We start from the raw sequence: 96,840 nt of genomic DNA on the forward strand, positions 1-96,840 counted from the left end.
ATTTCCGACAGCTCAACTAATATAACACCGAAAGCAGTCCCTGTCAACAGTTAATTTCATAATTTGACAAACTTTTTTATTTCCACCTTAGAGCATGTTTCAAACACACTCCACGATCCACCCAGTCCACATCAGACATTCATCCCATCTGACACCTGGATTCCATCCCTCAGCGCCATGTACAGGAATTGTTAATACACTGACAACCATCGCTATGCCTAATAATATTTCTGATCTCTCAACTGAAAAGCAGACAACCGGATTATAATTCCAGTTGTCTGCTTTGTATAAATCAACCTTTCAGTCTGCACACCATATCCCACAGTGCTTTTGCAGAGTTAAAATTCTCCGGGATAATATCTGCCGGAGTGATAGTAATGTCATAAGTATCCTGCAGTTCACTTACAATAGACAGGATTGCAAAGGAATCAAGGATTCCATCGTCAATCAAAGTATCACAGTTTTCAAAGTCTGCATCTGGCTGGATTTCTTCCAGTAATTCAATTAATTCTTCCATTTTTTCATATCTCCTATCTCCTTATTTTTTGTTTTTTCAGCAATTCCATTATTTTTCGGTATTGCCATGGTCTTTTATTTCTCTGAATTTAAAAGATCTGTATGTACACCATCCCGCACCATGCGCAATCCCTCTCCCTCTGTCCAGAAATAGATTCTCGGAAGAGGACGGCTCAGGAATAAATAGATTCCTTCTGTAACGGAATAAGCACCTACCCGTTCAAATACCAGTATATCATGAAGCTGCGGTTTGTGAAGTGGAAATCGCTTTACGACCACATCGCTGACCGTACAGAGGGCACCGCAAAGATTCCAGGATTCTTCTTCTCCCCCTGTCTTCTCATTTCCTTCTGTATCAAGCTGTGTACAGTACGGCTGTTTCATTGCCATCGCCTGTCCATAATAATTCAGATGATTGATACCACCGTCCATGATCACATACGGCTGTTCTTTATTCACCTTCATATCCACGATTGATGTCACATAATATCCACAGGCTGCTGCCAGAAATCTTCCCATCTCAAGAACAACCTTACCCTTGAAATTAAGACTTTCCAGAAGTGCTCTGAACTCACTCAGAATATTCTCCACGTCCTCGCTCTTATCCTTCTTAAAATATGGGACAAAAAATCCCGGACCATACTCAAGCACCTGTGCTTCAAATCCACTCTCAGATTTCAGCTCCCCGATAAATTCATCCAGATGCTCCAGCTCTGTTTTCATCTGACTGAGATCTTTCTTCTGAGTTCCGGAATAGAACTGAAGTCCCTCTATCTCAACCCCCGGATAATCTGTTCTGTCAGAAATGATTTTCCTGATATCTGCTTCATCTACGCCAAACTGATTTCCGCTTGTCACACGGATCAGCACCGTAATCTTCATGCCAAGTCTCACTGCAGTATCATTCAGAATCTGTAAATGCTGCAAAGACTCCACAGTATACACTCCCTTTCCTCCATATGTAGAAAATACATATTCCATATCTTTAGGGTTCTTATACACACCCGAAAGAACAATTCTCTCCATCGGCACACCAACACGCTCACAAATTCGAAATTCACCCGGTGAGCACACTTCAAATGTAGGAACCACATCCATCATGGGTCCTGTAAGAAAAGGGTTTGCTTTCATAGCATAACATAACTGTGTGCTCTCTCCAAGACAGCTCTGCACTTTTTTTACAAATTCCTTCATCTTATCCAGGTCAAAAACATAAGCTGGAGTTGGAATATGTTCTTTCTCGATCAGTTCTTTTATAAATCCATAGGAACTCATTTCTTTTCCTCCTGATACATAGCTGTAAGAGCTTTTCTGTCAATCTTTCCATTCTTTGTAAGAGGCATGCTCTCCACCTGGCGGAATACATTCGGAACCATAAAAGCAGGTACATACTGCCCCAACGCTTTTGCCAGCGGTCTTCTCTCAATATCTCCTTCATAAAAAGCTACGATTTTGCTTTTAACTGTATCAAAAATACAGCAGCTTCTCACAATCTCCGGAACCTTATCCATAGCAGCCTCGATTTCTCCAAGCTCAATACGATGTCCCATATGCTTAATCTGGAAATCCTTACGTGTTGCAAAGCACAACTCACCACGTTCATTATAATAAGCAAGATCACCGGTTCTGTACATTGGCTCCAGATATCTGTCATTCAGTGGATTCTGAACAAAAACCTTCGCAGTCTGTTCTCTGTTTTTGTAATATCCCAGTGCAAGTGCACTTCCTGTTACGCAGAGTTCACCATTTTTATTTTTCTCTGTGATCAGCTTGTCTTCTTCATCCAGAAGGAATACTTTTTCATTTGGAAATGCCTTGCCCATAGGAAGTACATCTCCAGGCTGGAACTCCCTGTCTACAATATAATACGTACAATTACATGTGATCTCAGTTGGTCCATAAATATTTACATACATAACATCCGGCAGATATTTTCTCCAGATATTCAGATGTTTCACAGGCATAGCCTCTCCTGAGAAAAGAATCTTCTTAATCTTATCCGGAACTTTATATTCAAATCCGTTCAAAGTTGAAATAATACACAGCGCAGATACCGCCCACACCAGCGTGGTCACTTCCCTCTCGATCAGATAGTCAATCAACTTCATCGGGAAAGAGAATAGCTGCTTCGGAATAATCTGGACAGTTGCTCCTGTCTTCAGTCCGGAATAAATATCTTTAACAGATACATCAAAATCCCAGGGTGCCTGATTTCCCATCACATCTTTATCTGTAATATCAAAAAGCTCTGTAAAACAATCAATAAAATCAAGCACTGAACGATGACCTACCACAACTCCCTTGGGAACTCCTGTTGACCCGGAAGTAAAAATTCCATACAGCGGATCCACATCCAATGCCTGTTCTCTGATCTCATTCAGCACAGCTTCATTCTCCTGCTCATCAGCAAGATCCGAAGCCATCAGAACCTTTCCTTTGAACTCCAGTTTCTCCAAATCCTTCAGATATTTCTCAGATGTAACGATCACATCACTGTCCAAAATTCCAAGGATCTGCTGAAGTCTGCTCGCCGGCTGTTTCGTATCCATCAGTACATAAAAGCATCCTGCATAAACAGCGCCCATGAAAACTCCTATTGTCTCTACACTCTTCTCCATAAATACAGGTACCGGATTTCTCGGTGTGAAATATTTCGCAAGTGCAGTTCCTGTTCTGCGTGCAGTCTGCTCCAGTTCTTTAAATGTGCAGGATGTATGTTCATCTGCAAAAGCTGTCTTATCCGGATATTTCCGTGCGGATTCTTCAAGATATTCCAGAATACTTGTCTTCATATGTAATTCCTCCCCTCTGTACTTCACAAGGTTTTTATATTGATTTATTACTGTCTTTTTGCAGCCTTGAAATTACTTCCTCTGTCCGGCACTCTCCAACACCTGTGCCAGCACTTCAGAATATTCTTTTGCGGCATCTCCATTCATATGTCCGTCATAATCTGTATATGCTTTCAGGTCATGTGTAAATGCCTTAAAATACTGCGTATTAAAGTTAAGATACTCTACGCCCTGTTCTTCAAAGAACTGCCCGAAATATTTCCATGCTGCATTATAACTGTCACTGTAATCCTTCAGAGTATTTATTGGAATTGGCGTAGTTACTGCAACAAACTCTATATCATTTTCCTTGCAGAATGTGATCAGCTTCTTCAGATATTCCATGTTCTCTTCGTTTACCTTACCCTCTTCATAGAGCTTAGGTTCTGATTTCTTAAGCTTTGTCACATCCACCGGATATCTCTCAATAAATCCACTTTCATGATATTCCTGAGAATCACTCTTCAGATGAGATACGTCATAATCACCCGTTACTTTCTGAGTAAATGTATCTTTGACTTTCGGCAATTCATAGCTGAGAGAATATTCATACCATGGGAAAAGCACAGTACGGAAATTACATTTCGCAATAGAATTCCAGAAATATTCTACCTTTGCTTTTGAAAATGGAAACTCATGATAAAAAAGCAGGTAATTATTTCCTTCTTCCTTTTCAGATACAAAATATCCCGGGTCAACCTCATAGATAATTCTCTTCGGATTCTGTTTCTCTTTGATCAGTTTAGTCAGATAATACGCATCGATTCCATACTCGCCTCCGACGCAAAGATTATGTCCACTGCGTCCGGTAACTTCCTGCATCACCTCCGGATCAATATCCATCTTTCCATGGGAAGTTCCCACGATAATGTCATCAAACTGCTGTGTCACAACTGCATGCACATCATTTCTCATAAATGTACATGGATAAAGTGCCAGGTCAAGTGCTGCCAGAAGAGCCACACACACGACCAATACCAGGAACGTTTTTAAAACTTTCTTAAAATTGTGCATAAATAAATCCTCTCGCTACTGCTGTTGATCCGAAGAATCCGATGGATGCCAGCAGACAAAAATAAATTGCTACAGTAATTGGCAGACTCAGTCCTGCAAGTGATTCTCTTATCTTCATGCCACGTTCCTGAAGGACACTTACAATAAACAGAATGATGCAGCCTGCTGCCAGGATTGCCAGCGCATAAGGGGTAAAAGCAGTTCCTTCTTTACCAGCCGGGATCAGCAGTAACTGTGACGGTGCAAACTTTGTGACAGAAAGCTTCATCATATGAAAAGCCTGTCCTACTGTGTCCGCTCTGTCAAAAAACCAGCTGATATTTACAAGGATAAAAGTACGGATGATCATAAATACATGATACCAGTTCTCTTTTCCAGTGATGTTGAATTTCTTTTTCCAGTTTCTGTAATGCTCTGCCATAAGTCCGCTGAAAGCAATGATAATACCATTGTACATACCGTATACAATATACTTCCAGGCAGCACCATGCCATACACCAACAACGAAGAATACGATCAGATTCGCCAGACAGATTGGTAATGTACGTCCGGTCTTTTTGCCAAATACCTTCTTGCCCCATTTGCCAAATTTTCCCATCCACTTGGATAATGTCACAGGATAGAACACATAATCCTTCATCCAGGTACCAAGAGTAATGTGCCAGCGGTGCCAGAAATCTGTAATGGAAATGGAGAAGAACGGACGCTTGAAGTTCTCATCCAGCTCAATTCCAAACATAGACGCAATACCAATTACCACATCCATACCACCGGAAAAATCTGCATATAGCTGAACTGTGTAAAATAATACACCAAAGATTGCCAGTCCGCTGTACTGATCCGGATTGTCGAAAATCGCATCTACAAACACTGCTGCCCAGTCCGCCAGGATCATCTTCTTAAAAAATCCCCAGAGAATGCGCTCAAAGCCTCTGGTAATATTCTTACCTTCGAATTTATGAGGTTCATAAAGCTGATGTGCCAAACGACTGTATCTTCCGATTGGTCCCTGCAGAATCTGTGGAAAGAAAGAAACAAACAATGCATATTTTACAGGATTCCTCTCCGCATCACATCTCTTCCAGTACACATCCAGAAGATATCCGGAGGATTGGAAAGTGTAAAACGATATTCCCAATGGAAGCAGGATTTCCATTCCTCTTAAATTCATATGAAACAAAGCATTGAGGTTCTCAATCATAAAATTTGTATACTTTATCACTCCAAGCATACCAAAATTCAATATTAATCCAAGCACCAGAAAATTTCTTGCACTTTTGTGGCTTCCACCTGCCTCTGCCTTTTCAACTGCAAGTGCAATCCCCCAGGTAACCAATGTGGAAAACAGGATAAAGCCCACGTAACGGACGCCACCTGCCAGATAATATATATAGCTGAAACATAACAAAACCAGCCACTGAAATTTGTGCGGCACAATATAATAAACAAGCACACTCACCGCCACAAACAGTAAAAACAAGTTTGAAACTAATGACATGATCTTTCTCCCTAAATATGTACAATTCTTCAGTTGTACTTATAATAAGGGCACTGCACTATGTTATTCCCTCAGATAATGCAGTGCCCTGTTTTATTATACTTTTTAATGCATTTTCCCTTTACAACTACTGAATCTGATTAATTTAATAACCCATTATCCAGACATCCGTCTCCACCGTCATCGGAACCACCATCATCAGAACCATCATAATCACCGGAATCATCATTACCATAATCATAATCATTACTGTAATCATAGTCATTACTATAATCATAGTCATTGTTGTAATCATAGTCATTGCTGTAATCACTACTGTTATCATAACTCTGCGTTGTTTCAGAAGCTGCCTGTGCAGCTGCCTCAGTTGGCTTCGGAGCTAATGCTTTCTCTGTTTCCAGAGTATTGTATTCTTTCTTCTGGCTGATACTGTCAAATACCAGATATGCTACTTCACCTTCCAGATGAAGTTCTGCTTCCTCTGTATCGCCAAATGGGAAAGTGTGGATCTCAGCAGTTGTTCCATCCTCGAAAGTTAACTGAATATTATATTTCGGGATTTCCTTCTCAGCATCATCCTTATCTTCGCCTTCTGCTTTTTCATCTGTTTTGACATCTTCTGTTTTTGTTTCTTCAGTATCTGTGGTCTCTTTTGCATCATCTGAAGAATCCTTGTTTTCCTCATCTGCTTTATCTTTAGCACTCGGATCAAACCAGAGAACTCTTTCCTCATCTGCTTCGAACTTATCTTCTTCTTTCAGGAAATTATCCGGATATTCTTCGTCTTTTTCATTCTTAACAGTAACACCTGTGATAACTTTACCTGTAAGATTTTTCAGTTTTACAGAAAAAACACCCTCTGTGTCCTCTTCCGGTTTCTCACCAATTGTCTTTAAATCTTCTTTCTCTTCATCAGCTTTATCTGCATCTTCTGCTACATCTTTATCTTCAGATTCTGTGGAATCCTTATCCGCATCTTCTGAAGTCTCTGTTTTTGCTGTAGTATCTGCTGCCATCACTGCCTGACTGAATACAAGACTGCTTCCAAGTGCAGCCATCATAAATGCTGTTACAACTTTTTTCTTCATTGTCTTTAAATCCTTTCTGGTCATTCTTTATAGTTCTTGTTTGCCTTACTGTTAAACAGATAAAATCATTCACTTCGTTACTTGCTCGTAACCAAAGTCAAAAACATTTCAATGCTTAGTTAACTCTCTTATAATTTACATATTTCAGAGTACGTTTCGCACCATATGTAAGTTTATAACCATTCAGTTTGTATTCCTTCTGGAAATTCGGATCATACACATAAGTTTTCTTTTTACCATTCACCTTCTGATCTATTTCAACCCACGCATGTGCTCCCTTCTTACCACCGGATTTCTGGAAATATCCTTTTACATAATGAGCATCATATCCTGCGACTTTAGCCATCCAGTAGAAAGTAGCTGCCATTACATAACAATCGCCACTGCCTGTTTTAAATCCATATAAACCATATTCTGTAGGTGTTTTTTTAGAAACCTTTACATTGCCTGCATACTGCAGAGAAACAGACCAGTTGAATGCCTTCTTCAGATTTCCTTTACACTTCTGAAGTCGGACTGCAGCCATAGTTTCTACTGCTGACAGCTTTGTTGCCTGTCCATTCTTTTTAATCTTATAATAAGTCTTTGCATTAACCTTATAATACGGTTTATTAGTCACAAGTTTTCCGGTTTTATCAAAACAATACGTATATTTACCGATCTTCTCTACCTTGTTTGTAATTTTCTCACCATTTACATAATAATATTTAACTCCATCAACAGTTTCCCATCCTTCCTTCTTCTCCGGAAGTGGTGCCGGAGTTACATCTGGTGTCTCAACTGTATTATCTGTTGTTCCATCCACATAATTAACGATCGTTGACTTTTCTGCCATAGCCGGCATTGCAGGTGTAAATACCATTACTGAGCTAAGTAATAATGCTGTGATTTTTTTCCTGTTCATAACTCTGTTCCTTTCTTTTTTGTTAACTTACTATCTGCAAATTGCTTCAGCTGCTTTATAATTTTTCACAGCTGAAGCAACCGATTAGCCTGGATAATTATTGTCTTGCCGTAATACTCGCAACAACTTCTGCGCTGCTTCCTTTTCCTGTAGGACGCACAACATTTAACTGTACATAATCGTATGTATATGTGACATCCTTGCCATTTCCATCAAGCATACAGGTATTGCCTTTACTTATTGTACACTTTTTATATTTTCCCAGAATCTTCTTAATCTTTGACGCATTGTTCTGTTTTGCCAGAGTAGATGTTGCCGCATATTTTCTATATAAAGACGTCTTCTTTTTATCTACAGCTCCTGTTTTTGGATTAAAGTAATACAGCTTCGGAATCTCATACATGCTGACACTTCCTACACGTATTCCCTTTACTGTGTGACCACTTACATCAAACCCATAGTACTTACCATTAATCTTCTTCATCAGAATACCATACTTACCAACCATATCCTGATCCGCCTGATAAGCAGCTCCGTTTTTTCCGAAATAATAACGGAAACCCTTTGCTGTTACTCCCCACTGCTGAGTAACCTTCTGGTTATTCTCATCATATCCATATCTCTTTCCTGTCTTTTTGTCCAGTTTTACCTTAACAGTCTGCGGTCCTGCTGCCTGTACTGTCACTGTTTCTGCTACAACAGCCAACGGTGTCAGCATAAGAAGCATACAAAGCACAACTGCAAGGAATCTCTTTGTTTTCTTCATTCTCCATACTCCTTTTCTTAAAATTTAATTTTATGTTCTATTGTATATGCAGGACGTGTAGCTGCGCCAAACAACGTTCCGTACATATTATCATAATAGAGCCCGTTAATCATAACAAAGCTGTGTCCATCCGGAATTGTAATAACATAGGGTTCATATCCCAGTTCCTTCGCGATTGCAGCCACACTGCTGGCAATTCCATAACAGTTTCCTGTAAGACCGTTCTGGAACATCTGAAGGGAATATTTATAAACCCAATCTTTTGTCTTAAACTCCTGAGGTGTAGGATCCATGTATCCTACAAAGTTTGTATAGGCCATAATATAATAAAAGCAGGAACGGAATTTTTCATAATTACTTGCATTGGCATTACTGTGACGTGCAATAAAGTTCCTTGCCGCAAGCTTGCATCTCGCCTGTGTCAGATTTGAAGCATATCCGTTCTTATTAAATTTAATTCCACCTACTGTCTCATTTGTTGCGCATTTACCGTTCTTATATACATAGTACATTTTTCCATTTAGTTCATTCCATCCGGCAACAGCTCTTCCTTTTGCATCAACGAAATATTTGACGCCATTAACCTTTACAACTGCCTTCTTCCCCGGGGCCACTCTCCGGGCATATTTATCAAACACATAGTAAACACCTTTTACTTTATAATATCCATCATGAGCAGCAACTCCATTGGATTTAAACCAGTAATATTTACCATTAATCTTTTTCCATTTATTTCTGACTGGTTTGTTATTTACGTAATAGCGATATACTTTCCCTTCTTTCATCAGTCCGTTTTTAGGCACTGGTGTTGGTTTCGGTGTTGATGTCGGTAATGGCAGTTCCGGTGTTACCTCCGGTGAAGGTGTTACACCCTCCTGTGACAGGTCAGCCGCATAAGCACTTCCTGCTCCAGATGTAAGTGCTGCCGTCAGCATCATCGCTGTGAGTGTAACCTTCAGTGCTGTAAATCTTTTCCTCTTCATTTTCTATTCCTCCTGAGAAATTTTGCTCGAAGTTTCCTCCCTTCCTTTTGAAATATACTCTTCAGAGTACATTTGAATTTTATATTACAATTATAGTATATTGAAGAGTTCATTTCAATTAATACGACGACTTTTTATACAAAAACTTCCAGTTTTTTATAATCAACCTTTCACAAGATTCCACCACTTTTTTCTCTGTCTTTGTACAATTCTTCCATTGGCGCTAACTCCCTTTCAAGATATATCATAGTCCTGTGTGGGATCTTTACCTGTCCGTATGTGCAGCTACTTTCCATAACGGAATCATTGATCTTCACCAGATTCTTATGATCAAAGAAATTAATAATAATCTGCCAATGACACATTGGTACTAATTTACCGATAACTTACTAAAAAGAAGAGGTTTCGTTACCCCAAAGTTTAACGAAACCTCTTCTTTATATTGTCAAACATATATTCTCAATCGCCGTATCCATCCTGTCACAGTAACAGTCGCAGACTTCTTTCATTTTGGAAATATTCTTCCTGTTTTCTTCATCATAGACACCAACAACCACAAATCCTGCTTTTTTTGCAGTTTCCGCTGCATGAAGCGCATCCTCAAATACAAGTGTCTCATTCGGTTCTGCCTGCATAGATTCTGCTGCCTTCAGATAGATCAACGGTTCATCTTTTCCTGCACCTGTTTCTGTACAGGTGTAAATCTGCTCAAAATAATCCAGAATCCCGTTTCTCGCAAGTGCTGCTTCTGTCAGCTCTCGGTTTCCAGATGTTGCAACTGTCATCTGTATATTTCTCTCTTTAAACCATTCCAGAGTTTTCTTCACTCCTGGTTTCAACGGTGCTTCAAATCGGTAAAAATCACTTACAATTTTCAGAACCTCTTCTATAATCTGTGAAATGGACTTATCCAACTGGTATTTTTCTTTCATCCAGGCGGCTCCCTGCTCCAGACTCATAGTGTGCAGAGCAGCCCGGAGATTTTTCTCTGCTGTGATATTCTGACTCGCAAGATAACGTTCTCCAATATCCTCCCACACAGACATAGAATCCAGCAGCGTTCCATCTACATCAAAAATCGCTGCCTTCATCAGTCTTCCATCATATGAATCGCATCTACTGTATTATTGTACTGCTCTTCCACTCTTGCCAGAAGTTCTTCACAGCCTTCAGTATCTCTTCCTCTGAGCTTCTCTGTAATATCAAAGCTTGCCTTATACAGATTATCAAATCCAAGGTTCTGGCATACACCTTTTAAGGTATGAGCTGCACGAAAAGCTTCTTCCCCATTTTTCTGTACCAGATTATCCTTCAGACTCCGGAAACTTCCATCATCCAGAAATTTCTTTGCAAATTTCTTAATAAGAACCTCACTTCTCAGTCTTCCAAGTACACCTTCATAATCTGCACCCATCTGTTCATAACATTCTTTTACTGTCATATTTTTCTCCTCTTTATCCCCATCTGCACTGTTAAACCTGCGTTCTCGCAATGATATTATTATATCACGCCATATAGCTGTTCTCAAGTGCTCTTTCGCAAAAGCACCTTAGAATCTTTGTTACTGTTCACACACCACTATAATATAATCAACCCGCCACAGTGTGATCCTGCCCGGAGGGCTTTATTATGCTATAAGAATATTATGGAATGGTTTCCCATAGCATAATAAAGCACTTTCACATGTAATTTTCTCACATATGAAAGTGCTGATATCAGGCAGATGAAATCATCCGCATCACTACACACTATCACAGATTTTATATCCGGATATCATATAATTTTATTTTCTGCCGGTATTATCTGAAAAATCCCTGATTCTCAAAGTACTGGATAAATGGATTCTCACTTTCCTCTGTATCATCGGAGTCCATACTATCCTCACTGTCTGTATCTTCGTCTACATCTTCATCAGCATCTTTTGAGGATTTCTTAGAATCCTTTTTAGATTTCTTACTGTCTTTATCGTTATCATCACTGTCATCAGCATCTGTATTCTCATCCAGAGTTACTTTAACAGTCTCTTCTTTATAACTTGTTCCATGAGGAACCTGCACAGTCAGCTCTACCTCTTCATCTGGTTCATAATAGGAAAGATATTCGCTCAGCTGATCAATACTTGAAACAGCTTTTCCATTAAATTCAGTAATAACGCTGTTTGCTTTCAGACCTGCTTTATCAGCAGCTCCACCTTCTGTTACTTTTTTTACAAAAACTCCTGCCGGAATGCCATACATCTGAACTGCCTCAGAACTTACAGAAGAACCTTCGATTCCAAGTACACCATGTTCAGAATCATCCAGTTTATCTCTTGATGTCTCATTCATCAGATTCTGAAGAATGTCAGTCACGTCTGAGATTGCAATTGCATAACCCATACCTTCTACTTCAGTAGAAGCAAGTTTTGCAGAGTTGATACCAACAACCTCGCCTTCCATATTCAGAAGAGCACCGCCACTGTTACCAGGGTTGATAGCCGCATCTGTCTGGATCAGGTTTACACCGTCACTGCTGTCATCACTTCCATCTGTTACTGTGTTATTGTCAGAATCCATTCTGCGGTTCTTGGCACTTACGATACCGGTTGTAACAGACTGTCCATATCCAAGAGCATTACCGATTGCAACTACCTGCTCGCCTACCTTCAGATCATCAGAACTGCCAATATTCGCAATTGAAATGGCGTCCATTGTATCATCTTCAACATCATCCAGAGATACAGATACAACTGCAAGATCTCTCTCTTCATCAAATCCCTTTACGGATGCCTCCACTGCATTTCCATCTGTAAATGCAACTGACAATGTATCCGCACCTTCTACTACATGATAATTTGTAGCAATCAGAAGTTCATCATCATTCTTACCAACAATAATACCGGAACCACTGCCCTCTACTTCCTGTTCCTGCTGCTGTGGCGCATATCCATACATTCCATACATTCCGAAGTAATTCTGTACCTCCTGAACTGACTTGGTTGTAATAGATACAATAGATGGAAGTGCTTCTGATACGATTTCAGACACATCAAGGCTTCCTTTTGCTGTGCTACCTGTATCTTTGCCGGTATCTGATTTGGAATCACTGGCATCTGCATCCTTCTTCTCGGATTTTGCATATGTCAGGGTTGTCTCGTCCTTATTTGAAGCAGCTTCTACCGTTGTGGCTCCACTCCATCCTGCAAGTTTATTTACTCCCTCAAAGCTTCCTGCTGCCAGTCCTCCTGCAAGTACTGCACATAAGCTGAATGTAAGACCTTTCTTTGCAATCTTTCTGATTTTATCATTTCTGTTATCTTTGTTCATCATAATAAAGTCCCTCCATGAATCTATGTCATTTATCTATGTCATTTATTTATCTCTGTTTCCTTTTGATGCTTCTAAGTATAGGAATGATTTGTGTTCTTTGTGTGGGAAAAATGTGTTTAATTTGTGACAATTTTATACATTTCCAATATGACAGCAATTTTTAAAATCAGTCCTGTCTGTCAGTTACATCACTTTCGATACATGGAGGAAATTTTTCCGGTACTATATCCCGGAACCAGTGATTTCCAGTTTCCAACCTGACTTTTTAGTACCTTTTCTGTATATTTCAGGGAATTGGAACTATCCATATTTTTAAAGACATTATACGCTGTTTTCTTTTTCCCATTGGCATCCTTCAATCCCATTGCCAATCCCTGAGCCACCTCATGGGCTTCATCTTTATAGCTTCTTATAATAAATGCATCAATCATTGGATTGCAGGCAGCCTTATAATAGGCCAGTGCAATTGCTGCTGCCTGATTTGCCTGTCCTCCATAAGTGGAAGAAAATCCCTGTTCCGAAAGAATGATCCTTGTATTGGAACCAAATCTGTTTTTCACATAATCTGTAAGTGTCTGGATATTACGCATAGTGATAAACGTGGTGGTGTTCGCATCACTGGTAAACATGGATGCATTTGCACCTGACCAGAACTGTGAATCTGAAAGCGGCTGATTATATGCATGATATGCCAGATTCCAGTTCACATCTTTCTGCATATCAGAAATCTTCGCCGCAAAGCTTTCCAGAGTTGATCTTGCACTATAGCAGATAGTAAAGGCATTTTTCTGATTCCAGCAATTATCCAGACAGATAAATACTTTGGAACTTCCCCGGCTGCTTTTCACTGCATTGTAAAGGCAGCGAAAAGCTTCACTGTACATGGAGATAAATTTTGAAAAACTGACATTCCCTACATAATAATATCCACTTGCACTGTTTACTTCATTTCCCAGGATCCAGTTACTTATATAACAGTTATTTTTTCCAAACTTCTCTCCCAGATATGCAAACATTGCTTCCATAGTCTGTCTAGTTGTGCTGTTATCTGTGTTCCATCCATAATAAGCTGTTTCTGCATAAGGACTGTTTCCCGTAATAAAGCTCTGCGTACTGGCATTCCTGTCAATACTGATCTGTGCAGTCACCTGGATTCCCTTTGCATTACATTGCTGAACAAGATATACATATCCGTACAGACCATTAAAATGATATGTTTTCCCATTATATTTATATGTTTCCACACCACTGTCTTTTCGCATCAGGTCTGAAATATATAAGTTAAAAAATACTGTTTTGGATTTTGTATCTGTCAGCTCGTTGATATCTGTAGCCTGAATTCCTTTTTTGGTCCCCGGAACAAAATATGCTGCTGTATTTGTACTGAGTTTCTCCGGATTGCTGACATAGCTTTTCGGACTGATCACACTATACGCAGATTTAGATTTTTTTATCCCTATGGCAAATTTTCCCTGTGCATATTCCGGATGTCCGGAAATGTTCAGCTTAAATGTAATCTTCCCTTTTGCCTTCTCCGGCTTCTTTACTTTACCCACCGTTTTTTTCACTTTACCGGAATTAGAATCTACATACACCAGATAGTAATAACCATCCGAACTTTTCACATAATTTGAAACAGTTGCGGATACAGTGATGGTATTCACCTTTGTTCCTTTTACATAATCCAGTGATGCAGCTTTCGCCGAAGGACTGATTTCCTTTGTCCATTTTGCATATAAAGTAAGGGAACCTTCTGAACCCTTTTCAATCACACTTATCTGATTTTTATACTTACTGTCTGTATACCATCCCACAAAATGATATCCGGAACGCGTCGGCTTTTTAAATTTAATCTCATCTTCTGAAGTATAAGTTTTGGGATTAGCAGTATTATTTTTTCCTTTATTAAGTTTATATGTGATTTTATATTCGGATGCTTTCTCCCAGATTGCATACAGGGTTATTGCTGTTGTATCTCCTGCTGCAATAGCCTTATCTGTAGATATATCCGGGCTTGTTCCATCATTTTCTGTGTCTGATATCTGCATTTCTGCCTTATCAGTTTTTTCTTCCCATGATGCGCTGTCCGTCTGTGCCACATCATTTTCTTCCTGCATCACATCTTTTTCTGGTTTTATTTCTTCTCCGGCTTCTGTCCTCTCACTGGTTTCCTGAGCCTGCTTTGCCATATCTGCTGTTTCAAGAAGTTTCTTAATAGAATCTCCCGGTTTATAAGTTTCACCGGTTCCATCTTCTTTCGTATTCCACTCTTTAAAAATGTAACCTGTCTTTCCCTTCAGTGCTTCCGGTACTTTAGCAGTATCCGCATCTGCATAGGGTATCACATATGTTTTTTCCAGTTTACCATCACTGTAAAGCAGAATGTTATAACCTTCCGCACTCTGTCCGGCATTTACTGAATCTTCTGTCTCCGACTGTTCCGGTTCCTGATCTTTTAACTCTCCTGTTCCAAACTCATCTCCACTGTTATTCTCATCAGATATTTTATTTCCTGACTCACTTCCTGTCTCATATCCGGCACCATCTTCAAAAACATCTGCTGCTGATTCAACACTTCCTGCCGAAAACTCTGAAGCCCACAATGTCTGCGGTATACAAGACGGAACTATCATAGATACCGCCAGTCCCATTGCTATAAACTTTTTCCATCTTTTCATATTCGTCTTCCTTTCTCTTTTTACATTTTACGAAATTGTTGTAACTATCCAGTATTCCATTTTCTTCATTTTCCTCCTGTCTTACAGTATAACATTTGAAAAATCCACAGACAACAAAAGACTGTCAAAATCAGGACACTAATATGTGATTTTCCTGATTTTAACAGTCTTTTATAAAATTTCCAAACTGCGAAGCAGTTATTCGGTGTAGAGCTGCGTAGCGAAGCGGATGATTTTATCCGCTTGACTTTTGAAAATATGGAACCGTCACGATTATTTTACAGTTCCTATCTTATTTAACGGCCAGTAACGAACTGCTACTTCTGCCTCTATTGCATCTTCCTCTACAAACGGATTTTGCCAGTATCTGGAATCCATACTGTGGTTTCTGTTATCTCCTAACATGAAATAACATCCCTCCGGAACTGTATACGGTCCAAAGCTTCCTTCCGGTGTTTCCGGACAAAAGCTGTCATCCAGCGGTTCTTCGGAATCATTGATATACACTTTTCCATCTACAATGTTTACTGTTTCTCCCGGAAGACCAATTACTCGTTTTACAAAAAGCTGAGATGGATCATCCGGATATTTAAATATTACAATATCAAATCTTTCCGGATCATCTTTTATATATGCCAGACGATTTCCAAATACTCTGTCACCTGTCATAATTGTTTCTTCCATAGAACCTGACGGCACTCGTGCATTAATATATACAAAGTGTCCCAACAGAAACGCTATAACAAAGACTGCAATGATAATCTTTGCATAGTCCCACAACTCCCTCCACACAGACCTGCTTTTGTCTGACTGTTCTGTCTGGTTTTTTTCCTCATTTTCCATTTTTCGTCATACCTCCAGAAATTTATATCACAGCATCATTTGATGATATCAGGGGCAAAATACTTTTAAACCTAACCTCATTTACTGTTATCAGAATAATAACTATTTCGCAAATAACGCATTAAACATAGTTTATCACATCTGATAGTTATTCACCACTTAATTTTTTATAAAATTTTGTCACTATTTGATTCTTGGTTATTGTTCACTCCGTTCTCAGCAACACGCTTCGCGATGCAGGAAATATGAACCTCCTTGTGCAATGCCCAAGGAGTATCGTTTGCTTCGCAAACTTAATTTATGCTAATCGCATAAATTCGCGCGGTATGTCTTGGGTTTTCTGTGACCTTCGCTCACAAAAAACACCTCACGGGATATTACCAGTGAACAGTAACGATTCTTGGACAATCTTGTCAGCACATTATGTTTCACGTGAAACAAACATATTGTCTTCCTATAGTAATTCCACAATTTAACCGAATCAATTAAGTCCCCTGCGAAGGTTGCGAAAAGCAATAAACAATGGGTGAGGACTTGCTTGTATCAGGAGAAATGTAAACTCCTTCTGATAAACTGCGAAGCAGTTATTCGATGTAGAGCTGCGTAGCAAAATGGATGATTTTATCCGTTTGACCAAAAGTATTTATAATATCAGGAAATGGGTACTATGTTTCACGTGAAACATAGTACCCATTTCTCACTGACAGATTATATTTCCTGCTGGTAATATTCCAGAAAATCTCTGATTTTGCCGGCTGCTTCTTTTAATACTTCTATTCTTGGTAAATAAACCACTCTGAAGTGATCCGGCTGATGCCAGTTAAATCCACCGCCATGTACAAGCAGAATCTTCTTCTCTTTTAATAAATCTAATGCAAATTTCTCATCATTTACGATATTAAATTTCTTTGTATCAATCTTAGGGAACATATAAAATGCAGCTTTCGGTTTCACAGCGGTAATTCCCGGAATATCTGTCAGCGCATTATAAATAAATTCTCTCTGCTCATAAATACGTCCACCAGGAACAATATAACTCTCCACACTCTGATGTCCGCCCAATGCAGTCTGAACAATTGACTGCGCCGGTACATTAGAACAAAGTCTCATATTAGAAAGCATCTTGATTCCTTCTATATAATCTTTTGCAACTGCCTTATTGCCACTGAGAATCATCCATCCGATTCTAAAGCCCGCGATCATATGTGATTTGGATAAACCGCTGAACGTTACACAGAATAAATCCGGAGCCATTGAAGCAATGGAAATATGTTCTGCTCCGTCCATTACAAGACGGTCATAGATTTCATCAGAGAAAATGATCAGATGATGTTCTCTGGCAATATCTACTATCTGTTGTAATACTTCTCTCGGATACAACGCACCAGTCGGATTATTCGGATTTATAATAACGATTGCTTTTGTTCTGCTAGTAATTTTCTTTCTGATATCATCCATATCCGGATACCATTCTGCCTGTTCATCACAAATATAATGTACTGCTTTTCCACCAGCTAAAGTTGCACATGCTGTCCACAACGGATAATCTGGAGATGGAATCAAAATCTCATCTCCATTATCTAACAGAGCTGACATACTGAGATTAATCAGTTCACTGACGCCATTTCCCGTATAAATATCTTCAATAGATACATTAGGGAGCTTTTTCAATTGTGCATACTGCATAATTGCTTTTCTGGCAGAAAATAAACCTTTTGCAGGGGAATATCCCTCACACTCTGTCAACTGCTGTCTCATATCATAAATCACTTCATCCGGTGTTCTGAATCCAAACGGTGCCGGATTTCCGATATTAAGTTTCAAAACCTGAGTTCCTGCATTTTCCATACGTGCAGCTTCTTCTACAACCGGCCCTCTTACATCATATAACACATTATTCAGCTTAGACGATTTTTTAAATTCACGAACCTGTGCTTCCTCAACTGCCTCTCTGTCATTTTCTTTCATATTATTATAATTGTAATCAAATTTCATATTTTCCATTTGAAATCCTGCCTCATTTGTCTCTTTCTTTAAAGTGTCTACAGATACATCGGTTCCTTTCAGCCATTCAGTTTCTACTCCTAATGTTGTCGCCAGAAAATTAAGAATTTCTGATCTGGGAGTTGTTTTTCCACTCAGATACTGGCTCACATGACTCTTTCCAAGTTTCACGCCCTGCTCTGCCGCCTTTTTTACAAGGTCGATCTGCTTCATATTCTTCTGTTCCATTGCTTTTTTTAATCGTTCAGCAAATATATTATTCATAAATACTATCTCCGTTCTCTGTAAAAAACAAATTATATTGTTATAATCAATGGTTATTGTTATATTTCTTAATTCTTTCGCATATATGTTATAGAAAGAACAAATATATTATATTGTTTATACGGGAATCAAAATACATACAGGCATCCAAACATTAATTAAGTTCAAATGTATTTCTTTCAGTATCATACGCGAATATATGTTCTGTTCATTTTTAAATCCCGCATTTTATCAGCTTTTTCAAGTTTTTTTCTTTGCTATTATACTATAATTGAACTAATAATTCAACGGTAAATTTTATTATTTTCAATTTCATCAGCAATGTTCAACTTTTAGTTTATTTTGCAGTTCATTATTAATTGAACCATATTGAACATGTTAATTGTTTTTATTACGCTGGTTCAATTAGTTTAATTTATATTTTGAACTATGCATTGAACCAGAATTTAACTTTTCTTATTTCAGTTCAATATATGTTCAATTTTAAGTTCAAAAAGCACATGTTTTCGTCGGAGATCAGACTCACACTGGACAATTCTGTCTGAGAAACTTTTTCTATGCAATCAAATTTACAGGCTTTTCCACGCCTTTTCTTTCCTTATTATCCCATTATCCCGTCAGATAATTTATTATGTGATATGAAACATATCATAGTGTCGTTCTCTGACAAAAAATAAGTCCACTGCTTACTCCTTTTATAAATAATGCAGTGGACTTATCCGTTAATTTTATTCTTTTGTTATTCTGTAGTTTCGTTGCTCATCTGTACATTTTATATCGCATTGATTTTATTGTACGTTTTATTTCTCTGGATTTACAATTTTACCAGCAATTGCACACGCTGCTGCTGTTTTTGGTGATGCAAGGTAAATCTCTACCTTAGATGTTCCCATTCGACCAAGGAAATTTCTGTTATTTGTAGCTACTACACGTTCACCGTCGGTAAGGATACCTCCTGCACGTCCACAGCATAATCCACATCCGGGATGTGTGATCATTGCACCTGCTTCTGCCAGAGTATCCATAATTCCCTCTGCAATTGCCTGACAGTATATTTTACGACTTGCAGGAGTTACAATCAATTTAACGTAATCTGCTACCTTTTTGCCCTTTAACACCTCTGCTGCAGCTCTGAGATCCTCCAGACGGCCATTTGTACAGGAACCGATAAATACCTGATCTATTTCTGTTCCTTCAAGCTCACTTACATTTTTAATCTTATCTACCTGAGACGGACATGCCATAACCGGTACAAAATCCTCTGCGCGATAAGTGATTGTTTTCATATAGGTTGCATCTTCATCTCCTGTAAGGCTCTTCTGGAACTCATTTAACTCTATGTCACAATATTCTGCAGTTTTTTCATCCGGTGTAAACAGCGCACATTTTGCCCCTGCCTCAATCGCCATATTTGCCATAGTCATGCGGCTTGCTACTGTCATATTCTTTACTGTACTGCCGGTAAATTCAAGTGCTCTGTATGTTGCTCCATCAGCTCCCAGATCACCGATCAGACGCAGGATGATATCTTTGGACATAACATTTTCCGGAAGTTCTCCCTCGATCACAACCTTAATTGTCTCAGGAACTTTGATCCACATAGTTCCTGTTCCCAGAATACTTGCCATCTCTGTATATCCGATACCGGAAGAGAAAGCGCCTACACATCCGTAGGTAGTGGTATGGCTGTCTGTACCAAATACAATATTTCCCGGTTTTACATAACCTGCCTCTGTCATTAACTGGTGGCAGATTCCATCACTTCTGTGAACATTTTTCATGCCATATTTCCTGGCAAAAGCATCTCCCGCATGGAAATGTCTGGTATCATCTAACTGACTTGCAGGAACCAGATGGTCATATATGAGTACTGCTTTATCTGGATCCCAGAGCTTCGTAAAGCCCATTTCTTCAAACTTTTCTGCTACAAATGGAATAAATATATCATGAATCATAACCCTGTCTACATTGACCGTTACAATGTCTCCAGGCTTTACTGTTTTTCCAACATTGTTTCTTATAATTTTCTCAATAACTGTCTCGCCCATTTTCCTCTCCTTTCCAAATCAATCCAGCCCATTCAGTTTGCGCATGGCTTTTACAAGTCCGCCAGCCTGAATAATGCTCATCAGATTTTCCGGAAGAGAAGCAATCGGGTACTGTTTTCCATTGTAATCTACATGTTCATTCATTACCACAGTGACTTCATCACCTTCTTTGATATCATCATGAAGATCTGGCTGCTCGATCAGTAACAGACCATTATTAATAGAATTTCTGAAGAAAATTCTCGCAAAAGATTTGGCAATTACACACTGAATTCCCAGTGCTTTGATAATTTCCGGTGCCTGTTCTCTGGAAGAACCACATCCAAAGTTCTTTCCTGCAACAATAATGTCGCCTTTCTGAATCTGTCCTGCCAGTTCCGGACGCAGAGGACTGAATCCGTACTGTTTCATATCGTCGATTGTTTTCAGTGCGAGATATTCTGTTGGAATAATAATATCTGTATCAATGTCATCATCCAGAACCCACACTTTTCCTGTGAATTTTTCCATAATCTTACCTCTTATCTTCTATCTTCACTTGTAACTGTTCAGTACTTTCACAGTCACAAGTTAAAATTCATTCAAACGAATTGTGATATACCATACCGAATAACTACTCCGCAGTTTATCAGGATGAGCTTGCTCTCCTCCTGATACAAACAAATCTCCACCTGCTGTCTATTGCTTTTCGCGACCTTAGCAGGAAATTTACTTGATTCGGTTAAATGTTTCACGTGAAACATTTATAATTAGCATCACACCTCACTTGCCAGCGCAATCTTTCCTGTAATGGCAGATGCTGTAACAGTAGCTGCTGATCCCAGATATACTTTGGAGCTTGGGTGTCCTGCACGACCTTTGAAATTACGTGTTCCTGTACTGATCAGAACTTCGTTCTCACCGATCACACCCTGACAGCTTCCCCAGCATACACTGCAGTTCGGATTCATAACAATGGCTCCAGCCTCCATAAACGTGTCAATAAGCCCCTCTTTTAATGCCTGGCGGTAAATAGTCTGGCTTGCAGGCACAACGAGAAATCTGACGCCCTCAGCAACCTTCTTGCCCTTGATGATTTCTGCACCGACACGCAGATCTTCAATACGTCCGTTGTTACAGGATCCCAGAAATGCTTCATTGATTTCAATTCCGCAGGCTTCTTCTGCTGGCACAACATTGTCTACAAAATCAGGTTTCGCAACTACAGGACGGACTTTTGATAAATCAAATGTATATTCTCTCGCATAAACTGCATCCGGATCACTGTGATATACAGCCTTTGGCTCACGTCCATGTTCTTTCAGATATTCAATAGCTTTCTCATCTGCTTCAAAGATACCTGTCTTTGCACCGGCTTCTACTGCCATGTTGCAAAGCGCCATACGATCACTGATACTGAGTGTTTTCGCACCCTCGCCTGTAAATTCCATTGCCTGATAGTTACATCCATTTGCTCCGATTTCCCCAATGATTGTAAGAATCAGATCTCTTGCGTAAACTCCTTCCGGAAGTTTACCTGTCAGATTAAATTTTACGCTCTCAGGAACCAGTACCCATGAAGTACCTGTTACCATACCATAAAGGAAATCTGTACATCCTACGCCTGTTCCAAATGCACCTAATGCACCGTATGAACAGGTATGGCTGTCTGCACCAAAGATCAGTTCACCCGGACGGACATAATTCTCGATCATAACCTGATGGCAGACACCTTTTCCTTCCCAGAAATCAATGTTATGTTCTTTTGCAAAATCTCGCATCTTCTTCTGAGATGCTGCTGTTTTCGGGCTATCAGATGGTACATTATGATCCACGATAAACACCAGCTTGCTTGTATCTGCAATGTGCGGATTTTTCAATTTATTGTTATACATATCAACCGTAAGATGTGTGGTTCCATCATTACTCATGAGACGATCGAGTTTAACTGTATGGATATCTCCCGGTTTTACGCTGTCAACACCTGCTGCCGCAGCAATAATCTTTTCTGCAATTGTCATTCCCATTTTACTTCTCCTCCTTGTTCAGAGATGCGATCAGACCACCCTGATTCAAAATATTCTGCATATATTCCGGAAGCTTTGTACAGGAATATGTTTTTCCGTTAGCTTCAACTGTTCCCTCTGACATATGAAGAACCATCTTATCTCCGGTATTTACTTCGTCCGGAAGATCTTTACAGACAATTACCGGCAGACCAATATTAATAGAGTTTCTGTAAAAGATTCGAGCAAAAGATTTTGCTACAACTGCCTGTACTCCCAACGCTTTCAGAACACCAGGCGCCTGCTCTCTGGAAGAACCACATCCAAAGTTTTCTCCACCTACCACGAAATCTCCCGGTTTTACTTTCTTTGAAAAATCCGGATCCAGAGATTCAAATGCATGACCTTTCATCTCATCCAGATTAGGAAGTAGCAGATACTGTGATGCTATGATCTGGTCTGTATCCAGGTCATTATGAAATTTAAAAATTGTTCCTGTTTCCATAAAAACTGTTTCCTTTCTGTATCATTTTATCTTTTTACAATTTATCACTTGTCTCTCTTTAACGATTTAGTCAGATAAATTCTTTTCCTATTTTAGCACAAAAGACAGGAGATTGAAAACGCCTGTTTTCAATATTCCTGTCTTTTTTTACAATCGTTATTACATTAACTCTTTTAAAACAGAATGTCCAATTGTTCCCTCAGGCATTGGCACTCCAAAATTCTCCGCCACAGAAGCACCGATCACAGCAAAAGTATCTTCGTCTTTTATCGCACCGCCATTTTTCATTCTCTTTGAGTAAGCAATGAATGGTACATATTCTCTTGTATGGTCAGTTCCTGTATAAGTCGGATCATTTCCATGATCTGCAGTGAGAATAAGCAGATCATTCTCTCTCATTTCTTCTAACAACACACCCAGATTTTTGTCAAATTTCTCAATCTCTTTTCCGTAACCTTCCACATTTCTTCTGTGTCCCCATAATGCATCAAAATCTACAAGATTAACAAAACATAACCCTCTGAAATCTCTCTTGCAGATTTCAATTGTCTGCTCCATTCCATGTACAGAGCTGTCTGAATGATGAGTTTCTGTAATGCCTTCTCCGCAAAAAATATCATGAATCTTTCCAACACCGATCACATCAAATCCATGATCTTTCAACACGTTTAACGTGGTAAGTCCGGTGGGTTTCAATGCATAATCATGACGGTTACTGGTACGTTTAAATTCACCTTTTTTCTTACCAATGTACGGTCTTGCAATAACTCTGCCAACTCTCCATTCGTCCTTCATGGTAATTTCTCTTGCAATTTCACAGCAGCGGTACAGATTCTGAAGATCAAAAGTTTCTTCATTTCCGCAAATCTGAAGAACAGAATCTGCTGAAGTATAAACAATCATTGCACCCGTCTGAATCTCCTCTTCGCCCAGTTCCTCAATAATCTCCGTTCCGCTTGCGCTCTTGTTTCCTATCACTCTTTTTCCGCATCTTTTCTCCAGTTCTGCGATCAATTCCGGCGGGAATCCTGTTTCTGTAAAGGTTTTAAATGGTTTTTCTGTTTTGATTCCCATCATCTCCCAGTGTCCGGTCATGGTATCTTTTCCATTGCTAGCTTCACCCAGATGCGTATATCGCCCCTTGGGATTCTCAACACCCGCCATTTTTCCTGCCGGATGAAGATTCAGCATTCCCAGTTTTCTAAGATTTGGAATCTCCAGAGAACCCATTTTCTCAAGAATATGTCCAAAAGTATCCACCCCGATGTCACCAAATTTTGCTGAATCCGGCATTGCCCCGATCCCCAGAGAATCAAGTACAATTACAAAAATTCTGTCGTAATTTTTCATTTATGTTTACTCCTTCTCTTACATTTTATTAATCGCTGACCTTTTCCTGTTCCCTTTTATTCGTCATTCACTTTTTTTACTTTTCGCAATTAAAAATCACTTGCAATGATGGGCGTTTACCTTATATTTCTCGGGAATTTATCAGATTTCGTAGTCCAAATCCCAGCGGTAGCAAATCCTTCAGTGTGTAGATATCATAATGCTCTTTATCTATTGCCAGAATAATCCGAAATGTCTCCGGATCACAGAACTCCATCATTACCTGACGGCAGACACCACAGGGAGCTGTATACTCTGTCAAAATCCCATCTTTTCCACCCACAATACAAATTGTGTCAAACTCCCTGACGCCTTCGCTCACTGCTTTGAAAATTGCAGTTCGTTCTGCACAGTTCGTAGGTGTATATGCTGCATTTTCAATGTTACACCCTGTATAAATCTGTCCGTTTTTTGTAAGTAATGATGCACCAACCTTAAAATTTGAATAGGGTGTATAAGAAAATTTGAGCTGTTCCATTGCAGTCTCAATCAGTTTGCTGATCATTGATTTTTCCAGATTCTGCATTCTCTGTCACCTCCGTCCTTACAGAACTTGTCCCTGATCTTCTTTAATCATTCTGCGGATTGCCTCTACAGCTACCCGGATTGCCATGTCTGTGTCATGTACAACCGGATTCTCAAGACCCAGCTTCTCTCTCTCCTGATTTGCCAATACCAACAGACAGGAACCCATCCTCGCCCTGAGTTTACCGGCTACGATGAAAAGTGCCGCGGATTCCATTTCAGAAGCAAGACATCCCATTCGTTTCCAGGCTTCCCATTTATTGATCAACTCATAACCTGCCGGCATTGCTTCCGGCTCATGCTGTCCATAGAAAGAATCTTTGGACTGTACCACACCTGTATGATATATAAATCCTTTCTCATTCGCAGCTTCAACAAGAGCATTGGTCACATCCAGATTTGCCACTGCCGGATATTCAATTGGCGCATATTCTCTGCTTGTTCCTTCCATACGTACTGCTGCTGTTGCAATCACAATGTCTCCACTTTTTATTTCCGTCTGCATTCCACCACAGGTTCCGATTCTGACAAAAGTATCCGCTCCGCAGCGATACAGCTCTTCCATTGCAATGGACGCTGATGGGCCACCAATACCGGTTGACGTTACACTGACCTTCACTCCATCCAGTGTTCCTGTATAAGTGATATATTCCCTGTTGTCTGCGATCAGCACAGGATTATCAAAATACTGTGCAATCTTTACACATCTTTTCGGATCTCCCGGAAGGATCACATAACGGCCCACTTCACCTTTTGCCACTTGAATATGATACTGTCTGTTTACATCTTCTGAGTAATTTTTCATAATCATCCCATCCTTTTCGTTTTCACGTGAAACATCGGTTGCCACTGTTTAACAATCCTCTTAATTAATGCATTTAAGACAGTTCAACAGGATTTCATGTTCTGATGAGCTGAATCAATATACATTATTTACAAGAATTACTATAGTATCTTCCTTTTATTATGATTATAAATCATATACCTGTATGAGAAAAGTTCTTTTTTAGACCTGAATCCAATTTCCTGAAATTAAATACAGGATAATTACCCCTATACCGGTAACTGCAAAGACTGCATTTCTGATAATAGATAATTTCATATTTCCTTCATCTGTACACCAGTTATTCTGCGGAAACATACATATCACAATTCTGACAACTGCGGATATCCATATGATAGCTTTAATTATTACCGGTATTTCAAATTCCGGGAATGTAAATTTCCAGATATACATCAGAATAATATAAAATACTGTCATTGTAATTGACGATACCTGCAATCCAATTCCCAGCTGTCTCTTTATTTTATCATTAATTCCACGCACTGCTCTTATAATTCTTGGCACCAGATGAAAAGCATCTCCTCCGCAAAGTGTCAATGTTAATATTCCATAAAGAATAAATAACATATTTCCCTGTGAGAATATAAAAAATAAAATTGCACTTATTAGCCAATCGTAAAAAACATCAAAATACTGAGAAACTCTAAAAATATAAAACGAAAATAAAGCCCCCACAAACAGGGAGCTTTATTTTTGTTTCATATTTTTTTAGGCGTAAAATACTTAATTCGCCTTTGATGGATCAATTTCTGTAATGGTCGGTACTGTCCAGATCTCCAGGGCCTCCATATCAGGCGTATAGATACGCATATACAGATGGAAACCTCCGTCACCTACAGGAAGCCAATTTGTGGTATCCTCCGGTGCATCCTTAGACAGAATAACATCAACGGAATCATCATCTTTCACTTTCAGACCGGAACGGTCATTTATGCAGTAACAATCAATAGGATTATCAATCAGGAAATCATCAAGCTGTTGCGAAATGACATTTTTATTGCGGTAAATCAACACGATAAGCGGTAAAACAACATTCCTTTATAATATTTCTTTATATAGTGGGATTACTTTTCAAAGCAACTGCAGCCAACCTGACCAGATGATTTTCTTCACTTATAGATTTCATTTGGTCTGCATTAAATAAAATGCATCCACAGTGTCCCGGAAATGTAGGAAAACATATAATTTTCAGATTGGTATCTATTTCCGGACTATAGTCCATGATTTCCAGTGTTTCACCGTACAAGGTGGCGCGTTCATAAACATGAAGCCATTTTGCGTCCATATTGGAGAAAAGGCTGGAAAAGGAATTCCCGATCATCTTGTCCAACGGCAGCTTTTCCAGTGTAGCCAAGGCTTCATTCCCATATCGAAAGATCCAGTCCACTGCCTTTTTTTCTTCATTAAATACCATTTCTATATCCGTAAATGCAAACGGGAGACTATCACATATTTTATAATATTTGCCATATTCTTCCGGGGTCAGCGGCAGCTTTTTTTTACTGATCTTTGCAATCATAAGCTCCTGTTTTTTCTGCAGTTCTTCTCTGAGAGCCTTTTTCTTTCTCTTTGTATAGCAGATTTCCTCTCCATTAGACAGTAAAATTTTATCTCCAATATTACTGATTGCAGACACAGCGATCATACAGCCACGTTTTACCTCCATAAACCCTTCATTCAACTGCTTCTTCAATGCTTTCAGTGTCATTCGGCAACGATAAACACTTCCATCAAACATATGAATCGTACAATGATCATCTGACATGATCACATAAAGAATGTCTGCACACCGGATAGCAATCTTAGTACGATTAAAAGTTACTGTAATAAATTCCTGCTGCATAGCTGATTCTCCTCTTATAAGTAAAAATCTACGATTACTCTTTCTTCTTCATATACATTGTTTTGCATCCTGCACTCAATTCGTATTATAACACTTTCATCGGTCAGTTCTGAGTATTTTTATATCTCTGAATAAGGGATAACACCAGAACGAAACCCAAATGTTAGCTAAAAAATACTTCTTTTTTGTGGAAAATCATTACACGAACGTGATCAGAAAATAAGAAAAGCGTTCGTTGTCAGCTAATCCAGCTAACATTTCGAACGCTTTGAAGCCCGTCCATAAGAGGATTTGAACCTCCGACCCCTCGCTTAGGAGTTCATCCTGGTACAGAAAACAGCTTGCATTCTATGTCAATCAAAGTCATTCAAAGCCTTGATTTTACTGCTTTTTCTGTCAATTTCAGAAAAGATAAGAAAACCTGTTTTCATCTGAGGAATTACAGTTTGGGTGGAAAAATGGTGGATTTTCCACCATTAGGGTAAAGCCAACCTGTTCCTTCCAATTATAAATGATGACTACCATTACCTGACATTTTACAGTAATGATTATTTGGTTTTCTTATTAGATCTATGTCTATTATACCGTGCTTGCGGTCAACTGTCGATAACAAATTGACCGCAAATGTATTATTTTTTCTTACGTTTACACTTTGTATCACAAAACTTCTACACTTCAAATACTCGGAAGTGTTTCTGAACAGATTCATATTTCCCTGTTTCGTAATTTAGTATTTTCCATACCGGATTTAATTGCTCGTCCGTTAACGGAGTAACCTGATTGTCTTTATCCAGCCATGCAAAAATTATCTGTTCTGATTCTATCCAGGTTAAGTTTTTATCCTTCTTTATCTCATCAATATTCTCCTAAATATTTTTCTAGTCATTGCAATATAAAATTGCTTATACAGTCTCTCCCTTAAGAGTCCTGGTATTCTGGATAATATACAGAGCGACCGATATGACCATCATTATAGCGCACAAACCAATCAACAGATCTGATACCATCGGTGTAATGTGGAACCATATAATATGCACCGCTGCAGTTCCATATAATAAAAAGGTTACTATCTTTCCATGCCAGTCTGCACCATGTACTTTTCCTGTCTTTTGTATCACAAGACATCCACTGACTACCATATACAGCTCCTTACCTGCCATTATTGCGATTAAAAGAAGCACATGCGGAAAACGAGTAAACAGACAGATTAACATCGCTGCCTGTGTCAGCTTATCAGCCACCGGATCAAGTATTTTTCCTAAATTACTAATCCTATGGAATCTTCTTGCGATATATCCATCAGCAAGATCCGTAAGGCCAGACAGCAATAAGATTTCACCAGCTAACAGAGGATTTTTCTTTACACAATAACTCCATATAATTACCGGAATCAGACAAAGCCGAAAAAAAGAAAGAAGATTAGGAACCGTAATAATTCTATTCAAATTTTCTTCCTGATTCACTTCACTCTGCATGTACGGTCACCTCACTTTCCTTTTTTTTAGACATAAACCAATAAAATATAACACAAAATGCTAAAGCAAACACAACACCAAAAACATTTTGAATCACTCTAAGACTAACCGCTCCTTGTAGTCCATAAGTCTCTGCAGCAATGGCTAAAGCACCAAATGTGTTAAATACTGCCTGCCAGCCATATTGTGCTGAAAATCCTACACCGATTCCACCAAGAATTCCTATATATGCATAGATTGACGAAGGAAGCAGAAAATATAATACTGTAAAACATATAACACCTGCAATATTTCCGACAATCCTTTTACGGACTCTGTAGTGCATATCTTCCATAAACGGCAAAATCGTGGACATGGCCGCAATACCAGCCCACATTGCACGTGGCATATTACAAAGTTCTGCAATGCAAAGGACAATCGGTACGCATAAAATCTGACATATCTGCCATTTTGTTCTGGAAGAAGTGATATCAAATTCTTGTATCAGATCTTTCAGATTTCTTTTATAAGTTCTGTTTTTATGATTTCGATAAAATACGAAGCAGGTAAGTGCTGCACCTAAAGCCATTCCGACTAATCGCATCTGATAGCTTTTTCCCGTAACATCATAACCATATAGCAGCAGATACCCAAGAACCAATGTAGATTGATTAAACATGAATGGATTATGGCATCCGAACAGAATCAACACAGCCAGTGCCGCAATATTTAACAGCATTCCCAATACCGGTGAAAACTGATTTGCTAAATGCGGACATACAGTCATAATTACAAAGAACAAAGCCAAAAGCATCGTAGATTGTCCGGTGTGGATCCCCAGATCCGCATTTCTAAACACCATGAGACATAATAAGACTACTACACCTACAATGCTGTTCTCATTTCCAAATAGGATGCTGAAAATACTAACAAAGAAAAAACAAAATGCCATTGTAACAGCTATCTTCACCAGATATACCCACATATGATATAATTTTTCTTTTAGTGTTTCACTCTTTTTCAACAGGTTTTTAGAACCTGTCTGATTTAACTGCAACTCCTGATAAAATGTCATATAAATCCTCCCATCTTCTAATTTATCTTAAAACTATATAATCTCATCTTTCTGCTTTGGCAGCTCTATAACAAATCTGCATCCACCATATTCACGGTTTTCTGCTTTGATTGTTCCTCCGGCACTATCTACAATCCGTTTTACAAGTGCAAGACCTAGGCCATTTCCTTCTGCTTTATGAGATCCATCTACCTGATAGAACTTGTCAAATATTCTGGATTTTACATCATCCTCTATTCCTGGTCCTTCATCTTCCAGAATGAACTTAACAGAATCCTGTTCTTGTTTCAGAAACATCGTAATTGTCCCCTTTGAAGGGCTGAACTTAATCGCATTATCCAAAAGATTTATCCAGATATGCATAAAAAGTCCTTCATTCCCAGTATATTTAACTTCCTCCAATTCTACCTGAAAACCAATTTCTTTTTCTGTCCATTTTGTTTCCAATGAAAGAAATGCCTGGCGGATCTGTTCATCCAGACGATATTCTGTTTTTTTCATTGGTATATTCTGATTCTCTAACTTGGATAACAGCAAAATATTACCAACCAATCCGGAAAGTCTTTGGGTGTTAAATAAGATTTTTTCTACATATTCCTCTTGATCCTGAGACAGTTCTTCTCCCTGAAGCAGCATTGTATATCCTTCAATGGCATTAATCGGGGTCTTAAACTCATGAGAAACATTAGATACAAAATCCATCTGCAGCACCTCTGTTGCACGAAGTTCTTTTGTCATAACGTTAAAACTTTGATAAGATTCTCCAACTTCTGCTATACGGCTGTTCGTTTCCAAATGCTGTTCAAAATCTCCCTGAGAAACTTTCTTCATTGCTTTACTAAGTCTGGTAATTGGTTCCAGTAACTTTGCATTAATAAAGGAAGTGATCAGCCCTGCAATCAATGTATTAAAAATCAAAAGCCAGCCAAGCACAGGTATGCTGCCCGGCAGATTAAAAAAATGATTCAAAAAAGCAAATAATAAAGCAGATATGACTGTTGAAAATACAAGTGCCAGCCAGATTGCACCAGTCAGACAGGACCGGATCCGCAATCCTTTTTCTTTCTTTTGTTCCATTATTTTTTCACCACCTTGTATCCAATTCCACGCATTGTTACGATTTCAAAATCAGGGTTATCTTTAAAACGCTCTCTGATTCTTCCTATATGTACCTCTATCGTATGTGGGTCTGCCTCCGTCTCGTATCCCCATACTTCATCCATCAACTGTTGTTTTGTAAATGTTCTGCCTGGCGAAGCTGCAAGCTTATATAAAAGCAGGAATTCTTTTTTAGGCAAAACAAGACTTTCCTTATCAGTTGTAACCGTCATTGCATCATAATCAAACTCTGTTGAACCGATCACAATTTTGTGTTCATTCAGTATCTGTGCACGGCGAAGCAGTGCTCCGACTCTTAAAACCATTTCATTCACATTTACCGGTTTTACCATATAATCGTCACTTCCCGAAAGAAATCCCTGGCGCATATCATCAAAGGAACCTTTCGCAGTGATCATAAGCACTGGTATCTGATATCCTGCTGAACGAAGTTCTGACACCAGTTCATAGCCATCCATAACCGGCATCATAATATCAGAAATGATCAGATCAATATATTCCTTATCCAATACTTCTAATGCCTGTGCTCCATCCGATGCACTTTTGACTTGATATCCATTCTTCTCAAGCACTTTTTGGAATAGCTGGCTTAATTCTTTATCATCTTCTACAATCAATATTTGAAACACGTTTTCCTTCCTCCTTATTAAAACAGATACCTTGCCCATCCAAGCAGATGCTGTACCAAAAATATTTTTCTCTGACGTTTCTTTGTTAATTCGATTGGCTCTACATGATATGGATCATTATAAGTTCCGCCTTCTAATATCTGGCGGGACACTTTTTCATATTCCATCATGCCCTCTTCCAACTGTTTATTAATATCTTTACTGCGAATTACAAGCATCAGTTCCGTATCCAGATATGCACTTCTCATGTCCATATTAAAGGAACCGATTACAGACAGATCATCGTCAATGAGAATACTTTTTCCGTGGTATGAATAACCGCCTTCATATTCCCAGATATTAATTCCTGTACTTAAGATTCTATTTCTGTTTTTCGCATAATCGGCAGCCCCAAATGGATTCCCATTATTCGCAACTGAATTTGTCATGATAGAAAAATCTGAAACGTTCTCTGCAATCTCCTCCCATGTATTATACATCATATCATTACAGATAATATATGGCGTGTGGATCTTCACACGATTTTTTGCATTTTTCATCAATTCTCCCAACTGATACCACACTACTGGTTCTTTGGAACCTGTGTGAATAGGATTTGACACTAATGTAATCTTTTCTGTCTCAAAAGTTTCGTCCGTATAATCGGTCTCGCAGATTCTTTCCTTATTCTCTTCAAAATATTTCTGATAGCTGTTCTGCAACTCTAAAACTGCGTTCTTTACAGATTTTCTATTTGCCAGTTTTTTATTGTTATGAAAATAACCACTGTCTTCCTGATTCCATATGGTTTCAAAATACTCTGACAACTGGTTAACTGAATTTTCTTTCTCAGGTTCATCGCAAACCACTAACACGTCTCTGTCATAGTTTTTATGTCCCGGAAAATCACCCAGGAAATAATTGTATGTATTTCTTCCCCCAAGAATATATCTCTTTCCATCTGCAATCAAATATTTATCATGCATTCTACCCATCATTTTCCACGGTTTCAACGGATTGGCCTTATTATACAGTTTAATTTCAACATTCTCATGGGAAGATAATCCATAGAAATACGGATTTCCTTCCATATCAATCCAGCTCTCCATTCCATCTACTAACAGACGAATATGTACACCTCTGTCTGCCGCATCATGCAGTGCTCCTAAAATCAATTTTCCACTTTCATCGGATTGAAATGCAAAAGTAGAAAGAATAATTTCCTTTTTTGCATTCTTGATCAAACGCACTCTTTGTAAAAGCGCTTCTGGATTCTTTTCTATGATTACTGCCCGTTCTGTATTTTCACTGCATTCGTTCCATAACCCATTTTTTGTTTCTTTTTTGGTTGTATTGGACACTTCCGGCTGCTTTTTATATGCAACGCAGATTCCGAGCAATTCATAAAAAGCCACACATAAAAAAATTGCCAGTATAACAAGAAGGATTTTACATATTTTATGCTTTTTCATTGTACATCACCTGATTCCTTTTTATTTCATACTTATACAATACAAAGTCAATCTCAATTTAACCTCAACAAAATTTATTTTTCATAAAAAAATATGACCGGCTTCTTTTTAAAGAAACAGTCATATTTTTATTCTAATATATGAAGGAGCTTTTCTTACTCCGTTGTATTAATCACTATTTTATTTCTTCCATAAGCTGTCGGATTTTTCTCAATGTACACCGTGTAACTGCCAGGTCATCTTCTTGTATATTCGATATGATTTTTTCATAAGCTTCTATCATTTTTTCTTTCTGACAATTACTTAATTCAATTGCCTTGTTCGTCAAAACAAGGTATGTTCTTTCTTTTTTTTCATCTAATTTCCAGATAATATATCCTTTATTTTCAAGACTTTTTACCATCTTAGATGTTTCTGGAATCGATAATTTCATGTATTCTGCCACTTCTGAAAGATATACTCCTTCATGACAGTCTGATTTTTCAACACATTCCTTTATACTATAAAGAAACAAATAATCTGTTCTTTCGACAAATTCAAATATACTTTCAACATTGATGCTCTTTAAAAAAAACTCCTCTGCACTGGTTCCTGCTCCCATATTATCGTTCCTCTCTTTCTATATATTCTTTTTTGCTGACTAGACTCTTATATGCCGGGCGAATGATCTTATCTGTAGTTATCAATTCTTCCAGGCGATGTGCACTCCAACCAGCAATTCTTGCTATCGCAAATAATGGCGTGTACAATTCTCTTGGAATATTCAACATGTCATACACAAAACCACTATAGAAATCTATATTAGGACTTACTCCTTTGAATATCTGACGCTGCTTTGCAATCAACTTAGGTGCAATCTTCTCAATATTGTTATAAAGGGTCATATCTTTCTCACGTCCTTTATCCCTTGCGAGTTGTTCTACAAAGCCTTTGAACACCCTTTCTCTCGGATCTGAAATAGAATATACAGCATGTCCCATTCCATAAATAAGTCCTTTCTGATCAAACGCCTCTTTCTTCAAAATCTTACTCAGATATGATGCAATTTCCTCTTCGTCTTCATAATCTTTCACATGACTTTTAATATCATCCATCATATTCATTACCATCAGATTTGCACCGCCATGTTTTTTTCCTTTTAAGGATGACATTGCTGCTGAAATAACAGAATAAGTATCTGAACCTGAAGATGTTACTACCCGTGTAGTGAATGTAGAATTGTTACCACCACCATGTTCCATATGTAACAATAATGCTATATCCAGTACTCTTGCTTCCAGTTCTGTGAATTTTGTATCTGGTCTTAATAGGCGCAGGAAATTTTCAGCAATAGATAAATCTTTTTCAGGTCTATGAATATACATACTTTCGTTTTTTTCATAATGACAATAAGCATGGTATGCATATACTGCTAACATAGGAAATGCTGCGATCAACTGCATACTCTGCCTTAGCACATTCGGAATTTCAAGACTTTCTTTTTCCTTATCGTAAGAGCCCAATGTAAGAATACTTCGAGTCATAGAACCCATAATATCTGATGTAGGTGCTTTCATAATGACATCTCTGGTAAAGTTAGTCGGTAGTTCCATACAATCAGATAGTCTTCCCTGAAATTCCATTAACTGTGTATCAGTTGGCAATTCTCCGAATAAAAGAAGATATGCTCCTTCTTCAAAGACAAACCTTTTTCCTTTACTTCCTGTTACTAAATCTTTTATATTATAACCACGATAAGATAACTCGCCATCACATGGACTCTTTACTCCATCACGATATTCAAAAGCTTTTATATCAGAAATATTTGTAAGCCCCGTCAACACACCTTGTCCTTTTTCATCTCGTAAGCCTCTTTTTACACCATACTCTGAATACAGATTCTTACTAATGCTATCATTTTGTTCACAAAAAATTGCTTGCTGTTTCATATAATTTTCCAAATTGCTCATTTGAATCGCTCCTTTCATTCTGTTACGAACTTACATACTATACTCAGATATTCTTGTTTCCAGTGCATTCAGCATTGTCTGTTCTTTTTCTTATTCTTATTCATTAGCAATACAATACAATGGAAAACTCAATTTAACCTCAACAAGGTTTGTTTTTTCATCCATGCAAAATCTTCTTTGTACAACAGACTGTTAGATATAGCAAAAACGGCCTTTCAAAAACAGTTAACTTCTAAATCAACTTTTTTTGAAAGGTCGTTTCATCAGATTCTTATAGCAATCCAGCAAATAATCTCATAAATAATTGTCCCAGTCGCAAATATGCACTTCGTCCGGTTTGATATTGGTCTGTCACATCACGACATTCTCCCATCGTTCTTATCAGATCATTTTTTATTTCCACAACTGCCTGACAATCTGCCATAAAACAGCCGTTTTCAAAATGGTGATATAAACTTCGATAATCCAGATTAATTGTTCCACAAGTTGCCATACAGTCATCTGCCACACTCATTTTTGCATGACAGAAACCAGGAGTCCACTCATAAACACGAACACCATGTTTAACTAATCCATGATAAAAAGAACGAGTTATATTATAAATGAATTTTTTATCAGGGATACCAGGTGTGATAATTCTTACATCTACCCCTCGCTTAGCAGCCAGACATAACGCATGCGTCATTTCATCTGTTATGATTAGATATGGAGTCATAAACCAACAATATTTTTCAGCTTTATTTATCATACTGATATAAACTTCTTCTCCGACTTGCTCATTATCCATAGGGCTGTCTGCATAAGGTTGAACAAACCCAGTTTGCTGTGCCGCATAATCATAGTGGAAAAGGTATTTACTAAAATCAGAATCATTAGCATCCTTATCACTTACTGCATTCCACATTTCCAAAAATGTCACCGTAAGCGACTGAACAGCATCTCCTTCTAAACGAATACCTGTATCTTTCCACTGTCCATACGGGTGTGTGTAATTAAAATATTCGTTTGCTAGATTATATCCACCTGTAAATCCGACTTTTCCATCAATAACTGTTATTTTTCTATGATCACGATTGTTCAAAAACAGATTTAAACCTGGCATAAACGGATTGAATACACGGCAATGAATTCCTATTGCCTCCATCTTTTTCACAAAATCTGTGTTAATAAAGCCTATAGAACCCATATCATCGTAGAATACTCTAACTTCCACACCTACTTTTACTCGCTCTTCCAGAACATCTTGAATCTTATGCCATGCTTCAGCGTCTTCTATCGCATGATATTCCATAAAGATAAACTTCTGTGCTTTCTCCAAATCCTTAAGCTGTGCCTCTAATCCTTTCACTGCTTCATCAAAATACACAATATCCGTATTCTGATAGATTGGATACTGCGAATTTCTTTGTATGTAACTTGCTATATTTCCTGCTTTCGGAATTGTTTCTTTTATTTTGCTCAAACACTCCTGACTGTCCGGAAGCATTGGTAACAATTTGCTATCAATTTCTGCATATCGCTCACGCATTTTATGTGTGCCACCATTCAAACCAATCAACAAATACAGGCCTACACCCATAATTGGGAAAATTAGAATTAAGATGATCCAAGGCATTTTCATAGAGGATGTCTTATTTGATGCGTACAATCCCAAAACCAAGATCCCACTCAAAATCCTTGTAAATAAATTTATGATTTCTGCATATTCATTCAAGCGTGTTACGATAGTAATAATAAAAATCACTTCCAGAAGAATGCAGATTATGGAAAAACACAGCCGTTTTACCCCATTTTTTGTTTTTGCTTTGCCCTCTAAAGTATCTTGTTTCATATATATTCCACCTTCCTACTTGCTCAGTTTTCTCCCTAAATTTCGTGGAACATACCAATTTTGTCTTTTATTCTCTGCATTTCATTATCTGCTTCAATGATAGCTCTTGCAGAATGAAGTAATTCTTCACTTATCTCATCATAGCCAGGCATTTCTTCAATTCCTTTTTTATAGCGAAGTTGATGTTCCAATGTTGCCCAGAAATCCATACCATTGGTTCGAATCTGTAATTCTACACGCATAGGTGTTTTACCCTTAGCAAAAAATACTGGTATTTCAACAATCATATGATAGCTTCGATAACCATTCGATTTTGGATTTTTTATATAATCTTTTATTTCAATAACTTTAATATCATCCTGTTGGGTAATCAAATCTGATATCATATAAATATCGTCAATAAACGCACAAACTATTCGAACGCCTGCTACATCATTGAGATATGTCTGTATATTTTCTGTTGTAAATTCATATCCCATCTTCTGCAGTTTATCGTAAATACTATTGGGCTTCTTAATTCTTGTTTTTATAAAAGAAATAGGATTTCGATTGTTCTCAACTGAAAATTCATCATCCAAAACCTCAAGTTTAGTTTGTATCTCCCGAATAGCACAACGATACATCATCATTAAATTATAAAATTTTGTAGCATTATTTAAAAACTGTAGTGATTCCGGACTGTTCATCCTGAGTTTTTTTACTTCATCTTTTGTCATGGAACTTTCCTTTCTACCTCATCCCTGATTTCAAAACATTATTTATTTTGATAGTTTATTCGTTCTCCTTGAATTACTGGATAACAAATCATTTTATCACTATCCAGATTTTCTACATGCATATCTACTGCACTGATCTGATGGTTTTCATAAGTATTGTAATAATAAATACCTTTTGTAACATTACAACACGACGTATACAATGTGATTTCATATTTTCCATCCGCTACTTCGCAACATCCTCGTTGCTGATCCACAGATCCGAGAATGTGGAAGAATTGGCTAACGCTTTCTTCCTCTGATTCACCTGAAATTGCATTTACCTTTGTAAAAGCTACACGTACAAAGCGTGAGGAAGATGAGAGATCTCCCGGAAGACCTAATCCTCCCATACCTCTACTATATGCATCAAGAGCCAAATTTTCGCAGAAAGTATTTCTGGGCTGTTTAGGAGATAAATGCATATAATTATTTAGTTGAAACATCTGCTGTGGAAATGGCGGATTATTCGTAAGCACTCCTACTGGATTATCATAAATATGCAAACCATCTGACATAGATTCTACCGTAATTGACTCATTCTCATCAGAAATGATCCAGTGTAATTGTGCTAATGGCAATTGCTCGCTGAAAGGAGTATTAACAATATTAATTCGTTCAAGAAGCTCGCGAACTTCAACTAAAGAAGAACACTGGCTTAAAATCCACGGAATAAATTCAAACTGTGCAATATTTTCCACATCTGGCTTAATCGCGGCATAAACAGCATTTCCGACAAAATTCAGTCCTGCCATTGCCACTCCTTTTTCATTCATAGCATCATAATACAAAGGATAATCCTCTGCAACATGAGCCATTCCAATAATTGCATAATGATTTTTCATATCGCCAACATGGCGAAAATTAAACGCATAATTACGTGGTGTAATTACTATCTGATCACCATAAGAGAATTCATAATCGAGGGTTCGTCCAAAGTAAAAATCTTTTGTTTTATAAGTTGCTGCTGTACACATGATCGTTTATCCTCCTAAATAGATTAAAATATGTCAATGAGTTTTTTTCTTGAACAATAATATAGCACAATCTTTTATTTTGTTCCAACTTCATACATGATCATAACATGTAAACTTTAAACTATTTTCCTAGATTATTTCTCCATCAGTTTTTCAAACCAGGTATTCATAGCTAGGATGAATTGACCTACGTCTGGCAATTCTTGCAGCATTTCGTTTAGGGTTTTGTGCTTCACATATTTCTGCACATACACCCAACAGGCAACGCTACTGGCTTCTGATACAATGTCAGCTATGGTTTTGCGCATAAGCTCTTCAAATTCAGCAATTTCTTCTTTCGGAACAACATCATACAGTGTTGGTGCCTGATGACTTATTTTTACTCCATTTTCATTTGCATCTTTAAGCAGATTCTTAACTTTTTCTCTTGAATCCTCCGGTACTTTCATGTACTCCCACATAAATGCTACCACATCGGCTGGTGTGTCTTTTTTTAGTGGTGGTAACTGAATATAATCATTGTTTTCGCTCATTTTCATATCCTCCTCACGATATAATAAAATCAATAAGACGTTCTCTTGTCATGTCCAGTACAGTGTCCACGAATACTCCTGCAAACAGGATCAGATACAGAATTACACTCAGCGAAAATAGAAATGCAACCTGTACCCAGTCATGATAACAGTATGCAGTCGCTATAATCAACAAAGTGAATATAAACCCAAGGATCCCTCTGACAACCGCATAAGTCTGTACTGTCATCTTCACTGCCAGGCCGATCACAAAAAGAATCAGCCATACCGGCAGTAATAATATCTTCCCAGCAAGTTTTAAAATAAACATGTACACCTCCTATCTTACCAGTCCTGGCATATCATGGTTCACCTCTGCCTGATAATACCCGTTCATCGTTGACGGTGCATTAAACAGGGCTGCTAATAAATATTTCTTGATGTTCTTCCCCTTTGTGGTGTTACCACGCATACAGTGTAAGACATACTCGATATGTGAATAGGTCAGCATCCGAAATTTTTTCTTCACCAGTGATGCCGGATACCAGTTGCTGGCAATCAAGATCTTGTCATTTTTACACATCACAGTTTCTACGATCAGGTTCACGATTTCATCTACCTGTCGCATATCGTCATGATGGGTTACTTCCAGTGATTCATAATCAATGGTCTCTTTGACAAGGTTTTCATAAGCCTGATAATCCTCAGAGCGGTTATCGCTATCAAATCTTTTCTCATCCACAGATATGATATGATTAGATTTATTATCATTCATTTCAGTATCACTAAGATTAGTATTATTAGGGTTTGAAATGTAAACTTCTTGAAGTTTGTTTTCGAGACTTCTAGAAGTTTGATTTTGGGACTTCATGAAGTTTGAATTGTAAACTTCTGTAGATTCCTCATTTTCCACAGAAGTTTGTTTTTTAAACTTCTTTAATTCCTCTCCAAATTTTTTCTCATCTGTTTTCTCAGGCATAAAGGTTTTCACGTAGATAACTTTCACCTTTCCAAATCCCTGTCTGCGTTTCTCAATCAGACCAATTCCTGTTTCGTCATCCAGTTCTCTCATGGATTTAATGGCTTTATTTCTGCCACAGTTCAGTAATTCCATGATATCTTCGATGGAAAAGTAGATATATGCTCTGTTTTTGTCGTCAAACCACTGATTCTTGATGGAAAGAGACATTCGATCCAACATCAGTCCATATAAAATTTTAGCATCGCTCGATAAATCTTTAAAATAACTGTCTGTAAATAATGCTTTTGGTATGCGGTAGAAGCTGAACTGATCAGCTTCGGTACCGTAAAATAATTAAATGTCATTTTTTTCTCCATAGTTTCCTCCTTTCATTTTCTGCTAAGAAGTCCTCTTTTTAAACTTCTTTGACTTTGTTTTCTTAGCTTTTTCTATCTTTAACAGGACTGTTCCTGTATCCATTTTTCTAATAATGATTCAATCACTTGCTCCATATCTTTGGCTGTATAATCATCCGGAAAATACTTTGTCAGTTTCTTTTCTGAGAAAGTAAGAGACCGGGATACTTTCTTTGCCATCACACAGTTGTTGAAAATTGATAACATCTGGATCTGATTGATTGGTCCATTATTCAGCTGATTTCTGAGTGCCGCAATCTGTTTTGGCTTGATAAATCCAGTGTCTCTGATATATTCGTAGATCCATTCCTGTACTTCCTTATCGATATAGGAGATATCGACAGCAACCGTAAACTGAAGCTTCTTGTTATCTACCAGATCAAGAAGTTCCGGAATAAGTTCTGTTAATCGTACAAATCTTTGAACCTGAGCTCTACTTTCCCCAACTTGCTTGCTCAAGACTTCATCAGATCTCAACTTCGTCTCATTTTGAGACAAAGTTAAATCTGTTCTAACTCCCTGTCTTTTCATTGCCTCAAGTTTCATCTTATAAGCAAAGGCTTTCTCACTCGGCAACAATTCCTCTCGCTGAATGTTAGCGTCCACCATAGCCACAATGGCATCATCATCTGATAATTCCCTTACAATTGCCGGAATCATTGTAAGTCCTGCAAGCTGTGCTGCATGCATTCTTCTGTGGCCGGATACCATTTCATATTCTTCATTTTCATCCATGCGAAGCAGTACCGGTGTCAGCACTCCATTGATCTTTACGCTTTCTACCAGGTCCTGCATCTTTTCATCATCCAGAACCTTGAACGGATGATTCTTAAACGGATGGATCTTACTGATCTCTATCTCCATTGCTGACTCTTCATTTACCACACCAAGCAATTCATCAATACTAGCCAGTTTAATCTTTTCGCCACTTCTATTTTTCATTATTCAAAACCTCCTGTGTCAATTTCATATATGCCTCAGCAACTTTTCCTTTCGGACAGTGCATGTAGATACTTTTTCCCTCTGCACTGGTCTCAGCTGCTTTTACGGACATCGGAATCACATTTTCAAATACTTCTATCTGGCTTCCGTAGGTTGTATGTACTCTCGATGCAATGTCCCTTGCGTAATTGGTTCTAAAATCTACCATAGTCAGGAGAATGCCCTCAATCGCCAGTTTCCGGTTCAGCCTTTTCTTTACTGTAAGAATGGTCTTGATCAGCTGCTGAAGTCCTTTCACCGGCAGATATGCGGCCTGTACAGGTATCAGCACGGAATCGGAAGAGACCAGTGCATTGATTGTCATCATACCAAGGCTTGGCATACAGTCGATCAGGATATAATCGTATCGGCATCTTATCGCATCGATATATTCTTTCATGATCATTTCTCTGCTCATAACATTTCCCATCGTTACTTCCAGTGCGGAAAGCTCAATATTTGCCGGGAGAAGATCTACATTTTCCTGGTGATGTAAGATCCCATCTTCCAAAGAGATTTCTTCTTCGTTGATGACATCCATCATGATCGTTGCCAGTGTGATGCGAAGATCATCCGGTTCCTCATATCCAAGACTTGCGGTTAAACTTCCCTGTGGATCCGCGTCGATCAGCAACACTTTCTTACCTTCTCTTGCCAGTCCAATGCCTACATTTACGGTTGTGGTGGTCTTTCCGACGCCACCTTTCTGGTTTACTACGGATATAACTTTACACATGATTGCTTCCTCCTTTAACTTTCCCATGATTCTTTTTTCCATAATTTTAGTAGTGCCAATATTTCCCGTTTCATCATTGCCGGTGTATAGGAATTCGGAAAATACTTATGTAGCTGTTCGTTTGTGAAAGCTACTCTTGTGATTTCACCCTTTTTCACTTCACACATGATTTCTTCCATCTTTTCCAGTGACAACTGCTTTTCTTTACTCAGTTGCCGGATTCTCTGAGCCTGTGAGAGTGACGGGATTGCCTGTGCATACTCCATTGCTACAAGCAGTTCCTTTTGCTCTTTTTCACTTAATGCAGCTATCTCTACAGCCGGACAAAAAGAAATAATCTCATCATCCAGTTTCTGCAGCATTTCCGGTATCAGTTTTGTCAGTGAGATATAACGCTGCACTTGTTTTGGGCTATCACCACAATCCTCGCTGATAATCTCTATCGCCCGCTTTCTTGGTGTTTTGTGGTCAACTTGGCTCTTTTTTCGACCACTTTTTCTTTTTAATACGTCATTCTTCAATTTGTAAGCAAAAGCTTTTTCACTGTAGCTGATCCGTTCTCTGTGAAGATTAGAATCTACCATGCTTAAAATGGAATCATCTTCACTTAATACCCGGATGATCACCGGTACTTTTCGGTATCCCAGTTTCTCCGCAGCATGTTTTCTTCTGTGGCCGGATATGATCTCATAGTATCCATCCGGTACCGGTCTGACGATCAGCGGATTTAATATTCCATACTTCTCAATGCTTTCCTGCAAAAGAAACATTTCCTTATCATCTTTCACCTGAAACGGATGCTCTTTGAACGGTCGAAGACGCTCAATCTCAATTTCTATGATTCTTTCTTCGTTTTCTCCTGATTGTCTGTTTGGCTCAGTCATCTTGACTCCTTTCCTCCAGGATTCAGGATACTAAAAAATGCCTGCCTGGAACTTTTATAGATAGTAAAGTTCCAAACAGACATTGCTGTTTGACCATTAGCTGTAGCTAATAGAATTGAATACTGTTTCAGCTAATTTATGTTTGCAGGTTTGGGAGAGATTGTTTCTTTTCCCGCCTTTTCTCTGATTTACATCCCCAAATAAGGGGTGACAACAGAGCGAAACCCAAATGTTAGCTGGACTTCCTAAAACCCATGTTTGCAAACCGGTGATTTTGATTAGCTGTCAGCTAACAAAAATCGGATTGCGTTAGCTGGAAATTGATCATTTTGAATGGAATTTAGTGTCACGAACGTGATTAGAAAATAAATAAAGCGTTCGTTGTCAGCTAATCCAGCTAACATTTTCGAACGCTTTGAAGCCCGTCGCCAAGAGGATTTGAACCTCCGACCCCTCGCTTAGGAGGCGAGTGCTCTATCCAGCTGAGCTATGACGACACATGCCGCAAACCCTTGATTTTACTGGGTTTCTGGGATTTTTCCCTTCGGCCATATATAAGATTATCAACTCTTTTTTGAGTTGTCAATCTACAGATTTTTTCGATTTGGTAACATTAGAACGCTCCCCAATTTGGGGAATGCTTTGTTGTCACCATTAGCATTTTTCAGAATAGATTCGAACTGAAAGTTGTTTTTCATTTTTTCCCTTTGGGGAATGCCTCGGCTTTCTCTTAGGAGGCGAGTGCTCTATCCAGCTGAGCTATATGGACATTTAATCAACACCCATAATATAAGTTACTGTTCACTCCGTTCTCAGTAACTTAACCAAAATTCATTCCAGATTACCTGCGACAATGGGATTTTGGCTTGTATGTCTCGGGACTTTGGCATATTTTTGCAAAAATACCTCGAGGAATAATGGTGTATGAACAGTAACTAATATACTATATTTCAAAGAAAATTACAAGTGCAATCTGGCTTTTCTTATCTAATTTTCTGCTTCCGGATTCCATGTATTATCTTCCAGCTTTTGAATCATCTCATCCAGTTCAACAGTGTATGCTACTTTTACATCACTATCCTGCTTAACGATAAACTCAGACAGCCCGTAAGCCTGTCCATTATCCGCCCAGTCATAAGTATATCCCAATCTTGTCCATGGATATTCGCCATCATAATAGCTGGAAATAATGTTCGCATCAAACCATGCTTTATAATCCGCATCAACATCTTCGGAGAATGAGTCTGTCATTTCTACTGTTCCAATATCCGAAATATATGCCGGACGAAAAACATCTTCCGGTTTTACCCACATAGCTGTAACATAGTTAGATTCATTATCAGGAGTCAGACCAAGCAATTCTTTCATTCTTGTCTGCCAGTCTGTTACACCCTCTTTATTTTCCTGATACCAGTCTTCCAGTTCACCACCTGTAAATGTCCATACATTTCCCCATTCCAGTTTCACATCAGTGCCATCCGGATAACTGTCCGGATATTTATGGAATGTATATAGAAGAACTCTTCCCTCTTCATTATAAACTGCATAAGGCTCTCCCTCATCCAGGCTTACTACCGGAAGAATCTCACCATCCTCAGCAATCATCGCATCTTCAACTGCCTGATCAAAAAGAATCTGCAGATCATCTTCACTTTCAGTAGAGGAATCGGTTTCTGCTGCTTCTTCTGTCTCTGTTGTTTCTTCTGCCTGTACACTTACAGATACCCCGCATGATACAACCATTGCAGAAACCAGAACTCCACTTAACATCCATTGTTTCCATAATTTATTTTTCATATAATGTCATCTTCCTTTTTTTAGTTTTCCGACTTACCTGCCCCAAGTATATCATAGTAATTCTTTCTTTTCTTACCCTTGGAATAAATTGCAAATATCCGGCGTGAAATGTATATTACTGTTCACTCCGTTCTCAGTAACGTAGCCAAAATTCCAGATTGCCTGCGGCAATGGAATTTTGGCTTGTATGTCTCGGGATTTTGGCATATTCATGCCAAAACACCTCGCAGGATAGTGGTGTACGAACAGTAACAAATGTATATCTATAACACTCCCTCGTCAAGCGGATTGTTATAAGCATGTTTCACGTGAAACATATTCTTGTAAATCACAAGATGGCATAGGCGAAATATTCGTCCATGCCATCATAAATCATTTTAATTAATAGTGCAACTGTCCCTGGAGCCATATGATTCCTTTGAATCTACGTCCGATCTTTGGCTCCCCCAGCAAATCATTCTTATTGATACAAACATCAAACTGCATATCATTACAGTCTAATGTAAGCTGGCAGATTTCTTCTCCTGTTATAATGTTCTTGAATGTCATAAAATCCAGAATCTCACCCATGATACTATATTGATCACATTCAATTCCATATGGCATGAAATAGGAATCCACTATAGAAAAAATATCGTCTGTAACTATACGCTGAGAAATCATGGAATATGTATCCATATCCTCCATCGTGAGGCTCTCCATAGCCTCTTCATCACCGTTTCTGGCGGCTGCAATGAGATGATTTCTGTTCTTTGTCAGTTCACGTTCTGCTTTTACTGCTTCTTTATCTTTCTCTACAGGAAAAAGGATTTTTCCTTCCCTGGCCAGCCCGGAAAGGGTTAAAGGCTGGCCACCCGGAAGTATGTTGCCTTTTTCACGCTGTTGCAGATACTCAGCCGCATTCTGAAGATAGAAAATTAAAGTAACCCCAATTCTCAAATCGTCACAGGCACCTGCAAAAGATTCTTTGTCTGCATGTCTTTCTATCACAACACTCTCCTGTGTTGTAATGCCTGTTCCGCGAAAAAAAGGAAAATAATAATCCGGATAAAATACGTTGTTTTCATCATACTGCCCGCAGACAGTAATTCCACAATCGCATCCATAATTCTTGGAAAACTCTGCAAACATACCATCAGGGTAGTTCTCTATGACTGTTTTCTCATCATAAGTTTCAACCACATCCGTAATGATCTGTCTGATACTGCTTCTTTTGGTGATCCTGGAAAAACCAACTGCCCTCAGATAACTGTGCATAAGAACACCTCCCTGAAAAAGCTCACCCTCCATTAAGCGTGCTTTTTCTCAATCTTTGTCATACCACCCATGTATGGCTGCAGAGCTTTAGGAATACTTACAGAACCGTCTGCATTCAGGTTATTCTCCAGGAATGCGATCAACATTCTAGGCGGTGCTACAACAGTATTATTTAATGTATGTGCAAGATATTTCTTACCATCTTTTCCGTTTACACGGATCTTAAGACGACGTGCCTGTGCATCACCAAGGTTTGAACAGCTTCCTACCTCGAAATATTTTTTCTGACGTGGAGACCATGCTTCTACGTCAAGAGATTTTACTTTCAGGTCTGCCAGGTCACCGGAGCAGCACTCAAGTGTACGAACCGGAATGTCCAGAGAACGGAACAGATCTACTGTATTCTGCCATAATTTATCAAACCACATCGGACTCTCTTCCGGTCTGCAGACAACGATCATTTCCTGTTTTTCAAACTGATGAATACGGTAAACGCCTCTCTCCTCAAGTCCATGAGCACCTTTTTCCTTACGGAAACATGGAGAATAGCTTGTAAGAGTTTTCGGAAGTTCTTCCTCAGGAATGATCTGATCGATAAATTTACCGATCATGGAATGTTCACTTGTTCCGATCAGGTATAAATCTTCACCCTCAATCTTATACATCATGGCATCCATTTCAGCAAAACTCATTACACCTGTTACAACATTGCTTCTGATCATAAAAGGAGGTACACAGTAAGTAAAACCTCTGTTTATCATGAAGTCACGTGCATAGGAAATTACTGCTGAGTGAAGTCTTGCGATATCTCCCATTAAATAGTAGAAACCATTTCCCGCAACACGTCTTGCACTGTCAAGATCAATTCCATCAAAATTTTCCATAATTTCTGTATGATATGGCACTTCAAAATCCGGAACAACCGGTTCACCAAACTTCTCGATTTCTACGTTCTCGCTGTCATCTTTACCGATCGGTACAGATGGATCAATGATATTCGGAATTACCATCATATCTTTGAGAAGTTCTTCCTCTACCTCTTTCTCTCTTGTGGAAAGTTCTTCAATACGGGTTCCGGAAGCAGCTACCTGTTTCTTTACTTCTTCAGCTTCTTCTTTCTTTCCCTGTGCCATCAGTGCACCGATCTGTTTGGAAATTTTATTTCTCTCTGCACGAAGAGCTTCTACTTCCTGTTTGATTTCGCGATTCTCTTTGTCCAGTTCCAGAACTTTATCCACTAATTCCAGTTTATTATCCTGAAATTTGTTGCGGATATTCTGTTTTACAACTTCCGGATTTTCTCTCACAAATTTAATATCTAACATCTTGTTCCTCCTGAAATATTCTATTACATTATGTAATGATGTCAGGGTAAAATCTGGCAACAACTTTCCCCCTGATATCAATTTATCATATCATGTGCATTCCTGCACAAAACAGATTCTCTTTTAGTATGCTCTTGTTTTCAGCTTTTAAACATTACTGTTCACTCCGTTCACAGTAACTTTTAAAAAACTTTATTCTTCAATATTATCCAGTCCAAAATTCACTGCCTTACGAAGTGCCTCTACTTCTTCCTGGCTGAGCATAACGTAGGATTCGCCTTTTACAATTTCTTTCATATACAAAAAACAATTGTCCCGGCTGTGTACTGCATTTAAGATAAGGCCTGTATTCTCTTTGTCCAGCAAAGCCAGCGCAAAACTTAACTTTCCACCTACATCATCAAATGCGTCATACTTTTCTACACCATATTTATTAAACATTTTATCAAGATTCTTTTTGATAAAAAGAAGATCATGATCATGTTCTTCCTTCGCATCATAGAGCTTATCTATCTGAGCGAATTTTCTAACGAATACTTTTTCCAGAGACTGTGCATCTGAACCTTTCATGAACGTCTTATATTTACGTTCCAGACGGCTCAGGCGCATATTCATACTGATATTCCTTACCAGCAGGAAGATAGTAAGAATCAGCAGTATAATAATGATGATCCCGGAATCAATTCCAAGATTTTCAAAAATGCCACTCATATTACTGTCACTCCTAACCAATGGATTCGAAAAGATCTATGATTCTTTCCAGTTCATCCTTGGAATAATATTCAATTTCAATTTTACCTTTGTCATTTTTCTTTCTGTGAATCTGGACTCTGGTACCCATGATACTTTTCATTTTTTCTTCCAGACTCTCATATATTGCATCCTCAGCAGAACTGAATTTGCTCTTCTTTGCTGTTTTTGGCGGCTCCAGCATACGTTTTACAAGCGCTTCTGTTTCACGAACACTTAATTTCTCGTCAAAAACCTTCATTGCAATTGATTCCTGCTTTTCCTTATCTGCTATCGAAAGGATTGCCCTGGCATGACCGGCAGTGATCATCTCATCAATCAGCATCTGCTGCACTTTTTCGCTGAGTTTGAGAAGTCTCATTGCATTTGTTACTGCTGTTCTGCTCTTCCCTACACGCTCTGCGATTTCATCCTGTTTCAGATGAAATTCATCAATCAGTCGTTTATATGCCATCGCTTCTTCCACAGGGTTTAAATCTTCCCGCTGAATATTCTCAATCAGGGAAATTTCTACTAATTCCTGCTCAGAAAACTCTTTAACAATTACAGGAATCTCTGTCAGTCCGGCAAGCTTTGCCGCTCTCCATCGTCTTTCACCTGCAATTATTTCATAGTAGTCCTTTTTATCAGACACGAGAAGCGGATGGAGTACGCCGTACTGTTTAATAGACTCAGACAGTTCCATGAGTGCATCTTCATCGAACTGTTTACGTGGCTGATCCATATTCGGCTCTACACTTGAGATCTTTACGATCATTGCCCCTGTTTTCGAATCCGCTGTTTGCTTCTTTGCAACAGTAGGGTTTGTCTGTTTTTCAGCTACGTCAGATTTCTTCTCTGTTTTAACTGTTTTGGTTATTGTCTTTCTGGCAGGTTCTTTGACAACAGATGTTCTGTCTGGAAAAAATGCATCTAAGCCTCTGCCAAGACCGTTTTTTCTTCCTGCCATTAATTATCCTCCCTGTTGAGCACTTCCTCTGCCAGAAGCCTGTAGCTTTCTGCTCCTGCTGATCTCGGATCATAGATATTAATCGGCTGTCCATAGCTTGGAGCCTCCGCCAGTCTTACATTACGTGGAATAATTGTTTTATAAATATTCTGATTTAAATTCTCTTTTACGTTTTCCACTACCTGCAGAGACAGGTTTGTTCTTGCGTCATACATTGTGAATACTACGCCTTCCATTTTCAGACGTTTATTCAGTCTTTCTTTTACCAGATCAATGGTATGAATCAGCTGTGAAAGTCCCTCCAGCGCATAATATTCACACTGGATCGGCACTAATACAGATGTAGCTGCGGTTAATGCATTGATCGTCAGCATATTTAATGATGGCGGACAATCCAGTATTATGTAATCATATTTACGTCGAAGCTTATCTGTGATTCCCTTTAAGATAAATTCTTTATCATCGATTCCTACCAGCTCGATTTCTGCACCGGAAAGATTAATATTAGATGGAATCAGGTCAAGATTCTCAACAACATCTTTTACAATCGTGTCTTTCGTTTCTGCCTCTCCAAGCAAAAGTTCATACAATGTATTTTCTATGCCGTTCTTATCAACGCCGAAACCACTGGTAGTATTTCCCTGTGGATCCATATCAATTGCGAGAACCTTTTTCCCTTTTTCTGCAAGACATGCTGAAAGATTAATTGCAGTTGTTGACTTTCCAACTCCGCCTTTCTGATTAGCAACTGCTATAATTCTTCCCAACTTCATTCCTCCTTTATGAGGTTTTAATTGTAGTTATTCCTATTTTGCCTGTTACATTATTTTTTATAATGCCAACAGGCATATGCATGTTTATTATAACACTTTTATTTTAATCATGCCACATAATGTTTCACGTGAAACATAAAAAAACACATTATTTTTAACATAAATATTGTATATTTTGTGGTGATTGACATTTTCTTTTTCCATCAATCGTTACTGTTCACTCCGTTCTCAGTAACGCAGCCAAAATTCCAGATTGCCTGCGGCAATGGAATTTTGGCTTGTATGTCTCGGGATTTTGGCACATTCATGCCAAAACACCTCGCGGGATTGTGATGTGTGAACAGTAATCATCAAGTTACTGTTCACTGGTAATATCCCGCGAGGTGTTTTTTGTGAGTGAAGGTCACAGAAAACCCGAGACATACCGCGCGAATTTATGCGATTAGCATAAAGTCTGTGCATCGCGAAGCGTGTTGCTGTGAACGGAGTGAACAGTAACATCATCAATCCATATGGTTCTTTTTTTCGCATCATATTTTCTTGTAAAACAGACAGTATCGCGGTATAATATGGGTATATAATTTTAGCAGGCTAATCACTTGTTATGCTTGATAAAGGAGGCCGAAAATGAGTAAAAACAAGCACAAATTTCTTACATTTGCTGCTCTGATGACCGGCGCAACTGTTGCTGTTCATTTCATTAACCACACGATTGCTACTGCTGCACAATTAAAACAGATGCTCCACATTTCTAATGACAATTACTTTGAATGGCGCTTTGGGAACATTTATTATACCAAAAAGGGAACTGGGTCACCGATTCTTTTGATTCATGACACTTTACCTGGAGCTTCCGGGTATGAATGGAGCAAAATTGAAGACGAACTGGCAATTGACCATACCGTATATACTGTTGATCTGTTAGGATGCGGACGTTCGGACAAATCCAGCATTACCTATACAAATTTTGTTTATGTTCAGATGATCAGTGATTTTATCAAAAAAATAATTGGTCAGAAAACAGATGTGATTGCAAGTGGTTTTTCAGGCTCTTTTGTTACTATGGCCTGTCACAATGAGAAAGAACTTTTTAACAAAATCATGCTGGTAAATCCGCCCAGCCTGACTCAATTAAAACAGATGCCAAACAGAAAGGACCGCCTGTTAAAAGCAGCTCTGGAAATTCCGATTTTCGGAACTCTGGTTTATCATATGATCGTATCACGTGATAATATAAATAATCTTTTTATCGAGAAGATGTATTATAATCCATTCCATGTGGATAATCAAATGGCAGATGCTTATTATGAAGCAGCTCATAAAGGTGGATATTATACCAGATTTTTGTACTCCAGTCTTGCAGCTAAGTATATAAATATAAATATCTGTCATGCACTTAAGGCACTGGATAACAGTATTTATATTGTTGAAGGTGAAACAGAGCCAAACGGAAAGGCTGTCACTGATGATTATTGTGCCTCCAACCCGGCTATTGAAGTTTCTGTTCTCAAAGAAACAAAACATCTTCCACATGTTGAAGCACCTGAAGCGTTTCTTGAACAGGTTAAAATCTTCTTTTAAGCCTTATATTTAAGCCAGAATGAGTCGACGAGTTGATTTTGAGACAGTTTTGAAGGATAAATTTTTTTATTTCAAGTCGGAAGAAGGCGACGTTGCGGTGACTACAGCAACCGAATTCGGACAAAATATACCGCAAAATGGGGCGTGCAGATTGTGGGAATGATTTTTCAAACACGCTCTAATACAACAAAAAATGAGGCAGGCATATGTAAGAAATTCTATATGCCTGCCTCACTCTTTTATAGATTCGTTTATTCTTTTACTCTTCTGTACTGTCCGTTTCCTGAGAATCTGTATTCTCCTCTTCGGATGTATCAGAATCGTTTGTTATGCCGGCTGTTTCAGATGTACTGTCATCGGACTCTTCTATGCTCTCACCTGGCATATCTGTTGAATCTGATTTAGTATCATCTGTTGTTGCTTCGTCTGAATCTGTCTTATCTGAACTGTCTTCTTCTGTTCCGACAACTGATTCAAATGCTGTGAACAGTTCTTTTACATTCATCTTATTTACGAGATATACTTTATTATCCACCACTGCCGCATAATAGTTTGTATCGTAGCTATAGTATGCAACTTCCTGTGTATCACCGTCTTCTTCTGTAAATATAGCTGTCAGTTCTGCATCACCGTCAGGTTCATATTTATCTGTCAGACGTTTCTGAGCCGTCATGTTGATCAGTTTATTGTAGAATGTTGTAAATGTTGTTTCATCCAGATCAGAACCATTCAGTTTATAGGTAACTGTTTCTGTATCGTTTCCATCATCATCTGTGGATGTTTCACGTGAAACATTTACTTTATAATCACTGCCCTGATAATTTACTTTGAGGCTTCCGAGGCTGTTTAAAGATACATAACTTACTGTCATATCCCAGAAGTCTTCTTCTGATTTATCAGTTAGCGCGGACAGAGTATCCGTTGACATCGTATAGACTTCATTGCTGTCATTTACCATGACATATCTGCTGCTGTCATCTGTTTCATTTCCAACAAGAATTGTAAGCTGCTTATCTGCCATCTTAGTTTCTTCTTCCGAAGAATCCTCATTGTCTGATGCACTGTCTGAGTTTTCTGATGTTTCATCTTCTGCTTCTTCACCGTCAGTATCTTCAGCCTCAGATGTTTCATCCGTAGTTTCACTTACACTTTCGTCTGATTCTGTATCCTGTTCAGCATCGTCACTGTTTTCTTCCACAGATGAAGCATCTTCATCTGCCGTCTCACCGGAAGCTGTCGTATCATCTTGTGTGTCTTCATCAGTGTCATCATCAGCAACTTCTTCCTGATAATCTACTATGATTGTTGCATATGGTTTATCCAGACCATATTTGCTCTTGTCGTCACATTTATAATCTGCAAGTGAACTATATGCCATGCTTCCGAATGAAGATACCAAAGAACTTACGGTAGCTGAGTCTGCTTTTTCTTCATCCTCGCTGCCTTTTACTGACCAGGTACTTGTATCTTCGTCTTTTGATAATTCATAGGAATTATCGCCGTCTACAGAAATTTTTGTAATGGTATCTGTATTGGAAATTGCAGGGAAATCTTCCATCTGCGCATAATCATTCAATGATTTGGCAAACGGCTCTACGCAGGAAGAATCTATCAGGTATACTGTCTTCTCATCATCATCTTTTCTTACATAATACTGACTGGTGGAGGAATTTTCATCTCCCACATACAGTGTAGTTGTTATGTCATCGCCATCTTCCTCATCAGATTTTGTTACAATCTTAATCGTGTTTGACGGAGAGTCCAGACCATATTCTGAAAGATCATCTACGTCCTCCAGAACTCTGTCTGAATCGACAGATGCAATAGCAGATGCTGCACTGTCCAGAGTAGTCTGATTTACCGGAAAATCTGTTTCGTCTTTCTTTACCCAGCTGTCATCATCTTTTTCAAATGTTGTCTCTGTATCATCAACCATAAAATCCAGAGATTTAATGTTATCTGTTGATGCAGTAAATACAGTTGTGCTTTCTTCAGAATCTTCTTCGGATTCTTTCTGCTCCTGATGGGCTACGTAGGTTTTTACACCTGCGTAAGCCCCGCAGCAGACACCAAGAACTACAACTGCAAGAACCATTTTTACAGTTTTATTCTTCATTTAAGCTTTTCTCCTCTTCATCCAAACTGCAAACCCTACAACAAGGAAGAATCCAGGAATCAGACCGATGGTGCAGATCTTCCAGAATGCAGCATCATAGTCTGTAAGTGTCAGATTAGATACAGACAGGCTCTTGGATGGGATAGATACGGTTGCACTGTCTTCTGTGTCTGTCATCCACTTCAGAGATTCGATGATCAGCTTCTCATTTCCGCCGGATACCATCTGATTTACCTGTGATTCCATCAGATTGGAAGTTGAATAGTATACGATCTGCGTTTCTTTGTCATCATCCAGAGTCTCTGTGATGCTTACTCCCAGATCAAATGGGCCAGCTTCGTCTCCGTCTTCTTTCTCCAGAGTATCACTGTTCAGATCTGTCTTGGAATATGCCTGGTCTGATGTGGTGAGGATACTGTTGATCGTTACGGTATCTCTTACATCATCCATTTTTTTGATTCCCTGTGCATATGGTACAAGTACATAATATCCTCCGGAAACAGTCTCAGAGCTTGCATCTGTGCTGTTTATAGTCGGAACCAGATAATATGGCATCTGCATTGCATAATGCTGATTATCACCTTCAAATACGATTCCAGCTTCTCTCTGAACACCATAGTTTTCCAGAACTGCATCAAAGTTTGGCAGGTCTTCTGTTGTATAATCAGAGAAAATCATCGCCTTTCCGCCATTTTCAAGATAATCAATAATAGCAGTCTTTTCATCTTCTGAAATATCTGTGGATGGAGAATCAATGAACAGGCAGTCTGCATCATCCGGAACACTTCCCTCTGTAAGAAGATTCAGAGACTGAATATCCATGTTTGCCTTCTCGATGTCTTCTTTGATAGTAGAATCCATCTCCTTCTCACCATGTCCCTCGAGTGTATAAAGGATCGGGAGATCTTCGGATGTTACATATCCGATCGCACTTGTGATCTGACCTTCACCGTCGAAACCGGTGGTCTGAGAGCTGTAGGTCTGATAATCAATTGTGCTCTCATAGATATTGTTGTAATCAATGACTTTATTTCTGTCGCCGCATACAACGATCAGACTGTTTGCAGAAAGATCATCACTTGTATATTCCGTTACAAATTTAGGATTTACTACAGGATCCTTCTGCTCTACTTTAATATGCTTGGATTCATCTTCATATTTCTTAAGCAGATTGGTAATATTCTCATCTTCAGAACCGCTCTGTGCAATCTGGTAAATTGTTACGTCCTTGTCCAGATCTTTCAGCATTGCTTTTGTATCATCACCAATACTGTAGAGTTTCTGGCTGCTGATATCAATTTCTGAATATTTGGACGGAATCGCATTTACGATCATGTTGAGCACTACAACTACTGCAATAAATATCACTGACATAACCATTGTGTAAGAGCCGTTTTTGATATGCTTCTTACTGATGGTGCCAATCAGTTTCTTTTTGTCAAATTTTTTATGGTTATTATTTTTCATCTTTTCTTTCAGTTTCATTTTCTTTCACCTCCCCACTAATTCCAGCGTCTCTTCAAAATAGACTGTGTTGTAAGGAACAGGCATACTGCGATCACAGAAAGAAAATATACAATTCCTTTTATATCAAAGATGTTACTTGTAAAATTATCAAAGTGTCCGCTCAGATTAAACACATCCAGGACTTTCTGAATACCGCCCTCAAAAATACTGGATTTTACTACATAAATAATAATCAGTGCCACTTCTCCGATCACACCGATCACTGCTGAGATCAGAATATTCTTGATCATGGTATAGATAATGATGGCTGCTGCCAAGATCAATAACCCAAATGTCACGCATGTCGACATAGATGTCTGAGAGAAGAAGGAAGAAATACCATTCATCATGTAAAATGCAAATAAGAAAACAAATGTGAGTACCGCTGCAATTACCTGGCTCTCAGTTAATGCTGACATAAATACACCGATTGCAATATTTGCACATCCCAGGAGAAAGAATCCCAGGACTGCTGTATATGCAGATGCAAACTCTACTGTGCCAAACCTGGACATAATCAGCGGATAAGTACACATAACTGCCATCGGAACAGCAAATACAGTTACCAGTGCAAGATATTTACCTATTACAATACCGCTCACAGAAACCGGTGCTGTCAGAAGCAGCTGATCTGTTTTCTGTTTTCTTTCCTCTGCAAGTACACGCATAGTCAAAATCGGTACTCCGATCAGGAATGCAAAGGTAATTGCACTTAAGGTGTATTCAAATTTCGGATATGCTGCTGAAAGCTGATATGCTGAAAAATAAATACCTGTCAGTACAAGAATGAAAAAGATAAATAAATATCCTACCATGGATGTCAGGTAACTTTTCAGCTCTCTTTTATATATAGCTGTCATGGTTATTTCTCTCCCCCTTTATCATTATTCTGTTCTTCCGGTATTTCTGCTGATGTCTGTTTTACGTTTGTCTCGTTTGATCTACCGGCATCAGTATCTTTATCTTCAGGTGTATTTGGGACTTCGTCTGCAGATATTGGTTTATCGGATGCAGTAAGTTCAAGGAAGATTTCCTCCAGTGATACTTTCCTGGACTTCATCTCATAGATTGGGCTGTTAATCTCCGACATTTTGTAGAATACTTTTTCCCGAATGTCATTCTGCTCCTCTGTTGAAACTTTCACACTCCAGAGATTCTGTTTCTCATCTTTTTCCATTGTTACGCTGTTGACTCCCTCGATTCCCTCGAGAGCCTGCCTGATCTGTGTTTTTTCACCTTTAATAAGCATCTCCAGAGTATTGGATCCCTCTGCAAGTTTTCCAAGATTCTCAGGAGTATCGCTTGCTACCAGTTTTCCATGAGAAATGATCAGCACGTAATCGCATACCGCGCTTACTTCAGAAAGTATATGCGAGCTGAGAATAACGGTATGTTTCTTTTTTAATTCTTTAATTAAGGTTCGGATTTCAATAATCTGTTTAGGGTCAAGACCTACTGTCGGCTCATCCAGGATGATCACCTCCGGATACCCCATAATCGCCTCAGCAAGACCAACTCTCTGTCTGTAACCTTTTGACAGGTTCTTTATCAGACGGTTTCTCATGTCTGAAATCTTTACCATATCCATGACTTCTTCGATCATGTTTGCTTTTTTATCTTTTGGGATTTTCTTGAGATCTGCCACAAATTTCATGTATTCCAGGACAGTCATATCAAAATAGACCGGTGGCTGTTCAGGCAGATAACCGATACATTTCTTTGCCGCTTCCGGTTCTTCGAGGATATCGTGTCCGTCAATTTTGACGGTTCCTTCGGTGGATGCGATGTATCCGGTTATCATATTCATTGTAGTGGATTTTCCTGCACCGTTTGGTCCCAGAAATCCATAGATTTTGCCTTTCTCTATTTTAAAGGAAAGGTGGTCAACTGCCGTATGGTTACCATATCGTTTAACCAGATTGTTTACTTCAATCAATGTGTTCTCCTCCTCTTAATTTTTGCCAAAATAAAATATAGAAAATGTCCCCAGGTGAAACAGAGAATGGGGGAACCCGAGGACATCTCTATAAAAATAGTTTATGATGAAGTTGTGATGAAATTAGGATAAAAGTGTGATTATTCTGTGATGTTTGTTTGAAAAAAATAGCTGTCCCGAAATCTCGGCATTTTTTGCCAGAAGATTTCATGAGACAACTATACATAGATTTATTATGACAATGGTTCTTTTAATGGTGTTCCTGCTTTACGCGGATACTTTCCAGGTGTAGATTTTTTCTTATTTATAATGACAAGGGATCGGTCAATCTCGGAGTCCGGCAATTTAAAGTATGTGATGTCTTTCACCTGACCACCGAGGATATTGATTGCTTTCTCTGCTTCTTCTGCCTCTTCCTGTACAGTTCCTGATTTATAGGAAATGAAAGTTCCTCCTGTCTTTACATAAGGAAGACAATATTCTGACAGAGTTGCAAGGTTTGATACTGCCCTGGATACACAGAGATCATATTTCTCACGATACTCTTTATTTTTTGCATACTCTTCTGCTCTTCCATGAATCGCCTTAATCCCTTCTAATCCAAGAAGCTCAAAACTTTCCTCAAGGAAGTTTACCCTCTTTTTCAGAGAATCCAGCAGACATGCCTCCAGATGTGGAAAAGCAATTTTCAAAGGCACACCTGGAAATCCGGCACCTGTACCGATGTCCATAATTGTTTTTACTTTTGTCATATCAATGGCTTTTACACAGGCAAGACTGTCAAGAAAGTGCTTTGTAAGTACTTCCTCAAACTCAGTAATACCTGTCAGATTCATAACCTTATTTTTTTCTACCAGAAATTCATAAAACTGGATAAACTGATTTTTCTGCTTCTGGCTCAGCTCTATACCCAGTTCTCTGCATCCATTTTCCAATGTCGTCAGATTATACGGCATGTATTATTCTCCTTTTTCTACCTTTATTTATTATTTTTGTATATTTTACAGGGTTGTTTTATGTGCTTTTATGATTTTATCTGTTATTTATAGTCCGTTATTTTGCTCTTTTATGTACTATTTTAATATTTTTTGCCAATTTCTTGTTTTTATAAGCACATTAAAGCGTATTATATTAATTATTTCGTACTGGAAAGATACACCAGTAAAACTGATATATCAGCAGGAGAAACTCCTGAAATTCGGGAAGCCTGTCCGATTGAAATCGGTCTGTATGCTTCCAGTTTCTGACGTGCTTCAATTCTCAGGCTTCCAACTTTCTCATAATCAAGATCTGTCGGGATTTTCTTTGCTTCCAGTTTCTTAAACTGTTCTACCTGTTTTAACTGTCTGCGGATATATCCATCATACTTGATGTTAATGTCAACCTGTTCCTGTACATCCCCTGGCAGCTCCGGACGTTCTTTATCAAGTGGTTTGATTGCTTCATAAGAAAGTTCCGGACGGCGGATCAGTTCTGCCAGAGTGGTTCCGGATTTCAGCGGTGTGCTGTTATAGCTTTCCAGAAGGGTCTGAACCTCTTTGTTTGCTCCGATATTTGTATGTTCTACTCTGCTGATCTCTGTTTTTATCTGTTCTTCTTTCGTAAGGATTTTCTGATAATCCTCTTCACTGATGAGCCCTGCCTGATATCCCTTTTTACGAAGTCTCAGATCCGCATTATCCTGTCGGAGAAGTAATCTGTACTCCGCTCTGCTGGTCATCATTCTGTATGGCTCATGGTTTTCTTTTGTTACCAGATCATCAATAAGAACACCAATATAAGCCTCAGAACGGTCAAGAATCAGCTGTTCCTGACCTTTAACTTCCAGAGCAGCATTAATTCCTGCGATCAGTCCCTGCGCCGCTGCTTCTTCATACCCTGAGCTTCCGTTAAACTGACCGCCGCTGAACAGTCCTTTGATTTTCTTAAATTCCAGTGTAGGATATAACTGACGTGGATTAATACAGTCATATTCGATGGCATATGCATTTTTTACGATTTTTGCATGTTCCAGTCCCGGTACGGAATGATACATTTCTTCCTGCACATCTTCCGGCAGAGAGCTGGACATTCCACCAATATACATCTCATTTGTATAGAGACCTTCCGGCTCAATAAATACCTGATGACGATTCTTATCTGCAAAACGGACTACTTTATCTTCAATTGACGGGCAATAACGCGGACCGGTTCCTTCGATCATACCGGAATACAATGGAGAACGGTCAAGGTTTGCACGAATGATCTCATGAGTTTTCTCATTTGTATATGTCAGCCAGCAGGATTTCTGCTCTATCTGAACATCTTCCGGATTAGTTGAGAATGAAAATGGTACAACTCTCTCATCTCCAAACTGTTCCTCCATTTTACTGTAGTCAATTGTATTTCCGGCAATACGGGCAGGTGTTCCTGTTTTAAAACGGAACATTTCAATTCCCAGCTCTTTCAGAGAATCAGTCAGGTAGTTGGCTGCCTGCAGTCCGTTTGGTCCTGTATAATTACTTACATCACCGTAAATACATCTTGCTTTTAAATAAGTTCCTGTACAGAGGACCACAGCTTTACAGTTATAAGTTGCACCGGAATATGTTTTTACCCCTGTAATCTTTCCGTCCTCGACCAGAAGTTTTGTTACTTCTCCCTGTTTAATAGTCAGATTAGGTGTATTTTCAAGCGTTTTTCTCATTTCATTGCTGTATGCCTGTTTGTCAGCCTGCGCACGTAAGGAGTGCACTGCAGGTCCTTTGGAACAGTTAAGCATTTTGGACTGGATAAAGGTCTTGTCAATATTTTTTCCCATTTCACCGCCCAGGGCATCAAGCTCTCTTACCAGATGGCCTTTGGAACTGCCACCTACGTTCGGGTTACATGGCATTAATGCGATACTGTCTACACTTACAGTAAACATCACTGTATTCAGGCCCAGGCGCGCGCCCGCAAGTGCTGCTTCACATCCGGCATGACCGGCACCGACTACAACAATATCATAATCTTCTACTAACGTTCTCATTTTGTCTCCTTTTATTTTACAACTGCTCATTCTATTCTTTCAAAAATCGCCGAAGGCGATTTTTTGATTTTTATTTACCCATGCAAAACTTGCTGAATATCTCATTTACCAGGTCTTCACCAACAGACTCTCCGAGGATTTTACCCAGATTTTCATATGCATTCATAAGATCTATAGAAAAGAAATCTTCCGGCATTCCCATTTCGATACTATTTCTGACCAGATCAAGGCTTCTGTCAGCCTCTTCCAATGCTGCTTTATGACGGGCATTTGTAATATATACCTCATCATTAAAGGAAATCTCTCCTCCAAAAAACATATCTTTAATCTGTTCTTCCAGTTCTGTAATGCCTTTTTCTTCTTTTGCAGAAATCGGAATTACAGGATGTCCTGTTTTTTCTTTCAGGATTTCCGGCTGGATTTCCGGCTGAAGATCAGTTTTATTATACAGGATAATCGCCTTTTTTCCAGTAAGCATTTCCATGATTTCTTCATCATTTTCGTCAAGCGGAACAGAAGAATCCACTACATAAAGAATCAGATCTGCTTTCTGTGCCATTTCTCTGGCTCTGTCTACCCCTATTTTTTCCACAATATCCTTTGTTTCCCGGATTCCGGCTGTATCAATAATCTTCAGAGATATTCCATGAAGTGTGATATATTCCTCCAGAATGTCTCTGGTCGTTCCTGCAATATCTGTCACAATAGCCCTGTTTTCTCCGATCAGAAGATTTAACAGTGAGGATTTTCCGGCATTTGGTTTTCCGAGGATAACTGTCTGGATTCCCTCCTGGATCATCTTTCCGTCAGAAGAAGTTTTCAACAGGCGCTTCACTTCTTTCTGTTCATTATCCACAACTTCCAGAAGTTCCTGGGGATATCCATCCAGACTGATATGTTCCGGATCATCCAGTGCCGATTCTATATATGCAATGTGATAAATCAGCTTTTCTCTGATATCTCGGATTGCTTTCTGCACAGAACCTCTTAACTGATCCATGGAACTGCGAAGCGCATATTCATTTTTCGCCTGTATAACATCCATAACAGCCTCTGCCTGGGATAGATCCATCCGTCCGTTCAGGAAGGCACGTTTGGTAAATTCTCCTGGTTCTGCAATTTCGGCACCATTTTTCAGCACTGTATCCAAAACCCTCTGCATAGCATATACACCACCATGACAGTCTATTTCTACTGTATCTTCTCCTGTAAAAGTCCTCGGTGCATGCATGATCATTACCAGAACCTCATCAATCAGTTCCTCTCCATCATAAATATATCCATAATGAATGGTATGAGTCGGAACTTCTTTTATTTTTTTCTTCCCGCCTTTTGATCTGTAGATACGGGAAATCACATCCATGGCATTCTCGCCGCTGATACGGATGATTCCGATTCCGGACGCACTCATGGCTGTGGAAATTGCTGCGATTGTTGTTTCCATTTTTTTCTCCTCACTTGCCTGTTCTATAATAGTTCCGTCCCTGCGGAACAGTAGACTGTTACAATAATTCTGTCATCTTATATACATAACAGGAAAATCACACTGACTACTGTTATTTTTTCGTTACTTTTCACACACCACTATCCCGCGAGGTGTTTTGGCATGAATATGCCAAAATCCCGAGACATACAAGCCAAAATTCCATTGCCGCAGGCAATCTGGAATGAATTTTGGCCACGTTACTGTGAACGGAATGAACAGTAACATTTTTTTCTGCAAGTGTGTAATCTCTCTGGTATATATACAAGACTTTCCGTAAAATAAAAATGTTACTCCAGGCAAAAGTACACACGCAAAGTTACGTGCTATTCACGCTTTCACCTAGAATAACATTCTTTTTTCATATCTGCAATGAAGCAGTCATATTATTAATTTCTTTTTAATTTTACCACTACATGACGGTAAGGCTCTTCACCCTCACTGACTGTCTCAACGAATTTATTTCCCTGAAGAGCAGAATGGATAATTCTTCTCTCATAAGGATTCATTGGCTCAAGAATAACCGGCTTGCGGGTTTTTCTTACTTTATAAGCAATACCTCTTGCAAGGTTCTCAAGAGTTTCTTTACGGCGCTTGCGGTAATCTTCTGTATCAAGTTTTACACGAATGTAATTTGATTTACCTTTATTTACCACAAGACTCGTCAGATACTGAAGAGAATCCAGAGTCTGGCCTCTCTTGCCGATAAGGATTCCCATATCTTCGCCTTCAAAGTCAACTTCCAGACTTCCGTCCGTTGTGTTATATTCAGATGTAATCTCTACTTCTCCAAGATTCATGGACGCAAATACATCACGAAGGAATACCTTTGCTCTGTTTTCTACTTCTTTAATCTCTTCCGGATCTGTAAGGATCTCAACAGGCTTTACCGGTTTAGTCGTCTTTTCTCTGACTTGTTTCTCTTTTGGCTCTCTGAATTCTCTCGGCTGTTTTTCTTTTGCAGCCCTTTCCTTTACAGGTTTTGGCTGTCTTGGTTTCTCAGAAACAGCTTTCGGCTCTTTGATTTCTTTCTTTACCGGTTTTATAGCTTCCGTTTTCTTTTCTTCCTGAACCGGGGCTTCCTCTTTGAAGGAATCGAGTTTCACTGTCTCTACGATCTCCTTCATTTCTTCTTCCTCAGAAACCGACTCAATCTTACGAACCTTAATTACTGCAGGCTTGCTTCCGATTCCGAAAAATCCGTTGCTGCCTTCACTTATTACCTGAATCTCAAGCTGGTCACTGGATACGCCAAGCTCGATACATGCTTTTGTAATTGCTTCACTCTTTGTTTTCGCTGAAAACTGGATATAATCCTCCATGCCAACCCCTCCGTTCCTGACTACTTCTTCTTATTACGCTCATCAAATGCTTTTACCAGATTGGCCTTTGCAGTAATGCTGCCAGGTTTTGCATTCGCAGCGTCTTTGTAAGCTTCTTCAACCTTCTTGGCTCTTGTCTCAACATTTGTATTGCTGCTGCCTTTTTCAATCTTATTGATATTCTTGGCGCTCTGATGGGCCTGATTTGTAATCTTCTGAGGTGGAAGTCCCGCTTTCTCACGCTTCTTTTCCATCTTCTTCATATTCTCACTGATCAGGTCTTCAATCTGGATCTTATCCATCTTTTTATTGATAACAACCTGCTGCACACTTCTTACTGCAGCACTTGCTACCCAGTAAATACCAAGACCTACAGGGAATGTGAAACAGAATACTGCTGACATCAACGGCATTACCATATTCATTGTCTTCATGGAGTTCATCATTGCATCCTGCTGTGAATCGCCGCTCTGCTGTGCTGCCTGAGGCATCAGTTTTAAGTTGATCATCTGTGTAGCCCACGCAAGAATCGGGATAAGAATCGCAACGATAGCAAGAAGAGCAGATCCACCTACAAAAGCTGCTTTAATATAAGTCAGTGGCTGATCAGCGATATTCAGACCAAAGAAATTCTGCACATGTGAAATCTCTTTTGCAGTGCTGTTCAGTGTATCAGTAAATCCTGCAAACTGGCTTGTCTCAGCAAGTGTTTTCCACTGAGAAGGTGATAATGCATACAAAAAGTCTGTGACTGAATTACTTGTAGCTTTACTTCCATCCATAATAAGCTGAACTCTTGTCATCTTATTATCTGTGATAAACTGCTGAAGAATATCTGTATATCCGTTTACACCTGTAATACTGGTAACTGCAGATGCAAGGATATCCCTTACACTTCCTACATATGCCGGAATTTTATAAATTACCTGATATAAGGCCATCAAAATAGGGAACTGGATTGCAAGCTGTACACAGCTTCCTGTAGGAGATACGCCGTATTTCTGATATACAGCCTGTGTTTCCTCCTGCATTTTCTGCATTGCAGCAGTATCGTTGTTTTTTCCCTTGTACTTCTTTTGAATTTTCTGAAGTTCCGGCTGCATGATCGCACTCAGCTTAGAGAATTTCTGCTGTTTAATCTGCAGTGGGGTCATAAGAGCATAAATAAGGATACTGAAGATGACAATACAAATACCGATATTCTGAATTCCAAAGATATTCAGCAATCTGTAAATACCATCCATGATCCATCCCATAACGGTCGCAAGCTGACCAATGATAGGAGTGCTGCTCTTTGTCGCTAAAATCATTTCCAAGTTCATTTCCTCCTAGAATCCATAAATGACAGGAGGTTCCTTCGATCGATCAATATTCAATTTTCAAGTACATTCCTGTCTTTACGGTACAGGGTCATAGCCTCCGTGGGAAAAAGGATTACAGCGAAGTATCCTCCATACCGCAAGAAGACCACCCTTTAATGCACCATATTTTTCGATTGCTTCTAAACCATATTGAGAACATGTGGGAATATAAGGACATTTTGTTCTCTTCATCGGTGATATATACTTTTGATAGAGTTTAATTATTCTGATCAGAAACTTCTTTATCATTGTTCTTACCTGCTATGCAGTGCTTTCCCGCCAGATGCATCAGCGCACTCTCTATCTCTTGATAGGTTCTGTCCTTTGCCTGTGGGCGTGCAACTACTACAATGTCCAAACTGTTTTCAAATTCCGCTTCATTCAACCGATAACTCTCTCTTATCAATCTGGTGAGTCTGTGGCGAACCACACTATTCCCTACTTTTTTACTTACTGATATTCCCAGACGATTCTTCATGTACTGATTTTTCAGTACGTACATCACCAGATACCGATTACCTTTTGATGTTCCATTTCTGTATACTTTTTGAAAATCTTGATTTTTTTTTAAGGACTCTGATCTTTGCATAGAATCCCCTTTCCTGATCTCTTTTTTAAGAGAAGAAAAGACCACATAATTGCGGTCTTATTCTTAGGCTGATAAATGCTTTCTTCCTTTTAATCTTCTGGCAGCTAATACTTTACGACCACCCTTTGTGCTCATACGAGCTCTGAAACCATGAACTTTTGCTCTAGATCTCTTTTTTGGCTGAAATGTCATTTTCATAGGTAAAGCACCTCCTTTATCTATTATCCATGTTAAATTTTGTAACTTTTTAAGTATGACAGACACCGGATTCTACAGCTCTCCTGCCCGCCAACTTTACTTATTAGAACATCATTTCAATTATATTCATAAAGGGTGGATTCGTCAAGTATTATTTACACAAAGATTTAAATGGTTTTTTATGCCATTGTGGATTACATAATTGGTTTACGTAATATTATCCACATTTTGTGGATAACTTGTGGATAACTTGTGGAATACCTATATATCTTTCCACTTTCTCCTGTCTATTTTACACATATCTTCAAAAAAATGCTTTTATTTCTACTTTTCTTACTGTGCATAAAATTATCCCCATTTTTTATCGTTTTTAAAAGAATAACGTCACATTATGGTAACCGGAATTGGCTTTTCCACTGTTATCCACACTAATCCACATAAAAAGTGGGGATAACTTTTTTCCACATTTCCCTCAAATATACATTGCGAAAACAGGCATTTTATTATAATATATATAAGGATATTTATGTCTTTTTTAAGAATACGGTCAGAGTTTGTGGAAAACTCAATATTATCAATACACACTTAATATAGAAGTAATACGAACCGGGAGAACCAGAAAATGAACAAAGTTGTGGAAAAATGGGACGAAATCCTGCAAATCGTCAAGACAGAACATGATCTGTCCGACGTTTCTTTTAATACCTGGCTAAAACCACTTACTGTTTACGAAGTAGTTGACAATGTTGTCACTATTATCGTGCCTTCAGAGCAGGTAGGTCTCAATTATATAAGTAAAAAATACAAACTTCCACTTCAGGTAACGATCAGTGAAGTTACCGGAATGGAAAACTGTGACATCAATTTCATATTGCCGGAAGATGTTCCGAAAAAAGAGGAAGTTTCTCCAAAAGCGCAGTCTCAGGACGCACGCTGCGAGGAAGCTCATTTGAATCCAAAATACACTTTTGATACCTTTGTAGTCGGAAGCAATAATAAATTTGCCCAGGCAGCAGCTCTTGCAGTTGCCGAATCCCCGGGTGATACCTACAATCCGCTCTTTATCTATGGCGGTGCAGGTCTGGGAAAAACTCATCTGATGCATTCTATTGCTCATTTCATTATTGATCATGATGAAAACAGCAAAGTACTTTACGTTACCAGTGAAGAGTTTACCAACGAACTGATCGAAACAATCCGTAATGGAAATAACTCGGCAATGACCAAGTTTCGTGAAAAATACAGAAACATTGATGTTCTTCTTGTCGATGATATTCAGTTTATTATAGGAAAGGAATCTACACAGGAAGAATTTTTCCATACCTTTAACAGCCTGCACAGTGCCAAAAAACAGATTATTATTTCGTCAGATAAACCTCCAAAAGATATGGAAATCCTGGAAGAACGTTTCCGTTCACGATTTGAATGGGGCCTGATCGCAGATATCACACTGCCGGATTACGAAACCCGAATGGCAATTCTTCATAAGAAGGAAGAAATGGATGGATATGATATTAACGAGGAAGTAATCAAATACATTGCAAACAATATTAAATCCAATATCCGCGAACTGGAAGGCGCGATCAACAAGGTGATGGCTTTTGCCAAACTTGAAAAAAAGGAAGTTACACTTGAACTTGCCGAACAGGCGTTAAAAGACATTATTTCCCCTGATGAAAAGAAAGTCATCACGCCGGATTATATTATTTCCATGGTTGCTGAACATTTTGATGTTACAGTGGATGACCTTTGTGGAAATAAGCGTAACTCCAAAATTGTAACCCCCCGCCAGATTGCCATGTATTTATGCAGAGAAATCATCTCAACTCCGCTGAAATCTATCGGAAAATGTCTTGGAAATCGTGATCATACTACCATTATGCACGGTATCGACAAAATTGAAAAAGAAATCAACAACGATGAAAACCTTAAAAACACCATTGAAACTTTAAAGAAAAAAATTAATCCACAGGGATGAGGATAACTGACTGTATAACATGTGTATAAGATGTTGATTGAATGTGTATAAGTGTGTATAACTTTTCGCCACTTTTTGGGCGCTTCGGTTATACACAAGTTATACACATACTTTAAGCACACCTTTACACGAAGTTATCCATATCCGAACTCCTTGAAAAATCAACCTTCAATGGAGTTTTTCACATATTCACATCCCCTACGGCGGAGACGACGAATTCCTTTTATATATTTATCTATAAAAAACCACATCACCCAAGAAAGGAAGTTATACACATTATGAAAATCATTTGCCAGAAAATCAACTTGCTCAAAAGTGTAAACATCTCACTGAAAGCAGTTCCCTCTAAAACAACAATGCCAATTCTGGAATGTATTCTGATTGATGCTACTACAAACCAGATCAAATTTACTACTAATGATATGGAACTCGGTATAGAAACAATTGTTGATGGAATCATTGAAGAAAAAGGAATCATTGCGCTGGATGCAAAAATTTTCTATGAAATCATTCGTCGACTGCCAGACAATACGGTAACTATTAAAACAGATGAGAAACTTACTGCCACCATTACCTGTGAGAAAGCAAAATTCACGATACCTGGTAAATCCGGAGAAGATTTTGCATATCTCCCACTGATTGAGAAAGAAGAAAGTCTTACTATCTCTCAATTCACATTAAAAGAGATGATTAGACAGACTATTTTCTCAATTGCCTCCAATGAAACCAATAAGCTGATGACCGGTGAACTTTTTGAAATCAAAAATAACTACCTGAAAATAGTATCTCTCGATGGACATCGTATTGCGATTAGACGTATGGAACTGAAAAAAGATTATGCTGACCGCAAAGTGGTGGTACCTGGCAAAACACTTAATGAGATCAGTAAGATTTTATCCGGTGAAATTGATGATATTGTAAATATTTATTTCTCAAAAAATCATATTTTATTTGAGTTTGACCAGACTATTGTTGTTTCCAGATTAATCGATGGAGAATATTTCCGTATTGATCAGATGCTTTCCAGCGATTACGAAACTAAAATTAAAATTAATAAAAAAGAATTTCTGGACTGTATCGACAGAGCCACTCTGTTGGTAAGAGAGGGAGAAAAGAAACCGATCATTATTGAAATTACAGATAATTCTATGGAATTACGTATTGATTCTGCAATGGGTTCCATGAATGAAAATATTGATATTGATAAAGAGGGCAAAGATATCCTTATTGGCTTTAATCCAAGATTTCTGATCGATGCACTCAAAGTAATCGATGATGAAACAATCAGTATCTACCTCGTAAATCCAAAAGCACCATGTTTTATCAGGGATGACGAGGAAAATTACACATATTTGATTCTGCCTGTAAATATCAACCAGAATCAGGCAAGATAGGGAGTAAATGAAAATGGAAGAAATTAAAATCAGAGATGAATTTATAAAACTGGGGCAGTTACTGAAACTTGCAGATATGGTTCAGGACGGGGTTGAAGCGAAATATGTGATCACTGACGGACTGGTAAAAGTAAACGGAGAGGTAGATGACCGTCGTGGCCGAAAGGTTTATGAAGGTGACATCGTTTCTTATGATGGAAAAGAAATTAAAGTGATCAGGTGAATAAATGTATATTGAATCTGTTCAGTTAAAAAATTTCAGAAATTATGATTCTCTGGAACTCGATCTGGCACAGGGGACGAATATATTTTACGGCAATAACGCTCAGGGAAAGACCAATATCCTGGAGGCACTTTATCTTTGCGGAACTACAAAATCGCATAAAGGAAGCAGAGATAAGGATATGATTCAGTTTGGAAAGGATGAATCTCATATCAGGATGATGGTAAAAAGAGATGAGCTTTCCTACAGGATTGATATGCATCTTAAAAAGAATAAAGCAAAAGGCGTTGCGATCAATGGTCTTCCTATCCGGAAGGCCAGTGAGCTTTTCGGAGTAGTTAATCTGGTGTTTTTTTCTCCTGAGGATCTGAATATTATAAAAAATGGTCCGGGTGAGAGAAGGAGATTTCTTGATCTGGAACTGTGCCAGTTAGATAAAATATATCTTACAGATCTGGCTTCATATAACCATATTGTAAATCAGAGAAATAAATTGCTGAAGGATCTCAGTGTTCAGCCTTCACTTAAAGATACACTGGATATCTGGGATATACAGATGGCTGAATATGGACGGAAGATTATTGACAAGCGCAGTGAATTTATTAAAGAACTAAATGAAACGGTTCGAAAAATACATGGTAATCTTACAGGGGGATTGGAAGAACTGAACGTTATTTATGAACCGGACTGTACAGCAGAGAAACTGGAAAGTACCATTTGTGCCAACAGAGAAAGAGATATGAGGATGAGACTGACATCCGCAGGCCCACACAGAGATGACCTGTGTGTAATGGCAAATGGGATTGATATCAGGAAATACGGTTCTCAGGGACAGCAGAGGACAGCGGCACTTTCACTTAAATTATCAGAAATATATATAGTAAAGAGAAAAATAAAAGACACACCGGTTCTGCTTTTGGATGATGTTCTGTCCGAGCTGGACAGCAGCAGGCAGAATTATCTTCTGGACAGTATCAGTGATATCCAGACATTGATAACATGTACAGGGCTGGATGATTTTATCAGTCATCAGTTTCAGATAAATAAGGTATTTCAGGTAGTTCAGGGAACAGTATCACAGCCTGTGTAAGAAGAAACAATCTTTTGACAAGGGTACGGGCTTATGATACACTGAGCGTAATTATGGAAAGTTGGTGAATGCATTGGATAAAGAAGAATTTCGGATAAAACTTGAAGAGATTAATAAGCTGGTTCAGGACAAAGATTATAAAGGTGCCATGAACATTGTAGACAGCATAGACTGGAGACGCGTCAAAAATGTCCGCACCTTATGTGTTGTCGGTGAAATATATGCAGCAAACGGAAGATATGAGGACAGTAAGGAGATTTTCCTTCTTGCATATCATAAGGCATCTATTGGAAAAAATATTCTTTACCGTCTGATTGAGATCTCTCTGCGAATGGATGATATCAATGAAGCAGAAGAATTTTTTGAAGAGTATAAGCAGGTGGCTTCGAATGACAGTACACAATATATTCTGCAGTACAAGATTGCAAGGGCAAAAAATTCTTCATTAAATGAGCAGATCAGAATCCTGGAAGAGTATAAAGAACAGGAATTTACAGAGAAATGGTCATATGAACTGGCAGCCCTGTATTACAAAGCAGGAGAAAAACAGAAATGTCTGGATTTATGCAATGAAATCATTCTCTGGTTCAGTGAAGGCAAATATGTTATGAAAGCCTATGATCTAAAAATGAGAATGGGTGAGCTGACAGGTGCTGAGAAAGCAAAATTTGAGAAACAGTTTGTTCCGAAACTTCTTACACCAGAGCAGGCGAAAGAACTGGAGAAGAAAAAAACGGAAACAGAAGTAAAAGCGCAGGAAGAGCCTGAAGCTGAAGAAGTGGAAGAAACGACAGAAAACAATGAGCCGGAAGTTCAGGTCAGCATGGAAGGCATTCAGGAAAAGATTTCAAAGGGGATCAGGGATGTCTTTGGAGGTAAGACTCAGGAAGAGAAAGAAGAGTTTCCGGAAGAATCCATGGATATGGTTAACGAGGCCGGTATCACCAGGGAAGATGAGATTCCGGAAGAAATCATAAAGAGTGATGCGTCACAGAAAGAACCTGAAAATGTTCCGGAATTGGAGGCAGAACCTGAAAAACCGGGGGCAGAACCCATGGCTGCAATTAAGATGCCTGAATTAAATATTCCGGAATCCATGAAAAATATGGAACTGAGCAAACCGCCGAAAGTTGAGGAAGTTGCTGAGACGAAACTGAATATGGATTCTTTTGATCTGGAAGGGAAAGAGTTGAATCTGGAGGATACGATCCTTGCTGCTGCCAGTGCGCAGGGAATTGAGATTCCGAAGGAAGAAGAGTCAAAAACAGAAGAAGTACAGGAAGAAAGTTCAGAAACTGATGTTGATGATAAAGAAATAAAAGCCCATGATATTTCAGAGGAACTGGAAGAACCGGATTTCCTCAGCGGAGATATAAAAGATATAAAGGTTGCTGATCCAAAGCCGGATGAAGAACCGAAAAAGGAAATACCGGTGCAGCCGGAAATAGAAGAAGCTGAAGAAGAAGATGAGGTTACAGAAGAAGATCTCAGAAGAGCTGAAGAGGAATTTCTCCATGGACCGATTGGGAATACAGATCTGAATCCGGAAGATGATACAGAGGGAACGGAAGAAGCCCAACCCCTGACAGAAGAAGAGGAGCTGGAACGTTTTATAGAATCTATCCAGCCGGAAAATGGAGCAGATCCAAGGGATATCGTACCAAGAGAAAAAGAACTTACAGATAATGAGAAGCAGTTATTTACATATTTTGTAAAGGTTCCGGGTATGAAAGAGCAGCTTGTGGATACTTTATATGATGTACAGATGGCTGCAGCAGACAAGACTTCTAAAACTGGAAATATTATTGTGATGGGCGGTAAGGAATGCGGAAAGACCAGACTGATCTCAGGCCTGATTCCGGCAATCTGTAAAGAACTGAATCTGGAAGCGTCAAAAGTAGCATATGTTTTTGCAGATCAGATCAACGGAAAAAATATTTATAAGATTTTTTCAAAGCTGGCAGGTGGCTTTCTTGTGATCGAAAATGCAAATCAGCTGACACCGGAAACAGTAGAGATGCTTGACAAAGCCATGGAAGTTAATACAGACGGACTTACAGTAATCGTGGAAGATGAGAAGATTGGTATGCGAAAACTGATTGCCAGATATCCGAAATTCGCAAAGAAGTTTACTTCAATGATCAATATTCCTGTGTTTACCAATGATGAACTTGTCAATTTTGCAAGGGTTTATACAAAAGAGAATGGTTATGCTATTGATCAGATGGGAATGCTTGCGCTGTATAATCTGATTGGAATTAACCAGAAAGAGGATTCTCCTATGAATGTTGGCGCAGTAAAAGAACTGATAGATGCTGCGATTGCAAAATCACAGGGAGGAATCCGTAAATTTAAACGAAATGTATCTAAGAAACGTATAGACAGAGATGGATATATTGTTCTGTACGAGAAAGATTTTACTAAATAATGCGTATTTGTACAGTTACAGGTAATAAAGAAAAAGGAGTAAAGATTATGCCCAGACCGTATCTAGGAGATCCAAAGTATACCATAGAAGTGCTTCAGAAGTATAATTTTGCATTCCAGAAAAGGTTTGGTCAGAACTTTCTGATCGATACTCATGTTCTGGATAAGATTATAGATTCTGCACAGATCACAAAGGATGATTTTGTATTGGAGATTGGACCGGGAATCGGAACCATGACACAGTATCTGGCTGAAGCAGCAAGGGAAGTGGCAGCAGTTGAGATTGATAAAACACTGCTTCCTATTCTGGACGACACTCTGAAAGATTGGGATAATGTGACAGTCATCAACAACGACATCCTCAAAGTAGACATCCGCCAGCTTGCACTGGAAAAAAATCAGGGGCGTCCGATCAAGGTTGTTGCCAATCTGCCATATTACATTACTACCCCGATCATCATGGGATTGTTTGAGAATCAGGTTCCTGTTGATTCTATTACTATTATGGTACAGAAAGAAGTTGCGGACAGAATGCAGGTAGGACCCGGAACAAAAGATTACGGGGCGCTTTCACTGGCTGTGCAATATTATGCGAAACCAAAGATCGTGGCAAATGTACCGCCCAACTGTTTTATGCCAAGACCTAAAGTGGGAAGTGCGGTGATCAGACTGGAACGATATGAAAAACCGCCGGTTGAGGTAAAGAATGAGAAGCTGATGTTTCGTATTATCAGAGCATCTTTTAACCAGAGAAGGAAGACACTGGTGAATGGTCTGAAGAATTCACAGGAGATACCATTTTCTAAAGAACAGATTGAGCAGGCGTTGGGGATGTGTGGACTTTCCCTGAGTGTCAGAGGAGAAGCACTGACACTGGCACAGTTTGCACAGCTGGCAAATGCATTTACAGAAATTTCATAAAAAGATAAATATAAAAAGCATCCGGTGGCTAAGCGGATGCTTTTTATATTACGTTCAAATTTATTTTTTAAAAGGAAGGAGAGTTAATTGCCTCTTCCGGCAATCAACATATGAAAAAGAAATTTTATAAAAATAACGTTGGCTTTATTATTTTTATAGCTTTAGTATATCCTGCAATTATGAGAAAATCGTGTTTAAGATGTGAAAAAAATTTGAACAAATGTCGAAGGAATTATGAAGACAGAAATTGGGATATTTATTTTACAGAAGGCATAAGATTTCTGATATAATGAGCCGGTAAATGAAAATGCCTGTTCATTGTCTGTAATCTGCTGACAGTGAAAAGACAGAGACTTATTATTGACTGGCAAAAGTATGGAGGTAATTAAATCATGAGAATAAAAAAAGCAGGAATACTTATTATTGCGGCAGCAATTACATGTACGACACCGGCAGTATCGGTGATGGCAGCAGATACTTCGGAATCTGTACAGGAGATTATTTCTGATAATGAGATTGATTCTCTTGTATCAGATCCGGACAAAGTAGTTGATATCATTATGTATGTGAAAAATGAGGCAGCAAAACAGGATATTTCAGATGATCAGATCAGATCGCTGATCCAGACTGCGGAGAGTACTGCAGGAGTTAGCCTTTCGGAGGAAGAAGAGAACAGAATCATAAAGATCGTTAAACAGATCAAGGATTCTGATATTGATGAGGAACAGCTCAGGAGTGCTGTGACGAAGGCATATGATAAACTGGAAGAAATGGGGATTGGTAAAGAAGAGGTAAAAGGAATCCTGCATAAACTGGCTGATTTTGCAAAGAGTCTTTTTGAGTAAAATCTGCTCATTCTCAAATCGTAACTGTGAAAAGACGAAATAGTTATGGAAGATTATGGGAGATATACAAGATAGACAAGCATAAAATAAAACAAGAACTATAAATATGTGGTAATTCTATAAAAAAATATTAAAAAATATAAAATAATTGTGCAAATAAACGAAAAGTTAACTGCGAGTTCATAATTTGTTCATAAATGATTGCTACTATATAGATAGTTCGAAAGAACCTACGAAAGACGTTGTAATGTGTTATCATTACACATAAATTTTTTTCATAATAATAGCCCCGGTAAACCACTGCCGGGGCACTCCTCGTTTTACGGGGATTTTTTATTTTTTATCTGATAATTTTCCATATTTCTGGATTTCATTATTGAGTTCTTCCATGCGGGTATCCAGTTCTGCTACATATCGCGCACATTCTCTTAATTCTTTTGTGATATAGTCAGGTCCGTCTCCCTCAAATTTGTAATGCATCTTATGCTCCAGAGTCGCCCAGAAATCCTGTGCAACTGTGCGGATCTGAATCTCTACTTTGGTATCAATGATACTGTCGGAGAGAAAGACCGGTGTGGTAACCAGCATATGATAACTGCGGTAACCGCTCTTTTTAGGATTTTTCATATAATCACGTCTTGCAAGGATCGTCAGGTCATTTTGTTTGGAAATCATATCTGCGATCAGATAGATATCAGATGTAAAGGAACAGCTGATACGGATTCCTGCGATGTCATTTACATAGCGTACCATGTTCTCGATACTGGATTCATATCCATGTCGTTTCAGTTTTTTTACAATGCTTTCCGGAGTTTTGATTCTGGATTTTACATGTTCGATTGGATTGTATTTATGTCTGTGCTGAAATTCACCGTTTAGAATATCAATCTTTGTTTCTACCTGTTTAAGGGCAGACTGATAGACAAAAATAACTGTCTCCCAGTCATTCAGTTCTTTAAAATCCCTCAAGGGGACAGAATCATAATTCATGTATAATAATATCCTTTCCTGATACAGGCAGTTCCCCGTTGATTTTTGTAATCTCACAGGGGACTTGTTTATAGATTTGCTATAGTTGGTTGATGATATTATTGTAACATATAAATATCCGTTTGTGTGAACTATCTGTATGAAAATTCAGATTTCCATTATTAAAGTGATTGTGTTATAATGTTTGAAAATAGCTGACATAATATACTCTATTTGTAACTGTTCAGTATCCTGTAACAGATGGAGAAGAGTTACATTTATTCCAGGTAAAGGAGAAAACAGATAATGGCTGAATCAATGAAAGATTACGAAACAGAACTGGAAGCCTCTTTTAAGAAAATTGAAGAAGGGGATATTCTTACAGGAACTGTCATCAGTGTAGATGAAAAAGAAGTTGTGGTAGATTTGAAGTATTATGCGGAAGGCATTATTCCGGCAGAGGATTACAGCAGAGAACCGGGATTTTCTTTAAAGGAACAGGTGAATGTGGGAGATGAAGTTTCTGCGACTGTTGTGAGTAAAGACGATGGAAATGGAAATATTCTGTTGTCCAGAACAGAAGCAGCAGATGTGCTTGCATGGGATAAGCTGAAAGAATTAAAGGATTCAAAAGAAGTAATTGATGTGGTGGTAAAAGGCATTGTAAATGGCGGCGTGATCGCCTATGTAGAAGGTGTACGTGGATTTATTCCCGCCTCAAAGCTTGCCCTGAATTATGTGGAGGATACAAACGAATATCTGAACAAACCAATCCAGGTTCAGGTTTTCGATATTGATAAAGAAAAAGGAAGATTAATTCTCTCTGCAAAGGAAATATTAAGAGAAAAAGCAGAAGAGGAGAGAAAAACAAAAATCTCCAATGTGCAGGTCGGACTTGTAACAGAAGGTGTTGTTGAGAGCTTACAGCCATATGGTGCATTCGTAGATCTGGGAAATGGTCTGTCAGGTCTGGTTCATATTTCACAGATCTGTGAGAAGAGAATTAAGAAACCATCAGAAGTTCTGACAGTTGGAGATAAAGTAAAGGTAAAAGTAACTGCTGTCAAAGATGGAAAATTAAGTCTGAGCATCAAAGAGGCAACAGATATGATGGCTAAGGAAATTGAGGAGGAAGTGATCGAGCTTCCAGATTCAAAGGAAGAGGCTTCCACATCTCTTGGCGCACTTTTTGCAAACATTAAATTAGATAATTGAGGTTAGAATCTGTATGAGAAATCAGGAAAAAATATTTGTAATAGGTCACAAGAATCCGGATACGGATTCCATCTGTTCAGCAATTGCCTATGCGGACATCAAAAACAGGACTTCTCAGAAGGTGAAATACATTCCAAAGCGTGCAGGACAGATCAATGAAGAGACAGAATATGTGTTAAATCGTTTCGGCATGCAGCCGCCGGGATATCTGTCTAACATTGGAACACAGATAAAAGATATGGATATCCGTATGAGTCCGGAAGCTGATAAGAGTATGTCCCTGAAAAATGCATGGGATCTGATGATGGAGAAAAGTATCGTATCTCTTCCGATCAGAGACAGAGAAGGACAGCTGGAAGGTCTGATCACAATCGGTGATATTGCTAAGACTTATATGGATACAACGGACAGTTATCTGCTGTCAAGAGCGAAGACACAGTACAGAAGAATTGCCGAGACAATTGCAGGTACCGTAGTAGAGGGAAATGAGCATGGATATTTTACAAAAGGAAAAGTTCTGGTGGGAACTGCAAATCCGGAAATGCTCAAAGCCTATATTGAATCGGATGACCTGATAATCATGGGAGACAGAGAAGAGGATCATCTTCAGGCGATTGCGCAGAATGTTAGCTGTATTATCGTTGGTATGGGAATTGAAGTCAGCGAAAAGGTGATAAAGCTTGCTCATGAGAGAGAAATTGTAATTATTATGTCTCCGTATGATACATTTACGATCGCAAGACTGATCAACCAGAGTATTCCTGTACGGTATATTATGAAAACAGATAATCTGGTTACTTTTAATACAGAGGATTTTACGGATGATATTCAGAATGAGATGATCAAACACCGTCATCGTGCGTTCCCTGTAATTAACAAAAAGGGAAAATGTATCGGAACAATTTCCCGAAGAAATTTTCTGGATATGCACAGGAAAAAAGTAGCACTTGTGGACCATAATGAGAAAGATCAGGCAGTTGACAATATCGATAAAGCTGAAATTGTGGAGATTATTGACCATCATAAACTGGGTTCTCTGGAAACTATGGTACCGATTTCTTTCAGAAATCAGCCGGTCGGATGTACAGCAACGATTCTGTATGAAATGTATGGGGAGCAGAAACTTGAGATTTCACCGAGTATTGCGGGGCTTCTCTGTGCTGCGATTATTTCAGATACACTGATGTTCCGTTCACCTACCTGCACATTATCTGACAAGATGGCGGCAGGTGCGCTGGCACTTATTGCAGGAATCAATATTGAGCAGTTTGCAAAAGAGATGTTTAAAGCAGGAAGTAACCTGAAAGATAAATCACCGGAAGAAATTTTCTATCAGGATTATAAGAAATTTATTGCTGAGGATGAGATCAACTTTGGTGTTGGACAGATCAGTTCTATGGACAGCGATGAGCTGGCAGAAATCAAAGAGCGTCTGGTTCCGTTTATGGTCAGCGAGTGTGGCCGTCATGGTGTCACCCGCGTATTCTTTATGCTTACCAATATTATTGAGGAATCTACAGAGCTTCTCTATTATGGTGAGGGAAGTGAGGAAATGGCACGTATTGCTTTTCATATGGAGCCAAAGGATGGTGTATTTGATCTGAAAGGCGTTGTTTCACGTAAGAAACAGCTGATTCCGGCACTTATGGAAGCTGCACAGGCCGGACAGAACGATTACAACTGATGGCAGCAGACAGAATAGCTGAGGATAATAAGAAATGGAAAAAGAAACCTGGAAAGCAGGAAATATGCTTTATCCACTTCCGGCAGTTATGGTAAGTGTTTCTGACGGAGAGGGGAATGACAATATTATTACAGTTGCATGGGTAGGAACTGTCTGCACGAATCCGCCGATGGTGTCTATTTCTGTGCGACCATCCCGTTTTTCCTATGATATGCTCAGAAAGACGGGAGAATTTGTAATAAATCTGACAACAGAGAAACTGGCATATGCAACGGATTACTGTGGAGTCCGTTCAGGCAGGGATGTTGATAAATTTAAAGAAATGAAGCTTACCAAAGAGAAGGCGGATTTTGTGAAAGTTCCCATGATCGCAGAATCTCCGGTGAGTATTGAATGCAAAGTAAGGCAGGTTCTGGAATTGGGTTCCCACCATATGTTTCTGGCAGATGTGCTTGCAGTTCATGCTGATCCGCAGTATATGGACGAGAAGAAGAAATTTCATCTGAATGATGCGAAACCTCTGGTGTATTCTCATGGTGAATATCTGGGAATTGGTAAAAAACTGGGAACATTTGGATACAGCGTTAAAAAAAAGAAGAAAAAATCCGGAAAAAAGAAACAGTAATCCGCAATTTGCAGACGCAGACAATGTATGATAAAATGAAAGGACATAAACATGAATAATGTGACATTAATAGGAATGCCCGGTTCAGGGAAAAGTACAATAGGAGTTATTCTTGCAAAAGCATTGAGATATGAATTTCTGGATTCGGATCTTCTGATACAGAAACAGGAGAAAAGAAAGCTTTCAGAGATCATAGAGCAGGACGGACCGGAAAAATTTAAGGAAATTGAAAATCAGGTTAATGCAGACATTCATGTGACAGATACGGTCATTGCACCCGGCGGAAGTGTTATTTACTGTGATGAGGCAATGGAACATCTGAAGTCTATAGGTAAGGTTATATATCTTAAATTATCACTGGAATCTTTATCCAAAAGACTGGGAAATCTGAAAGGCCGCGGAGTTCTGTTAAAGGACGGTCAGAGCCTGAAAGATCTGTATGAGGAACGTGTACCTCTGTACGAGAAATATGCAGATATTACCATTGATGAAGAGGGGAAAGATTTGGATGAAAGTCTTCGGGCAATTCTGGAGATAATACATATCAAAGAGCAGGGAAAGTGATTATTACAGCTCGGGAAAAGGACAGTGGTAAATAATTTTTGTTTACAAATGATAAATATATGATATAATATACAACTGACTTTAAAATAGGATGATCGTTTAGTATAAACATATATGCATTTGAAACAGAAGTTACATGTTCGCAGAAAACGAAAAACAGAGTGAACAGTGACCATTAATTCTGCTCATGGAGTGAAAATAAATAAGAGGTGTGATATGGAACAGTATGTTATAAAAGGAGGCAACCCTTTAGTCGGTGAAGTTGAGATTGCCGGTGCCAAGAATGCGGCACTTGCTATTCTTGCAGCAGCCATAATGACTGATGAGACGATTCTGATAGAGAATTTGCCGGATGTAAGGGATATCAATGTATTGCTTGAAGCGATCGCTGGTATTGGAGCACAGGTAGACCGTATTGATAAATCTACTGTGAAGATTAACGGATCTACAATTGGAGATGTAAGTGTTGATTATGAATATATCAAGAAGATCAGAGCTTCCTACTATCTGCTGGGAGCACTTCTTGGTAAGTATAAACATGCAGAGGTACCGCTTCCAGGTGGATGCAACATCGGAAGCCGTCCGATCGACCAGCATCTGAAGGGATTCAGAGCGCTTGGTGCAGATGTAGATATCATGCATGGAGCAATTGTTGCGAAAGCAGATGAACTTCATGGAAGCCATATTTTCCTTGACGTTGTTTCTGTAGGTGCAACGATCAATATTATGATGGCAGCCTCATTGGCTCCGGGACGTACTATTTTGGAAAATGCCGCAAGAGAACCGCATGTAGTTGACGTTGCCAACTTCCTGAACAGTATGGGGGCAAATATTAAAGGTGCAGGTACAGATGTGATCCGTATTAAAGGTGTGGAGAAGCTCCACCGTACAGAGTATTCTATTATTCCGGATCAGATCGAGGCAGGTACATTTATGTTTGCTGCGGCAGCAACAGGCGGAGATGTAACAGTTAAGAATGTAATTCCGAAGCATCTGGAAGCAACTACGGCTAAACTTGAAGAAATTGGATGTGAGGTTGAGGAATTTGATGATGCAGTTCGTGTACGTGCACCAAAGAGACTTCACCGTACTCATGTAAAGACTCTTCCATATCCCGGATATCCTACAGATATGCAGCCACAGATTGCTGTAACTCTGGCACTTGCAGAGGGAACCAGTATTGTAACAGAGAGTATTTTTGAGAACAGATTCAAGTATGCGGACGAACTTTCACGTATGGGAGCAAACATCAAAGTTGAGGGAAATTCAGCAATTATTGATGGTGTGAAGAAGCTTACAGGTGCGAGAGTAAGTGCACCGGATCTGCGTGCAGGTGCAGCCCTGGTGATCGCAGGTCTTGCAGCAGATGGAATCACAGTTGTTGATGATATCGTATATATCCAGAGAGGATACGAGAATTTTGAAGATAAGCTGAGATCTCTCGGTGCTGAGATTGAGAGAGTATCCAATGAGAAAGAAATCCAGAAATTCCGTCTCAGGGTGGGATGATAAAAAATACCAAAAAATTACTTGACATTTGTAAGAGTTAAGTATATTGTATGGTATGCAGCAATCTTAATTAATGCAAGTTAATAATTAGTAATAGCCTTTTATTCAGAGTGGTGGAGATACAAAGGATCTGCGAAGCCACGGCAACCCCTGTTTGTGTAGGAAGGTGCCAACCTGAGCGAGTGATCGAACAATAAGAGGATTGTTGAGATAATCAGACAGTCCGATTACTTCGGGCTGTTTCTTTTTGTTAACGGAAAAGTATCAGCGGAGAGAAATAATCTGTTGATACAGTACATAAATGGCTGCGGGTTATTCTGCGGTCGGGAAACAATTGTAAATGAATAAAAAAAGGAGAACACAATGGAGAAAATTTTATTTACTTCTGAATCTGTAACTGAAGGCCATCCGGATAAAATGTGTGATGCTATTTCCGATGCTATTCTTGACGCTCTTATGGAAAAAGATCCTATGAGTCGTGTTGCATGTGAAACTGCTACAACTACAGGTCTTGTACTTGTTATGGGTGAGATTACAACAAATGCATATGTTGATATCCAGAAAATCGTAAGAGATACTATCCGTGAAATCGGATATACACGTGGAAAATATGGATTTGATGCTGATACATGTGCAGTTATCACAGCAATCGATGAACAGTCTGCTGATATCGCTCTTGGCGTAGATAAAGCTCTTGAAGCAAAAATGGGTGAAGATGAAATTGATGCCATCGGAGCAGGTGACCAGGGTATCCAGTTTGGTTATGCTTCCAATGAGACAGAAGAGTATATGCCATATGCCATCAACATGGCACACAAACTTGCACGTCAGTTAACGAAGATCCGTAAAGACGGTACATTAAAATATTTAAGACCGGATGGAAAAACACAGGTTACTGTAGAATATGATGAAGCCGGAAAACCAAGCCGTATCGATGCAGTAGTATGCTCTACACAGCATGATCCGGATGTAACTCAGGAGCAGATCCATGAGGACATTAAGAAATATGTTTTCGATGAGATCATTCCGGCAGATATGGTAGATGAGAACACAAAATACTTCATCAACCCAACAGGACGTTTCGTGATCGGCGGACCTCATGGTGACAGCGGACTTACCGGACGTAAGATCATCGTTGATACTTACGGTGGAACCGGACGTCATGGCGGCGGTGCTTTCTCCGGTAAAGACTGTACAAAGGTAGACCGTTCCGCAGCGTATGCTGCACGTTATGTTGCAAAAAATATTGTTGCAGCAGGTCTTGCAGATAAATGTGAGATTCAGCTTTCCTATGCGATCGGTGTTGCTCATCCGACATCTATCCACGTAGAAACATTCGGAACCGGTAAACTTTCTGATACAAAGCTGGTTGAGATCATTCGTGAGAACTTTGACCTTCGCCCGGCGGGAATTATCAAGATGCTTGATCTGAGAAGACCGATTTACAGACAGACAGCTGCTTATGGACATTTCGGACGTACGGATGTAGACCTTCCATGGGAGCATCTGGATAAAGTTGATGACCTTAAAAAATACCTTGCTTAAATAAGAAAATCGTAACTGTTCAGTACTTGCATAGACAGTGGAATGCTGAATAATTACAGAATATCACAAAAATTGCAGTGCAATGGGATAAAACAGGAATTATCTGAAAGAACAGGACAGATGATTCCTGTTCTTTTTATAGAAAATTTAGATATGTAAAACAGACTTTATGATATAATGCTTGCAGAGGGCAAAATTATAGAAACCTTATAAATCAACAGATAAAGGATGATCGGGATGAAGTTAAAAACAAGGATTATAGTTGGATTCGGTATGAGTATTCTGGTTCCTCTGCTTTTATTTTCGGCAACTTTGTACGGATTAGGTCATACAAAGTTTGCACAGCAGACAAAGGATTCCTCGGAAGTGGTGTATGATATTTCAGTAGGGGAATCCACCCACAGCCAGACACAGGTAAGGATTATTGCAAAAGATCTGCTGTTTACTGCGACGGTAATATTAGTATTCACAGCTTTATCTATTGGATTATGGATTTACAGAAGTATTGCCACACCGCTGGTTAAATTAAAGAAAGCCACTCAGAATATCAAAGAGGGAAATCTTGATTTTGTTCTGGAAGTAGATGGTGACGATGAGTTTTCGGAACTTTGCCGGGATTTTGAGGAGATGAGAAAGCGGCTGAAGGAATCAGCAGAAGAGAAAGTTCTTATGGATAAAGAAAATAAAGAACTTATCAGCAATATTTCTCATGATCTTAAGACGCCGATCACAGCGGTAAAGGGATATGTAGAGGGGATTATGGACGGCGTAGCGGATACGCCGGAGAAAATAGACCGTTATGTGAAGACTATTTATAATAAGACGAATGAGATGGATCATCTGATCAATGAGCTGACTTTTTATTCAAAGATTGATACCAACAGAATTCCATATACTTTCAGTAAACTGAATGTAGAAGATTATTTCAGTGATTGCGCAGAAGAAGTAGGACTGGAACTGGAAACGAGAGGAATTGAACTGGTATATGCCAATTATGTTGAGGATAATGTGCAGGTGATCGCAGATGGAGAACAGATTCGGCGTGTTATTCATAACGTTATCAGCAATGCTATCAAATATATGGATAAACCCAAAGGTATCATCCAGATTCGCATAAAGGATGTGGGAGATTTTATTCAGGTTGAAATTGAAGATAATGGAAAGGGAATTGCAGCAAAGGATCTGCCGTCTATTTTTGATCGTTTTTACAGAACAGACGTGTCGAGAAATTCCTCCAAGGGAGGAAGCGGAATCGGTCTTTCCATTGTAAAAAAGATCCTGGAGGATCATGGAGGAAAGGTCTGGGCAACCAGCAGGCTTGGAATCGGCACAATCATGTATTTTGTACTTAGAAAGTATCAGGAGGTACCAATGAAATGAGCAGAATTTTAATTATAGAAGATGAAGAGGCAATTGCAGATCTGGAGAAGGATTATCTGGAGCTTTCCGGATTTGAAGTTGAAATCTGCAACAGAGGAGACACCGGACTGACGCGTGCGCTGAATGAGGAGTTTGACCTGATTATTCTGGATCTGATGCTTCCGGAAGTGGATGGCTTTGATATCTGCAGGCAGGTAAGACAGGAGAAGAATACTCCTATCATCATGGTATCTGCAAAGAAAGATGACATAGATAAAATCAGAGGTCTGGGACTGGGGGCAGATGATTACATGACAAAACCATTCAGTCCAAGTGAACTGGTAGCCAGAGTCAAGGCACATATGGACAGATATAATCGTCTGATCGGTTCCAATGTACGCAAAAATGATATTGTGGAGATCCGCGGGATCAAGATTGATAAGACTGCACGCCGCGTATGGGTAAACGGAGAGGAGAAAACATTTACTTCCAAGGAATATGATCTGCTTACCTTCCTTGCAGAGAATCCGAACAGAGTGTTTACCAAGGAAGAGTTGTTCCGGGAAATCTGGGATATGGAATCTGTGGGAGATATTGCAACAGTCACTGTCCATATCAAGAAGATCCGGGAGAAAATTGAATTTAATACTGCAAAACCTCAGTATATTGAAACAATCTGGGGCGTAGGATACAGATTTAAAGTTTAACTGAATCAGGGAAGTTCCATATTTCAGGCACGAAAAGGCAATAATCAGTGGGAAATTTGGAACGCAAGATTGTTCGAGAAATCAACTTGTTGGCACAATAGTATAAAAAGGAAAAAAATGGAAAGATTATATAAAAAATTAGAAAGCTATGGGCAGTCTGACTATTATCCGTTTCACATGCCGGGGCATAAGAGAAACCGGGCATCTTCAGCAGATGATTTTCTTTTTGAGAGAGATATTACAGAGATTTCAGGATTTGACAATCTTCATCATGCGGAAGGAATTTTGAAAGAAGCACAGGAATATGCAGCTCAGATTTATGGGACAAAGAAATGTTTCTTCAGTGTAAATGGAAGTACGGCGGCTCTTCTGGCAGCAGTCAGTGCAAGTGTAAATAAAGGTGGGAAGATACTTGTCGCGAGGAACTGTCACAAGGCTGTTTACCATGCATTGTATTTACGTGAGCTTCAGCCGGTCTATATTTATCCACATGAAGATCAGAGACTGGGGATAAACGGAGGAATTTCCCCTGAACGTGTGGAAAGATATCTGGAAGAAAATACGGATGTGCAGGCTCTTCTGCTTACTTCGCCTACATATGACGGCGTTGTGTCTGATATAAAGACAATTGCAGAAGTTGTACACAGACATAAGATTCCTCTTATTGTGGATGAAGCACATGGTGCACATTTTCATTATTCTAAATATTTTCCGGTGTCTGCTGCTGATCTGGGAGCTGACATTGTAATACAGAGTTTCCATAAAACGCTGCCATCTATGACTCAAACGGCGGTGCTTCATATATGCAGTGATATGGCAGATGTGGAAAAGATAAAGAGATTTATGGGGATTTACCAGACCAGCAGTCCGTCGTATATTCTGATGGCGAGTATGGATGCATGTATGGATAAACTGAGAAAAGACGGGCAGCAAATGTTTCGTGAATTTACCTTCAATCTGGAGAAGGCCAGACAGCGTCTTTCAAAGTGTGAAAAAATAAAACTGATCGAAGGTTCTATGATCGAAGGCAGTGGAATCTATGATTTTGACAGATCCAAGCTGTTGTTCTCCACAGTCGGAACTTCTGTTAACGGACACCTTCTCCATCAGATACTTCGTGACAGATATCACATTGAAATGGAAATGGCGGCTGAGAAATATGTTCTTGGAATTGCAGCAGTGGGAGATACAGAAGAGGGATTTGAGAGACTGTGTACTGCAATTGAAGAGATTGATGCAGAGATACAGCAAACAGATGAGTCGGAGGAATCGCAGTATCATACTTCTCATGCGAGAATGACACAGCTTATGACAATTTCTCAGGCAGTGGATGCGCAGCAAAGGCGATATTCTCTGAAAGAAAGTGTTGGCAAAGTCAGTGCAGAGTTTGCTTATCTGTATCCGCCCGGAATTCCGATTATTGTGCCGGGAGAGCAGATAACTGGACAATTTGTAAGAAATGTGAGAAGATACATGGAACAGGGGCTGGAAGTACAGGGACTCAGTGATACATCTGCTGAAACAATCTGCGTAGCTGCCCGAAATGAAATTGGACAGGAAGAATACAGTCCGGCAAAGGAATAACATAACAGATATGGGAAAGATTTTTTACATCATGGGAAAGAGTGCATCCGGAAAAGACAGAATCTATTCACTTCTGGCCGCACATAAAGAATTGAATCTGAAAACACTTATTCTGTATACAACCCGCCCGATCAGGGTAGGAGAGCAGGATGGAAAAAATTATTATTTTGTAGATGACGGAAAACTGGAAGAATTCAGAAAAAACGGAAATCTTATCGAGGAGAGAGCATATCATACGGTTTATGGGATATGGACTTATTTCACTGCAGATGATGGTCAGGTGAACCTTGCAGATTCCGATTATCTGGGAATCGGTACTCTGGAGTCATTTAAAAAGATGCGTAAATACTATGGGGAAGATGCAGTCTGTCCTGTTTATGTCCAGGTAGAAGATGGAGAAAGACTGAGTCGTGCTCTTAATAGAGAGAGAGAACAGGAAAATCCAAGATATGAGGAAATGTGTAGAAGATTTATTGCAGATCAGTCGGATTTTTCAGAGGAAAATATTCTGAACGCAGGGATAGAGAAACGTTTTCAGAATATAAATCTTGATGACTGTGTGAAAGAAATCGCAAATTATATAAAGTCTGTGCAATAGTTCTTCTTTTATGGTATAATATCTTACAAAACGGACTGGTGAGGTGATTCTTATGATGGGATTTAACAATATTATCGGACATGAAGAGATTATCGGACATTTAAAAAATGCAATAGAATCAGGAAAAATATCGCATTCTTATATTTTTACCGGCGAACCAGGTTCTGGTAAGAAGCTCCTTGCAGGGACTTTTGCGGCAACACTTCAGTGTGAGGCCGGAGGTACAGAACCCTGCCAGAAATGCGACTCCTGCAAAAAGGCGATGGGTAAGAATCATCCGGACATTATTATGGTCAGTCATGAGAAACCTGGAACGATCACAATTGACGAGATCAGGGATCAGGTGATCAATGATATAGATATCAGACCATATTACAGTCCTTACAAGATTTATATTATTGCAGATGCAGATCTTATGACACCACAGGCACAGAATGCTCTTCTTAAAACAATTGAAGAGCCGCCGGAATATGCAGTGATTCTTTTGCTGACTAATAATATCGGGGGACTGCTGCCGACTATTCAGTCAAGATGTGTTCGTCTTGATCTGAAGGTAGTGGATGACGGTCTTGTAAAGAAATATCTGATGGAGCATCTTCATGTTCCGGATTACCAGGCGGAGATTGACGCATCCTTTGCACAGGGCAGTATTGGAAGGGCAAAAGAAGCAGCTACTTCTCAGGAGTTTGCAGAGATGACTCAGAATGCACTGAGGATTCTTAAATATGCAAACACCATGGAAGTTTATGAACTGTCAGATGCGATTAAGAGTCTTTCTGAGGACAAACAGAATATCAACGATTATCTGGATATTTTCCAGTTCTGGTTCAGAGATGTCCTGATGTTTAAGGCAACACAGGAGATTGACAATCTGGTATTTAAACAGGAAATTAATTTTATCAGAGAACAGGCAAAGCAGCGTTCCTACGAGAATCTGGAGAACATTCTGGATTCTATTCAGAAGACAAAGGTACGTCTGAAAGCAAATGTTAATTTTGATCTGGCATTTGAATTGCTGTTCCTGACGATCAGGGAGAAATAGAATGACAAAAGTAGTAGGCGTGAGATTTCGTAATGTAGGCAAGATTTATTATTTCAGTCCTAAAGATTATGAAATTAAAACAGGCGATCACGTGATCGTGGAGACAGCCCGGGGAATTGAATACGGGAAAGTCGTACTTGCACCAAGAGAAGTAGGTGAGGAAGATGTTGTTCACCCTCTCAAAGAAGTTCTTCGTGTGGCAACAAAGGAGGACGACGAGAGAGAGGCACAGAACAGAGTCAGAGAGAGAGAGGCATTTAAAATCTGTCAGAAGAAGATTCGTGAACATGGTCTGGAAATGAAACTGATAGATGCAGAGTATACATTTGATAATAATAAAGTGCTGTTTTATTTCACTGCTGATGGCAGAATTGATTTTCGCCAGTTGGTAAAAGATCTGGCAGCAATTTTTAAAACGCGTATCGAACTTCGCCAGATTGGTGTTCGCGATGAGACAAAGATTCTGGGAGGAATCGGTATCTGCGGAAGATGTCTGTGCTGCCACACATATCTGTCTGAGTTTGCACCTGTATCCATAAAGATGGCAAAAGAGCAGAATCTGTCCCTTAACCAGACAAAGATTTCCGGTGTGTGCGGAAGACTGATGTGCTGCCTGAAGAACGAGCAGGAAACATATGAAGAGCTGAATAAAAAGCTTCCGGGACTGGGAGATACAGTTACAACTCCGGATGGGCTTACCGGAACTGTACACAGTGTAAACGTGCTTCGTCAACGTGTAAAGGTAATTGTAGAGATCAATGACGAGAAAGAAATTCAGGAATTTCCGGTAGATGACCTGAAATTCAGACCGAGAAAGAAGAAAGTCAAAGTCTCTGAAAAAGAATTAAAAGAACTTGGAAATCTGGAAGATAAAAAAGGAGATTCCAAATTAAATGACTGATCAGCTGGTAAAAGATAATGAACGTATAGATGATCTTCAGAACGGATATTATGTGATACAGGATCCGGATAAATTCTGTTTTGGGATGGATGCAGTTCTTCTTTCCGGCTTTGCAAAAGTAAAAAAGGGTGAGACTGCTCTGGATCTGGGAACAGGAACGGGAATTATCCCGATCCTGCTTAAAACCAAAACAAATGGGAAACACTTTACAGGTCTTGAGATTCAGAAAGAGTGTGCAGATATGGCCGGACGCAGTGTCAGATATAATCATCTGGAGGACGATGTTGAGATCGTACGGGGTGATATTAAGGAGGCTGCTGATATTTTTGGGGCAGCTTCTTTTGATGTAGTGACAAGTAATCCGCCTTATATGATCGGACAGCATGGGCTTCGCAATCCGGATATGCCAAAAGCAATTGCCAGACATGAAGTACTCTGTAATCTGGAGGATGTGGTGAGCCAGGCATCAAAGGTTCTGAAAGAACGTGGAAGATTTTATATGGTTCACAGACCGTTCAGACTGGCTGAGATTATGAATGTTCTCACAAAGTATCGTCTGGAACCGAAAAGGATGCAGCTTGTATATCCATACATAGACAGAGAACCAAACATGGTTCTGATCGAGGCATTAAAGGGAGGAAATTCCAGAGTTACAGTGGAACCTCCTCTGATCGTATATAAAGAGCCGGGAGTCTATACAGAAAATATACTGAAGATTTATGATATGATTTAACCGAATTTTATTTGCAAAGTAATATGAGAGGAAACAAATTATGAGTGGTAAATTGTATTTATGTGCAACACCCATAGGAAATCTGGAGGATATTACACTCCGGGTACTTCGAACATTGAAAGAAGTGGATCTTATTGCAGCAGAGGATACCAGAAACAGTATTAAACTGCTGAACCATTTTGATATAAAAACACCTATGACCAGTTATCATGAGTACAACAAAATTGATAAGGCATATGTTCTGATCAGTAAAATGCAGGAAGGGCAGAATATTGCACTGATCACAGATGCGGGAACTCCGGGGATCTCAGATCCGGGAGAGGAGCTTGCGGCAATGTGTTATGAAGCGGGGATTGAAGTAACTTCTCTTCCGGGACCTGCTGCCTGTATCACTGCCCTGACTCTGTCCGGACTTCCAACCAGAAGATTCGCTTTTGAAGCATTTCTTCCGGCAGATAAAAAAGAAAGAAAACTGATTCTGGAAGAACTGAAGAATGAAACGAGAACTATCATTCTCTATGAGGCTCCTCACAGACTGGTAAGAACTCTGGAGGAATTGAAGGAAACTCTCGGAAATCGCAGAATGACTCTTTGCAGGGAACTGACGAAAAGACATGAGACTGCATTCCATACGACTATCGAGGAGCTGATCCTCTATTATCAGACAGAGAAGCCGCTTGGAGAGTGCGTGCTGGTGATTGAAGGCAGAAGCAGACAGGAGATGGAAGAGGAACAGAAGGCATCCTGGGAAAAAATTACCATAGAAGAACACATGGAAATCTATGAAAATCAGGGACATTCAAGAAAAGAAGCTATGAAAATGGTAGCAAATGACAGAGGAATGACGAAGAGAGATGTCTATCAGTACCTCATCAATAAAACCGAAGAATAAGATTAACATACAGAAGAATTCCCGTTTTCGGGGATTCTTTTTTATTCAGGCTGTGGCAAGGAACGGGCTTTTGTGCTATAATAAATTTGTATTATTATGTCCAGATACCAGAATATATTTGAAAACCTGTCTATAATTTTCACGCAGGGGTTTTCAGATATATTCTGGTGATAAGTATATATAACAGGAGGAAAGAAATGGGCGGAGAAAATACAGAATACGGAGCGGATCAAATCCAGATTCTGGAAGGTTTGGAAGCCGTACGAAAGAGACCAGGTATGTATATCGGAAGTACATCCGGCAGAGGTCTTCATCATCTGGTTTATGAGATTGTAGATAACGCGGTTGATGAAGCACTGGCAGGATTTTGTACAGAGATTCAGGTAGTTATTAATCCGGACAACTCTATCACAGTTGTAGATAACGGACGTGGTATTCCGGTAGGAATCAATCATAAAGCAGGGATTCCTGCTGTAGAAGTAGTATTTACCATTCTTCATGCCGGCGGTAAATTTGGAGGCGGAGGGTACAAGGTATCCGGTGGTCTTCACGGAGTAGGTGCGTCTGTAGTAAATGCACTTTCCACATGGCTTGAAGTAAGGATCTATCATGAAGGTAAGATTTATCAGCAGAGATATGAACGCGGTAAAACTATGTATCCTCTGAAGGTTGTGGGAGACTGCCAGCCGGATAAGACCGGAACAACAGTTGTCTTCCTTCCGGATAAAGAAATATTTGAGGAAACAGTATATGATTATGACATTCTGAAACAGCGTTTGAGAGAGATGGCATTCCTGACAAAGGGATTGAAGATTTCTCTTAAAGATACCAGAGAAGGAATGGAAAGAGAGAAAGTTTTCCATTATGAAGGTGGTATCCGTGAATTTGTAAGCTATCTGAACAGAAGCAAGGAAGCGCTTTACCCGGAAATCATTTACTGCGAAGGACAGCAGAACGGTGTGTCTGTAGAGGTTGCCATGCAGCACAATGATTCTTATACAGAGAACTGCTATGGATTTGTAAATAATATTAATACACCTGAGGGTGGTACTCATATTGTAGGTTTCAGAAATGCCCTGACAAAGACGTTCAATGATTATGCCAGAAAGAACAAGCTGCTTAAAGACAGTGAACCCAATTTGAGTGGCGATGATATCCGCGAAGGTCTGACTGCAATCGTCAGTGTTAAGATTGAGAATCCCCAGTTTGAAGGTCAGACAAAACAGAAGCTTGGAAACAGTGAAGCAAGAGGGGCTGTTGACAGCGTGGTGAGCAAGCAGCTTGAGATTTTCCTTGAGCAGAATCCAACAGTAGCGAAAACTACAGTAGAGAAATCAGTTCTTGCACAGAGAGCACGTGAGGCTGCACGTAAGGCTCGTGATCTGACTAGAAGAAAATCAGCACTTGATAATATGTCACTTCCTGGAAAGCTTGCAGACTGTTCAGATAAGAATCCTGAGAACTGTGAAATCTACATTGTAGAGGGAGATTCCGCCGGTGGCTCTGCAAAAACAGCCAGAAATCGTGTAACACAGGCTATCCTTCCACTGAGAGGTAAGATCCTGAATGTAGAGAAAGCACGTCTGGATAAGATTTATGCAAATGCAGAGATCAAAGCTATGATCACAGCTTTCGGAACAGGAATTCATGAAGATTTTGATATCAGTAAACTTCGTTATCATAAGATTATTATTATGACTGATGCCGATGTCGATGGTGCGCACATCGCAACCCTTCTGCTGACTTTCCTGTATCGTTTTATGCCTGAGCTTATCAAACAGGGATATGTGTATCTTGCACAGCCGCCATTATACAAGGTGGAGAAGAACAAGAAAGTATGGTATGCATACGACGATGATGAACTGAATCAGATTCTGACAGAAATCGGACGTGACGGAAATAACAAGATCCAGCGTTATAAAGGTCTTGGAGAGATGGATGCAGACCAGCTTTGGGAGACGACAATGGATCCTGAGAAACGAATCCTGCTTAAGGTTACCATGGATGAGGCTGCGACTTCTGAGATTGACCTTACATTTACTACACTGATGGGTGACAAGGTAGAGCCGAGACGTGAATTTATTGAAGAGAATGCAAGATTTGTAAAGAATCTGGATATCTGATAATAGGGAGAATAGATAAATGGAAGATAATATTTTTGACAAAGTCCACGAGGTGGATCTGGAAAAGACCATGAAGGACTCTTATATTGACTATGCCATGAGCGTTATCGCTTCCAGAGCACTGCCTGATGTAAGAGATGGTCTGAAACCGGTTCAGCGACGTGTATTGTATTCCATGATAGAACTGAATAATGGTCCTGACAAACCGCATCGTAAATGTGCGCGTATTGTCGGTGATACAATGGGTAAATATCATCCACATGGTGACAGTTCTATTTATGGAGCACTTGTAAATATGGCACAGGAATGGTCTACCAGATATCCGCTGGTAGACGGACATGGAAACTTTGGTTCCGTAGATGGTGACGGGGCAGCGGCCATGCGATATACTGAGGCACGTCTGAGTAAGATTTCCATGGAAATGCTGGCAGATATTAACAAAGATACTGTTGACTTCCAGCCAAACTTTGATGAAACAGAGAGAGAGCCGGTTGTATTGCCGTCCCGTTATCCGAATCTTCTGGTGAACGGAACTTCAGGTATTGCAGTAGGTATGGCTACCAATATCCCTCCTCATAATCTGAGAGAGGTTGTGGATGCTGTTGTCAAGATTATAGACAATATCATTGAAGAACAACGCGAAACGACTATGGAAGAGATTCTGGATATTGTAAAAGGTCCTGACTTTCCTACAGGTGCGACGATTCTTGGAAGAAGAGGGATTGAAGAAGCATACAGAACAGGTCGTGGTAAGATTCGTGTACGTGCAGTGACAAATATTGAGACTCTTCCAAACGGAAAGTCCAGAATTATTGTCACAGAGCTTCCGTATCTGGTAAATAAAGCGCGTCTGATCTCAAAGATTGCAGAACTTGTAAGAGATAAAAAGATTGACGGAATCACAGACCTGAATGACCATTCCAGTCGTGAGGGAATGAGAATCTGTATTGATCTGCGCAAGGATGCAAATGCAAATGTAGTTTTGAATTTACTGTATAAGCATACGCAGTTACAGGATACTTTTGGCGTAAATATGCTTTCACTTATTCCGAATAACGGAAGTCTGGAACCGAAGGTATTAAACCTGAAACAGATGCTGGAATATTATCTGGCTCATCAGGAAGATGTAGTGACCAGAAGAACGAAATATGACCTGAATAAAGCAAGAGAGCGAGCTCACATTTTAGAAGGTCTGCTGAAAGCACTGGACAATATTGATGAGGTGATCCGTATTATCAGAGCTTCGCAGAATGTGCAGATTGCAAAACAGGAGTTAATGGACCGCTTTGAACTGACAGATGTTCAGGCACAGGCAATCGTAGATATGCGTCTGCGTGCTCTGACAGGTCTGGAAAGAGAGAAGCTGGAAGCAGAATATGCTGATTTAATGGAAAAAATCCGTAAATACGAGGCTATCCTTGCGGACAGAAGTCTTCTTCTTCGCGTGATTCGTGAAGAAATTCTTGCAATTGCAGAGAAATACGGAGACGACAGAAAGACTTCTATCGGATATGATGTATACGATATTTCTACAGAGGATCTGATTCCGAGAGAGAATACAGTGATCACAATGACCAAACTTGGATATATTAAGAGAATGACAGTAGATAATTTCAGAAGCCAGAACAGAGGTGGAAGAGGAATCAAGGGAATGCAGACTCTTGAGGATGACTACATTGAAGAACTTCTGATGACAACTACCCATCATTATCTGATGTTCTTTACAAATACAGGAAGGGTATATCGTCTGAAGGCATATGAGATTCCGGAGGCAGGACGTACTGCAAGAGGAACTGCGATTATTAATCTGTTACAGCTTATGCCGGGGGAATGCATCACTGCAGTAATCCCGCTCCGCAAATTTGAAGATGGTCATTATCTGATGATGGCTACGAAGAATGGCCTGGTAAAGAAAACACCAATTAAAGAATATGCGAATGTGCGTAAAAACGGACTGGCAGCTATCACATTGCGTGATGATGATGAACTGATCGAGGTTAAGCTTACAGATGATAAGAAGGATATAATACTTGTTACAAAAGATGGTATGTGTATCCGTTTTAAAGAAACAGATGTAAGAAGTACAGGCAGAACTTCTATGGGCGTACGCGGTATGAATATCGATGACGGAGACGAAGTGGTAGCAATGCAGCTGAATTCTCAGGGAGATTGCCTGCTGATAGTTTCTGCAAATGGTATGGGTAAACGTACTTCTATGGGTGAATTTACCTGTCAGAATCGTGGCGGTAAAGGTGTAAAATGTTATAAGATTACCGAGAAAACCGGTGATGTAATCGGAGCAAGAGCTGTAAATGAAGATAATGAAGTAATGCTGATCACTACGGAAGGTATTATCATCAGAATCGCCTGCGCTGATATTTCCATTCTTGGAAGAATTACATCGGGTGTAAAACTGATCAATCTTACAGAGGGTGTCACTGTAGCCAGTGTAGCTAAAGTGAGAGATAAAGAAGAAAAAGATACAAATGCACAGCAGGCAGCAGTGGAAATTACGGACAGTGCAGAAACAGAAGAATCTGATCAGCCGACAGATCAGGAGACACAGGATGAGAACAGAGGGGAAGAGGAATAACCATGAAGAAATGGTACAGATATCTTGCAGCTGGAGTGTTGGTATTACTGACACTCTGTGTGGCAGGATGCGGGGGAGTGAGTCATAAATCACCGGAAAAAGTAACAGAGGAATTGATTCAGTCCTATACTGACGGGAAAGAAAAGAAAGTGAAGGAGTGCTATAACCAGGCAGATAATACAGAAGCAGATCTTCAGGCAGAGATTACAGCAACACTCAAATATTTTGCGGCACATAATCCTAAGAAAGTATCTGTTCAGGATTGTGAGATCCTTTCTGAAAATGACAAGTACAGTTATGTATACATAACCTACAATCTGATCCTGGAGGATGATCAGGAATATCCATGTGTTGGAACTTATATGGTTGGTAAACAGGATAAAACTTATTATATCATGGCACCATCACAGATCACAGATGATATGAAAACTCAGGCGGCTACAGCATATGTCCAATTTATGAAGACAGATGCTTACAAGACGTATACCAAAGCATATGAAACATTTATCAAGAAGAATCCGGGATATGAAGACAAAATTTCGGAAAAAGCAGGAGTGTAATATATCGAGGGCAAAAAAATGAAAAGAATATTACTGATGGTATTTAGAAATCTCTTTTTTGTTCCATATGGATGGTTTAAGTTATGCTGGTATGCATCGCATGCAGAACGTTACAGTGAAGAACAGAGATATCAGCTTCTTAAATATGTAGATAACAGAGCAGTGAAAGGCGGTAATCTGGTAATTGACGGTCATGGTATGGAAAATATTCCAAAAGAAAATGGGTTTATTTTCTTTCCCAATCATCAGGGATTATTTGATGTACTTGCAATCATACAGGTGTGTCCGGTACCTTTCTCGGTAGTGGCGAAAAAAGAGCTGACAAACGTACCATTTCTGAAGCAGGTATTTGCATGCATGAAAGCGTTTATGATTGACCGTGATGATGTCAAACAATCTATGCAGGTAATCATTAATGTTATCAAAGAAGTAAAGGCAGGAAGAAACTATCTGATTTTTGCCGAGGGAACCAGAAGCAAAGACGGCAATCATCCGCAGGAATTTAAAGGTGGAAGTTTTAAAGCAGCAACGAAATCAAAATGTCCGATCGTACCCGTAGCACTGATTGATTCTTATAAGGCGTTTGATACGGGATCTGTCAAAAAACTTACAGTGCAGGTACATTTTCTGGAACCCATATACTATGATGAGTATAAAGATATGAAAACAACAGAGATTGCAGCAGAGGTAAAAAAACGTATCGAAGCGACAATAACACAGTATACTTCTTGATGGAAGTATGAAATTTGCAAGTCCTGAAACCGGATTTTAGGGTAAAAAATAAAAAATATGAAAAAAAGTAAAAAAACCTGTTGACAAAACAGGTTTTTTTACATATAATTACAAATGCGCTTCGGGAGATTCCAAAGTGCATTCGAATTTAATATTGAACTATTAGTTCGGAGTCTGGAGAAGTACTCAAGAGGCCGAAGAGGTGCCCCTGCTAAGGGTATAGGTCGCTAACGCGGCGCGAGGGTTCAAATCCCTCCTTCTCCGTTTTTATTTTTTGGAAAACAAAAAATAAATAAAAAAAGATGTTGACAAACACTTGAAACTATGATAAAGTAAACAAGCTGTCAACAAACAGTAAATCGGTTGAAAAAGATTTGAAAAAAACTTAAAAAAGTTCTTGACAAATCAAAAACAACATGATAAAATAAAAAAAGCTGTCGCAAGACAGACAACCTTGATAACTAAACAGTGAAACACATACGATTCTCGAAAATTCTTTACATTTTTA

General features: G+C 39.1%; 84 protein-coding genes, 2 tRNA genes, 4 pseudogenes and 1 riboswitch. Of the genes and pseudogenes, 28 read left to right on the forward strand and 62 right to left on the reverse strand.

The features are described from left to right. Nucleotides 1-292: 292 nt before the first annotated feature. The 9 genes from ACESZG_RS15250 to ACESZG_RS15290 all read right to left on the reverse strand — a co-directional run bounded on the left by ACESZG_RS15250 (nucleotide 293) and on the right by ACESZG_RS15290 (nucleotide 9,600). Nucleotides 293-517 (reverse strand): acyl carrier protein, encoded by a 225-nt coding sequence (locus ACESZG_RS15250; protein WP_008708237.1) that lies wholly within the window; start codon nucleotides 515-517, stop codon nucleotides 293-295. A gap of 74 nt (nucleotides 518-591) precedes the next feature. Further along, nucleotides 592-1,791 carry an alanine racemase gene (locus ACESZG_RS15255; protein WP_373218680.1) on the reverse strand — a complete coding sequence of 400 codons (1,200 nt, stop codon included), beginning with the start codon at nucleotides 1,789-1,791 and terminating at the stop codon, nucleotides 592-594. Beyond that, nucleotides 1,788-3,308: an amino acid adenylation domain-containing protein gene (locus tag ACESZG_RS15260; protein ID WP_373218682.1), complete on the reverse strand. Its 1,521-nt coding sequence runs from the start codon at nucleotides 3,306-3,308 to the stop codon at nucleotides 1,788-1,790. Before ACESZG_RS15260 ends, ACESZG_RS15255 begins: the two co-directional genes overlap by 4 nt. A gap of 72 nt (nucleotides 3,309-3,380) precedes the next feature. Continuing rightward, nucleotides 3,381-4,361, reverse strand: coding sequence for a hypothetical protein (locus ACESZG_RS15265; RefSeq protein ID WP_118593555.1), 981 nt, complete (start codon nucleotides 4,359-4,361; stop codon nucleotides 3,381-3,383). Then, entirely contained in the window at nucleotides 4,348-5,859 is a 1,512-nt protein-coding gene (locus ACESZG_RS15270) for an MBOAT family protein (protein WP_020993151.1), read from the reverse strand. The genes ACESZG_RS15265 and ACESZG_RS15270 overlap by 14 nt, the downstream gene beginning before the upstream one ends. 140 nt (nucleotides 5,860-5,999) lie before the next feature. Beyond that, a complete protein-coding gene (locus tag ACESZG_RS15275) occupies nucleotides 6,000-6,947 on the reverse strand; it encodes a hypothetical protein (RefSeq protein ID WP_373218684.1) in 948 nt (315 codons plus the stop codon). Nucleotides 6,948-7,062: 115 nt separating this feature from the next. Then, nucleotides 7,063-7,851, reverse strand: coding sequence for a transglutaminase domain-containing protein (locus tag ACESZG_RS15280; RefSeq protein ID WP_373218686.1), 789 nt, complete (start codon nucleotides 7,849-7,851; stop codon nucleotides 7,063-7,065). Nucleotides 7,852-7,948: 97 nt separating this feature from the next. Continuing rightward, a complete protein-coding gene (locus ACESZG_RS15285; protein WP_055054258.1) occupies nucleotides 7,949-8,617 on the reverse strand; it encodes a hypothetical protein in 669 nt (222 codons plus the stop codon). Nucleotides 8,618-8,634: 17 nt separating this feature from the next. Further along, complete coding sequence (locus ACESZG_RS15290; RefSeq protein ID WP_373218688.1) at nucleotides 8,635-9,600, reverse strand: hypothetical protein; 966 nt, start codon at nucleotides 9,598-9,600, stop codon at nucleotides 8,635-8,637. 254 nt (nucleotides 9,601-9,854) lie between these two features. Here ACESZG_RS15290 and ACESZG_RS15295 point away from each other — a divergent pair. After that, a pseudogene (locus tag ACESZG_RS15295) lies at nucleotides 9,855-9,974 on the forward strand (SAM-dependent methyltransferase); the annotation flags it as partial. 63 nt (nucleotides 9,975-10,037) lie between these two features. On the opposite strand, the gene ACESZG_RS15300 reads toward ACESZG_RS15295, so the two are convergent. The 39 genes and pseudogenes from ACESZG_RS15300 to ACESZG_RS15490 form a co-directional block, all read right to left on the reverse strand. Beyond that, on the reverse strand, nucleotides 10,038-10,691 hold the full coding sequence (locus ACESZG_RS15300) for an HAD family phosphatase (protein WP_227296163.1): 654 nt from the start codon (nucleotides 10,689-10,691) through the stop codon (nucleotides 10,038-10,040). Next, nucleotides 10,691-11,041, reverse strand: a complete 351-nt coding sequence (locus tag ACESZG_RS15305) for an Hpt domain-containing protein (protein WP_055060706.1) — start codon at nucleotides 11,039-11,041, stop codon at nucleotides 10,691-10,693. The genes ACESZG_RS15300 and ACESZG_RS15305 overlap by 1 nt, the downstream gene beginning before the upstream one ends. A gap of 358 nt (nucleotides 11,042-11,399) precedes the next feature. Then, on the reverse strand, nucleotides 11,400-12,908 hold the full coding sequence (locus ACESZG_RS15310; protein ID WP_243100104.1) for a S1C family serine protease: 1,509 nt from the start codon (nucleotides 12,906-12,908) through the stop codon (nucleotides 11,400-11,402). Between the two features lie 188 nt (nucleotides 12,909-13,096). Beyond that, the gene (locus ACESZG_RS15315; RefSeq protein WP_173698304.1) at nucleotides 13,097-15,586 is read right to left on the reverse strand and encodes a DUF5722 domain-containing protein; all 2,490 of its coding nucleotides are present in this window, start codon (nucleotides 15,584-15,586) and stop codon (nucleotides 13,097-13,099) included. Between the two features lie 273 nt (nucleotides 15,587-15,859). Next, nucleotides 15,860-16,429 carry a signal peptidase I gene (gene lepB / locus ACESZG_RS15320; RefSeq protein ID WP_008708256.1) on the reverse strand — a complete coding sequence of 190 codons (570 nt, stop codon included), beginning with the start codon at nucleotides 16,427-16,429 and terminating at the stop codon, nucleotides 15,860-15,862. 708 nt (nucleotides 16,430-17,137) lie between these two features. Continuing rightward, nucleotides 17,138-18,697, reverse strand: a complete 1,560-nt coding sequence (locus ACESZG_RS15325) for an aminotransferase class I/II-fold pyridoxal phosphate-dependent enzyme (protein ID WP_082809100.1) — start codon at nucleotides 18,695-18,697, stop codon at nucleotides 17,138-17,140. An 800-nt stretch (nucleotides 18,698-19,497) separates the two neighbouring features. After that, complete coding sequence (locus ACESZG_RS15330; protein ID WP_055054264.1) at nucleotides 19,498-20,745, reverse strand: 3-isopropylmalate dehydratase large subunit; 1,248 nt, start codon at nucleotides 20,743-20,745, stop codon at nucleotides 19,498-19,500. An 18-nt stretch (nucleotides 20,746-20,763) separates the two neighbouring features. Then, on the reverse strand, nucleotides 20,764-21,255 hold the full coding sequence (locus ACESZG_RS15335) for a 3-isopropylmalate dehydratase small subunit 1 (RefSeq protein WP_022380260.1): 492 nt from the start codon (nucleotides 21,253-21,255) through the stop codon (nucleotides 20,764-20,766). A 245-nt stretch (nucleotides 21,256-21,500) separates the two neighbouring features. Next, nucleotides 21,501-22,751, reverse strand: coding sequence for a 3-isopropylmalate dehydratase large subunit (locus ACESZG_RS15340; RefSeq protein WP_008708262.1), 1,251 nt, complete (start codon nucleotides 22,749-22,751; stop codon nucleotides 21,501-21,503). Nucleotide 22,752: 1 nt separating this feature from the next. After that, the gene (gene leuD, locus ACESZG_RS15345) at nucleotides 22,753-23,235 is read right to left on the reverse strand and encodes a 3-isopropylmalate dehydratase small subunit (protein WP_008708263.1); all 483 of its coding nucleotides are present in this window, start codon (nucleotides 23,233-23,235) and stop codon (nucleotides 22,753-22,755) included. 159 nt (nucleotides 23,236-23,394) lie between these two features. After that, entirely contained in the window at nucleotides 23,395-24,585 is a 1,191-nt protein-coding gene (locus ACESZG_RS15350) for a phosphopentomutase (RefSeq protein WP_008708264.1), read from the reverse strand. A gap of 121 nt (nucleotides 24,586-24,706) precedes the next feature. Then, complete coding sequence (cdd, locus tag ACESZG_RS15355) at nucleotides 24,707-25,150, reverse strand: cytidine deaminase (protein WP_008708265.1); 444 nt, start codon at nucleotides 25,148-25,150, stop codon at nucleotides 24,707-24,709. An 18-nt stretch (nucleotides 25,151-25,168) separates the two neighbouring features. Continuing rightward, nucleotides 25,169-25,954, reverse strand: coding sequence for a uridine phosphorylase (gene udp / locus ACESZG_RS15360; RefSeq protein WP_128868202.1), 786 nt, complete (start codon nucleotides 25,952-25,954; stop codon nucleotides 25,169-25,171). Nucleotides 25,955-26,170: 216 nt separating this feature from the next. Continuing rightward, nucleotides 26,171-26,602, reverse strand: a pseudogene (locus ACESZG_RS15365) (hypothetical protein); the annotation flags it as partial. A gap of 114 nt (nucleotides 26,603-26,716) precedes the next feature. Next, the gene (locus ACESZG_RS15370; protein WP_202020224.1) at nucleotides 26,717-27,004 is read right to left on the reverse strand and encodes a DUF1214 domain-containing protein; all 288 of its coding nucleotides are present in this window, start codon (nucleotides 27,002-27,004) and stop codon (nucleotides 26,717-26,719) included. A gap of 40 nt (nucleotides 27,005-27,044) precedes the next feature. After that, the gene (locus ACESZG_RS15375; protein ID WP_178004801.1) at nucleotides 27,045-27,836 is read right to left on the reverse strand and encodes a LytTR family DNA-binding domain-containing protein; all 792 of its coding nucleotides are present in this window, start codon (nucleotides 27,834-27,836) and stop codon (nucleotides 27,045-27,047) included. 902 nt (nucleotides 27,837-28,738) lie between these two features. Then, nucleotides 28,739-29,311 (reverse strand): CDP-alcohol phosphatidyltransferase family protein, encoded by a 573-nt coding sequence (locus ACESZG_RS15380; protein ID WP_055195609.1) that lies wholly within the window; start codon nucleotides 29,309-29,311, stop codon nucleotides 28,739-28,741. After that, complete coding sequence (locus ACESZG_RS15385; RefSeq protein ID WP_055060228.1) at nucleotides 29,301-30,365, reverse strand: FUSC family protein; 1,065 nt, start codon at nucleotides 30,363-30,365, stop codon at nucleotides 29,301-29,303. The genes ACESZG_RS15380 and ACESZG_RS15385 overlap by 11 nt, the downstream gene beginning before the upstream one ends. Nucleotides 30,366-30,398: 33 nt before the next feature. Next, on the reverse strand, nucleotides 30,399-31,442 hold the full coding sequence (locus ACESZG_RS15390; protein ID WP_055053945.1) for a HAMP domain-containing sensor histidine kinase: 1,044 nt from the start codon (nucleotides 31,440-31,442) through the stop codon (nucleotides 30,399-30,401). Continuing rightward, nucleotides 31,442-32,152, reverse strand: a complete 711-nt coding sequence (locus ACESZG_RS15395) for a response regulator transcription factor (protein WP_003693048.1) — start codon at nucleotides 32,150-32,152, stop codon at nucleotides 31,442-31,444. The genes ACESZG_RS15390 and ACESZG_RS15395 overlap by 1 nt, the downstream gene beginning before the upstream one ends. Then, nucleotides 32,131-33,564 carry a phospholipase D family protein gene (locus ACESZG_RS15400; RefSeq protein ID WP_055060227.1) on the reverse strand — a complete coding sequence of 478 codons (1,434 nt, stop codon included), beginning with the start codon at nucleotides 33,562-33,564 and terminating at the stop codon, nucleotides 32,131-32,133. Before ACESZG_RS15400 ends, ACESZG_RS15395 begins: the two co-directional genes overlap by 22 nt. Nucleotides 33,565-33,739: 175 nt before the next feature. Next, a complete protein-coding gene (locus ACESZG_RS15405) occupies nucleotides 33,740-34,165 on the reverse strand; it encodes a MarR family winged helix-turn-helix transcriptional regulator (RefSeq protein WP_006858455.1) in 426 nt (141 codons plus the stop codon). Between the two features lies 1 nt (nucleotide 34,166). Then, nucleotides 34,167-35,531, reverse strand: coding sequence for a citrate/2-methylcitrate synthase (locus ACESZG_RS15410; protein ID WP_172679323.1), 1,365 nt, complete (start codon nucleotides 35,529-35,531; stop codon nucleotides 34,167-34,169). 253 nt (nucleotides 35,532-35,784) lie between these two features. Further along, on the reverse strand, nucleotides 35,785-37,344 hold the full coding sequence (cls, locus tag ACESZG_RS15415) for a cardiolipin synthase (RefSeq protein ID WP_055060226.1): 1,560 nt from the start codon (nucleotides 37,342-37,344) through the stop codon (nucleotides 35,785-35,787). Between the two features lie 35 nt (nucleotides 37,345-37,379). Then, the gene (locus tag ACESZG_RS15420) at nucleotides 37,380-38,060 is read right to left on the reverse strand and encodes a GTP pyrophosphokinase family protein (RefSeq protein WP_005347231.1); all 681 of its coding nucleotides are present in this window, start codon (nucleotides 38,058-38,060) and stop codon (nucleotides 37,380-37,382) included. Between the two features lie 38 nt (nucleotides 38,061-38,098). Continuing rightward, nucleotides 38,099-39,076, reverse strand: coding sequence for a choloylglycine hydrolase (bsh, locus tag ACESZG_RS15425; RefSeq protein ID WP_118339757.1), 978 nt, complete (start codon nucleotides 39,074-39,076; stop codon nucleotides 38,099-38,101). A 134-nt stretch (nucleotides 39,077-39,210) separates the two neighbouring features. Beyond that, the gene (locus ACESZG_RS15430) at nucleotides 39,211-39,615 is read right to left on the reverse strand and encodes a hypothetical protein (protein ID WP_118339754.1); all 405 of its coding nucleotides are present in this window, start codon (nucleotides 39,613-39,615) and stop codon (nucleotides 39,211-39,213) included. A gap of 7 nt (nucleotides 39,616-39,622) precedes the next feature. Further along, entirely contained in the window at nucleotides 39,623-39,919 is a 297-nt protein-coding gene (locus ACESZG_RS15435) for a hypothetical protein (protein WP_118339751.1), read from the reverse strand. A 9-nt stretch (nucleotides 39,920-39,928) separates the two neighbouring features. Continuing rightward, nucleotides 39,929-40,926, reverse strand: a pseudogene (locus tag ACESZG_RS15440) (DUF6017 domain-containing protein). A gap of 78 nt (nucleotides 40,927-41,004) precedes the next feature. Then, nucleotides 41,005-41,907, reverse strand: coding sequence for a ParB/RepB/Spo0J family partition protein (locus tag ACESZG_RS15445; RefSeq protein ID WP_118339745.1), 903 nt, complete (start codon nucleotides 41,905-41,907; stop codon nucleotides 41,005-41,007). Then, nucleotides 41,897-42,682 (reverse strand): ParA family protein, encoded by a 786-nt coding sequence (locus tag ACESZG_RS15450; protein ID WP_055163322.1) that lies wholly within the window; start codon nucleotides 42,680-42,682, stop codon nucleotides 41,897-41,899. The genes ACESZG_RS15445 and ACESZG_RS15450 overlap by 11 nt, the downstream gene beginning before the upstream one ends. A gap of 14 nt (nucleotides 42,683-42,696) precedes the next feature. Further along, on the reverse strand, nucleotides 42,697-43,566 hold the full coding sequence (locus ACESZG_RS15455) for a ParB/RepB/Spo0J family partition protein (protein ID WP_055225867.1): 870 nt from the start codon (nucleotides 43,564-43,566) through the stop codon (nucleotides 42,697-42,699). Nucleotides 43,567-43,989: 423 nt separating this feature from the next. Beyond that, a tRNA-Arg gene (locus ACESZG_RS15460) sits at nucleotides 43,990-44,063 on the reverse strand. A gap of 490 nt (nucleotides 44,064-44,553) precedes the next feature. Further along, entirely contained in the window at nucleotides 44,554-45,363 is an 810-nt protein-coding gene (locus tag ACESZG_RS15465) for a hypothetical protein (RefSeq protein WP_182448134.1), read from the reverse strand. 381 nt (nucleotides 45,364-45,744) lie between these two features. Next, complete coding sequence (locus tag ACESZG_RS15470) at nucleotides 45,745-46,620, reverse strand: DUF3881 family protein (protein ID WP_008708032.1); 876 nt, start codon at nucleotides 46,618-46,620, stop codon at nucleotides 45,745-45,747. A gap of 32 nt (nucleotides 46,621-46,652) precedes the next feature. Continuing rightward, nucleotides 46,653-47,945, reverse strand: a complete 1,293-nt coding sequence (gene serS, locus ACESZG_RS15475) for a serine--tRNA ligase (RefSeq protein ID WP_118331685.1) — start codon at nucleotides 47,943-47,945, stop codon at nucleotides 46,653-46,655. 192 nt (nucleotides 47,946-48,137) lie between these two features. Continuing rightward, complete coding sequence (locus ACESZG_RS15480; protein ID WP_020993348.1) at nucleotides 48,138-48,656, reverse strand: DUF4446 family protein; 519 nt, start codon at nucleotides 48,654-48,656, stop codon at nucleotides 48,138-48,140. A gap of 13 nt (nucleotides 48,657-48,669) precedes the next feature. Continuing rightward, complete coding sequence (locus tag ACESZG_RS15485; protein ID WP_025578450.1) at nucleotides 48,670-49,644, reverse strand: ParB/RepB/Spo0J family partition protein; 975 nt, start codon at nucleotides 49,642-49,644, stop codon at nucleotides 48,670-48,672. After that, the gene (locus tag ACESZG_RS15490) at nucleotides 49,644-50,411 is read right to left on the reverse strand and encodes a ParA family protein (protein ID WP_025578451.1); all 768 of its coding nucleotides are present in this window, start codon (nucleotides 50,409-50,411) and stop codon (nucleotides 49,644-49,646) included. The genes ACESZG_RS15485 and ACESZG_RS15490 overlap by 1 nt, the downstream gene beginning before the upstream one ends. Before the next feature lie 633 nt (nucleotides 50,412-51,044). Between ACESZG_RS15490 and ACESZG_RS15495 the strand changes: the two genes are divergently transcribed. After that, nucleotides 51,045-51,998 (forward strand): alpha/beta fold hydrolase, encoded by a 954-nt coding sequence (locus ACESZG_RS15495; RefSeq protein WP_008708024.1) that lies wholly within the window; start codon nucleotides 51,045-51,047, stop codon nucleotides 51,996-51,998. 66 nt (nucleotides 51,999-52,064) lie between these two features. Here the strand turns inward: ACESZG_RS15495 and ACESZG_RS15500 are convergent. The 13 genes and pseudogenes from ACESZG_RS15500 to rpmH all read right to left on the reverse strand — a co-directional run. Further along, nucleotides 52,065-52,136 (reverse strand): annotated as a pseudogene (locus ACESZG_RS15500) (hypothetical protein); the annotation flags it as partial. 121 nt (nucleotides 52,137-52,257) lie between these two features. Next, nucleotides 52,258-54,114, reverse strand: a complete 1,857-nt coding sequence (locus ACESZG_RS15505; RefSeq protein WP_226852767.1) for a DUF4340 domain-containing protein — start codon at nucleotides 54,112-54,114, stop codon at nucleotides 52,258-52,260. Then, nucleotides 54,115-55,599 carry a GldG family protein gene (locus tag ACESZG_RS15510; protein ID WP_055150982.1) on the reverse strand — a complete coding sequence of 495 codons (1,485 nt, stop codon included), beginning with the start codon at nucleotides 55,597-55,599 and terminating at the stop codon, nucleotides 54,115-54,117. Nucleotides 55,600-55,616: 17 nt separating this feature from the next. Next, nucleotides 55,617-56,480 carry an ABC transporter permease subunit gene (locus ACESZG_RS15515; RefSeq protein ID WP_025578455.1) on the reverse strand — a complete coding sequence of 288 codons (864 nt, stop codon included), beginning with the start codon at nucleotides 56,478-56,480 and terminating at the stop codon, nucleotides 55,617-55,619. 2 nt (nucleotides 56,481-56,482) lie between these two features. Then, nucleotides 56,483-57,556, reverse strand: a complete 1,074-nt coding sequence (locus ACESZG_RS15520) for an ABC transporter ATP-binding protein (RefSeq protein WP_118339742.1) — start codon at nucleotides 57,554-57,556, stop codon at nucleotides 56,483-56,485. Nucleotides 57,557-57,789: 233 nt separating this feature from the next. After that, nucleotides 57,790-58,512, reverse strand: a complete 723-nt coding sequence (gene rsmG, locus ACESZG_RS15525; RefSeq protein ID WP_020993346.1) for a 16S rRNA (guanine(527)-N(7))-methyltransferase RsmG — start codon at nucleotides 58,510-58,512, stop codon at nucleotides 57,790-57,792. Nucleotides 58,513-58,691: 179 nt separating this feature from the next. Further along, nucleotides 58,692-60,566 (reverse strand): tRNA uridine-5-carboxymethylaminomethyl(34) synthesis enzyme MnmG, encoded by a 1,875-nt coding sequence (mnmG, locus tag ACESZG_RS15530; RefSeq protein WP_373218699.1) that lies wholly within the window; start codon nucleotides 60,564-60,566, stop codon nucleotides 58,692-58,694. A 70-nt stretch (nucleotides 60,567-60,636) separates the two neighbouring features. Continuing rightward, nucleotides 60,637-62,010 (reverse strand): tRNA uridine-5-carboxymethylaminomethyl(34) synthesis GTPase MnmE, encoded by a 1,374-nt coding sequence (mnmE, locus tag ACESZG_RS15535; RefSeq protein ID WP_020993344.1) that lies wholly within the window; start codon nucleotides 62,008-62,010, stop codon nucleotides 60,637-60,639. Nucleotides 62,011-62,438: 428 nt separating this feature from the next. After that, nucleotides 62,439-63,371, reverse strand: coding sequence for an RNA-binding cell elongation regulator Jag/EloR (gene jag, locus ACESZG_RS15540; RefSeq protein ID WP_008708008.1), 933 nt, complete (start codon nucleotides 63,369-63,371; stop codon nucleotides 62,439-62,441). Nucleotides 63,372-63,391: 20 nt separating this feature from the next. After that, nucleotides 63,392-64,693 (reverse strand): YidC/Oxa1 family membrane protein insertase, encoded by a 1,302-nt coding sequence (locus ACESZG_RS15545; protein WP_173697428.1) that lies wholly within the window; start codon nucleotides 64,691-64,693, stop codon nucleotides 63,392-63,394. A gap of 75 nt (nucleotides 64,694-64,768) precedes the next feature. Beyond that, a complete protein-coding gene (gene yidD, locus ACESZG_RS15550; RefSeq protein WP_008708006.1) occupies nucleotides 64,769-64,981 on the reverse strand; it encodes a membrane protein insertion efficiency factor YidD in 213 nt (70 codons plus the stop codon). Further along, nucleotides 64,950-65,321 carry a ribonuclease P protein component gene (gene rnpA, locus ACESZG_RS15555; protein WP_008708005.1) on the reverse strand — a complete coding sequence of 124 codons (372 nt, stop codon included), beginning with the start codon at nucleotides 65,319-65,321 and terminating at the stop codon, nucleotides 64,950-64,952. The genes yidD and rnpA overlap by 32 nt, the downstream gene beginning before the upstream one ends. A 63-nt stretch (nucleotides 65,322-65,384) precedes the next feature. Further along, complete coding sequence (rpmH, locus tag ACESZG_RS15560) at nucleotides 65,385-65,519, reverse strand: 50S ribosomal protein L34 (RefSeq protein ID WP_008708004.1); 135 nt, start codon at nucleotides 65,517-65,519, stop codon at nucleotides 65,385-65,387. Nucleotides 65,520-66,141: 622 nt separating this feature from the next. On the opposite strand from rpmH, the gene dnaA reads away from it, so the two are divergent. From dnaA to ACESZG_RS15595, 7 genes are all read left to right on the forward strand, one after another. Next, the gene (gene dnaA / locus ACESZG_RS15565; RefSeq protein WP_008708003.1) at nucleotides 66,142-67,497 is read left to right on the forward strand and encodes a chromosomal replication initiator protein DnaA; all 1,356 of its coding nucleotides are present in this window, start codon (nucleotides 66,142-66,144) and stop codon (nucleotides 67,495-67,497) included. A 278-nt stretch (nucleotides 67,498-67,775) separates the two neighbouring features. After that, the gene (gene dnaN / locus ACESZG_RS15570) at nucleotides 67,776-68,891 is read left to right on the forward strand and encodes a DNA polymerase III subunit beta (protein ID WP_008708002.1); all 1,116 of its coding nucleotides are present in this window, start codon (nucleotides 67,776-67,778) and stop codon (nucleotides 68,889-68,891) included. Between the two features lie 13 nt (nucleotides 68,892-68,904). Beyond that, nucleotides 68,905-69,114 (forward strand): RNA-binding S4 domain-containing protein, encoded by a 210-nt coding sequence (locus ACESZG_RS15575; protein WP_008708001.1) that lies wholly within the window; start codon nucleotides 68,905-68,907, stop codon nucleotides 69,112-69,114. Nucleotides 69,115-69,118: 4 nt separating this feature from the next. Beyond that, on the forward strand, nucleotides 69,119-70,204 hold the full coding sequence (gene recF, locus ACESZG_RS15580; RefSeq protein ID WP_008708000.1) for a DNA replication/repair protein RecF: 1,086 nt from the start codon (nucleotides 69,119-69,121) through the stop codon (nucleotides 70,202-70,204). A gap of 64 nt (nucleotides 70,205-70,268) precedes the next feature. Further along, nucleotides 70,269-72,632 carry a lipopolysaccharide assembly protein LapB gene (locus ACESZG_RS15585; protein WP_242859978.1) on the forward strand — a complete coding sequence of 788 codons (2,364 nt, stop codon included), beginning with the start codon at nucleotides 70,269-70,271 and terminating at the stop codon, nucleotides 72,630-72,632. A gap of 47 nt (nucleotides 72,633-72,679) precedes the next feature. Further along, entirely contained in the window at nucleotides 72,680-73,552 is an 873-nt protein-coding gene (rsmA, locus tag ACESZG_RS15590) for a 16S rRNA (adenine(1518)-N(6)/adenine(1519)-N(6))-dimethyltransferase RsmA (protein WP_008707998.1), read from the forward strand. 392 nt (nucleotides 73,553-73,944) lie between these two features. Further along, complete coding sequence (locus ACESZG_RS15595; RefSeq protein ID WP_195280117.1) at nucleotides 73,945-74,397, forward strand: DUF1002 domain-containing protein; 453 nt, start codon at nucleotides 73,945-73,947, stop codon at nucleotides 74,395-74,397. Nucleotides 74,398-74,730: 333 nt separating this feature from the next. On the opposite strand, the gene ACESZG_RS15600 is transcribed toward ACESZG_RS15595, so the two are convergent. Next, nucleotides 74,731-75,387, reverse strand: coding sequence for a GTP pyrophosphokinase family protein (locus tag ACESZG_RS15600; protein WP_020993340.1), 657 nt, complete (start codon nucleotides 75,385-75,387; stop codon nucleotides 74,731-74,733). 285 nt (nucleotides 75,388-75,672) lie between these two features. On the opposite strand from ACESZG_RS15600, the gene ACESZG_RS15605 reads away from it, so the two are divergent. From ACESZG_RS15605 to ACESZG_RS15695, 19 genes are all read left to right on the forward strand, one after another. After that, the gene (locus tag ACESZG_RS15605) at nucleotides 75,673-76,581 is read left to right on the forward strand and encodes a S1 RNA-binding domain-containing protein (protein ID WP_022380403.1); all 909 of its coding nucleotides are present in this window, start codon (nucleotides 75,673-75,675) and stop codon (nucleotides 76,579-76,581) included. Between the two features lie 13 nt (nucleotides 76,582-76,594). After that, nucleotides 76,595-78,265: a putative manganese-dependent inorganic diphosphatase gene (locus ACESZG_RS15610; RefSeq protein WP_025578477.1), complete on the forward strand. Its 1,671-nt coding sequence runs from the start codon at nucleotides 76,595-76,597 to the stop codon at nucleotides 78,263-78,265. Nucleotides 78,266-78,299: 34 nt separating this feature from the next. Then, nucleotides 78,300-78,890: a flavin reductase family protein gene (locus ACESZG_RS15615; RefSeq protein WP_373218705.1), complete on the forward strand. Its 591-nt coding sequence runs from the start codon at nucleotides 78,300-78,302 to the stop codon at nucleotides 78,888-78,890. A 51-nt stretch (nucleotides 78,891-78,941) separates the two neighbouring features. Further along, entirely contained in the window at nucleotides 78,942-79,454 is a 513-nt protein-coding gene (locus ACESZG_RS15620; protein WP_022380404.1) for a shikimate kinase, read from the forward strand. 216 nt (nucleotides 79,455-79,670) lie between these two features. Continuing rightward, nucleotides 79,671-80,963, forward strand: coding sequence for a UDP-N-acetylglucosamine 1-carboxyvinyltransferase (locus ACESZG_RS15625; protein ID WP_008707990.1), 1,293 nt, complete (start codon nucleotides 79,671-79,673; stop codon nucleotides 80,961-80,963). Nucleotides 80,964-81,061: 98 nt separating this feature from the next. Continuing rightward, nucleotides 81,062-81,163, forward strand: a riboswitch (SAM riboswitch). A gap of 163 nt (nucleotides 81,164-81,326) precedes the next feature. Further along, complete coding sequence (metK, locus tag ACESZG_RS15630; protein WP_008707987.1) at nucleotides 81,327-82,508, forward strand: methionine adenosyltransferase; 1,182 nt, start codon at nucleotides 81,327-81,329, stop codon at nucleotides 82,506-82,508. Nucleotides 82,509-82,745: 237 nt separating this feature from the next. Next, entirely contained in the window at nucleotides 82,746-83,888 is a 1,143-nt protein-coding gene (locus ACESZG_RS15635; RefSeq protein ID WP_347028114.1) for a HAMP domain-containing sensor histidine kinase, read from the forward strand. Beyond that, nucleotides 83,885-84,574 carry a response regulator transcription factor gene (locus tag ACESZG_RS15640; protein ID WP_020993338.1) on the forward strand — a complete coding sequence of 230 codons (690 nt, stop codon included), beginning with the start codon at nucleotides 83,885-83,887 and terminating at the stop codon, nucleotides 84,572-84,574. Before ACESZG_RS15635 ends, ACESZG_RS15640 begins: the two co-directional genes overlap by 4 nt. A gap of 117 nt (nucleotides 84,575-84,691) precedes the next feature. Beyond that, the gene (locus tag ACESZG_RS15645) at nucleotides 84,692-86,158 is read left to right on the forward strand and encodes an aminotransferase class I/II-fold pyridoxal phosphate-dependent enzyme (protein ID WP_161233800.1); all 1,467 of its coding nucleotides are present in this window, start codon (nucleotides 84,692-84,694) and stop codon (nucleotides 86,156-86,158) included. A 10-nt stretch (nucleotides 86,159-86,168) separates the two neighbouring features. Further along, a complete protein-coding gene (locus tag ACESZG_RS15650; RefSeq protein ID WP_055200613.1) occupies nucleotides 86,169-86,756 on the forward strand; it encodes a guanylate kinase in 588 nt (195 codons plus the stop codon). 52 nt (nucleotides 86,757-86,808) lie between these two features. After that, complete coding sequence (gene holB, locus ACESZG_RS15655; protein ID WP_025578482.1) at nucleotides 86,809-87,798, forward strand: DNA polymerase III subunit delta'; 990 nt, start codon at nucleotides 86,809-86,811, stop codon at nucleotides 87,796-87,798. A gap of 1 nt (nucleotide 87,799) precedes the next feature. Then, the gene (locus ACESZG_RS15660; protein ID WP_025578483.1) at nucleotides 87,800-88,699 is read left to right on the forward strand and encodes a stage 0 sporulation family protein; all 900 of its coding nucleotides are present in this window, start codon (nucleotides 87,800-87,802) and stop codon (nucleotides 88,697-88,699) included. Then, nucleotides 88,692-89,432, forward strand: a complete 741-nt coding sequence (locus ACESZG_RS15665) for a tRNA1(Val) (adenine(37)-N6)-methyltransferase (RefSeq protein ID WP_055150956.1) — start codon at nucleotides 88,692-88,694, stop codon at nucleotides 89,430-89,432. The genes ACESZG_RS15660 and ACESZG_RS15665 overlap by 8 nt, the downstream gene beginning before the upstream one ends. Before the next feature lie 40 nt (nucleotides 89,433-89,472). Beyond that, nucleotides 89,473-90,324 (forward strand): 16S rRNA (cytidine(1402)-2'-O)-methyltransferase, encoded by an 852-nt coding sequence (gene rsmI, locus ACESZG_RS15670; protein WP_008707974.1) that lies wholly within the window; start codon nucleotides 89,473-89,475, stop codon nucleotides 90,322-90,324. 197 nt (nucleotides 90,325-90,521) lie between these two features. Next, a complete protein-coding gene (gene gyrB, locus ACESZG_RS15675) occupies nucleotides 90,522-92,447 on the forward strand; it encodes a DNA topoisomerase (ATP-hydrolyzing) subunit B (RefSeq protein ID WP_008707973.1) in 1,926 nt (641 codons plus the stop codon). A 19-nt stretch (nucleotides 92,448-92,466) separates the two neighbouring features. Then, entirely contained in the window at nucleotides 92,467-95,040 is a 2,574-nt protein-coding gene (gyrA, locus tag ACESZG_RS15680; protein WP_022380443.1) for a DNA gyrase subunit A, read from the forward strand. A gap of 2 nt (nucleotides 95,041-95,042) precedes the next feature. Next, nucleotides 95,043-95,600, forward strand: coding sequence for a hypothetical protein (locus tag ACESZG_RS15685; RefSeq protein WP_008707971.1), 558 nt, complete (start codon nucleotides 95,043-95,045; stop codon nucleotides 95,598-95,600). 18 nt (nucleotides 95,601-95,618) lie between these two features. Continuing rightward, on the forward strand, nucleotides 95,619-96,332 hold the full coding sequence (locus tag ACESZG_RS15690) for a 1-acyl-sn-glycerol-3-phosphate acyltransferase (RefSeq protein ID WP_008707970.1): 714 nt from the start codon (nucleotides 95,619-95,621) through the stop codon (nucleotides 96,330-96,332). A gap of 176 nt (nucleotides 96,333-96,508) precedes the next feature. Beyond that, a tRNA-Ser gene (locus tag ACESZG_RS15695) sits at nucleotides 96,509-96,596 on the forward strand. The last annotated feature ends 244 nt before the right edge of the window (nucleotides 96,597-96,840 follow it).

Source organism: Blautia sp. Marseille-P2398, from assembly GCF_964240315.1.
Classification (GTDB): domain Bacteria; phylum Bacillota; class Clostridia; order Lachnospirales; family Lachnospiraceae; genus Blautia_A; species Blautia_A wexlerae.

Coding starts and splice junctions, on each gene's coding strand:
- ACESZG_RS15250 (WP_008708237.1), bottom strand. CDS start 517: ATGGAAGAATTAATTGAATTACTGGAAGAAATCCAGCCAGATGCAGAC.
- ACESZG_RS15255 (WP_373218680.1), bottom strand. CDS start 1,791: ATGAGTTCCTATGGATTTATAAAAGAACTGATCGAGAAAGAACATATT.
- ACESZG_RS15260 (WP_373218682.1), bottom strand. CDS start 3,308: ATGAAGACAAGTATTCTGGAATATCTTGAAGAATCCGCACGGAAATAT.
- ACESZG_RS15265 (WP_118593555.1), bottom strand. CDS start 4,361: ATGCACAATTTTAAGAAAGTTTTAAAAACGTTCCTGGTATTGGTCGTG.
- ACESZG_RS15270 (WP_020993151.1), bottom strand. CDS start 5,859: ATGTCATTAGTTTCAAACTTGTTTTTACTGTTTGTGGCGGTGAGTGTG.
- ACESZG_RS15275 (WP_373218684.1), bottom strand. CDS start 6,947: ATGAAGAAAAAAGTTGTAACAGCATTTATGATGGCTGCACTTGGAAGC.
- ACESZG_RS15280 (WP_373218686.1), bottom strand. CDS start 7,851: ATGAACAGGAAAAAAATCACAGCATTATTACTTAGCTCAGTAATGGTA.
- ACESZG_RS15285 (WP_055054258.1), bottom strand. CDS start 8,617: ATGAAGAAAACAAAGAGATTCCTTGCAGTTGTGCTTTGTATGCTTCTT.
- ACESZG_RS15290 (WP_373218688.1), bottom strand. CDS start 9,600: ATGAAGAGGAAAAGATTTACAGCACTGAAGGTTACACTCACAGCGATG.
- ACESZG_RS15300 (WP_227296163.1), bottom strand. CDS start 10,691: ATGAAGGCAGCGATTTTTGATGTAGATGGAACGCTGCTGGATTCTATG.
- ACESZG_RS15305 (WP_055060706.1), bottom strand. CDS start 11,041: ATGACAGTAAAAGAATGTTATGAACAGATGGGTGCAGATTATGAAGGT.
- ACESZG_RS15310 (WP_243100104.1), bottom strand. CDS start 12,908: ATGATGAACAAAGATAACAGAAATGATAAAATCAGAAAGATTGCAAAG.
- ACESZG_RS15315 (WP_173698304.1), bottom strand. CDS start 15,586: ATGAAAAGATGGAAAAAGTTTATAGCAATGGGACTGGCGGTATCTATG.
- lepB (WP_008708256.1), bottom strand. CDS start 16,429: ATGGAAAATGAGGAAAAAAACCAGACAGAACAGTCAGACAAAAGCAGG.
- ACESZG_RS15325 (WP_082809100.1), bottom strand. CDS start 18,697: ATGAATAATATATTTGCTGAACGATTAAAAAAAGCAATGGAACAGAAG.
- ACESZG_RS15330 (WP_055054264.1), bottom strand. CDS start 20,745: ATGGGCGAGACAGTTATTGAGAAAATTATAAGAAACAATGTTGGAAAA.
- ACESZG_RS15335 (WP_022380260.1), bottom strand. CDS start 21,255: ATGGAAAAATTCACAGGAAAAGTGTGGGTTCTGGATGATGACATTGAT.
- ACESZG_RS15340 (WP_008708262.1), bottom strand. CDS start 22,751: ATGGGAATGACAATTGCAGAAAAGATTATTGCTGCGGCAGCAGGTGTT.
- leuD (WP_008708263.1), bottom strand. CDS start 23,235: ATGGAAACAGGAACAATTTTTAAATTTCATAATGACCTGGATACAGAC.
- ACESZG_RS15350 (WP_008708264.1), bottom strand. CDS start 24,585: ATGAAAAATTACGACAGAATTTTTGTAATTGTACTTGATTCTCTGGGG.
- cdd (WP_008708265.1), bottom strand. CDS start 25,150: ATGCAGAATCTGGAAAAATCAATGATCAGCAAACTGATTGAGACTGCA.
- udp (WP_128868202.1), bottom strand. CDS start 25,954: ATGAAAAATTACTCAGAAGATGTAAACAGACAGTATCATATTCAAGTG.
- ACESZG_RS15375 (WP_178004801.1), bottom strand. CDS start 27,836: ATGCAGCAGGAATTTATTACAGTAACTTTTAATCGTACTAAGATTGCT.
- ACESZG_RS15380 (WP_055195609.1), bottom strand. CDS start 29,311: ATGCAGAGTGAAGTGAATCAGGAAGAAAATTTGAATAGAATTATTACG.
- ACESZG_RS15385 (WP_055060228.1), bottom strand. CDS start 30,365: ATGACATTTTATCAGGAGTTGCAGTTAAATCAGACAGGTTCTAAAAAC.
- ACESZG_RS15390 (WP_055053945.1), bottom strand. CDS start 31,442: ATGGAACAAAAGAAAGAAAAAGGATTGCGGATCCGGTCCTGTCTGACT.
- ACESZG_RS15395 (WP_003693048.1), bottom strand. CDS start 32,152: ATGGGCAAGGTATCTGTTTTAATAAGGAGGAAGGAAAACGTGTTTCAA.
- ACESZG_RS15400 (WP_055060227.1), bottom strand. CDS start 33,564: ATGAAAAAGCATAAAATATGTAAAATCCTTCTTGTTATACTGGCAATT.
- ACESZG_RS15405 (WP_006858455.1), bottom strand. CDS start 34,165: ATGGGAGCAGGAACCAGTGCAGAGGAGTTTTTTTTAAAGAGCATCAAT.
- ACESZG_RS15410 (WP_172679323.1), bottom strand. CDS start 35,531: ATGAAAGGAGCGATTCAAATGAGCAATTTGGAAAATTATATGAAACAG.
- cls (WP_055060226.1), bottom strand. CDS start 37,344: ATGAAACAAGATACTTTAGAGGGCAAAGCAAAAACAAAAAATGGGGTA.
- ACESZG_RS15420 (WP_005347231.1), bottom strand. CDS start 38,060: ATGACAAAAGATGAAGTAAAAAAACTCAGGATGAACAGTCCGGAATCA.
- bsh (WP_118339757.1), bottom strand. CDS start 39,076: ATGTGTACAGCAGCAACTTATAAAACAAAAGATTTTTACTTTGGACGA.
- ACESZG_RS15430 (WP_118339754.1), bottom strand. CDS start 39,615: ATGAAAATGAGCGAAAACAATGATTATATTCAGTTACCACCACTAAAA.
- ACESZG_RS15435 (WP_118339751.1), bottom strand. CDS start 39,919: ATGTTTATTTTAAAACTTGCTGGGAAGATATTATTACTGCCGGTATGG.
- ACESZG_RS15445 (WP_118339745.1), bottom strand. CDS start 41,907: ATGAAAAATAGAAGTGGCGAAAAGATTAAACTGGCTAGTATTGATGAA.
- ACESZG_RS15450 (WP_055163322.1), bottom strand. CDS start 42,682: ATGTGTAAAGTTATATCCGTAGTAAACCAGAAAGGTGGCGTCGGAAAG.
- ACESZG_RS15455 (WP_055225867.1), bottom strand. CDS start 43,566: ATGACTGAGCCAAACAGACAATCAGGAGAAAACGAAGAAAGAATCATA.
- ACESZG_RS15465 (WP_182448134.1), bottom strand. CDS start 45,363: ATGAAAAATAAATTATGGAAACAATGGATGTTAAGTGGAGTTCTGGTT.
- ACESZG_RS15470 (WP_008708032.1), bottom strand. CDS start 46,620: ATGCACAGTTATCTGAGGGCAGTTGGTTTTTCCAGGATCACCAAAAGA.
- serS (WP_118331685.1), bottom strand. CDS start 47,945: ATGTTAGATATTAAATTTGTGAGAGAAAATCCGGAAGTTGTAAAACAG.
- ACESZG_RS15480 (WP_020993348.1), bottom strand. CDS start 48,656: ATGAGTGGCATTTTTGAAAATCTTGGAATTGATTCCGGGATCATCATT.
- ACESZG_RS15485 (WP_025578450.1), bottom strand. CDS start 49,644: ATGGCAGGAAGAAAAAACGGTCTTGGCAGAGGCTTAGATGCATTTTTT.
- ACESZG_RS15495 (WP_008708024.1), top strand. CDS start 51,045: ATGAGTAAAAACAAGCACAAATTTCTTACATTTGCTGCTCTGATGACC.
- ACESZG_RS15505 (WP_226852767.1), bottom strand. CDS start 54,114: ATGAAGAATAAAACTGTAAAAATGGTTCTTGCAGTTGTAGTTCTTGGT.
- ACESZG_RS15510 (WP_055150982.1), bottom strand. CDS start 55,599: ATGAAACTGAAAGAAAAGATGAAAAATAATAACCATAAAAAATTTGAC.
- ACESZG_RS15515 (WP_025578455.1), bottom strand. CDS start 56,480: ATGACAGCTATATATAAAAGAGAGCTGAAAAGTTACCTGACATCCATG.
- rsmG (WP_020993346.1), bottom strand. CDS start 58,512: ATGCCGTATAATCTGACGACATTGGAAAATGGATGCAGAGAACTGGGT.
- mnmG (WP_373218699.1), bottom strand. CDS start 60,566: ATGAGAACGTTAGTAGAAGATTATGATATTGTTGTAGTCGGTGCCGGT.
- mnmE (WP_020993344.1), bottom strand. CDS start 62,010: ATGGAAACAACAATCGCAGCAATTTCCACAGCCATGAGTGCGTCCGGA.
- jag (WP_008708008.1), bottom strand. CDS start 63,371: ATGGAGGATTATATCCAGTTTTCAGCGAAAACAAAGAGTGAAGCAATT.
- ACESZG_RS15545 (WP_173697428.1), bottom strand. CDS start 64,693: ATGAACTTGGAAATGATTTTAGCGACAAAGAGCAGCACTCCTATCATT.
- yidD (WP_008708006.1), bottom strand. CDS start 64,981: ATGATAAAGAAGTTTCTGATCAGAATAATTAAACTCTATCAAAAGTAT.
- rnpA (WP_008708005.1), bottom strand. CDS start 65,321: ATGCAAAGATCAGAGTCCTTAAAAAAAAATCAAGATTTTCAAAAAGTA.
- rpmH (WP_008708004.1), bottom strand. CDS start 65,519: ATGAAAATGACATTTCAGCCAAAAAAGAGATCTAGAGCAAAAGTTCAT.
- dnaA (WP_008708003.1), top strand. CDS start 66,142: ATGAACAAAGTTGTGGAAAAATGGGACGAAATCCTGCAAATCGTCAAG.
- dnaN (WP_008708002.1), top strand. CDS start 67,776: ATGAAAATCATTTGCCAGAAAATCAACTTGCTCAAAAGTGTAAACATC.
- ACESZG_RS15575 (WP_008708001.1), top strand. CDS start 68,905: ATGGAAGAAATTAAAATCAGAGATGAATTTATAAAACTGGGGCAGTTA.
- recF (WP_008708000.1), top strand. CDS start 69,119: ATGTATATTGAATCTGTTCAGTTAAAAAATTTCAGAAATTATGATTCT.
- rsmA (WP_008707998.1), top strand. CDS start 72,680: ATGCCCAGACCGTATCTAGGAGATCCAAAGTATACCATAGAAGTGCTT.
- ACESZG_RS15595 (WP_195280117.1), top strand. CDS start 73,945: ATGAGAATAAAAAAAGCAGGAATACTTATTATTGCGGCAGCAATTACA.
- ACESZG_RS15600 (WP_020993340.1), bottom strand. CDS start 75,387: ATGAATTATGATTCTGTCCCCTTGAGGGATTTTAAAGAACTGAATGAC.
- ACESZG_RS15605 (WP_022380403.1), top strand. CDS start 75,673: ATGGCTGAATCAATGAAAGATTACGAAACAGAACTGGAAGCCTCTTTT.
- ACESZG_RS15610 (WP_025578477.1), top strand. CDS start 76,595: ATGAGAAATCAGGAAAAAATATTTGTAATAGGTCACAAGAATCCGGAT.
- ACESZG_RS15615 (WP_373218705.1), top strand. CDS start 78,300: ATGGAAAAAGAAACCTGGAAAGCAGGAAATATGCTTTATCCACTTCCG.
- ACESZG_RS15620 (WP_022380404.1), top strand. CDS start 78,942: ATGAATAATGTGACATTAATAGGAATGCCCGGTTCAGGGAAAAGTACA.
- ACESZG_RS15625 (WP_008707990.1), top strand. CDS start 79,671: ATGGAACAGTATGTTATAAAAGGAGGCAACCCTTTAGTCGGTGAAGTT.
- metK (WP_008707987.1), top strand. CDS start 81,327: ATGGAGAAAATTTTATTTACTTCTGAATCTGTAACTGAAGGCCATCCG.
- ACESZG_RS15635 (WP_347028114.1), top strand. CDS start 82,746: ATGAAGTTAAAAACAAGGATTATAGTTGGATTCGGTATGAGTATTCTG.
- ACESZG_RS15640 (WP_020993338.1), top strand. CDS start 83,885: ATGAGCAGAATTTTAATTATAGAAGATGAAGAGGCAATTGCAGATCTG.
- ACESZG_RS15645 (WP_161233800.1), top strand. CDS start 84,692: ATGGAAAGATTATATAAAAAATTAGAAAGCTATGGGCAGTCTGACTAT.
- ACESZG_RS15650 (WP_055200613.1), top strand. CDS start 86,169: ATGGGAAAGATTTTTTACATCATGGGAAAGAGTGCATCCGGAAAAGAC.
- holB (WP_025578482.1), top strand. CDS start 86,809: ATGATGGGATTTAACAATATTATCGGACATGAAGAGATTATCGGACAT.
- ACESZG_RS15660 (WP_025578483.1), top strand. CDS start 87,800: ATGACAAAAGTAGTAGGCGTGAGATTTCGTAATGTAGGCAAGATTTAT.
- ACESZG_RS15665 (WP_055150956.1), top strand. CDS start 88,692: ATGACTGATCAGCTGGTAAAAGATAATGAACGTATAGATGATCTTCAG.
- rsmI (WP_008707974.1), top strand. CDS start 89,473: ATGAGTGGTAAATTGTATTTATGTGCAACACCCATAGGAAATCTGGAG.
- gyrB (WP_008707973.1), top strand. CDS start 90,522: ATGGGCGGAGAAAATACAGAATACGGAGCGGATCAAATCCAGATTCTG.
- gyrA (WP_022380443.1), top strand. CDS start 92,467: ATGGAAGATAATATTTTTGACAAAGTCCACGAGGTGGATCTGGAAAAG.
- ACESZG_RS15685 (WP_008707971.1), top strand. CDS start 95,043: ATGAAGAAATGGTACAGATATCTTGCAGCTGGAGTGTTGGTATTACTG.
- ACESZG_RS15690 (WP_008707970.1), top strand. CDS start 95,619: ATGAAAAGAATATTACTGATGGTATTTAGAAATCTCTTTTTTGTTCCA.